The 101281-nt window shown below is 38.6% G+C and carries 95 protein-coding genes, 1 other RNA gene and 1 riboswitch; of the genes, 45 read left to right on the top strand and 51 right to left on the bottom strand.

Annotated elements, in window-relative coordinates:
• Positions 1 to 150 precede the first annotated feature (150 nt).
• The 3 genes from EDC17_RS03645 to EDC17_RS03635 all read right to left on the bottom strand — a co-directional run bounded on the left by EDC17_RS03645 (position 151) and on the right by EDC17_RS03635 (position 4456).
• Positions 151 to 2409 (bottom strand): inorganic phosphate transporter, encoded by a 2259-nt coding sequence (locus tag EDC17_RS03645; RefSeq protein WP_132776792.1) that lies wholly within the window; start codon positions 2407 to 2409, stop codon positions 151 to 153.
• A 77-nt stretch (positions 2410 to 2486) separates the two neighbouring features.
• Positions 2487 to 3236 (bottom strand): SGNH/GDSL hydrolase family protein, encoded by a 750-nt coding sequence (locus EDC17_RS03640; protein WP_132776791.1) that lies wholly within the window; start codon positions 3234 to 3236, stop codon positions 2487 to 2489.
• Between the two features lie 32 nt (positions 3237 to 3268).
• Positions 3269 to 4456, bottom strand: coding sequence for an aspartate aminotransferase family protein (locus EDC17_RS03635; RefSeq protein ID WP_207895654.1), 1188 nt, complete (start codon positions 4454 to 4456; stop codon positions 3269 to 3271).
• Between the two features lie 58 nt (positions 4457 to 4514).
• Here EDC17_RS03635 and EDC17_RS03630 point away from each other — a divergent pair, with 58 nt between their 5' ends.
• Positions 4515 to 4868, top strand: coding sequence for a hypothetical protein (locus tag EDC17_RS03630; protein ID WP_132776790.1), 354 nt, complete (start codon positions 4515 to 4517; stop codon positions 4866 to 4868).
• 7 nt (positions 4869 to 4875) lie between these two features.
• On the opposite strand, the gene EDC17_RS03625 is transcribed toward EDC17_RS03630, so the two are convergent.
• From EDC17_RS03625 to tyrS, 3 genes are all read right to left on the bottom strand, one after another.
• Positions 4876 to 5586, bottom strand: a complete 711-nt coding sequence (locus EDC17_RS03625; RefSeq protein WP_132776789.1) for an IS3 family transposase — start codon at positions 5584 to 5586, stop codon at positions 4876 to 4878.
• A 133-nt stretch (positions 5587 to 5719) separates the two neighbouring features.
• The gene (locus EDC17_RS03620) at positions 5720 to 5998 is read right to left on the bottom strand and encodes a transposase (RefSeq protein ID WP_132776788.1); all 279 of its coding nucleotides are present in this window, start codon (positions 5996 to 5998) and stop codon (positions 5720 to 5722) included.
• A gap of 93 nt (positions 5999 to 6091) precedes the next feature.
• Positions 6092 to 7375, bottom strand: a complete 1284-nt coding sequence (tyrS, locus tag EDC17_RS03615; RefSeq protein WP_132776787.1) for a tyrosine--tRNA ligase — start codon at positions 7373 to 7375, stop codon at positions 6092 to 6094.
• 148 nt (positions 7376 to 7523) lie between these two features.
• Between tyrS and EDC17_RS03610 the strand changes: the two genes are divergently transcribed.
• Entirely contained in the window at positions 7524 to 8198 is a 675-nt protein-coding gene (locus EDC17_RS03610) for a hypothetical protein (RefSeq protein ID WP_132776786.1), read from the top strand.
• Between the two features lie 27 nt (positions 8199 to 8225).
• A complete protein-coding gene (locus EDC17_RS03605; protein ID WP_132776785.1) occupies positions 8226 to 9920 on the top strand; it encodes an amino acid permease in 1695 nt (564 codons plus the stop codon).
• A gap of 72 nt (positions 9921 to 9992) precedes the next feature.
• On the opposite strand, the gene EDC17_RS03600 is transcribed toward EDC17_RS03605, so the two are convergent.
• A complete protein-coding gene (locus EDC17_RS03600; protein ID WP_132776784.1) occupies positions 9993 to 11936 on the bottom strand; it encodes a KUP/HAK/KT family potassium transporter in 1944 nt (647 codons plus the stop codon).
• 239 nt (positions 11937 to 12175) lie between these two features.
• On the opposite strand from EDC17_RS03600, the gene EDC17_RS03595 reads away from it, so the two are divergent.
• A complete protein-coding gene (locus tag EDC17_RS03595) occupies positions 12176 to 12565 on the top strand; it encodes a T9SS type A sorting domain-containing protein (protein ID WP_165894357.1) in 390 nt (129 codons plus the stop codon).
• A 159-nt stretch (positions 12566 to 12724) separates the two neighbouring features.
• Here the strand turns inward: EDC17_RS03595 and lon are convergent, their stop codons facing one another.
• The gene (gene lon, locus EDC17_RS03590) at positions 12725 to 15196 is read right to left on the bottom strand and encodes an endopeptidase La (protein WP_132776782.1); all 2472 of its coding nucleotides are present in this window, start codon (positions 15194 to 15196) and stop codon (positions 12725 to 12727) included.
• Positions 15197 to 15520: 324 nt separating this feature from the next.
• Between lon and EDC17_RS03585 the strand changes: the two genes are divergently transcribed.
• Positions 15521 to 16189, top strand: a complete 669-nt coding sequence (locus tag EDC17_RS03585) for a CDC27 family protein (RefSeq protein ID WP_132776781.1) — start codon at positions 15521 to 15523, stop codon at positions 16187 to 16189.
• A gap of 58 nt (positions 16190 to 16247) precedes the next feature.
• On the opposite strand, the gene EDC17_RS03580 is transcribed toward EDC17_RS03585, so the two are convergent.
• From EDC17_RS03580 to EDC17_RS03560, 5 genes are read right to left on the bottom strand one after another with little or no spacing between them, the layout of a single operon-like run.
• Positions 16248 to 16670 (bottom strand): DUF1801 domain-containing protein, encoded by a 423-nt coding sequence (locus EDC17_RS03580; protein ID WP_132776780.1) that lies wholly within the window; start codon positions 16668 to 16670, stop codon positions 16248 to 16250.
• Positions 16671 to 16678: 8 nt separating this feature from the next.
• Positions 16679 to 17074, bottom strand: coding sequence for a VOC family protein (locus EDC17_RS03575; RefSeq protein WP_132776779.1), 396 nt, complete (start codon positions 17072 to 17074; stop codon positions 16679 to 16681).
• Positions 17071 to 17490 carry an SRPBCC family protein gene (locus tag EDC17_RS03570; protein WP_132776778.1) on the bottom strand — a complete coding sequence of 140 codons (420 nt, stop codon included), beginning with the start codon at positions 17488 to 17490 and terminating at the stop codon, positions 17071 to 17073. The genes EDC17_RS03575 and EDC17_RS03570 overlap by 4 nt, the downstream gene beginning before the upstream one ends.
• Positions 17491 to 17499: 9 nt before the next feature.
• Positions 17500 to 18432 (bottom strand): DUF1801 domain-containing protein, encoded by a 933-nt coding sequence (locus tag EDC17_RS17000; RefSeq protein WP_132776777.1) that lies wholly within the window; start codon positions 18430 to 18432, stop codon positions 17500 to 17502.
• A gap of 4 nt (positions 18433 to 18436) precedes the next feature.
• Positions 18437 to 18889, bottom strand: a complete 453-nt coding sequence (locus tag EDC17_RS03560; RefSeq protein WP_132776776.1) for an SRPBCC domain-containing protein — start codon at positions 18887 to 18889, stop codon at positions 18437 to 18439.
• 87 nt (positions 18890 to 18976) lie between these two features.
• Here EDC17_RS03560 and EDC17_RS03555 point away from each other — a divergent pair, with 87 nt between their 5' ends.
• Positions 18977 to 19195 carry a hypothetical protein gene (locus EDC17_RS03555; RefSeq protein WP_132776775.1) on the top strand — a complete coding sequence of 73 codons (219 nt, stop codon included), beginning with the start codon at positions 18977 to 18979 and terminating at the stop codon, positions 19193 to 19195.
• A gap of 57 nt (positions 19196 to 19252) precedes the next feature.
• On the opposite strand, the gene EDC17_RS03550 is transcribed toward EDC17_RS03555, so the two are convergent.
• Complete coding sequence (locus EDC17_RS03550) at positions 19253 to 19699, bottom strand: copper resistance protein NlpE (protein WP_132776774.1); 447 nt, start codon at positions 19697 to 19699, stop codon at positions 19253 to 19255.
• A 27-nt stretch (positions 19700 to 19726) separates the two neighbouring features.
• Between EDC17_RS03550 and EDC17_RS03545 the strand changes: the two genes are divergently transcribed.
• Entirely contained in the window at positions 19727 to 20065 is a 339-nt protein-coding gene (locus EDC17_RS03545; RefSeq protein ID WP_132776773.1) for a HopJ type III effector protein, read from the top strand.
• A 16-nt stretch (positions 20066 to 20081) separates the two neighbouring features.
• Here EDC17_RS03545 and EDC17_RS03540 read toward each other — a convergent pair whose 3' ends face one another.
• The 4 genes from EDC17_RS03540 to EDC17_RS03525 are packed head-to-tail and all read right to left on the bottom strand — an operon-like array spanning position 20082 to position 22004.
• The gene (locus EDC17_RS03540) at positions 20082 to 20600 is read right to left on the bottom strand and encodes an SRPBCC family protein (protein ID WP_132776772.1); all 519 of its coding nucleotides are present in this window, start codon (positions 20598 to 20600) and stop codon (positions 20082 to 20084) included.
• Positions 20601 to 20611: 11 nt separating this feature from the next.
• Positions 20612 to 21139 carry a DUF1697 domain-containing protein gene (locus EDC17_RS03535; protein ID WP_132776771.1) on the bottom strand — a complete coding sequence of 176 codons (528 nt, stop codon included), beginning with the start codon at positions 21137 to 21139 and terminating at the stop codon, positions 20612 to 20614.
• Positions 21140 to 21174: 35 nt separating this feature from the next.
• The gene (locus EDC17_RS03530; RefSeq protein WP_132776770.1) at positions 21175 to 21615 is read right to left on the bottom strand and encodes a VOC family protein; all 441 of its coding nucleotides are present in this window, start codon (positions 21613 to 21615) and stop codon (positions 21175 to 21177) included.
• A 17-nt stretch (positions 21616 to 21632) separates the two neighbouring features.
• Complete coding sequence (locus EDC17_RS03525; RefSeq protein WP_132776769.1) at positions 21633 to 22004, bottom strand: DoxX family protein; 372 nt, start codon at positions 22002 to 22004, stop codon at positions 21633 to 21635.
• Positions 22005 to 22478: 474 nt separating this feature from the next.
• Here EDC17_RS03525 and rnpB point away from each other — a divergent pair.
• Both rnpB and EDC17_RS03515 read left to right on the top strand, forming a co-directional pair.
• Positions 22479 to 22856: RNase P RNA component class A (gene rnpB / locus EDC17_RS03520), an RNA gene on the top strand.
• 59 nt (positions 22857 to 22915) lie between these two features.
• Positions 22916 to 24277 carry a sigma-54-dependent transcriptional regulator gene (locus EDC17_RS03515; protein WP_132776768.1) on the top strand — a complete coding sequence of 454 codons (1362 nt, stop codon included), beginning with the start codon at positions 22916 to 22918 and terminating at the stop codon, positions 24275 to 24277.
• Between the two features lie 328 nt (positions 24278 to 24605).
• Here EDC17_RS03515 and EDC17_RS03510 read toward each other — a convergent pair whose 3' ends face one another.
• The 6 genes from EDC17_RS03510 to EDC17_RS03485 form a co-directional block, all read right to left on the bottom strand.
• On the bottom strand, positions 24606 to 25790 hold the full coding sequence (locus tag EDC17_RS03510) for a homoserine dehydrogenase (RefSeq protein WP_132776767.1): 1185 nt from the start codon (positions 25788 to 25790) through the stop codon (positions 24606 to 24608).
• Between the two features lie 67 nt (positions 25791 to 25857).
• Positions 25858 to 27165 (bottom strand): O-acetylhomoserine aminocarboxypropyltransferase/cysteine synthase family protein, encoded by a 1308-nt coding sequence (locus EDC17_RS03505; protein WP_132776766.1) that lies wholly within the window; start codon positions 27163 to 27165, stop codon positions 25858 to 25860.
• Positions 27166 to 27395: 230 nt separating this feature from the next.
• A riboswitch (SAM riboswitch) is annotated at positions 27396 to 27508 on the bottom strand.
• A gap of 267 nt (positions 27509 to 27775) precedes the next feature.
• Positions 27776 to 28594 (bottom strand): AMP nucleosidase, encoded by an 819-nt coding sequence (locus EDC17_RS03500; protein ID WP_132776765.1) that lies wholly within the window; start codon positions 28592 to 28594, stop codon positions 27776 to 27778.
• Between the two features lie 76 nt (positions 28595 to 28670).
• On the bottom strand, positions 28671 to 29918 hold the full coding sequence (gene clpX, locus EDC17_RS03495; protein ID WP_132776764.1) for an ATP-dependent Clp protease ATP-binding subunit ClpX: 1248 nt from the start codon (positions 29916 to 29918) through the stop codon (positions 28671 to 28673).
• Positions 29919 to 29920: 2 nt separating this feature from the next.
• A complete protein-coding gene (locus EDC17_RS03490; protein ID WP_132776763.1) occupies positions 29921 to 30619 on the bottom strand; it encodes an ATP-dependent Clp protease proteolytic subunit in 699 nt (232 codons plus the stop codon).
• A gap of 68 nt (positions 30620 to 30687) precedes the next feature.
• A complete protein-coding gene (locus EDC17_RS03485; RefSeq protein ID WP_132776762.1) occupies positions 30688 to 31149 on the bottom strand; it encodes a type I restriction enzyme HsdR N-terminal domain-containing protein in 462 nt (153 codons plus the stop codon).
• A gap of 101 nt (positions 31150 to 31250) precedes the next feature.
• On the opposite strand from EDC17_RS03485, the gene holA reads away from it, so the two are divergent.
• From holA to EDC17_RS03435, 10 genes are all read left to right on the top strand, one after another.
• Positions 31251 to 32261 (top strand): DNA polymerase III subunit delta, encoded by a 1011-nt coding sequence (gene holA / locus EDC17_RS03480; protein WP_132776761.1) that lies wholly within the window; start codon positions 31251 to 31253, stop codon positions 32259 to 32261.
• A gap of 12 nt (positions 32262 to 32273) precedes the next feature.
• On the top strand, positions 32274 to 32837 hold the full coding sequence (locus EDC17_RS03475) for a hypothetical protein (RefSeq protein ID WP_132776760.1): 564 nt from the start codon (positions 32274 to 32276) through the stop codon (positions 32835 to 32837).
• 1 nt (position 32838) lies between these two features.
• Positions 32839 to 33045, top strand: a complete 207-nt coding sequence (locus EDC17_RS03470) for a YwbE family protein (protein ID WP_132776759.1) — start codon at positions 32839 to 32841, stop codon at positions 33043 to 33045.
• A gap of 242 nt (positions 33046 to 33287) precedes the next feature.
• On the top strand, positions 33288 to 34388 hold the full coding sequence (gene carA / locus EDC17_RS03465; RefSeq protein WP_132776758.1) for a glutamine-hydrolyzing carbamoyl-phosphate synthase small subunit: 1101 nt from the start codon (positions 33288 to 33290) through the stop codon (positions 34386 to 34388).
• A gap of 449 nt (positions 34389 to 34837) precedes the next feature.
• Entirely contained in the window at positions 34838 to 35683 is an 846-nt protein-coding gene (locus EDC17_RS03460) for an RteC domain-containing protein (protein WP_132776757.1), read from the top strand.
• 249 nt (positions 35684 to 35932) lie between these two features.
• Positions 35933 to 36286 carry a helix-turn-helix domain-containing protein gene (locus tag EDC17_RS03455; protein WP_132776756.1) on the top strand — a complete coding sequence of 118 codons (354 nt, stop codon included), beginning with the start codon at positions 35933 to 35935 and terminating at the stop codon, positions 36284 to 36286.
• Between the two features lie 26 nt (positions 36287 to 36312).
• Positions 36313 to 36606 (top strand): helix-turn-helix domain-containing protein, encoded by a 294-nt coding sequence (locus tag EDC17_RS03450; protein WP_080779246.1) that lies wholly within the window; start codon positions 36313 to 36315, stop codon positions 36604 to 36606.
• Between the two features lie 98 nt (positions 36607 to 36704).
• Positions 36705 to 38180: a DUF3945 domain-containing protein gene (locus EDC17_RS03445; protein ID WP_132776755.1), complete on the top strand. Its 1476-nt coding sequence runs from the start codon at positions 36705 to 36707 to the stop codon at positions 38178 to 38180.
• 6 nt (positions 38181 to 38186) lie between these two features.
• Complete coding sequence (locus EDC17_RS03440) at positions 38187 to 40271, top strand: type IA DNA topoisomerase (protein WP_132776754.1); 2085 nt, start codon at positions 38187 to 38189, stop codon at positions 40269 to 40271.
• Positions 40271 to 41152, top strand: a complete 882-nt coding sequence (locus tag EDC17_RS03435; protein ID WP_132776753.1) for an ORF6N domain-containing protein — start codon at positions 40271 to 40273, stop codon at positions 41150 to 41152. The genes EDC17_RS03440 and EDC17_RS03435 overlap by 1 nt, the downstream gene beginning before the upstream one ends.
• A 43-nt stretch (positions 41153 to 41195) precedes the next feature.
• Here the strand turns inward: EDC17_RS03435 and EDC17_RS03430 are convergent, their stop codons facing one another.
• Together EDC17_RS03430 and EDC17_RS03425 are read right to left on the bottom strand one after the other, a co-directional pair.
• Entirely contained in the window at positions 41196 to 41954 is a 759-nt protein-coding gene (locus EDC17_RS03430) for a Swt1 family HEPN domain-containing protein (protein ID WP_132776752.1), read from the bottom strand.
• Positions 41955 to 41975: 21 nt separating this feature from the next.
• Complete coding sequence (locus tag EDC17_RS03425; protein ID WP_112376288.1) at positions 41976 to 44108, bottom strand: DUF262 domain-containing protein; 2133 nt, start codon at positions 44106 to 44108, stop codon at positions 41976 to 41978.
• A 182-nt stretch (positions 44109 to 44290) separates the two neighbouring features.
• Here EDC17_RS03425 and EDC17_RS03420 point away from each other — a divergent pair, with 182 nt between their 5' ends.
• Entirely contained in the window at positions 44291 to 44728 is a 438-nt protein-coding gene (locus tag EDC17_RS03420) for a DUF1896 domain-containing protein (protein WP_037438527.1), read from the top strand.
• Positions 44715 to 50132, top strand: a complete 5418-nt coding sequence (locus EDC17_RS03415) for an N-6 DNA methylase (protein ID WP_132776751.1) — start codon at positions 44715 to 44717, stop codon at positions 50130 to 50132. The genes EDC17_RS03420 and EDC17_RS03415 overlap by 14 nt, the downstream gene beginning before the upstream one ends.
• Before the next feature lie 9 nt (positions 50133 to 50141).
• Here the strand turns inward: EDC17_RS03415 and EDC17_RS03410 are convergent, their stop codons facing one another.
• The 11 genes from EDC17_RS03410 to EDC17_RS03365 form a co-directional block, all read right to left on the bottom strand.
• Positions 50142 to 50963 carry an RteC domain-containing protein gene (locus EDC17_RS03410; RefSeq protein WP_132776750.1) on the bottom strand — a complete coding sequence of 274 codons (822 nt, stop codon included), beginning with the start codon at positions 50961 to 50963 and terminating at the stop codon, positions 50142 to 50144.
• A gap of 62 nt (positions 50964 to 51025) precedes the next feature.
• Positions 51026 to 52762: an ATP-binding protein gene (locus EDC17_RS03405; RefSeq protein WP_132776749.1), complete on the bottom strand. Its 1737-nt coding sequence runs from the start codon at positions 52760 to 52762 to the stop codon at positions 51026 to 51028.
• Position 52763: 1 nt separating this feature from the next.
• Positions 52764 to 53885, bottom strand: a complete 1122-nt coding sequence (locus EDC17_RS03400) for a sensor protein KdpD (protein WP_123247943.1) — start codon at positions 53883 to 53885, stop codon at positions 52764 to 52766.
• A 78-nt stretch (positions 53886 to 53963) separates the two neighbouring features.
• Positions 53964 to 55031, bottom strand: coding sequence for a porin (locus EDC17_RS03395; protein WP_243646001.1), 1068 nt, complete (start codon positions 55029 to 55031; stop codon positions 53964 to 53966).
• A gap of 197 nt (positions 55032 to 55228) precedes the next feature.
• Positions 55229 to 55789, bottom strand: coding sequence for a K(+)-transporting ATPase subunit C (locus EDC17_RS03390; protein WP_129758664.1), 561 nt, complete (start codon positions 55787 to 55789; stop codon positions 55229 to 55231).
• A 22-nt stretch (positions 55790 to 55811) separates the two neighbouring features.
• A complete protein-coding gene (gene kdpB / locus EDC17_RS03385) occupies positions 55812 to 57821 on the bottom strand; it encodes a potassium-transporting ATPase subunit KdpB (RefSeq protein WP_132776747.1) in 2010 nt (669 codons plus the stop codon).
• A 20-nt stretch (positions 57822 to 57841) separates the two neighbouring features.
• A complete protein-coding gene (kdpA, locus tag EDC17_RS03380) occupies positions 57842 to 59530 on the bottom strand; it encodes a potassium-transporting ATPase subunit KdpA (RefSeq protein ID WP_132776746.1) in 1689 nt (562 codons plus the stop codon).
• Positions 59531 to 59772: 242 nt separating this feature from the next.
• Positions 59773 to 59850, bottom strand: a complete 78-nt coding sequence (kdpF, locus tag EDC17_RS17550) for a K(+)-transporting ATPase subunit F (RefSeq protein WP_081623247.1) — start codon at positions 59848 to 59850, stop codon at positions 59773 to 59775.
• A complete protein-coding gene (locus EDC17_RS03370; protein ID WP_129758660.1) occupies positions 59847 to 60230 on the bottom strand; it encodes a DUF7674 family protein in 384 nt (127 codons plus the stop codon). The genes kdpF and EDC17_RS03370 overlap by 4 nt, the downstream gene beginning before the upstream one ends.
• Positions 60231 to 60355: 125 nt before the next feature.
• Positions 60356 to 60523, bottom strand: coding sequence for a hypothetical protein (locus tag EDC17_RS16795; RefSeq protein WP_165352998.1), 168 nt, complete (start codon positions 60521 to 60523; stop codon positions 60356 to 60358).
• Between the two features lie 7 nt (positions 60524 to 60530).
• The gene (locus EDC17_RS03365) at positions 60531 to 60890 is read right to left on the bottom strand and encodes a DUF7674 family protein (protein ID WP_123247948.1); all 360 of its coding nucleotides are present in this window, start codon (positions 60888 to 60890) and stop codon (positions 60531 to 60533) included.
• Positions 60891 to 61454: 564 nt separating this feature from the next.
• On the opposite strand from EDC17_RS03365, the gene nhaA reads away from it, so the two are divergent.
• Genes nhaA through EDC17_RS03350 form a run of 3 tightly spaced genes read left to right on the top strand, consistent with a single transcriptional unit; the run spans position 61455 to position 65250 of the window.
• Positions 61455 to 62777: a Na+/H+ antiporter NhaA gene (gene nhaA / locus EDC17_RS03360; protein WP_132776745.1), complete on the top strand. Its 1323-nt coding sequence runs from the start codon at positions 61455 to 61457 to the stop codon at positions 62775 to 62777.
• Between the two features lie 26 nt (positions 62778 to 62803).
• Positions 62804 to 64543 carry a TrkH family potassium uptake protein gene (locus EDC17_RS03355; protein WP_207895652.1) on the top strand — a complete coding sequence of 580 codons (1740 nt, stop codon included), beginning with the start codon at positions 62804 to 62806 and terminating at the stop codon, positions 64541 to 64543.
• A 14-nt stretch (positions 64544 to 64557) separates the two neighbouring features.
• Positions 64558 to 65250: a potassium channel family protein gene (locus tag EDC17_RS03350; RefSeq protein ID WP_132776744.1), complete on the top strand. Its 693-nt coding sequence runs from the start codon at positions 64558 to 64560 to the stop codon at positions 65248 to 65250.
• Positions 65251 to 65254: 4 nt separating this feature from the next.
• Here EDC17_RS03350 and EDC17_RS03345 read toward each other — a convergent pair whose 3' ends face one another.
• The 5 genes from EDC17_RS03345 to EDC17_RS03325 all read right to left on the bottom strand — a co-directional run bounded on the left by EDC17_RS03345 (position 65255) and on the right by EDC17_RS03325 (position 70841).
• Positions 65255 to 66592 carry a sigma-54-dependent transcriptional regulator gene (locus EDC17_RS03345; protein ID WP_123247850.1) on the bottom strand — a complete coding sequence of 446 codons (1338 nt, stop codon included), beginning with the start codon at positions 66590 to 66592 and terminating at the stop codon, positions 65255 to 65257.
• 155 nt (positions 66593 to 66747) lie between these two features.
• Positions 66748 to 68748 (bottom strand): conjugal transfer protein MobC, encoded by a 2001-nt coding sequence (gene mobC / locus EDC17_RS03340; RefSeq protein ID WP_132776743.1) that lies wholly within the window; start codon positions 68746 to 68748, stop codon positions 66748 to 66750.
• A 100-nt stretch (positions 68749 to 68848) separates the two neighbouring features.
• Positions 68849 to 70138 carry a conjugal transfer protein MobB gene (gene mobB / locus EDC17_RS03335; RefSeq protein ID WP_132776742.1) on the bottom strand — a complete coding sequence of 430 codons (1290 nt, stop codon included), beginning with the start codon at positions 70136 to 70138 and terminating at the stop codon, positions 68849 to 68851.
• An 8-nt stretch (positions 70139 to 70146) separates the two neighbouring features.
• Positions 70147 to 70578: a conjugal transfer protein MobA gene (mobA, locus tag EDC17_RS03330; RefSeq protein ID WP_113264906.1), complete on the bottom strand. Its 432-nt coding sequence runs from the start codon at positions 70576 to 70578 to the stop codon at positions 70147 to 70149.
• A gap of 2 nt (positions 70579 to 70580) precedes the next feature.
• Positions 70581 to 70841 carry a hypothetical protein gene (locus tag EDC17_RS03325; protein ID WP_132776741.1) on the bottom strand — a complete coding sequence of 87 codons (261 nt, stop codon included), beginning with the start codon at positions 70839 to 70841 and terminating at the stop codon, positions 70581 to 70583.
• A 458-nt stretch (positions 70842 to 71299) separates the two neighbouring features.
• Here EDC17_RS03325 and EDC17_RS03320 point away from each other — a divergent pair, with 458 nt between their 5' ends.
• From EDC17_RS03320 to EDC17_RS03310, 3 genes are read left to right on the top strand one after another with little or no spacing between them, the layout of a single operon-like run.
• A complete protein-coding gene (locus EDC17_RS03320) occupies positions 71300 to 72067 on the top strand; it encodes a ParA family protein (protein WP_132776740.1) in 768 nt (255 codons plus the stop codon).
• A gap of 4 nt (positions 72068 to 72071) precedes the next feature.
• Positions 72072 to 72512, top strand: coding sequence for a DUF3408 domain-containing protein (locus tag EDC17_RS03315; protein ID WP_132776739.1), 441 nt, complete (start codon positions 72072 to 72074; stop codon positions 72510 to 72512).
• A gap of 3 nt (positions 72513 to 72515) precedes the next feature.
• Entirely contained in the window at positions 72516 to 73151 is a 636-nt protein-coding gene (locus EDC17_RS03310) for a conjugal transfer protein TraD (RefSeq protein WP_132776738.1), read from the top strand.
• Positions 73152 to 73183: 32 nt separating this feature from the next.
• Here the strand turns inward: EDC17_RS03310 and EDC17_RS03305 are convergent, their stop codons facing one another.
• The 6 genes from EDC17_RS03305 to EDC17_RS03285 all read right to left on the bottom strand — a co-directional run bounded on the left by EDC17_RS03305 (position 73184) and on the right by EDC17_RS03285 (position 82152).
• A complete protein-coding gene (locus tag EDC17_RS03305; RefSeq protein ID WP_132776737.1) occupies positions 73184 to 75115 on the bottom strand; it encodes a UvrD-helicase domain-containing protein in 1932 nt (643 codons plus the stop codon).
• Entirely contained in the window at positions 75097 to 76554 is a 1458-nt protein-coding gene (locus tag EDC17_RS03300) for an ATP-dependent nuclease (protein ID WP_394343343.1), read from the bottom strand. Before EDC17_RS03300 ends, EDC17_RS03305 begins: the two co-directional genes overlap by 19 nt.
• A 23-nt stretch (positions 76555 to 76577) precedes the next feature.
• A complete protein-coding gene (locus tag EDC17_RS16995) occupies positions 76578 to 77177 on the bottom strand; it encodes an AAA family ATPase (protein ID WP_207895650.1) in 600 nt (199 codons plus the stop codon).
• A gap of 64 nt (positions 77178 to 77241) precedes the next feature.
• The gene (locus EDC17_RS03295) at positions 77242 to 78858 is read right to left on the bottom strand and encodes an Eco57I restriction-modification methylase domain-containing protein (protein WP_132776736.1); all 1617 of its coding nucleotides are present in this window, start codon (positions 78856 to 78858) and stop codon (positions 77242 to 77244) included.
• A complete protein-coding gene (locus tag EDC17_RS03290) occupies positions 78845 to 81829 on the bottom strand; it encodes an Eco57I restriction-modification methylase domain-containing protein (protein WP_132776735.1) in 2985 nt (994 codons plus the stop codon). The genes EDC17_RS03295 and EDC17_RS03290 overlap by 14 nt, the downstream gene beginning before the upstream one ends.
• On the bottom strand, positions 81826 to 82152 hold the full coding sequence (locus EDC17_RS03285) for a helix-turn-helix domain-containing protein (protein WP_201443582.1): 327 nt from the start codon (positions 82150 to 82152) through the stop codon (positions 81826 to 81828). The genes EDC17_RS03290 and EDC17_RS03285 overlap by 4 nt, the downstream gene beginning before the upstream one ends.
• Before the next feature lie 210 nt (positions 82153 to 82362).
• Between EDC17_RS03285 and EDC17_RS03280 the strand changes: the two genes are divergently transcribed.
• The 18 genes from EDC17_RS03280 (at position 82363) to EDC17_RS03185 (ending at position 98925) form a co-directional block, all read left to right on the top strand.
• Positions 82363 to 82668, top strand: coding sequence for a DUF4134 domain-containing protein (locus EDC17_RS03280; RefSeq protein ID WP_034867769.1), 306 nt, complete (start codon positions 82363 to 82365; stop codon positions 82666 to 82668).
• Positions 82669 to 82679: 11 nt separating this feature from the next.
• A complete protein-coding gene (locus tag EDC17_RS03275; protein ID WP_078764756.1) occupies positions 82680 to 83012 on the top strand; it encodes a DUF4133 domain-containing protein in 333 nt (110 codons plus the stop codon).
• Positions 83009 to 85402, top strand: coding sequence for a TraG family conjugative transposon ATPase (locus EDC17_RS03270; protein WP_132776734.1), 2394 nt, complete (start codon positions 83009 to 83011; stop codon positions 85400 to 85402). The genes EDC17_RS03275 and EDC17_RS03270 overlap by 4 nt, the downstream gene beginning before the upstream one ends.
• Positions 85403 to 85952: 550 nt before the next feature.
• On the top strand, positions 85953 to 87767 hold the full coding sequence (locus EDC17_RS03260) for a reverse transcriptase domain-containing protein (protein ID WP_165894356.1): 1815 nt from the start codon (positions 85953 to 85955) through the stop codon (positions 87765 to 87767).
• A gap of 259 nt (positions 87768 to 88026) precedes the next feature.
• Positions 88027 to 88659: a DUF4141 domain-containing protein gene (locus EDC17_RS03250; RefSeq protein WP_132776731.1), complete on the top strand. Its 633-nt coding sequence runs from the start codon at positions 88027 to 88029 to the stop codon at positions 88657 to 88659.
• A 3-nt stretch (positions 88660 to 88662) separates the two neighbouring features.
• On the top strand, positions 88663 to 89658 hold the full coding sequence (gene traJ, locus EDC17_RS03245) for a conjugative transposon protein TraJ (protein ID WP_132776730.1): 996 nt from the start codon (positions 88663 to 88665) through the stop codon (positions 89656 to 89658).
• A 19-nt stretch (positions 89659 to 89677) separates the two neighbouring features.
• On the top strand, positions 89678 to 90301 hold the full coding sequence (gene traK / locus EDC17_RS03240) for a conjugative transposon protein TraK (RefSeq protein WP_132776729.1): 624 nt from the start codon (positions 89678 to 89680) through the stop codon (positions 90299 to 90301).
• Positions 90302 to 90313: 12 nt separating this feature from the next.
• Positions 90314 to 90742 (top strand): hypothetical protein, encoded by a 429-nt coding sequence (locus EDC17_RS03235; RefSeq protein WP_132776728.1) that lies wholly within the window; start codon positions 90314 to 90316, stop codon positions 90740 to 90742.
• A gap of 19 nt (positions 90743 to 90761) precedes the next feature.
• Positions 90762 to 91049, top strand: coding sequence for a hypothetical protein (locus tag EDC17_RS03230; RefSeq protein ID WP_034867760.1), 288 nt, complete (start codon positions 90762 to 90764; stop codon positions 91047 to 91049).
• The gene (gene traM, locus EDC17_RS03225; protein WP_132776727.1) at positions 91036 to 92385 is read left to right on the top strand and encodes a conjugative transposon protein TraM; all 1350 of its coding nucleotides are present in this window, start codon (positions 91036 to 91038) and stop codon (positions 92383 to 92385) included. The genes EDC17_RS03230 and traM overlap by 14 nt, the downstream gene beginning before the upstream one ends.
• Positions 92386 to 92409: 24 nt before the next feature.
• A complete protein-coding gene (traN, locus tag EDC17_RS03220; protein ID WP_132776726.1) occupies positions 92410 to 93309 on the top strand; it encodes a conjugative transposon protein TraN in 900 nt (299 codons plus the stop codon).
• Positions 93310 to 93329: 20 nt separating this feature from the next.
• A complete protein-coding gene (locus EDC17_RS03215) occupies positions 93330 to 93890 on the top strand; it encodes a conjugal transfer protein TraO (RefSeq protein ID WP_132776725.1) in 561 nt (186 codons plus the stop codon).
• Positions 93891 to 93902: 12 nt separating this feature from the next.
• Entirely contained in the window at positions 93903 to 94352 is a 450-nt protein-coding gene (locus tag EDC17_RS03210; RefSeq protein WP_132776724.1) for a DUF3872 domain-containing protein, read from the top strand.
• A gap of 138 nt (positions 94353 to 94490) precedes the next feature.
• The gene (locus tag EDC17_RS03205; RefSeq protein ID WP_132776723.1) at positions 94491 to 94766 is read left to right on the top strand and encodes a molybdenum ABC transporter permease; all 276 of its coding nucleotides are present in this window, start codon (positions 94491 to 94493) and stop codon (positions 94764 to 94766) included.
• Positions 94767 to 94857: 91 nt separating this feature from the next.
• Positions 94858 to 97446: an AAA family ATPase gene (locus EDC17_RS03200; RefSeq protein ID WP_132776722.1), complete on the top strand. Its 2589-nt coding sequence runs from the start codon at positions 94858 to 94860 to the stop codon at positions 97444 to 97446.
• Positions 97447 to 97615: 169 nt separating this feature from the next.
• Positions 97616 to 97927, top strand: coding sequence for a helix-turn-helix domain-containing protein (locus EDC17_RS03195; RefSeq protein WP_132776721.1), 312 nt, complete (start codon positions 97616 to 97618; stop codon positions 97925 to 97927).
• Positions 97908 to 98207 carry a helix-turn-helix domain-containing protein gene (locus tag EDC17_RS03190; RefSeq protein ID WP_132776720.1) on the top strand — a complete coding sequence of 100 codons (300 nt, stop codon included), beginning with the start codon at positions 97908 to 97910 and terminating at the stop codon, positions 98205 to 98207. The genes EDC17_RS03195 and EDC17_RS03190 overlap by 20 nt, the downstream gene beginning before the upstream one ends.
• A 268-nt stretch (positions 98208 to 98475) precedes the next feature.
• Positions 98476 to 98925 carry a response regulator gene (locus tag EDC17_RS03185; RefSeq protein ID WP_078781157.1) on the top strand — a complete coding sequence of 150 codons (450 nt, stop codon included), beginning with the start codon at positions 98476 to 98478 and terminating at the stop codon, positions 98923 to 98925.
• Here the strand turns inward: EDC17_RS03185 and EDC17_RS03180 are convergent.
• The 3 genes from EDC17_RS03180 to EDC17_RS03170 form a co-directional block, all read right to left on the bottom strand.
• Positions 98922 to 99503 carry a GNAT family N-acetyltransferase gene (locus tag EDC17_RS03180; protein WP_243645999.1) on the bottom strand — a complete coding sequence of 194 codons (582 nt, stop codon included), beginning with the start codon at positions 99501 to 99503 and terminating at the stop codon, positions 98922 to 98924. The genes EDC17_RS03185 and EDC17_RS03180 overlap by 4 nt on opposite strands.
• A gap of 265 nt (positions 99504 to 99768) precedes the next feature.
• Positions 99769 to 100575, bottom strand: coding sequence for a PRTRC system ThiF family protein (locus EDC17_RS03175; RefSeq protein ID WP_078781158.1), 807 nt, complete (start codon positions 100573 to 100575; stop codon positions 99769 to 99771).
• Entirely contained in the window at positions 100575 to 101117 is a 543-nt protein-coding gene (locus EDC17_RS03170; protein ID WP_243645993.1) for a prokaryotic E2 ligase family D protein, read from the bottom strand. Before EDC17_RS03170 ends, EDC17_RS03175 begins: the two co-directional genes overlap by 1 nt.
• Positions 101118 to 101281 lie beyond the last annotated feature (164 nt).

The raw sequence follows: 101281 nt of genomic DNA, 5'->3' as shown, positions 1-101281 counted from the left end.
AAAGTAGCCTAAATAGGCACTTTTAAATGTTTTTTTCCAAAACAAGGAAAATATATCAAATTCAGGAAATACTCAGGAAAGAAGCTGACGATTAAAAAATAAAAAGCCGTATCTAACTTTTGATGTTTTGATACGGCCCCTTTTATTATTTTATTTATTATTTGCTTGCTTGAATACCAAGAATTCTGAATGCAGACGCAATAGCTTGAATGTCGAACTTATCATCTCATTCGTTTCGAGGAGAATAGAGAAATAAAGTTTTGTGTTTTTCGGACTTGAATCCGAAGTTCTAATATCTGTAATCTGTTTGTCTAACAGGATATTAATTGTTTTCTGAATAGGATCTCTTTGTTTCATCACCTGTTCGATATTCGAGAATTCGAGACGCTTATACATCGTGTAGATTTCACTGTACCACAGGCCTAATTGGTCAGAGATTATTTGCAAATCTTTACCTCTTGATTCGCGCAAAGGCTTGTGATTATTGTCCACATGATTAAGCGCATTATTACTTATAATGTATAAGTTTTCAACTATATCTTGCAAATAGCCAAGTGCCATAATGTAATAACGGCTAGATTTTGCAGAGGTGTCATCCAGATTTCGAATGAAGTTGAATAGATTATCATTATTGGAATCAATATCCTTATTGAGCTTTTTAATCAACTTTTTATTCTTCGCGAGATTGGTCAGATCAGTTTTGATCAGGTTGTCCACTACTTCTTTGTAGAATAAGTTGGATTTGGCAATTACTTCACTGATTTGATTAGCACTTGCTTCAGTTACCTGTTGTAATGAACGGATATCGGACTTCTCGAGCTGTAATTTACGTTCTGCTTGTTCAGCCACTTTGCGACGGTGACTACGTGCATTTTGGAATAATAATAGAGCCAATACAATCAATGCCACGACAAAACTTACTATACCACCAATTTTTAAGAAATAAGCGATGATAAACGCCCCTGTGAATGCACAAGCTGCAGTAAAGAACCATCCACCAATGACATGGAATACACCAGATACACGGTATACGGCCGATTCTCTATCCCATGCTCTATCTGCAAATGCAGAACCCATCGCTACCATGAAAGTAACATAGGTAGTTGATAAAGGCAATTTCATTGAAGTACCTAATGCAATTAAGCTACTTGCCACCATCAGATTGACAGACGCACGCACCATGTCAAACATAGGCTCGTCATCAGATTTCTGCTTCGTCGACGTGCTAGCTTGTTCAAATCTTTTATCCAATTTTGTCTGTAATGTGCGAGGCATCACATAAGAAAGGATATTTCCAAGGTTCACAAAACCTCTTACAATCCATCTTGATAAGGTGTTTGGCTGGAATTTTTCGCTTGATGAATCTTGACTACTCAAGTTCATCTCTGTTTCGATTACCGTACGCGCTTTCTTAGATGTCCACAATGTGAATAGCATAATCAATCCACTCACAGTAAGAATCCACATAGGCGCCACTATATTTGATGAAGCCAATTCGGACATCATATACGTATTAGGATCACCCCCAGCTGCCTTGAAAAAACCAATAGACTGTATAGCAGCTACAGGCACGCCGATGAAATTAACCAAGTCATTACCTGCGAATGAAAGTGCCAAACCGAAGGTTCCAACCCCTACAATAACTTTAAGAATATTGACGTTCAGTCGCGTAAGAATAAAGCTAAGAATAGTAAAGAATACGAAACTTCCTGCTAGGATGAGTAATTCATGGGTAGTAATCCAAAGTTTAACGTCGCTACTAATAAACGTAACTGATTTCAGACCTTTGATCAGAATAAAGTAAGAGATTAATGCTAAAGCCAGACCTCCAAATAAAACGCCGAAAGTCTTTAATCTTTTTTCAAATTGAAAAGTGAAAATTACGCGGGAAACATATTGAACAAGCATTCCCAGGGTGAAGGATATCACCACGGACAAAAGAATACTTACGACAATTTCTGTAGCTTTATCTGTGTTGATGTATTCTGGTAATGTACTCCATTCACCAGTTGTAGTATATATTTTATATAAAGCAAGACAAACGGCTGCTCCTAATAATTCAAATACAATAGATACAGTAGTGGATGTCGGTAGACCAAAATAATTAAATACATCTAGCAAGATAATATCGGTGATCATGACCGCCAAGAATATGACCATGACATCATTAAAGCTAAACATGCTTGGTACATATATCCCGCTTCGGGCAATTTCCATCATTCCACTGGAGAATAAGGCGCCACATAATATACCCGCAGAAGCAAGTATCATGATCAGCCTGAAAGAAAGTGCTTTGGAGCCTAAGCCCGAGTTAAGAAAGTTGACAGCATCATTGCTTACGCCCACCATCAAGTCAATGATAGCTAGGACGGCGATGGTAATAATAACCAGATAAAGGTAGTGCTCCATACAAATTAAAATTTAACATGGCAAAGATATAAAGCCAATGTTAACTTAGTATTAAGGATTAATCCGGAAGAATCCTCTTACTTAAAACAACTCAAAACGGATGAAGCCATAAGGCTAATTCCAGCCAAAGAAGTATGTACTCCGTCGTAAGCCCAATAAGCGCCAGGAGCTGATTGTTCTGCTTTATCAAATATGCTTTGATATGGAATAAAGGAGGCCTTGTACTCTTTAGCGATTTCTTTACTTACACGTTGATAGTCGCCAAATTCAGGATACCAAGAGTCATCTACATGTTGCACATTCTTTACACCAAAAGGTTCGCCTATTATCAACTTTACATTCGGCAAACTTTCTAATGTTATATCTAATAATTTTTGATACTGTGATTTATAGTCCGCTGCCGAACCACTGTAATTTCCATTGCGTTTGTGCCAATAGTCATTTACACCAATAAGAATACTCAAAACAGTGGGCTTTAAATCCACACAATCGGTCTGCCATCTATCGATTAACTGAGGGACTTTGTGGCCACCAATACCGCGGTTATAGATTTGTAAATTTTTAGAAGCATGTTGATGGAGTAGCGTTCTGGCAGCGTGTGCAGCGTAGCCTTTTCCCAGGCCGTCTACATCATTCGGGTCTACTATATCCCTACTTCTTCCATGGTCTGTGATCGAATCACCTTGGAACAGAATGATATCGTTTTTTTGGAGTGCGATTTTATTTTCTTTAGCAGCTAACGATTCCGCATTGGCCAAATTAGAGCCTATAACCGTCGCACCGATAGCTGCTAAGGATTGTTTTAGAAATACTCTTCTGTCTTTCATATTTTAAGGTTTATTACCCTAAAATATCGATTTTAACAGAATTTATCAATAGCTGTGCAAATTACCTGACAGGCTTCCAAGATTTCATCATCAGAAATTGTCAACGGTGGCGCTACACGCAGTGCTGTCTCACAATGCAAATACCAGTCTATCATGACGCCGTGATCTGCACAATATTTACTGACACTGTATACTTGATGGAAATTCTCTACTTGCAAACACATCATCAAACCCAATCCGCGGATTTCTTTGATTTTCGGATGTGCTAATTCCTGACGGAAAAGTTTTGCTTTTCGCTCTACGTCTTCAATTAATTTTTCTTCCAGAATGACATCTAGCGATGCCAATGCTGCTGCACAGGAAACTGGGTGCCCGCCGAAAGTCGTAATATGCCCCAACATGGGATTGGCTTTTATCACATCCATAATATGTTTAGGAGCAACAAATGCGCCCAACGGCATGCCACCGCCTATACCTTTTGCAAGCATCAAGATATCAGGTACCACGTCAAAATGTTCGAACGCAAACAACTTACCCGTACGTCCAAAACCAGTTTGTATCTCATCAAAGATGAGTAAAGCGCCAACCGCTGTACACCGAGCGCGAAGCGCCTGCATATAGGCTGCCATCGGAACGCGAACCCCTGCTTCACCTTGAATAGCTTCGACAATAACAGCCGCAGTCTTTTCTGTGATAGTGTCTAAATCCAGTAAATTGTTGTATTCTATAAAATCAATTTCTGGCAGGAGAGGAGCGTAAGCTTCTTGGTATTGAGTGCCACCGATCAAGCTTAATGCACCTTGTGTGCTGCCATGGTAGGCATTTTTAGCAGCAATAATTTGTCTGCGACCAGTATAACGTTTCGCGATCTTCATTGAACCTTCGACAGCTTCTGCTCCCGAATTCGTTAAATAAACGGAGCCGAATGAAGAAGGTAAGTTTTCTAATAATTTTGTCGCGAATTGTACTTGTGGTGCTTGTACGAATTCGCCATATACCGTCACGTGCAAATATTTGTCAAGTTGGCCTTGAATAGCTTGGATTACTTTGGGATGGCGGTGACCAATGTTACTTACATTAAAACCAGAAACTAAGTCTAAATATTTTTGTCCTTGCGGTCCATACAAATACGAACCTTCGGCTTTTTCGATTTCTATAAGTCGGGGACTTTCCGATGTTTGAGCTGTATTTTTCAGGAAAAGCTCTCTGTTACTAATCATAACACAAAGGTACAAAGGAATATTTTATTAACTTAGGTCTATTAACTAAAAATGAATTATGAGCAAAAGTGTTGGATTTGAAGTAAGCCTGAATGGTGATAAAATAGCGAGGGCAGGAATTGATAAGCAAAATTATGTGGTAAATTGCATAATAGGTGCTGTTCACCGCAAGGATGGTTCTGAGGAACTTAATTTATATGTCGGAGGTATGGATTCTGATATTGAGAATTATGTTAGTTGGCAAGGAGGGGAGTTGGAAGTTGGCGATAAAATAGTTATTGAAGTAATTGATAGTAATTTTGATGCCCCCACTTATAAAGGAGTTACTTATTCTGAAGAGGAATTAAGAGAACGCAAGTTGATATATTTTTATGATACTCCCTGTTTGCTGGACAACTTTTTACTAAACTAAGATATAATTACGATACATTTTTAATTTCCTGATAGAACTTTTCATCTGGTGTTATTCGTCCTAATGACTTGTGCCTTCTCTCGGTGTTGTAGAAGTGCACATAATCCTTCACCTGTTTGTACAAGTCAACCCCACCATTGGGTGGATTGAGATAGATCTTCTCTCTTTTTAGCGATCCCCAGAACCTTTCAATGTAGATATTGTCCAGCGCCCTACCCTTGCCGTCCATTGATATCTTTACCTCATTTTTCTGCAAGGCTTTCACAAAAACTTCAGATGTAAACTGAGACCCCTGATCGGTATTGAATATCTCGGGCTTACCATGCCTTTGGATCGTATCTACCAGTACATCCCTGCACCATTCAGCATTCATTGTATTGGATACGTCCCAGCCCATTATCTTTCGGCTATATACATCGATGATAGCAAACATATACATGAAACCTTTAAACATGGGGATGTAAGTGATATCCGCCTGCCATACCTGAGCAGGCCTTTCGATTTTAAGGTTCCTAAGCAGGTAAGGAAATTTATAGTCTGCCTTGTTTGCTTTGCTCTGATTCTTTTTAGGATGTATGGTTTTCAGGTTCATGAGCTTATACAGCCTACGAACCCGCTTCTGCCCAACGAAATAGCCCAGATCCTGCCTCAAATAGTCCGTCATGCGCTCTACCCCGTAAAAGGGACAGTTCAGAAACTTACGGTCTATGGCATTCATAACCTGCAGAACAGAGATTCTCCCTTGGGTTTAAAATAATAACTGCTCCGGGGTAACTCAATAACTTTGCACTGCCTGTAAACGCTCATTTTCTTATAGGAAGGGCAAACAAGCCCGCGTTTCTCGTCAAGACTCATTTGCCCAATACTTTTTTTAAGAAATCAACCTGTATCTGTAGTTCCCCGATCTTGGAATAAAGCTCTTTCTCTTTGGAGTCATCTTTTATCGGGCTTTTTTCTGTCGTAAAAACCGATTCAGCATTATCCAGAAATTCCCGCTTCCAGGTGTTGATCTGGGTCGGGTGCAACTCGTATTTAACGGCTAGTTCCTGAATGGTCTGCTGTTCCTTGATAGCTTCTATGGCTACCTTCGCCTTAAAGCTGGCACTGAATTTCCTGCGTTCTTTTTTCATTTTATACTGCTAATTTAAACATTTATGCAGTTGTCCAGTATTTGGGTAGTATGATAATGATTGAGGCTTTTTTATTTTTGTATGTTCAAATAATTACTCAGCAATAATCAAGAAATAATTCTTCTTGCCTTTTTGAGTAACTAAGTATTTATCATTGATCAAATTAGAAGTATTCACTACTAATTCAATGTCAGTTAATTTCTCTTTGTTCAATGACACACCGCCACCTGTTAACATTTTCTTCGCTTCACCTTTTGAACCAAATACTTGTGCTTTCACAGCTAACAAATCCAAAATGTTAAGACCTTCTGCTAGTTCGGCTTTACTGATTGTGAATTGAGGGACACCATCAAACACTTCCAATACCGCTTCGTGATCTAAGCTCGCTAAGAATTCTAACGAACCATTGCCGAATAAGAACTCTGAAGTTTTTACAGCTGTTTCATAAGCTTCTTTCGAGTGTGTACGGATGGTGATATCTTCCGCCAAAGCACGTTGTACAATTCTTAAATGAGGCGCTGCATCATGCTCCGCAATTATCGCTTCAATTTCCTCTTTTGTACGTAACGTAAAGATATAAATCCAGTTTTTCGCATCATCATCGGTAGCGTTCAACCAGAATTGGTAATATTTGAAAGGTGAAGTTTTCTTAGGATCCAACCATACAGCACCTGATTCTGTCTTCCCAAACTTCTGTCCGTCAGATTTTTTAATCAACTGTGTAGTCAATGCATAAGCCGTACCTTGGTCTTGACGACGAATCATCTCCGAACCCGTTACGATATTACCCCATTGATCCGAACCACCCATTTGAATCTTACAATTGTGGTGTTTCCACAAATAATAGAAATCATATCCTTGAATCAATTGATATGTAAATTCAGTGAACGACAATCCGTTATCACCTTCTAAGCGTTTCTTTACCGAATCCTTCGACATCATATAGTTGACCGTGATCAACTTACCCACGTCACGAATAAAATCCAAAAAGCTGAAATCTTTGAACCAGTCGTAGTTGTTGACCATCTTAGCGTCGTTCTCGCCGTCACCAAAATTTAAAAACTTCGAAAGTTGGTTTTTTAGACATTCCAAATTGTGATTCAATGTAGATTCATCTAAAAGATTTCTTTCTGCAGACTTGAATGATGGATCACCAATCATACCCGTAGCACCTCCTACAAGGGCAACAGGTTTGTGTCCTGCATTTTGAAAATGGATTAACGTCATGATTTGAGTCAAATGCCCCACATGTAAAGAATCGCCGGTTGGGTCAAAACCGATATATCCTGAAACTTTTTCGTTATTCAGTAAATCCTCGGTACCCGGCATGATATCCTGAAGCATGCCTCTCCAACGTAATTCTTCTACAAAATTCATAATGTTTGTTTTGATTTTCAATTGTATTATAAAGCATTCAGCAAGGAATATTTTATAACGATATGATTATTATTTTTTTGTTTTAAGATTGCAAAGATAACAGATTATGCCGTATCTTACGATTAAATAATCGTATAATTGGTAGATTTTGAATTTTTTGTCACATTACTATTTCGAGCGTTATGCTGTTCATTCTGAGCAAGTGGTGGGTGGACTTTTGCCCGATCTATTGAAGAATGCGGATAAATATTATTCCTTTCAGCTGCACAAGTTTGAAGATAGTCTTCCTGTGGGTATAAAGAGCGAATCCATTACGGAGGGTTGGCGTCGTCATGTGGAAGTAGACAAGCTATTCCATAGTTCGGATTATTTCTACCACCATACCCATCAGATTCGTAAGATCGTCGAGCACAATGTTGCCGACTTGCCCGTGAGGGCTTCTTTTTTGGCTCATATTAGTTTAGAATTGCTTTTGGATCATAAGCTTATAGCGAATGACTTATTAAGTGTGCATCGTCTGTATGAGCATCTCGAACACAGCGATAGAACGCTTTTGAGCAAATATTTGCTGGCTTTGGGAATCGACAACCAAGAAAGTTTTTTCAAATTTTATGATAGATTTGTAGCATCAAAATATATCTTTGATTATGCTAAGGTGGAGAATATTCCCCATGCATTGTTCAATATTTGTAAGCGGGTTTGGGATTTTACTCCCTCACTGCGTCATTTTGAGGTACTTGCCCAGCAGTTGGACGCGTATCAAAAAGATGAACTTAAAGATTATATGGAAATATACGCTTACATCTCGCAACATTTAGATTAAGTATTTAATTAACCAAAATATTACTATATGAAGAATCAGCTTTTCAAAAAGAAAAGTGTGGACCAAATATTACTCGATTCAGAAACCAAAGGCAGCGGCTTAGCCAAAATTTTGGGCGTTCGTGACTTGGTATCTTTGGGTATCGCTGCCATCGTAGGAGCAGGTATTTTTAGTACCATCGGACTAGCAGCTTTCAATGGTGGACCGGCGGTTTCGATGCTATTTGTTTTTGTAGCTTTCGCCTGTGTATTTACTGCATTGTCTTATGCGCAATTTGCCAGCACAGTACCTGTGTCTGGTTCGGCGTACACCTATGCATATGTGGCTTTTGGTGAATTATTTGCCTGGATTATCGGTTGGGCTTTGGTGCTCGAATATGCGGTATCCAATATGGTTGTTGCCATTTCGTGGTCGCAGTATTTTGTGTCTATGTGTGAGGGCTTTGGGATTCATATCCCCAAATGGCTTACCATGGCACCAGGATATGCGATAGAGGCGCATCAGAAAATGCTCGATGTGGGTGCTGAAAATCTAACGGGTATTGATCGAATTGCCCTTCAGGCTTACGAAACAGCTCCTCGAATTGGGGATATGCCTATAATCTTTGATTTCCCGGCAGGATTGATTACCGTATTGGTAACGATGCTGGTGTATATAGGAATTAAAGAATCACAGCGTGCAAGTAATATCATGGTTATTATCAAAGTGGGGATCATTCTTGCCGTTATATTGGGTGGTGTATTCTTTGTAAAACCGGAGAATTGGACACCTTTTGCGCCGAACGGCCTTGGCGGAGTGATGAGTGGGGTAGCTGCAGTGTTTTTTGCTTTCATTGGATTTGATTCTATATCGACGACAGCCGAAGAATGTAAAAATCCGCAACGCGACTTACCCAAAGCGATGATCTATTGTTTGGTGATCTGTGCTGTATTGTATGTATTAATCACCCTGGTGCTGACAGGAATGGTTAATTACACCGAATTGAACGTAAAAGATCCATTAGCATACGTATTCCAATATGTGGGTTTTGATAATATGGCAGGAATCATTTCGGTGACATCCGTTATTGCAATCACAAGTGCATTGTTGGTTTTCCAATTAGCGCAACCGCGTATTTGGATGACGATGAGCCGTGATGGTCTATTGTGGAAGAAATTCTCTACGATTCACCCAAAATATAAAACACCTTCTTTTGCGACTATCGTAACTGGCTTTGTGGTGGCTGTTCCAGCGTTGTTTTTTAAGATGGATTTCTTTGTGGATCTGACTTCTGTAGGTACATTCTTTGCCTTCATCCTTGTATGTGCTGGAGTACTATACATGGATAAATCGGGTTTGTCGAAGAAATCGAAATTCAAAGTGCCTTACGTGAATGGGAAATATTTGGTAGGATTAGGATTTATTGCAGGTCTGGTACTGATGTATTTATATGGTCAAGACAGTTTGGCAGAATGGAAGACTTTAGGCGCCTCTGAAGTCATATTGCACAAGTCTTTGGTGCTTGTTTTCTGGATTACCTGGTTAACATTAAGTATTCTATCCTTCAAGCATGATTTCTCCCTTTTACCGGTGACTGGTATTCTGATTAATCTGTATCTGATGAGTGAGTTGGGTGCTAGCAACTGGATCATTTTTATTATCTGGCTGGCTATCGGATTACTTATATACTTTATGTATGGATATAAACACTCCAAGCTTCGCGAAAATACAGTCTCTGAATAGTTTGATACATTATAGTTTTTACCTTACTAAAAAGTAAAGCGGGTAGTACAATTTGTACTACCGCTTTACTTTTTAATGAATTCTATTCATTTGTATCTTTTCAGTATTCGGAATATTCAGAGGCACACGTTCCAAAGTCACGAAACTGCTGTCTAAGCCAAAACCTTTTTCTTCACTTAAGCTGAACCTTCGTAGTATGCGATATATTTCCATAATAATGCGATTCTGCCAATTTAATTCCGAAGTTTTGGTAAATACCTTTTCTAAAACCACAAAATTGAAGTCTCCGGCGATCTTGTGTTTCCGAAGTGTGTTGTATTGACTAATGATATCCACTTCCTTATTGGCAACCATATCTTCGACTACTTTTCGGAAGAGTAAACTAATACTTTGTTCTTCACGGAATCCTAATTTAAAATCAATGCGTATCAGCTTGCCAGGGATCAATTGTTCTACCGAATATTCTCTTCCATACGGTGTGTCGGTCACATCCACATGTACAAACCAATAAACATCTGCGCGTTTAGGTTTCTTATTAATGATGGAATAGATAATTTTGGCTTCGATTTCCTTCTTGTTGTTTGCACTGGTGAGATAGACCAATTGAGAGGCAAATGTCGGAACCGAGCTGTCCTTACTTAATTCGTCTATTACCTGGTAATATTGTTCGACATTGACAAAACGCACCAACTCATTTTTGATCTTACGTGCCCTAAACCACGCATACATGACAAGGAAAATTGTAGCCGCTAGTAATAAAGTCAACCAACCGCCATGCGTAATTTTGACACCATTGCCCACCAAGAAGGTAAGCTCTATCGTAAAGTATATAACAGCAAAAGCAATGATAAAAACCTTGTTGATACGTCTGCGCAACATAAAATAAATCATTAATATCGTTGTAGACAGGAAGGTCAGATTAATCGCGAGACCATATGCCGCTTCCATGTTGCTTGATTTTTTAAAGACATAAATAATAAGCATACATCCTACAAACAAAATCATATTAATGGATGGCACATACAATTGACCTTTCTGATTACTAGGATATCGGATAGCGACTTTGGGCCAGATATTCAGACGTACAGCTTCCGAAATTAAGGTAAAAGAGCCTGTAATCATGGCCTGGCTAGCTATGACAGCCGCAATCGTGGCAATGGCAATACCGTAGAATAAAAACCATTCCGGCATAATAGCGTAAAAAGGATTGGATTCGCCTATGGATTGTCCATGATGTGCAATAAGGTAAGCGCCTTGACCAAAGTAATTGAGTATAAGCGTTAGTTTAACGAAAATCCAACTCACCCGAATATTTGCTTTGCCACAATGTCCCATATCCGAGTATAACGCCTCCGCTCCGGTGGTACATAGAAATATAGCGCCGATAATAAATAATGCATTAGGGTAATGTATAATGGTATAGACCGCATAATACGGGTTAATGGCATTCAGCACTTCCGGAGCGTGTTCAATAGCATTGAATCCTACAATCGCAATTGTACTAAACCAAACCAACATCAAAGGACCAAACACTCTACCTACAATAGATGTCCCAAACCGCTGGATTAGAAATAAAAAGGAGATAATAGCAATAACAATAGGTACCGTAGGGATATCGGGATTAAAAATCGCCAGTCCTTCAATAGCGGAAGAAATCGTGATAGCGGGGGTAATCATTCCGTCAGCGAGTAGTGTAGAAGCACCTAAGATGGCGGGTATTATCAGCCATTTTGCTTTGCGACGTACCAAAGAATATAAAGACAGTATACCGCCTTCGCCTTTGTTGTCTGCATTCAACGTAACCAAAACGTATTTGATTGTAGTTTGAATCGTTAACGTCCAAAGGACGCAGGATACACAGCCTATTACTAAATCCTTGTCAATAATTCCGTTGTTAAATATAGCTTTGAAAACATATAAAGGAGAAGTACCTATATCCCCGAATATAATGCCTAGTGAAATCAATAAACCTGCTCCACTGAGCCGATTTATGTGTTGCGTATGGTGGGAACCCATTTATTTTACTTTGAATAATATATAAATTTGACTGCCAAATTATTCTAAATATTCGAGATAACGTAAGATTTTGTTAAAAATTGTTAATAAGGCAAAAAATATTTATATTTATATACATTGTTCGACAAATCACATTAACTTTGTGTAATCAATTAATTTGTATCAATCGTTAAACCACTACCATCTGTTAATTGTCTATATAATAAATGATGACTATACATGCTATAAAAGTTGGAATTATGCGTAATGTTAGAGTATTTACTCTAGCGCTAATTTCTTGTAGCATCACATCATCCTCCATTCTTGCTGCCAGCATGCCTTCGGCAACGCTTTCAAAAGTCGAAATGGAAAAAGAAAATATAGACAAATTAATCACCAATGTAAAATCTTCTTACAATCCTGTGGTAGGACAGATCTCGGTATCTTTCAAACTAACGAAGCAATCTGCGGTTACTATTAAATTAATGGATGCCTTAGGCAATGAAGTGTTACCTCTGTTTACTGGCAACCTTGATGAAGGCAACCAAAATCACCTTTTTGATACGAATGAAAAAGTATCTCCAGGATTCTACTTTGTACGTGTAGCATCTGGTGCTGAAACTGTCGTGAAGCGTATTTCCATCAAATAGTTTTCCCTTCTCATTTTTCTTAATTAATAAATATTCTGCTTTATTTTTAGTGCATTTCCGTAGTGTCTTTTCCTACGTCTGCAGTTATATACATCATAGTGTCAATAAAAAAAGCGCTATCCTTTTTAGGGATAACGCTTTGAGTAAGTTTGCTATGATTTATTTCGCCTCTCCTAAGAATCTTTCAATCTCCTTTGGATTTTTGACTTTATTCTTCAGTAAAGCGAGTTCTATTACTTCTGCCATATCCGCCACATAATGGAATTTCATGTCTTTGATGTAATCATCTTTAATCTCCATGATGTCCTTTTTATTGGATTTGCTAAGAATAATCTCTTTAATGTTGGCCCGCTTAGCGGCAAGGATTTTTTCCTTGATACCACCCACTGGCAATACTTTTCCGCGTAAGGTGATTTCACCCGTCATGGCAAGATTCTCTTTTACCTTGCGTTGAGTGAAAAGCGACGTCAATGCAGTCAACATCGTAATACCAGCCGAAGGACCATCTTTTGGTGTAGCTCCTGCAGGCACATGGACGTTTACATCCCAAGTGTCAAACACTTTATAATTGATGCCGAAATCTTCAGCATGAGAGCGCAGATAAGCCATCGCTAATGCTGCAGATTCTTTCATGACATCCCCTAGGTTACCTGTCAAGCTCAATTTTCCTTTACCAGGACTAAGGCTTGATTCTATGAAAAGAATATCGCCGCCTACTGATGTCCATGCAAGACCCGTCACCACACCAGCTACATCGTTGTTCTCATATATGTCTTTATCAAAGATCGGTGCACCCAATATCTCCTCTACCATATCAGCATTCACACCTGCCGTGAGCGGCTTTTCCATGACTATACTCGTCGCTACACCACGTACTATAGAGCCGATTTTTTTCTCCAAGCCACGTACTCCGGATTCACGGGTATATTCCTCAATGATTTTTTCGATCACCTTGTTTGATAAGCTTACGCTTTTGATGCTCAAACCATGCATCTCGCGTTGCTTAGGTAATAAGTGCTTTTTAGCTATTTCGATTTTTTCTTCTATGGTGTAGCCATTTACTTCAATGATTTCCATACGGTCTAATAATGCCGGTTGGATGGAGTTGAGTGAATTGGCTGTAGCTATAAACATGACTTTAGACAAGTCATATTCCATCTCCACATAATGATCATAGAAATTTGTGTTTTGTTCAGGATCCAACACTTCCAATAAAGCGGACGATGGATCTCCTTTGAAGTCCGCGCCTAATTTGTCAATCTCATCAAGCACAAAAACAGGGTTTGATGTTCCTGCTTTTTTCAGCGATTGAATGATACGACCAGGCATTGCTCCGATGTACGTTTTGCGGTGACCGCGGATTTCGGCTTCATCACGTACGCCCCCCAATGCCATACGAGTATATTTACGACCTAAAGCTTTGGCAATAGACTTACCCAAAGATGTTTTACCTACTCCCGGAGGACCTACAAGACATAGGATAGGCGCTTTCATATCATTTTTGAGTTTTAGCACAGCTAAATATTCGATGATACGTTTTTTGACTTTTTCCAGACCGTAATGGTCTTTATCCAAAATCTTTATCGCGCGGTTTATGTCAAATTTGTCTTTAGTGAATTCGCCCCATGGCAAATCCAATAAAAGCTCTAAATAATTTAACTGAACCGAATAATCTGCCGCAGCAGGATTAATGCGCGCTAACTTTTCGATTTCCTTGTCGAAGTGTGTATATACTGCTTCTGGCCATTTCTTGGCTTTGGCACGTATTTTAAGATTTTCAATCTCTAAATCAGGTGTATTCCCTCCCAATTCTTCCTGAATGGTTTTCAGTTGCTGGTTGAGGTAATAATCACGCTGTTGTTTATCCAAGTCGGTGCGTACCTTATGCTGAATTTGGTTTTTTAGCTCCAGCATCTGTACTTCGGCAGTAAGATGTTCCAACAAAAGTTTTGCTCTATTGACAAAATCTTTCATTTCCAATAGCTCTTGCTTCGCTGGAAGTTCTAAGGCTAGATTGGACGATATGAAATTCACCAAAAAAGTAGGGCTTTCGATATTTTTGATAGCTATGCCAGCTTCTGATGGAAGGTTGGGCGATAGCTGAATAATCTGAAGTGCCAGTTCTTTGATGGATGAGATCAACGCTTTGAACTCTTTAGTGCTCGTTTTAGGCTTTGCCTCCGCATAACGTTCTACACTTGCCTTAAGGTAGGGCTCAGATTGAACCATCTCTTTCAGCTTAAAGCGCTGTTTACCCTGTATGATGACCGTTGTATTTCCGTCAGGCATTTGCAATACCTTAATAATATTAGCGACAGTACCTATTTTATGAAGTTGGTCAAAACTAGGATCTTCAACAGTCATATCTTTTTGAGATACTACACCAATTGTGCGGTCTCCTTTATAGGCTTCTTTTACTAATTTGATGGATTTGTCGCGTCCTACTGTAATAGGTATTACCACACCAGGGAATAATACGGTATTACGTAACGGTAATATAGCTATAACTTCAGGTATATCCTCGTTGCTCATTTCATCTTCATCTTGCTGACTCAACAATGGAAAAAACTCCGTATCCTCACTTATAATCGGAATAGCTTGATTGAAGTCGAAAGTGTTAAATTTGCTCATATGTATTATTTCCTTCTCCGACAAGATGTCAGATTTATATTTATTTTTAAACATTTATAATGCGAGATAATATATTGCAATGGAAGTGCCAAATAAAATTTTGGTATCATTTGTGCTATATATGCAGCGTGCACTGCTATTTCGTCATACGTATGATAGGATGACAGTAGTGCTCGCCGTAGCAAGAAGATGTCGTTGTAATAATTAGTATTTTAACAATGTGGAAATGTTTATAAGTATTTGTTGATGGCTTAAACTTATTACGGCAATTTTACTCTAACGTAGTAATCAAAACATAAAATAGAAACAATTAAAATTCAAGATATGAACTTTACAAATTTAAATAGCGGATTAAAGTCGTTGAAGGTAGGTGTTTCTACCTTAGCTTTGGCTCTTTTGACATTGACTGCATCAGCACAACAAGAAGAACACAGGAACCCTAATGTGCGCATGGGCCAAAAGGCTTTGTTGGATGGTGATTTTAAATCAGCTATGACTCATTTGGAAAAAGCGTTGCCAGCTGAAGCCAATGATCCAAACGTACTTTATTTATTGGGTTATTCTCAATTCCAATCTACTCAATTCAAAAAAGCAGCAGATACATTTGGTAAAGTCGTAGCGCTTGATGCTAAGAATGCGAATGCATTGTACTACAGAGCGAAAGCAAATAATATATTGGCAGTGGATAAGGATTCTAAATTATCAGTAGCGCAAAAAGAACAATTGTTGCAATCGGTAGTGGCAGACTATTCCAAAGCAATAGCTATTAACAGCAACGATTCAAAATTGTACCAAAATAGAGCTGTAGCGTACAGAGATTTAGGTATTTTGAAAGGTACTGAAGGGGCTGCGGGATATTCTAAACAAGCAGCAACAGATGCGTACACAAAAGCAGTAGCAGATTACGAAAAAGTATTAAGTTACGATGCAAATAGAAAGGACATTCAAACGGAGCTTAAGAAAGCTAGAGTGTACAGAGATTTATTGAAATAAATCAAACAACAATAATTAAAAATGAAGGCGATTTGTAATATACATTTCGCCTTTTTTGTTAGATTCTGGTGTATTTGGCTGATATAAAATTGATTGTCGAATCCATCAGATTTTGCAATACATCCAAGTTGATATCGCTCAGTTTCTTGACATAAATACAGGATTTACCCATTTTGAATTTCCCGAGTTGTGATAGCAACGGATCCTGACTTGTGCCATCCGAATAAACATATAACGATATCGCCGCTTTACGAGGGGAGAAGCCAATAAGTGGTGCTTCCCCCTCATGTCCTGAATCATATTTATACTGATATTTACCAAAACCTATAATGCTGGGGCCAAACATTTGTGCTTTCTCCTTGCTGGCCTTTTCCATGAGTTCGATAAGTGCATAACTGTCTTCACGCTTCTGCTTATCTGCAACAGCTTCAATTACATCGCCTACACATGCTTCCGTATATTGTGTTTTGTTTACTGCCATCTTCGTCCTTATATTAAATTTCCCATTCCGAAAATCGCTCCTTGCGGATATTTTACGATGACAAAACTTAGCGTTCCGTCTTTTTTTCTATTTTCCTTGATGAGTTCGCCGCCAAGATTGAGACAATCTTGCAATGCTTTTTCTATATCATCAATATAAAAATAGGGAATCCACTGTGGCGGAATACCTTTATTGGGCCCTTTGTGATGACATATACCTCCTGCCGCCGATGCCTCGTCGATGGTCATTACATAATCCGCATATTCCTCGTCGCCGTCTTTCATAGGCAATTCCATGGCTTCCCAGCCGAATAGTTGTTTGTAAAATTCTTTTAGCTCACTAGGATTTTCGACAGTTATATCTGCCCAATAAAATTGCCCAATCTTAGGTTTTTCGTCGCTCATACTGTTTTTTCTGTATAAGATTTAAAACTATCAAGAATAGCTTGCCAGCCGCCTTTCTGCATTTCTAAGGGATTCTCATCTTCCGCTTCAAAATCAATTTCAAGAACGGTTTGATCATTCAATTCTTTAAATGATATATTAACAATTCGTCCATCGTCTATCCTGTACCCAATTTTTTGATACGGAATGACTTCGGTGTATTCTCCTTCAAAATCAAATCCAAAGCTACCATCTTTGGCTTCCATTCTATTTTTGAATCGACCGCCGACACGTAAATCATTTGAGGAAGAAGGACAATGCCAGTCAGGGCTTGGTTGATTCCATTGTGTGATAGCTTCTTCCGAATTGTATATGTCCCACACTTTCTGCAGAGGTGCATTCACTTCCGCTTCGATATGTATTACTTGTTTTTCCATATTTTTTATTTAGTGTTTATATTTATCATGAAGTCCTTTTTTGCTGAGAATCATGGGAATTATTTTTTCCATTCTTACCCGTTTAGTTTTTTCCTGTTTAGCCTCTTCGATGTAGATAATATATTCTTTTTGGCGCCCTGGAGTTAATTTTTCAAAGGCCGCATTTAATTCTTTATTGTTCTGTAGCTCGTCCTTCAATATGCCTGTGATTTGTTTAGAAGTTCCTTTCTCAGCGACAATTTCTTTACCCGATTTGATTGCTTGTATACTTTCATCTATATATTCCATTATCTTGTTGGCATCAAAATCTTCTAATCTCGTCAATCGCCATTGTCGCAATGCTTTGGTCTTTCCCTCTGTAGCAGCCACTAATACGCCATACGGATCGGTGAGGAATACGCCTTTATAAAACCAAATGGAAAAGAAATGCTTGAATCCACCCCAACTAAGGACATTTTTACCCTGATGTGTATAAATATCCATTCCCCATTTTAATTCTTTCGTGAGCGATGTATTTTCAATCAGACGTTTCATATTTTCATATAATTCCGTCCACTGCTCTCTATAACTGCCCCATCTATTATCTTTTTTATTCGCTAAGATTTCCGCATTGAAGCTGACGATATCTTGAATTAATTTTTTGTCCAAAGACTGATTGTTGGGCAATTGAATTGCTCCTTTTGAAGTTTTATATTTCAGAAGCTCCTTTTCATATTTTTCAATAGCTTCTGAGGCAGGATATATCCCCAAATGATTTTTGAATTGTGCGAAATGGATCAAGTTCCCATTATAACGGAAAGTTGGCATTTTGTACGCAATTGTTTCTTGAGTTTCTGGTGGCGCAGCTTCCCGAATAATTTGTCTTAGCTCCTGCAGTTTGGGTTGGAAAGCAGCATCTTGAAGCGCAATGTATTCGTCAATATTTTGAAAATCCTGATGCATAAAACTATTTTTTCATAAAATCAAAAGCTCCATTCCGAAGATTAATGTCATATTCCAGGGATGCTTTTAGACAGGCCAAGAAATTTGCCCAGCCTTCGGTTTGCCCAATAGCTTGCTGAATTCCATTGTCGTCCTTATTAAATATACCTTCTTTGATTTTGACCAGAGTTGTCATAGGCGAAGTTTTCTCCAAAAATATTTCGACCAACATAGCCTCCGAGCCGCCGTTCCAGTCAAAAGATATATAAGTAGGAGCGGTGACCTTTTTTACATGGATGGGAAAATAGTCATCAAATTCAGGAAATTTCCACTCAATAGTTGTGTTTTCTATCAGGTGTCCGGTACTTTTCTCTACAAAATATTTGTTGATTTTATCCGGATCCACGATGGCTTCAAAAACTTCATTTATAGGTTTTGACAGCTGAATAGATGCTTTGGCGTACAGTGCTGTGTTCATGGTGTTTATATTTAAAATATCTTTTTGAGAGAACAATTTATAATAATCCGTGTTTTATTTATAGTTAATAACTTAGTATTAGTAATTATGAAAAAGCATTTCACAAATTTATGGGAACGATCAATTTGGTTACTGATGTTCGTTTTCACTTCTGTCCAAGCATTTGCTCAGGATAAAGGTCTTGACATTGATGTTGATATAAATCGAGACGACGACAATTGGTTCGCAAAACCTTGGGTGTGGGTTGTTGGAGCCGCAGTATTTATTTTATTACTGGTTGCGATTTTGAGAGGTGGAAAGAAATAGATTTATATATTCTAACAAATTAGAAAAGGTTGCTTAATACATAAGCAACCTTTTCTGCTAAAATACTTTATGCAAACTTAATTTCTCCGCAATCTCACTCTCCATTACATTGCCCGAACTATCCGCTTGGAACAATACATTTTCACCAACTTTATACCTTGTATCAATATCAGTTCCTTTGAGATGTACCACAGACCCATTATTGTACCACATGAATTTTCCGGTATCCAATACTACAGTTTTCCTATCAATGTATTCAGCGACATAGGAGTAGGTTTCATCTTCGTATAATTTTACCGTTGTGAGTATCCCAGGACAGTCTGCACAAGGCAGCGTGTCTTGATATATGCCCGCCCAATCCAGCGCGGTTTGGGAAGTATGTTCAGTGGACATCGATAAGCTATCCTGCAGCTGTCTTTCACGATCATTACTCGTAGATGAGGACTGGCAACTGATAAGACTTGCGCATATAAAAACTGAAAATATTACACTTGAATGTTTCATTTCTATACTTTTAAAATATATTTGTCTATGATCAATAATATACTAACATTATTAGAAAATAAACAAATAGTCTTTCAAGATGTTTTGTCGTACATCGAAGAATATTACACCTATACCCCAAGCGCTTTCTCGAATGGAGATCTCCGCAATAGTGCTGAAGAAAACCAAGGAAGTGCTCGCGTATTTTATTTGGGTCATTTGCACTGCTTGAACGAAGAACAAACCCTTAGGCTCTTTGCTGAACATTGGGATAATGTATTGGACACACCCGAAGCAAGTAATCACCAGAATATCCGTCAATTCATGAAAACAGGCTGGGCCGAGATCAAATTTAACGATTGTGTGCTATGTACTAAGCAAGATTAATTCCGCCAAATTGGCTTTATTTTTCCAGATTCTGTTTTAGGTTTTCTAGCCCTTGCTGGAAGTCTTTATTCATGTCAAAGAAAAGTGTGACTACATTAAAGGGAAATGGTATTTTTCCATCGATTTCCCAAGTTACCTTACTCTGATTGGGACCAATTGAATCTACCGCTAGGAAGGATTTATTTGCTTGATCTGAATCATTGAAGTACAAGTCCATCTCGACCCTTTCACCTTCTACCACTTTTGTGATCACTTGCTTGCCATCGCCTACTTTTTTGCTCTTCCACGTGTAAGTAAAGCCAACTGTACCGTCTTCTCCACTGTATTGTTGTTGAATATCCGGATCCTGACGAGACCAATTGTCATATTCTTTTTGTTTCTTTACTTGCTTGACATAGTTGAAGACCTCTTGCTTGTTCTTATTCACGAGGATGTGGCTCCCAGCGTGGAACGTTTTGGGTAAGATAAGTGCCACCACCAGTGCTATAACAATGAGTATGCCTAGCCCAATTAGTATGGTTTTCAAAATTTTCATGATACGTATAATTATTTTATTAAGGCGAGCAGCTTGTGCATTGTATTAAGATTGCGTCCCGTTGCTATAACTTTTAATTTTTTCTCGATAAATGGGGTAGATAATTTAGAGTTGGCCATTCCTTTAGGGAGATAGAAGTAGAGCACGTCACGTTGAATCCAATATTTTTCATCACCCAAATCGAGCTCCTCGAGTTTCCGTATAAATTCCTCATCCAGTTTATGGTCCAATAGCGTAATATATACATTGTTGGATGCCAAATCGATATCAAATGGATTATTTTTAATGATGAGCGATAGTTCATTCGCGTTTAATATAAAAACTGCTATGTCCAATTCGAAATACTGTTTTATCAGCGTAGTTATCTTCGATTGTACAGCATGCTTTTCCCGATAAGAATGAAGTATAATATTCCCACTCTGTATGTAGGTCTGGACATTGTTATAATGTTTTTGAAGATGCGCTTTTAATTCTGCCATCTTGATTATGTTCTTTCCAGACACATTTACAGAACGAAGCAGCACGATATAGGTTTGCATGAAATCGAATGATATGGAATAATGGTAAAATGAAGTTACATTTTTTTGTTGCCTTCGAAATGAATCATCCAAGCAATACCAAATTGATCAATGAAGGAAGCAAAGCGCTCTGCAAAAAATGTTTCGCCTAATTCCATTTCCATATTTTGCGCATTTGTTGATAGACCCTCATACAGTTCCTGCGCTTCTTCTATACTCTCTACATCAAGCATGGTAAACATGGAATTACCAGAGGTAACTTTTTGCCCAAAGCTTTCTAAGCAATCGGATCCCATGAGATAGGTATGCGCATTGATAGCTAATCCTACATGCATGATCTTGTCCTTGTCTCCATCTGGTATTGTGGCATTGGGATCAGCCGGCATGTCGCCAAAGCGGTACATTCCCGTAAATTCTGTCTTAAAAACCTTTTTATAAAAATTGAAAGCTTCTTCGCAATTTCCATTAAAATTGAGGTAAGCGTGTACTTTTGCCATAATTTAAGTGTTTTAGTTTAATTGATTAAGGATAAGTATTTATTTCTATGCTCAAATATTCCCCACAGATTAACCACTAAAAATGCTCCTGCAAAAAGAAGACCTTCGGGCGCATAAAAAATATGTTGACACATCACACCAATCATAATAGGGAAAAGCATAATTAATCCCAAGGGGCGGGTGCGTGGTATTATACTTAAGATACCACCAATTACTTCGACAATACCCACTAATGGTAAAAGCCAAGCAATCGTGTCAAAAGCTTGATTGACTCTTGTTAATTCTTCGCTCAATTCTGGAGTGGGTAAATAATGAAATAATTTGTTCAAGCCCGAATTAATAAACATAAGTCCAAATAGGATGAAAACGATAAATTTGAAAATTTTCATACTTTATGGGATTATAGATTGGTGATCAGTTATAATTTAAGGCCTAAAGTAGAATAAATTTACAGCAAATTTCTTGACATAGGAAAAGATTTTTCCACTAATTAAGAGCCTTAATTTTAGTGAAGTAATCAAATGATAGAAAATCAAGGGAGCTAGGAAAACAATTTTAGCTTTCCACTAAGTCATAATGTAGGAAGGTTGAGGGGAGTAAATATATTATATCCCCATAGTTATGCATCTTTCCGGGGATGTACTTATTTTTTCTTTTGTTTTCTCAAAACCAAATATATTACCAGAGCAATAAATAAAATTCCGAATACGATAGATAAAAACATAACAATAATATTTAAATAGTAATCAACTAATTAATAAACAGTCAGATGACTGCAATCGTTCGGATAGCAAAGCGTAATTTTTATTTTAAAAGTCGGGTATATAGTTGTAATCGGAATAATTGCCTTACCTTTGCACTCGAAGCAAACTGGTTCTATCGCTGTCCTTCATCGGAGAGAGGAAAGTCCGGGCAACAAAGAGCGACACGCTTCCTAACGGGAAGGCTGCCTCCGGGTAGACAGAAAGTGCCACAGAAAATAAACCGCCCTATGCAAATGGGGTAAGGGTGAAAACGTGAGGTAAGAGCTCACGGCCTTGTATGGCGACATACATTGCGGTAAACCTCGTGTGTTGAAAAACCAAATAGGTTGCGAGAATTCAAGGGGCTGCTCGTCCTTTTCTCTTCGGAGAACTCGTAATGGGTAGGTTGATTGAGCCTGTGCGTGAGTGCAGGCCTAGATAAATGATAGAAATCCTTGCTAAAGGATACAGAATCCGGCTTATAAGGTTTGCTTCTTTTTGTTTTTCCACGCTTATTTTCTTATTTTGTTTGCCGATAAATATACACAACACAGACTATGACGACAGTTTTAATAATAGACGACGAACGACCGATACGAAGTTCTCTTCGCGACATTTTAGAGTATGAAGATTATAAAGTATTGGATGCGGATAATGGTGCTGATGGACTCAATATTCTGAAAAAAGAAAAGATTGATCTTGTTCTTTGTGATATCAAAATGAACAAAATGGATGGTATGGAAGTGCTTAGCAGTGCTAAGGAGTTCACGGACGTACCTTTTATAATGATCTCAGGACATGGTACTATTGAAACTGCCGTGGAGGCTGCACGTAAGGGTGCTTTTGATTTCTTAGAAAAACCTTTGGATCTAAATCGGCTGTTGATTACGGTTCGTAATGCGTTGGAGAAAGGAACCTTAGTCAAAGAGACTAAAGTGTTGAAACGCAAAGTATCAAAGACTAAAGAAATTTTAGGTGCTTCCGAGGGAATCTCCCTTATCAAAGAAAGCATAGAAAAGGTAGCGCCTACAGATGCGAGAGTATTAATCACGGGAGCTAATGGATCTGGAAAAGAATTGGTAGCACGATGGCTGCACGAGAAATCTAACCGTTCTTCGGCTCCTCTCGTTGAGGTAAACTGTGCTGCGATACCTTCAGAATTGATCGAGTCCGAATTATTCGGTCACGAAAAGGGGTCGTTTACTTCGGCTGTAAAACAGCGTATAGGGAAATTTGAACAGGCAAATGGTGGAACTCTCTTCTTGGATGAGATCGGGGACATGAGTCTGTCGGCACAAGCTAAAGTACTGCGTGCGCTACAAGAGAATAAAATCACTAGAGTAGGTGGGGAGAAGGAAATCACAGTGGATGTACGCGTCATTGCCGCGACGAATAAAGATCTACTTAAGGAAATTGATGAAGGTAATTTCAGAATGGACTTGTACCACCGTCTGAGTGTTATTTTGATCCATGTGCCTTCTTTGGCAGAGCGAAAAGAAGATATCCCGACATTAGCCACATCATTCTGTGAAGAAATTTGTGAGGAATACAACATACCCACGAAAGAGATCACACGGGATGCAATGAAAGCTTTACAGGCTTTGCCATGGACGGGTAATATCCGTGAATTAAGAAATATGGTGGAACGACTCATTATCCTTAGTGACAAAAAAATAATGGATAGTGATGTCAATATGTTTGCTAATCCATCTGTTTCGACACACAATTCCAAAGTAGCAGGTTCGTCGATGATCGACTTGGATCGAATGGATACTTACAGTGATTTCTTAAGCTTCGCCGAAGAGAAATTTTTGATTCATAAGTTGAATAAGAATAATCGCGATGTCGGAATGACCTCGAAAAAAATTGGATTATCAGAAAGTGAATTGAAAGAAAAACTTAGCAAGTTTGGACTATAAACTAAAAAGAGGTTGTGAACTTATCACAACCTCTTTTTTTATTCATTAAACTTACGCTTTTGTCTTTTGAGAAGCATAATTATAACTATAAGAAGTAATAGGGCTCCTATAATAATATAAGGTGCGGAAGAACCTTCCCTTTCAGGCTCTTGAACTTGAGCCCAGCCCCAATTAACCCATAATGATAAGACAACTATTCCTCCAAATTTTCTCATATAATTGAATATAATGGTTTTATAAAACAACGATTAATATAATCAATAGTTTTAATATTTTATAATTTGTGAGGTAAGTTAATCTTTACACTTTTGGTTAAAAATAGAACAACTTAAAATGGCAATTCAGCTAAAAAATTACCTTCTTGATTAATTATATCTCTCTTAGCTATGATTTCTTGTAAGCTAATATATCCTATTACATATTTTGCATTTTCGCTGTAGAATCGCTCCGAAATGGATTTGAACTCTACATTCTCGAGCAGGTCTTCATCTTCGTAGCGTAAATACAATTTCAGATCATAATTTGTGGCATATTTCAGTTCTTGGGATTCCAAATGCTTTTTGTATTCATAGCGATAACCATAGCGTAAGGCTGCTATATCTGAGAGCACTGCAGAACCCGTTGGGTGGCCACCAGCACCTTTACCATAGAAAAACTGTTCGTCTGCAAAGGCAGCTTTCACTAGGACGCCATTGTTTTCGTTCTCTACATTATAAAGAATGCTATCTTTCGTAATGAAGCGTGGAAGAACATACAAGACTACTTCACTATTACTTATTTCTTTGGCAAATGGGATTAGCTTAATTTTGAAATTTTTCTCTCGGGCAAATCGTATATCATGGTCATTAAGCTTGTCGATACCCAGATTCAAAATGGTGTCTGGATCCACAAACAAACCGTATGCATGTGATGCCACAATAGTCAGTTTATATTTCGGATCATACCCACCCACATCTAAGATAGGGTTGGTCTCTGCAAATCCTAGTTCTTGAGCTTTTTGAAGCGCATCTTCATAGCTTTGCCCTTCATTGAAGATTTTTGATAGAATATAATTGGAAGAACCATTGAAAATCCCGCTTATAGAATGCAATAATTCATTATCATAATATTCTTCCAGATTACGGATGATTGGAATACTGCCACATACTGCACCTTCGTACAATAACGATGTGCCATATTGCTGCTGTAATTCGGTTAGCTCTTCCAGGTGAGTGGCAATCATTTTTTTGTTTGCTGACACCACATTTTTACCCGATGAAAGTGCTTTTTTTGTAATTTCAAAAGCGGCATCTGCGTCATCAATCAGTTCGACAACGGTATTGATTTCATCATCCTCCAATATAGAGTCTGCATCCGTTGTAAACAATTCAGCAGGTAAAGAACGTTGCTTATCCGCATTTTTGATGACAAATTTCTTGATTTCTAGATTTAAATTCTTCGTTTTAATAATATCGTACAACCCTTGCCCTACAACACCAAACCCAAACATCCCAATCGTTAGTTTCTTACTCATATATTCCCTAATCCTGATTTTCCTATTATTTTTATTTTAAGATTTAAAGATTAAGTAGTGCCATGCACTACTTAATCTTTTCGAAAGCTTGATCTAAATCAGCTTTGATATCATCAATATGTTCAATACCTACTGACAGACGAAGTTGGCCTGGATAAACACCCGCTTTTGCTTGCTCTTCGGTCGATAATTGTTGATGCGTAGTCGCTGCAGGGTGAATGATTAACGATTTTGCATCGCCTACGTTGGCTAAATGGCTAATTAATTCCAAAGAATCAATGAACGCATTGGCTTTGTCTGCACCACCTTTGATCGAAAATGATAACACAGCACCATAACCATTTTTTAAATATTTCTGTGCATTTTGATGGTGAGGATGACTCTTAAGTCCTGGGTAGCTTACCTTATCGACTTGAGGATGTGCTTCCAACCATTGTGCTACTTCTAAAGTATTGTCAACATGTTTTTGAACGCGTAAGGAAAGTGTCTCTAGACCTTGGAGTAACAAGAAGGAATTGAAAGGAGATAGAGCCGGGCCAAAATCTCTTAATCCTTCAACACGTGCGCGGATTGCAAACTGAATATTACCAAAAGGACCATTTTCACCAAATACATCGGAGAATACTAATCCGTGGTAACCTTCAGATGGTTCTGAAAATTGTTTGAATTTACCATTGCCCCAGTTGTAATTACCACCATCAATAATAACACCACCTATACTGGTGCCATGACCACCAATCCATTTTGTAGCGGATTCTACGACCACGTTTGCGCCATGCTCCAATGGTTTGAACAAATATCCACCTGCACCAAATGTATTATCCACAATGAGTGGCAAATCATATTTACGGGCTACAGCAGCAATTTTTTCGAAATCAGGAATATTATAGCTTGGGTTTCCAATCGTCTCTACATAGATGGCCTTTGTTTTGTCGTCGATTAGTTTTTCGATATTAGTTGCATCAGAATCTGCTGCAAAGCGTGCTTCCAAACCTAAGCGTTTAAATCCAACTTTGAATTGATTGTATGTACCGCCATATAGATTGGCTCCTGACACAAAATTGTCACCGCTTTCTAAGATATTGTTGAGCGCGATAAATTGAGCTGCTTGCCCTGATGCTACCGCTACCGCCGCTACACCGCCTTCTAGCGCTGCAATACGTTTTTCAAAAACATCTGTCGTCGGATTCATAATCCGTGTGTATATATTGCCAAATTGTTTCAACGCAAATAGGTTGGCTCCATGCTCTGCATTCTCAAAAACGTATGAAGATGTTTGATAAATAGGCACTGCTCTTGATCCTGTAGTAGGGTCTACTTCTTGTCCTGCGTGAATTTGTAAAGTTTCGAATTTTAAATTTTTATTCTCTGCCATTTCTTTTCTTGTTTTTAGGTTACTTATTAAATATATGTATTCTACTATTGATATGCGAAAATTTGGTCGTCAGAATAGTAATACCGATGTCAATAAAGGTATCACAGACGACTAACGCATTCGAGTAGCGGAAGTGCAAAGGAGAGTAGATATCACAAATTGCTTATGCTTCTGTTGCACAAGAACTGTAGAATCGTAAGATATTGTAAGTTGAATCATAGCCTTTTATTAATTTATATGCTCTAAAACAATATGCTTTAGACAGGATTTGGCACCTTTTCAATCGATATTGAAGGTTGCCAGTGGGTCATTGAGCCAGTCTCTCGCCACTTCTTTATAAACCAAGACCTAAGTAAGAAGGTTTTGATTAGGTGTACGCTATTAAAGTACTCGACAAATATAATAGAATTTTTAGGAAATAAAAATTCTTATGGAAAATTGGGTAAAAGGAAGGAGTAGTATAAACTACTAAAGAGGCATGGAGGAGAATAACGAAGTAATCTAGTAATAGGATAAAATAGATTGCTTCGTTATGTCTGTTGGGGTTAGGGAGACGGTCATTTGTCCGTACATTAGGAGCCTCTTCATTGCGCTTAGAAGGATTAACGAGTTAGAACTTCAAATGTTTTACTGTCAAACCATTGTTAATAAGCTGTTTGAGTGCGTCAATGCCAATCGTCAAATGCGTTTCTACAAATTTAGCGGTCACGGATAAATCTGAGGCTGATGTTTTTACACCCTCTGGCACCATTGGTTGATCGGACACAAGCAACAATGCACCAGTAGGAATTTTATTGGCAAAGCCTACGCTAAATATAGTAGCGGTTTCCATATCTACTGCCATAGCACGGATGGATTTTAAATATTTTTTAAAGGATTTGTCGTGTTCCCAAACACGACGGTTGGTCGTATATACCGTACCTGTCCAATAATCGCGCTCGTGATCACGTATTGTTGTTGAAATAGCTTTCTGCAGTGCAAATGATGGTAAAGATGGTACTTCTGGTGGGAAATAATCATTGGATGTACCTTCACCACGTATGGCTGCTATAGGCAATATCAATTCACCTACTGCGATTTTTTTCTTCAAGCCCCCTGTTTTTCCTAGAAATAAAACAGCTTTAGGGTTGATGGCGGTCAATAAATCCATTACTGTGGCAGCCATAGGGCTTCCCATACCAAAATTGATGATTGTAATTCCGTTGACTGTACAGGCTTGCATAGCTTTATCCTCCCCATATATTGGCGCATCATCATGCATGGCCGAAAACATTTTAACATATTTGGAGAAGTTGGTCAATAGAATATATTCTCCAAACTCTTCTAGTGGCTTACCCGTATAGCGTGGTAACCAATTTTCCACGATTTCGTCTTTGGATTTAAGCCCTGGCGTAATCGGGCTTTCTACGCTTTTTTCATTTTTCTTCATTCACTTAAGTTTAATGTACATAATTAATAGGTTACAAAAATCCCTCACTTTTTAGAGGTGAGGGATTTGATTTTTGTTACGCTACTTTTAGTTTTTTGATGTCGGATTTTGCAAATTTATTCTTGGCATAATTCAACGTAATGCGTAAGATTTTATCCTCACTCTGTTCTTTGCTGGATGGTATCTCAAACATGGCATCCAACATAATCGCCTCGCAGATACTTCTCAGTCCGCGAGCTCCTAGTTTAAACTCCCAAGCTTTGTCAACGATGAAGTTAAAAACTTCTCTGTCAAATTGGAGTTCCACACCTTCGTACTCAAACAACTTCACATATTGTTTGATCAAAGCATTTTTAGGTTCCGTCAATATGCTTAGCAAAGTCTCTTTATCCAAAGGATTCAAATGCGTAAGTACCGGAAGACGACCGATTAATTCGGGAATCAACCCAAAGTTCTTCAAATCTTGAGGCGTGATATATTTATAAAGATTATTTAAATCAATATCTTCCTCTTCTTCCAACATTTTGAATCCTACCGTTTGTGTACGCAAGCGATTGGCAATTTTCTTTTGTATACCATCAAATGCACCACCACATATAAATAAGATGTTGCTGGTATTCACAGAAATCATTTTTTGGTCAGGATGCTTACGTCCGCCCTGAGGTGGAACATTCACATTTGTACCTTCCAAAATCTTTAACAAGGCTTGCTGCACACCTTCTCCCGAGACATCACGGGTGATGGATGGATTATCACTTTTGCGCGCTATTTTATCAATTTCGTCAATATAGATAATACCGCGTTCGGCCGCTGCTACATCATAATCTGCTGCTTGAAGCAATCGTGTCAAGATGCTTTCGACATCCTCACCTACATAACCTGCTTCGGTCAAAACCGTTGCATCTACGATAGAGAAAGGTACATTTAGGATTTTAGCAACAGTTTTTGCTAATAATGTTTTTCCTGTACCTGTCTCACCTACGATTATCAGGTTTGACTTTTCGATTTCGGTCTCATCGGCTGAAGTTTTTTGGTTCAATCGTTTGTAATGATTGTAAACAGCTACCGAAATCACCTTTTTGGCATCATCTTGCCCGATTACATATTGGTCCAAGTGTTGTTTAATCTCAATTGGACGTATTAATTTTAAAGTCGTCTGTAGGGACTTGTTTTTGCGTTGGTTAAGCTCTTCAGCAAGGATTTCTCCCGCTTGAGACACACAACGATCACAGATATGTGCTCCGTCACCAGCGATGAGCATCAACGCTTCATTTTTGCTGATGCCACAGAAAGAGCATTGAATATCTTTTTGATTTTTACTCATTTTTATTTGTTGTCTTTTCTTGGCGCTAATACCTCATCAATCATTCCAAATTCTTTGGCTTCTATCGCTCTCATCCAGTAATCACGATCCGAAGATCTTTCTACCCATTCATACGTTTGGCCTGAATGTTCAGCGATGATAGCGTATAATTCTTCTTTCAATTTCAACATTTCGCGCAAATTGATTTCCATATCTGCTGCCACACCTTGAGCACCTCCCGATGGTTGGTGTATCATCACACGTGAGTGCTTCAAAGCAGCACGTTTGCCTTTGGCTCCTGCTACCAATAATACCGCACCCATGGAGGCTGCCATACCTGTACAGATCGTAGCCACATCAGGCGTAATGTATTGCATCGTGTCGTAGATTCCTAATCCAGCATAGACGCTTCCGCCTGGTGAGTTAATATAGATTTGAATATCTCTTTTTGCGTCTGTAGATTGTAAGAATAACAACTGCGCTTGGATAATGTTTGCTACTTGGTCATTAATTCCATCGCCTAAGAAAATGATGCGGTCCATCATAAGACGTGAAAACACGTCCATCTGTGCTACATTTAATTGACGTTCTTCCACGATATATGGCGTCAAGTTGGTAGGTAATTTGGTCTCTACGCGTGAGATAAAACCATCCACATGTTGGCTTCCAATTCTGTGGTGTTTTATTGCATATTTTCTAAACTCGTTTTTATCTATATTCATATGTGTATATTTTCCAATGCTAAGTTAAGGTTTAAATATAAGTGCTTTTTTTAAAAAAAATATAAATTTTATGTCTCTATATTGTAAAGAGGTAAATCCTCTATAAACTCATAACTGTTGTTCTCAAAATTTATTTTACAAAAGTAATGCTCAATCCCATTACTGACCAACAACAATGGTATTTTGTGTTTGCCATTGTAATTACTTATTTGCTCAAATGTTTTGGCGTTAATTTTGACATCTGGCGCTTTGAATTCTGCCAAAATGACTTTTTCACCTTTATTGTTGTAGATTATTAAGTCCGAACGCTTTTGTAATTCATTCAAAATCAATCCTCCTTCAATCTTCATGAGCGATTTGGGATACTTCTTATAATGATGCAAAAAATGTACCCAATGTTGGCGAACCCATTCTTCGGGAGTCCACACGACATTCTTTTTGCGTAATTCATCAAAAATGTAAACTTTATTATTCGCGCGTGAAAGTTTTAGTGAAGTAGAAGGTAAGTTTAATGGTATGGGCCTAAACATAGGCAAATTTACAAAAATATTGACACTTATCGAAATGTCTTAGTCGGTGATTTGAGCCGAAAGAAAAATCTTTCATAATAAATAGTTATTTTCGCGAAGTCATGAAAGTACAAGATATTCTATCCAGTCTCAAACAGCGTAAATATAAACCTATATATTTATTGCATGGTGAGGAGTCGCATTATATCGATGAGATATGCGGAGTAATAGAAAATACGGTGCTCAATCATGCACAAAAAGGTTTTGATCAGACCATCTTGTATGGCAAGGATGTGGATTTCTCGACGATCATCAGTGCTGCAAAGCGCTATCCCATGATGAGTGACTATCAGGTGATCCTAGTGAAAGAAGCGCAAGGGCTTAAATGGAAAGGGGAAGAGGATGTGGAGATGCTCCGGAAGTATGTCGAAAATCCTACGCCTACGACAATTTTGGTGTTTGCATACAAATACAGCAAATTTGATAAACGCACCAAGCTCTATAAAAGTATAGAAAAGGCGGGAGTCGCATTTGAGTCTGCCAAGCTCTATGATAATAAAGTAGCTCCATGGATTGTCGAAGAATTTCAAGGTCAAGGCAGAAGGATACATCCGCAGGCAGCGGCATTAATGGCCGAATATCTCGGTACAGATCTTTCGAAGGTCGCCAATGAGGTGCAAAAGTTACTTTTGAATGTAGGAGCGGAGCGCGAAATATCGGTTCAGGATATCGAGCAGAATATCGGAATAAGTAAGGATTTCAATGTTTTCGAATTAAATAATGCACTCGGCAAACGTGATGCGCTGAAGGCTATACAGATTGTGGATTATTTCGCCGCTAATCCGAAGTCCAACCCCGTGGTATTGGTAATGGGGACATTGTATGGCTATTTTTCTAAAGTTCTGAAATACCATTATCTCCCTGACAAGTCATCAGCAGCTAAAGAATTAGGTGTTAATCCTTTCTTTGTCAAAGATTACGAACTGGCTGCCCGCAATTTTAATAAACTAAAATTATTTCAGGTTATGACCATATTAAAAGATTATGATTTGAAATTTAAAGGATTGGATGCTGGACCTAATACGTCAGATGGTGACTTGTTGCGAGAAATGATTTTTAAAATTTTAAACTAATTAATATTACATATGAAGCAGATTTTACTTGCGTTAGCTTTTGTTGGTTCTTCTTTTGTATTGAAGGCACAAAGTTCCATGTATACTATTATTCAAGGGGGAGCAAATCTAGGTTTTGCGAATGAAGGCTATAAAGGTGCTTTCAATGGCTATTCCGCGCACTTTATATTCGGTAAAAATTATAATGATCGTGCTTATTTGGGATTGGGTATAGGGAATGAGCGATTGAAAGGGAAGTATAAAACAAATGATCCACACCAAGAGAATCAAGATCAATATACTTACGATCAAAATTTGTTTCCAATTTTTGTTGACGGTCGCTTACCTTTTGGAGAGTTTAATGAGCAATCTAAAATAGGTATTTTGGCAAATGCAGGATATGCCCCAAAATTGAGTGCGCAGTACGATAAAGGATTTTTATTCAAGGCAGGTTTTTTCTATCTGCACGAGACACCTGGCAAAACAAATTGGACGGTTTCGGCTGTTTACGGTTATCAACAGTTGACGAAAAATATCTTTATGAAAGATTTTCAACATCAGCATTTTAATATTTCGGTGGGTTTAATGTTTAAATAAGATGAAAGACGGGAAAACAAGAGCAGATATTAAGCCTGGAATGCTGGTTAATATCGTGTTGAAGAAGGATCAACGTACGGGCAATTTGACCGAGGGGATAGTAAAAGATTTGTTGACATCAGCAGCATTTCATCATAGAGGAATAAAAGTGCGATTGACAGACGGACAGATTGGGCGCGTCCAAGAAATCATTGAAGATGATTTTTAAATATAATATCCGGTGAGGTCAATATTTTCACTTTTTACTTTTTAAGTTTTAAATTTATTTCTACCTTTGTCCCTCGTGAAATACGACACTTTTGACCCTGTACAACACGACTTCAACTTCAATGTTATCATTGAAATATCATATTTTTGATACGTTTAGCCCATTTGGGCTTTTTTTGTGTCTATACAAATCGAAAGTGAATACACTACATAATGAATAATTTATTTTTTTTAATATAAAAAATGACCAGCTACAGTAAATTACCCGCAATTTTAGTTTTAGAAGATGGTACTGTTTATTACGGTAAAGCAGCCGGAAAAATTGGTACAACAACTGGTGAAATTTGTTTTAACACAGGTACAACAGGATACCAAGAGATTTTTACAGACCCTTCGTATTTTGGACAGATCATGGTTACGACCAATGCGCATATTGGCAACTACGGTGTGGACGAAGATGATACAGAATCTAACAAAATTCAAATTGCAGGATTAGTTTGTAAAAACTACAACATCAACTATAGCCGTAAGATGGCTGATAGTTCTATCCAAACTTATTTTGAAGAACAAAATTTGGTAGGTATCTCGGATATTGACACACGTTCATTGGTGCGCCACATCCGTGACAAAGGTGCTATGAATGCAATTATTTCTTCAGAAAACTTGGATGTAGAATCTTTGAAAGCTGAATTAGCGAAAGTTCCTTCGATGGCTGGTTTGGAGCTATCTTCTACAGTAAGTACTACCGAGCCTTACTTCTACGGGGATGAAGATGCTGCTGTACGTATTGCTGTATTGGATTTGGGTATCAAGCGCAATATCTTAAGAAATTTTGACACGCGTCAAGTATATGCTAAAGTTTTCCCTGCAAAGACATCTTTCTCAGAAATGGAGGCTTGGGGCGCAGATGGTTATTTCATCTCCAACGGTCCTGGTGATCCATCAGCGATGGATTATGCAATCATTACGGTAAAAGAAATCTTAGCTGCAGATAAACCAATGTTTGGTATCTGTTTAGGTCACCAAATTTTGGCATTAGCAAATGGTATTCGCACTGAAAAGATGTTCAATGGTCACCGCGGTATCAATCACCCTGTGAAAAATATTATTGCAAATCGTTGTGAGATTACTTCTCAAAACCACGGTTTCGGTGTAGTGCGAGAAGATATTGAGAATTCAAAAGACATCGAAGTAACACATATCAACTTAAATGATGATTCTATCGAGGGTATTCGTGTGAAAGGTAAGAAAGCTTTCTCTGTACAATATCACCCAGAGTCATCACCAGGTCCACACGATTCTCGTTATTTGTTTGACGAATTCGTTAGCATGGTAAAAGCATAATTAAGCATTACTGTATATAAATTAAAAGGGGCCGTATCAAAACATCAAAAGTTAGATACGGCTTTTTATTTTTTAATCGTCAGCTTCTTTCCTGAGTATTTCCTGAATTTGATATAATTTCCTTTTTTTGTGGAAAAAGATTAGAATGGCTGAAATTAGCTAATAAAGAGTAGTTTACAAGAACCGAAAGTGGTATCGGTAACGATTTAGTAATGGTGCTTACTGCACTCGCTTTCATCTGATTACCTTGTAAATCATTAATGCAAATGTAATAAATATATGGGTAAAGTACACTACTGCTTTACGCTTTTTTTCGTCCAAAAAGAGAAAAAAATTCCCCCATAGGGGGCAATCTGTGATATTGGTTTCAATATTATTCCCAAATTTTGGCATATCAACAATAGATGCAACTCCGAAACAAATAGTGAGAACTTCTAAACGACTATGCTATGAAAATCGTGTTGAATAAAATATTAGCGCAAATTCATCATCAGGAAGAGAAATTTTCTTCTCAAATGATGCCAACGGCGGAAGAGGCTTATCAAATGACCTTGTTCCTAAAGGAAATGTTGTTCAATATAAAAGCCCAAGTCATACAGGATGGATTTACAAATGAGCAGCAAGAAATTGACTTTTTCAAGAACATTAAACCACAAATCTTAGGGAAGCTCATTTACTATAACAAAGTCTTCCGCATCGAAACTACCTGCCCTGTAAGCAATGGTAAAATACATCAAAGCTATTATGAGAACCAATTAAAAGCCCTCAAATTAGAATATAAAGAAAGGATTTGCAATGAGGATTTTTACAGATACTACCGTGCTGGCAGGACAGACCGTGACCATACTTATTTCAGGCTCGGACAAATCAATTACCACGATGGATTAAAGAGTGGTGTATTTGAAATTGACCTTAGTTTTTCAACCTATTATGATAACAAGATAGCCTATATTATAGCGAACGAATTACTTTATATTTATATGCTTACTAAAATCAGCCCCGAAGAAAATCCAGATTTAATTTTATTAAATGGAGAAGCAAACAAGGATATTTCGTGGACAAATTCTCAAAATGCACTTATCGAACTGATATACGCCCTGTATGCTTCAAATTCCATTGCATACGGAAAAATAGGCATCCGAAAATTAGCATTGATTTTTCAAGTGCTATTCCGAACTCCCTTAAACGATATACATCACTCTTTCCACCGAATGAAAACAAGGGCAGGCTCCCGAACGGCATTTTTAGACCAGCTCAAAATATCCCTCGAAGAATATATGGATAAAGACCTTTAACTATTTCAATACAGTGATTTCAAAGCAGTACACAATATGTACTGTTTTTTTTTGCCCATATCTGCCAATTGGCAAATGTTGGCAAATCCCTGTTACAAAATACTCAAAATGCCCCGAACCCCTTATTAAACCAGGGGTTTCCCTAAGTGTAAAAATTTTCAAAAAACCGCCAAACCAATTGGCAAGGATTGGCAGACAAACACTGCCACCTTTAACAATTTTGCATAGTGAACATTTAAAAGCTGTGCAATGAAAATTATAACTATCGAAGAAGAAGCGTGGCAACAGCTAAACAGCCGTATTAATGCCATTGCCGACTACCTAAAAAGATTGGACGAAACCAGCTATGATGACCTGTGGCTCAATAACCACGAGGTATGCCAATACCTACACATCAGCGAAAAGACCTTATGGCGTATGCGCACCAAAGGCGAGGTTGCTTATTCAAAAATCTACGGTCAGTATTTCTACACCATAGGAGCAATTAAGGATATGCTGAATGCCAATGCCATACAGAGCAGTGATGAATTTGTGCAGGAGCTTATGGCAAAAGGCAAAAGCTATATCGAAAAAGGCAGAAAACTAAAGACAGATACAAAATAGGTATGAACCCTTAAAAGTATATCCCTATGAATATTGACAGAATGGAATTTTTGGCGTGGATGGAACGCTTAATGGGTCGCTTGGATATGCTGGGCGACAATATAGATGAACTGCAAAAGAAACGCAACAGCATAGACGGCGAGGAATTGCTGGATAATCAGGATTTGCTTCAAATGCTTAAAATCAGCAACCGCTCCCTGCAACGGTATCGCTCCATTGGCAAACTACCCTATTATACGATAAGCGGAAAGCTGTATTATAAACTATCCGATGTACATCAGTTCATAAGAGAGAGCTTTAACCCACCCTCAACCAAATGAACGCCAATGAAAGACAAAGGCTGCCTTTGAGTGCCACTTCGGGCGATACAGCCAACGCTTCATTTACATTCGGCGGTAAACTTTAAATTTTTCAGATTATGAGCGAACAAACAACAAATAAGCAGGAAATGCCCGAGCAATTATCGGACATATTATTGGTGCTGGATAAAGAAAAAATGAAAATCCAAGCTGTAAAAAGCATTGATGAAAACGGGAAAATGGAAACCGTTGAACCCACGAAGAAAAACCAAAACCAGTTTATGCGTGTGGACAAAAGTGGCGATTTCTTTTCCAATTTCTTCTCCAATTTTTTCAGCCAGTTAAAGAACCCTACCAATTTTTCATTCTTCAAAGTGCCTGCACCTGTCGCAGTTGAAAAAGCACAGGAAATGCAAAAGCAGGTTGATAAGCCCACTCCCGAAGGAGAAAAAGTGATGAAAGAACACGAAGTAAAAACAGAACCGCAACAGGATAAAAAACAAGAAAATCAAAATAATATGGCAACAACACAAACAACACCGGAAGCGAGCGAATACCGCTACAAGCCGGAGCAGATTGATTGGGACACAATGAACAATCTCGGATTAAGTAAGGAATATCTTGAAAAGAGAAACCTGCTTGAACCTTTATTGAAAGGTTATAAAACTAATGAACTCTTACCGATTGGCGTTAACCTCGGTGGTACTATTCTCCGCACGGATGCCCGCCTGTCTTTACAGCAAGCCGAAGACGGAAAAGTTGTAGTAGGAATACACGGCATCAAAAAAGAACCCAACCTGCATTTTGAATTTTTCGGACACAAGTTTACGGATGAGGACAAAAAAAACCTGCTCGAAACAGGCAATATGGGGCGTGTAGTTAACCTGACCAACACCAAAACGGGCGAACTGATGCCGTCGATTATCAGTATAGACAGGCTGACAAATGATGTAATTGCGTTGCGGACGGATTTCATAAAAATTCCCGATGAAATTAAAGGCGTGAAACTGAACGATGAGCAAAAGCAAACTTTAATGGAGGGTAAACCACTAAAGTTAGAGGGTATGATTTCCACCAAAGGAACGGAGTTTTCGGCAACGGTACAGTTCAATGCAGACAAGCGTTATGTTGAGTTCCTGTTTGACCGCAATAACTCCAACAGGCAGACCCAAAGCAATGGGCAAACTCAAAACAACGGACAAAGCAATCAGCAAAGCCAGCCGCAGGAAGCTCCAAAAACATTCAGGGGCAAAGAACTGACCGATGAGCAGCATAAGGATTTCAAAGCCGGGCAAACCGTTTACATTGACGGATTGAAAGATAAGAAAGGACAACCGTATCAGGGTTATATCACTTTCAACAAAGAAACCGGAAAAACTGATTTTGCCTTTCCAAGCCAAGTTAAGGCACAGGCAAAACCTATCGAAGCCCATAAAACACAAACTGCCGTCAATTCAGAGGGCAAAACCAACGAAGCGACCAAAAACATCAAAGAGCCTTTGAAGTCGGGGCAACAAAGACCGAAAAACAAACAACAGCAGGAACAACAGGAAAAGCCGAAAGCTCCTGCAAAATCCAAAGGCGTAAAAAGGTAATCAAGTATGAAAACAATCATTGCAGAAAAACCAATCGTAGCAAGGGAAATAGCCGGACTTGTGGGAGCATCCAATAAAAAGGACGGCTACCTGACAGGTAACGGCTATTTTGTTACGTGGGCATTCGGTCATTTGATAGGATTGGGAATGCCCGAAGATTACGGGGTTTCGGGATTTGATAAAGCATCATTGCCAATGCTCCCAAACCCGTTTTTGCTGACCGTCCGGAAAGTGAAAAAAGACAAAGGTTATACAGCGGATACGGGTGCATTAAAGCAACTGAAAGTCATCGAACAGCTTTTTAACCGTAGTAACAGCATCATTGTAGCCACCGATGCGGGACGTGAGGGCGAACTCATTTTCAGGTACATTTATGAATACCTGAAATGCAACAAGCCTTTTGAACGGCTTTGGATTAGTTCGCTTACCGAAAAAGCCATTAAGCAAGGGTTTGATAACCTCAAAGATGGAAAACAGTTTGATGGATTGTACCAGGCGGCACAAGGCAGAAGCCGTGCCGATTGGCTCGTGGGCATCAATGCTACACAGGCGTTGAGCATAGCCGCAGGAAATGGCATTTATTCGCTCGGAAGAGTGCAAACGCCTACACTGGCTTTGATATGCAAACGCTATTTGGAAAACAAAAATTTCTCGGTAAAGAAATACTGGCAGATACAGTTATCGCACAACAAAGAACTGATAGATTTTAAAAGCCTTTCCAAAACCAAATGGGAAGACCAAAAACTTGCCGATGATACGCTGAAAGCCATTCAGCGAAGTAAAACGGCAACGGTTACATCGGTGGAAACCAAAAGCATTACAGAGCAACCGCCTCTATTGTTCGACCTTACTGGCTTGCAAAAAGAAGCCAACAAAAAGCTGAACCTTTCTGCGGAAGAAACGCTCAATATTGCCCAAAGCCTTTACGAAAGGAAGTTTATCACATACCCACGCACCGGAAGCAAGTACATTCCTGAAGATATGTGGGCAGAAATCCCCAACCTCGTAAGGGCTTTGCAGGACAGCGAAACCTGCAAGCAAGCCGTAGGGAAATTGAAATGGGGACGGTTCAATAAACGTATTGTAAACGATTTGCGTGTTACCGACCACCACGGATTATTGATTACTGATAAAATCCCATCAGCCCTGAACGCAAAGGAAAACTCCGTTTATGATATGATTGCCTTTCGATTGCTCGAAGCCCTTTCACAAGCCTGTATCAAAGAGATAACCGATGTAGGTTTACAAGCGTTGCATTATGATTTTACAGTAAAGGGTTGTAAGGTTATAGAAGCAGGCTGGCGTTCCATCAAAGGTAGTTTTTCAGATGATAATACCGAACCTGTACAGGATTTGCCCGAACTGAAAAAAGGCGATGAACTAAAAATAAAAGAAGCCTCCGTTTTGGAAAAGAAAACCAAACCACCAGGGCTTTATACTGAAGCAGGACTTTTGTCGGCTATGGAAACTGCCGGAAAGGAAATCGAAAATGAAGATGAACGCAAGGTTTTACAAAACATCGGTATTGGTACTCCGGCTACCAGATCCGCAATAATAGAAACCCTGTTTACCCGCAACTATATCCAACGAGAAAAAAAATCCCTAATCCCTACCGAAAAGGGATTGCAGGTGTACGAATTGGTCAAAGATCGTAAAATTGCGGATGTGGCAATGACCGCCGAATGGGAATTGGCTTTGCAAAAAATCGAAAATAACGAAGCCGATGCAGGGGCATTTCAAAAAGAAATGGAAACTTACGCCTCATCTATTACCAATGAATTGCTACAAACTTCCATTGCCCAAAACAACCTGCCTAAATTGGTTTGCCCGAAATGCAAAAGCCAACAACTCATTATCCGTGATAAAATAGTGAAGTGTCCTGATGAAGTTTGTAATTGGGTACAGTTCCGCAATGTGTGTGGCGTACAAATCGGCTTAGCCGATATTGAAAACCTTGTCAATAAAAAGAAAACTTCACTTATCAAAGGAATGAAAAGCAAAGCCGGAAAGAAATTCGATGCTTATATCGTGTTGAATGAGGATTGCAAAACCTCTTTTGAGTTTGCCAAAAATAAAAGCTACAAAAAGTAATGGAAAATAAGCCTACCATTAGCACAAAGGAAATCAGAAATCTGATTTATTCCATACGTGGAAAGCAAGTGATGCTGGATAGCGACCTCGCTTCCTTATATCAGGTGGAAACAAAGAACCTCAACAAAGCAGTAAAAAGAAATATTGAAAGGTTTCCCGTTTCTTTTTGCTTTCAACTGACCGAAGAGGAAGTTGAAAACTTGAGGTTCCAAATTGGAACCTCAAGTTTAAGCTACGGTGGAAGACGGTATTTGCCCTATGTTTTTACTGAACAAGGGGTTGCAATGGCTTCTGCCATACTCCGTTCAGATATAGCGGTTAAAGTCAGTGTTGAAATTATGGAAGCCTTTGTAGAAATGCGAAGAATGCTTATCAGCAATGCTTCTCTTTTTCATCGTTTGGATAAAATTGAACTGAAACAATTAGAAGCCGACCAAAGATTTGAAGAGATTTTTAAGGCTTTGGAAAGTGATAAACTCCACAGCGAAAAAGGTATTTTCTACAATGGGCAGGTTTTTGATGCCTATGCCTTTGTTTCCGATATTATTCGAAGTACCAAAAGCTCCATTATCCTGCTGGATAATTATGTGGATGATACCGTATTGACCTTATTGGGCAAGCGAAGCGACAATGTAACCGCAACAATTTATACCAAAAGCATCAGCAATCAGCTACGGCTGGATGTACAACGGTACAACAGCCAATATCCTCGGATTGAAGTTGAGTTATTTTCGGATGCTCACGACCGATTTATGATAATTGACGGCACGGAACTTTACCATATCGGAGCATCACTGAAAGACCTGGGCAAAAAATGGTTTGCCTTTTCGAGAATGGATATTGAGGTTGGCAGAATGCTCCAAAACTTACACAACCAATAAACAAACCCTCTGAATTATCAGAGGGTTTGTTGTCTAATCTATACTATAATTGTAATTGGGCTGTAATACTCTTATAATAAACTTTTAGTGCATCACGTTCATCATTACCAACGTAACTATTGTGAGCAACTAAACACCGTATCTTGTATAATTCATCAACCATTACATTCAACCAATGTTCATTCTGTTTAGGGAAATATTTTCCAAAAATTATCCAATTTCCAACTATTATTTTCCCTAACTCTATAAAGTCGCAATAAAACAAATCACTATTACCTCGTATGGGTAAATATTTACTCTCTTGTTCGCTTTTCTTCAATTTATCTATTGTGTCTTGTACTTTTCTGGGAATATTTACTGTTTCTGTTTTCATTATTTCTTCAATAAATATTCTTAAAGAATTTTCAATACAATATAAATACAAATAAACTTCCGACATTTCTCGCCCTTTCTGTTGTATATCTTGGGGTAAAAGGTTTAAATGACCAAAGTTTACATTTTGTTGTATTTCCTCTATACTATCCAATAAGGAATTTTCATCCGAAATTAGAGGATAGAATATCTGATTAATGTATTTTCTTCGTTCTGCATATCCACCTTTGGCTTGCATTTCTCTCCTAAATTCCTGAAGTGTAACACAGATTTTAAATTCTTTTGGTTGGTTAGTTTTGAACTTAGCAGACTTATTCAGTTCATTTTTTAAACTTTTATATTCTGCTTCATTTTCACTTGTTATAGTAACATCGGTGGATGCTCCTGTAAGTAATATTTTTAAACGTTCAATGTTTTCTGTATAATTCATTTAGATTAATATTTCTATTGGTTATTCTTCTCTACTCTGTGGCTCTTCTTCTTGGAGCATAAAATCAAGGAATAATAATTCTGCTTTGGCAGTTTCATCTTCAAACTTTAAGTCCCAACGCTGTTCCATAAATTCCAATAATTTAGTGCCTCTATCAAGGATAGTATCAGAGTTCCAAAAATCATATCCTGAAACTTCGATTTCAGAATGTGAACCATCAGAATAACCTTGTCTTATTTTTTCTTTTTTGTCATTATATTTTGCATTCTTCTTGTCATCAAAGCAATCATTTTGTAGGCTTGAATTTATACTTTGTGATAATGGCAAAAGATTTCCTAAACTTCCTTGAAAAAAAGGTATCTGTGATTTTTTGTAGCCTTTGAAACTATCTTTCCAACTTTTATGTGTGGGAGTTTGAGGATAAATATGTTCAATAGAAACTTTGTCTTTTTCACTTTTTACAAATAACTTCCAATCAATCTTTTGGCTTCCTCTTTGTCTTACTTTTTCCATTTCATATTCATATAAGAAATACCGAAGCCCATTCCAGTAATAAAACCCACCTCCGCTTTTGAATTTCTTATCAATAAATTTTTGGAAATATGTATAATCGAAATAGGTTTCTTCGGAATTTTCAGGTGTATAAAAACAGTAACTCATTCTATCATTCAATCGTTGAATAATACTGTCGATTGTCAATTCTCCGTTTCGCAACTGTCTTGCTGCACGATAAAATTCACTATTTCTATATGTCGAAAAAGCTCGACTAAGCCTGAACGTAATAAATATAAAACGTTCAATTGCTTTAAGTAATTGAACTCGCTTATCCGAATTAATATCCTTGTTTAAAAAAGCTACGGTTACAAGCGGACGGAAATAAATTATACCAATTCTATTCAATCGGTCTATCCAAAGGCTTTCTTGTGCAGTTAGGTCTGAGTTGTTTACCGGATTGTGCGTATTATACCAGTGAACGGCAGCAGATTTTAAACTGTTTACATAATCTTCAATTTCTTTTGGAGAAAGTTGGGAACGCATCACTATTATTTCTTCTTCTCCATTTGCCTCAACTTCTTCTTGGTCGGTATCTTCATCTTCTCTAACTTCTTCAAATTCCTGTATGGAACTAAGTCTTACTTCAGTTTTAGCATAAATATTTTGTGGTGTAAACTTCTGTTCTAATAAAAACCTTATGTAATCGTCGCCTTTTTCCCTTGTGTATTGAAAATACATAATCCAATGAGCAACTAAAAAATCATCATCGTTGAGTGGATTTTTTTTGTTTCTTCCAAGTTGGTAATAGACTTCTTTCCACGCATCATTGATTTTCTCACGCAAAGAAATCCGTTCATCATTTTTTAACTCTTTTTCATCATATAAAGTGGTTAAGTAAATCAGTCGATTTTTAAGAAGCTCCAAATTTGATAACTTTTTTCCACGATTATTCATCGTTTCAAATGCAACGAAAACATCAAAGTCATCACTTATTTCATAGACATTAAACATCATATTCTGTGTGACCTTTTTGAACAACGCTTCAATTTCACTCAAACCATATTTATCAAAATAATTTTGCAGATTTTCTTTGAAAAAGCGTTTGGCATTTTCAAGGTTGAGTGTATAAAAAGTTTCCTGAATTGTTCCGCTATTGGGTTCTAAAAAAATTTTATGTCGTAGAAATTTGAAACTTGGATTATCAACCTCGTATCCAAACTTGTATGTTTTGATAATGAATTGTGGGGGTTTTTCAATTACCAAATATTCTTCCTTAATTGCTTTTAGGCTGAAAGAACCAAGATAAATTTCTTCGTCCTTTTTATCCTTGTTTTCAGGAATAGCTTTGAGTTGTTCCGAAATAGCTTGTATAAAAATTACAAATGTTGTCAGGCGTTGTTGCCCATCAACAATATGAAAAGGTTTAAAACCTCTATCTTCGATTAGCCAACGTTCGTCATTCCAACTACTCCAAATGTTTTTATCTACTTTTTTTAAAGAGAGTAGTCCTGTATAATGAAACCTATCAGTTGGAAGATTAACCAAATCCTCCCAAAAATCTTTTAATTGTCGTGTCGTCCAAGCATAGCCACGCTGGTAATCAGGAATTTTAAATATTCTGTCTTTAAAAATACTTTTTAGGGGTTCTAATTCATTCATTATTTATAGTCTGTCGATTAATTGTTTGCTTTGATAGCTCAAAAATACAAATTAAATCCCCGGTTATTAATTTCCTTACGACAAATCCCGCCTCTCAAAGCCAAACCCTGCCACATTTTTAAAGGCTCTTATCTACTGCTATAATTTTGAGTTTCAAGTAAAATTCAAAACAAAATTATAGTATGAATACACAACAAAAAGACCTATCGTATTTCAGATTACGACTGCAAGAATTATTAAACACCAGCTTCCCCGAAAAAGCAAACGACCAAAAATTTATTGAGCAACGTTCCTCGTGGGCTACCAACGCTTACGAAGGTGCTTTTCAATCAGGAAATAGCATTGAAAAATGTAATGAAATAGCCAACTATATTCTGTTTGAGGGCTTGCACTTCTCCAAATTTGACACTGTGTTTCAAGTGGTATGCAATGAGTTTGATACCATAATGGCAGATGAGGAACTGCGATCGTTCGCCCTGAAAATGTTCCCGGTTTGTGAGCCTGTTTTCTCTGGCTACCAACTAACCGATGATTTCGCTTATAAGACAGAGTACGACCTGCTCTATACCGAAATAACCGGAACCATCGCAATATGGATAGCCGAAAATGGGCTTCAGTAAACGCCAACATCTCCAACAGAACATTGATGCCCTACGAATTGCTTTTAAACTGGAGAAGGAGAAACGACAAGCCACCGTAGGCGAAAGACAGTCGATGATGCAATACAGCGGATTTGGCGGTCTTAAATTCGTTCTGAACCCCATAGCGAACGAAATAGACATCAATAATTGGCGGAAAACAGAACACGACCTTTTCCCGATTACGCAGGAACTCCACAGGCTGCTCAAAGAAAATTCAGAAGACGAAAAGCAATACCGCAGGTATGTGGACAGTCTGAAAAGCTCGGTACTGACGGCTTTTTATACACCGCCACAGGTCATAGATGTGATTTCCACAACCTTGCGTGAAAGCGGTCTTAACATTGATAAATTTCTTGAACCCTCCGCAGGTATCGGCTCATTCATACAATCCTTTTCGGAAAACCAACAAAGTGTTATCGCTTATGAAAAGGATTTGCTGACAGGTAAGATTTTAAAACAGCTTTATCCCGATAGCAATATTCGTATAAGTGGTTTTGAAGAAATACCCGAAAAGGAACAAAACAGCTATGATGTAATCGCCAGTAATATACCGTTCGGCGATACTTCCGTCTTTGATTTATCCTATTCCCGAAGCAAGGACAGTGCAAAAGTGCAGGCAGCCCGAAGCATACACAATTACTTCTTTCTGAAAGGAACCGATATGCTCCGTGAGGGCGGTTTGCTGGCTTTTATCACATCACAAGGTGTTTTAAACAGCTCCAAGAATGAACCGATACGCAGGGCGTTGATGCGGAACAATAATTTGGTTTCAGTGGTTCGATTGCCCAATAACCTGTTTACGGAATATGCCGGTACGGAAGTCGGTAGCGATTTGATTATCCTGCAAAAGAATACGGCAAAACAAAACTTGACCGAAAGGGAAGATCTGTTTTGCCAAAGCCGGCAAACGGAATACAATACGCAGGGCAATACGCTCTTTCAGGACAGCACAAGGATTGTGCATACTGACCATAAGTTAGATACCGACCCTTACGGAAAACCTGCACTCATCTATACGCATAAAGACGGCGCCAGCGGAATTGCCAAAGACCTCAAACAAATGCTTTCCGAAGATTTTGGAAAACATCTGAATTTGGATTTATACAACGGCGAACGCCGCCATGAGCCATTGTTACAAATTCCTGTTACACCAAATATTATACCTCCGGTTATCGAACCTGTAAACATTCAACCCGAACCCCAACCTTTATCTGCTCCGGTAATCAATCGGGAAAGCCCGCAGGAATTAAAACAGTTGAGCATTTTCGACCTGTTTGAGAATGCGGACGAACCTGTAATGGTTGCTGCTCCGTCCAAAAGAGCGACACAAGTAAAAAGGCAAAGCACTAATAAAAAAAGGGGTGCAATAGTGCGCCAACCCGATCTGTTCAGTAGTGCGATGCAGCAACCTTATACACCTCCTGTTACTAATAGAGCTACCAATGGAAATACATCAGCCAACGGCAAAAAACAGGAAGCTATCGGCGACCTGTTTTCACAAATAAACGGGAATGGCCAAGCTGCACAACCAACCGTTCCCGACACCACTGCCGAACCTGCTCCTTATACTGGCGAACTGCAACCGTTCCACCGTAACGATTGCCTTGTGGTGGATAAGGGTTGGGTCGGTCATCTGCAAGAGGTAGATACCGCAGAGGGTAAGGCTATTTTCCACCCTTTGAAACTGCCGGCCTTACAGAAAGCAAGAGCTGAAGCATATATAGGGGTACGTGATGTGTACCAACAGCTTTATATCAAGGAAGCGGAACAACATACCGAGCACAAGGAAGAAAGGGAGAGCCTTAACCAACTTTACGATGCCTTTGTCAAAAGGTACGGAAACCTCAACGATGCCAAGAATATCGAACTCATCAAAACGGACAGTGCAGGTAAGGAAATGCCCTATTTGGAGCGTGTCGTTGGTGGTGTGGTACACAAAGCGGATATATTCAACCGCCCTGTAAGTTTTTCTACCGTAACCATAGCAACCGACAATCCCGAAGAAGCCTTATCGGCTTCGCTGAACAAATACGGAAACGTGGATTTGGATTTTATGTCCGAAATCAGCGGTATGCCTGCCGATACGCTGAAAGCAGCCTTACACGGTCGCATCTACTACAATCCACTGCAAAAAGAATATGAAATAGCCGAACGCTGGATTGCGGGCAACGTAGTGGAGAAAGCCAATGAAGTAAGAGCCTATCTGGAAAGCAAGCCCGATGATACGGAGGCCAAAGAAAGCCTTACCGTTCTGGAAGAAGCAAGACCAAGACGTATCGAATTTGAGGAACTCGATTTTAATCTCGGTGAACGCTGGATACCCGCAGGCATTTACGCCCGTTTTGCATCGCATTTATTCGATGCAGAAGTCCGTGTCCATTATTCCGATAGTGCCGATGACTTTTCCGTAACCTGCAAACAGAAGAACGTACACATTTGGGACAAATATGCGGTAAAAGCCAATAGCAGGACGTATGACGGGATTGCCCTGCTCAAACACGCCCTTGTCAATACCACGCCCGATATTTCCAGAACAGTAGAGGTAGATGGCAAAGATGTGAAGGTGCGAGATATGGAAGCCATACAAATGGCGAATACCAGGATTGACGAAATTCGAACCTCCTTTACCGATTGGCTTCATGCCCAGAATGATGAGTTTAAAACAAGGCTGACCGATCAGTACAACGATACGTTTAACTGTTTTGTACGACCGGACTATGACGGCTCGCATCAGGAATTTCCGGGATTAGACCGCAAGGGGTTGGGCATTGGCGATCTGTATTCGAGCCAAAAGGATGCCGTCTGGATGATAAAGCTGAACAACGGTGCTATCTGCGATCACGAAGTAGGTGCAGGAAAGACGCTCATCATGTGTGCCGCAGCGCAGGAAATGAAGCGTTTGGGAATGGCTCATAAACCGATGATTATCGGGCTGAAAGCCAATATTCCCGAAATAGCCGAAGCCTACCGCACCGCTTACCCCCACGCCAAAATCCTCTTTCCGGGAATTGATGATTTTACGCCCGAAAAACGCCTGCGGATTTTCGGGGATATTAAAAACAACGAGTGGGATTGTGTGATACTCACACACGACCAATTCGGGATGATACCCCAATCTCCCGAAATACAAAAGGAAATCCTGCAAACCGAACTGGACAGCGTAGAGGAAAACCTTGATGTTATGCGAAGCCAGGGCGATGAAATAACGCAATGGATGCTCAAAGGAGCGGAAAAACAAAAGGAAAACCTCGAAGTAAAGCTCAAAACCCTGCAATACGACATCGAAAACCGCAAAGATGATATTGTGGATTTTAAGATGATGGGCATTGACCATTTATTTATTGATGAAAGCCACCAGTTCAAAAACCTGATGTTCAACACAAGGCATTCTAGGGTCGCGGGATTGGGCAATCAACAGGGAAGCCAAAAGGCACTGAACTTGCTATTTGCTATCCGTACCATACAGGAGCGTACCCAAGCGGATATGGGAGCAACCTTCCTTTCCGGGACGACCATAAGTAATTCGCTAACCGAATTATACCTGCTGTTCAAATACCTGCGACCACGGGCATTGGCAAAACAGGGCATCAACTCCTTTGATGCGTGGGCGGCAATTTATGCCAAGAAAACCACCGATTACGAGTTTTCGGTGGCTAACAATATTGTGGCAAAAGAGCGTTTCCGCTACTTTATCAAAGTGCCGGAACTGGCTCAATTCTATTCCGAAATCACGGATTACCGTACGGCGGCTATGATCGGCATTGACCGCCCCGAAAAGAACGAGATATTTTGTAACATACCTCCAACTCCGGCCCAGGAAGAGTATATCCAAAAGCTGATGAAGTTTGCCGAGACAGGCAAAGGCGAATTACTCGGCAGGGCTCCGTTATCACAATCGGAGGAAAAAGCAAAAATGCTCATCGCTACGGATTACGCCCGTAAGATGTCTTTGGATATGCGGATGGTAAGCCCGCATTACCAAGACCATCCTGACAACAAGGCTACGCATTGTGCCAACAATATCGTCAAGTATTACCACCAATTCAACGCACAGAAAGGTACGCAATTCGTGTTCTCGGATTTGGGGACGTACAAGCCGAACGAATGGAATATTTATTCCGAAATAAAACGCAAGCTTACAGAAGACCACGGCATACCTGCACACGAAATCCGCTTTATACAGGAAGCGAAGAACGACAAGCAACGCAAGGCACTGATCAAGGGGATGAATGACGGTACGGTCCGTGTCCTGTTCGGCTCTACGAGTATGCTCGGCACAGGTGTAAATGCACAAAAAAGAGCTGTTGCCGTACACCATCTGGATACGCCGTGGCGGCCGTCCGACCTTGCCCAAAGGGACGGTCGGGCAATCCGGAAAGGCAATGAGATTGCTAAACATTTTAATAACAACAAAGTGGACGTCATTATCTATGCAGTAGAAAAATCGCTGGACAGTTACAAGTTCAACCTGCTGTTCAACAAGCAGCTATTCATCGACCAACTGAAATGCAACAATCTTGGCAAACGGACGATTGACGAGGGCAGTATGGACGAAAAATCGGGAATGAACTTCTCAGAGTACGTGGCTATCCTTATGGGAAATACCGACCTGTTGGACAAAGCCAAGATAGAGAAACAGATTGCCGGATTGGAAAGCGAAAGACAAGCGTTCAACCGTTCAAAGTACAATGCTAAATACAAATTGGAAGATTATATGGCGGAATTGGACAAAGTCCAATCACGTTTTGACCGTATGAGCCTTGACTGGAATAATCTGCAAGGGCGTATTCAAAAACTGTCGGACGGAACTGTTGCAAACCTTATTAAGCTGGACGGCTTACCGCCCCATGCGGATCTAAAACAAATTGGTGCGAAGCTCAATCAACTTGCGGACAAAGCCCGTACAGGTGGGGATTATGAGGAAATCGGTAGCCTTTATGGTTTTCAGCTTTTGGTGAAAACGGAAATGTCGCAAAAAGAGGGCGTGGATATAAGGGTAAACCGCTTTCTGATACAGGGCGAGGGAAATATCAAATACACGTATAACAACGGTATCATTGCCAAAGATGAGAAATTGGCATCCATGAATTTCCTCAACGCATTGGAAAAACTACCTGCTTACATTGAGCAGGAACAAAAGAAAATTGCCGAAATTCAAAAGGATCTGCCTGTTCTGCAAGAAGTTCTGAACGGTTCGTGGAGCAAGGAGAGCCGGTTGAGTGAACTAAAAACAGAGCTCGCTGCCGTTGAACGAAAGATACAGTTGTCTATCACGCCTGAACCCAAAGAGAAGGTGCCGGAACAGGCAGAAAGACAAAATGAAACTCCAAATATTTCGGAGAGTATTGTAAGGACGAAAAGTGTTCAAAGAGGCATAATATAATGTAATTGATTATATTTCGTCCTGTTCTTCCATTTTTCTAATCAATGCATCCCGTAAGCTGTCAAGAAATTTTGTCCGGTTTATTTTTCGCGATTTAAGTTCCATAAACGTATGATAAAAATCTCCCAAACTGATATTGAATGTACTTTCAAATGTTTTGGCGATGGCCACTATATCTGAATTGCCAAATGCACCCTGCGAATGCAGTGCGTAAATCAATTCGGTTAATGCTGTTTTGCTTTCTGTCCAATTCAATGAATACCTATCGTATCCATTTTTCTGATGGCCAAGATTTAACTGATCCTCAAGATAAACCTGTATCAAATCATTGGCAATAATCTTAGCTACTTTATAATCATGAGAAGTAGAAAAACTATGGTCAGCTTCAAAATAAAAAGTATCTAAGCTTAATTTAATATCATATTTACCCCGCAAAAAATATTTATGGTCAAGATAAGTGCTGTTTGTTCTATAATACTTATAAAATTCAAGGTTGTTGTCAAAGAACCTTTTAAGTTTGTTCAGTTCAATATCAATGTATTTTTTTATGTTTTTTCCACTGCCATAGGGCTTCCTGGTTTCAATTTTGTATATGGCATTGTAAAAAATTAATTTGGCTACAATATTCGGTTTCAATTTCTTAAAAAAAATTATTTCATCTTTTTCTTCATCAAACCCCTTACCCAAAACATATAGTTTTATGTCTTTAAGGTAACTTAGTATGAGATTGACAGCTGTTTCTGCTAATTGAATAGGTTCGTCAAATTCGACCTTAAGTTCTTCTAACCTATTGTCAAGTTCTCGTAGCTTATCCTTATAAAATTTATGCATTAGGAAGTATGTGTGATTTTTCAAGACGAGCTTTTGCTATTACAGCCCAGACACGTTGAAATTTATTGATTAATATTAAAGATATTGAGCGTAAAATAGAATGTGCTTCCAGCACCATATTCACTCTCTACCCAGATTCTTCCTCCCTGAGCTTCAATAAACTCTTTGCTGATGCTTAATCCTAAACCGGTACCTTCTTTTTTGGTACCAGGGATACGAAAATAGCGTTCGAAAATCTTACTCAAAAATTGAGGCTGTATACCTTGTCCTGTATCTGTTACGGAAAATCTCAACTGATTTTCTATTTTCTCAACTTTGACATCAATTGTCGCATTTTCATATGAATACCGGACGGCATTAGAGATAAGATTTGTAAGAACCCATGCCGTTTTTTCACTATCGGCAGCAACCAGTATATTATCTTCTATATTAACCTCGATTTTAATATTCTTGTGTTCAGCAGCAGACTTATTTGCATTTACAGCATACTCAATCATGGGCTTAATTTCTGAACTAATTAAGTTTACTTGAATAGCACCACTTTCAACCTGTGCGATGTTTAATAACTCTCCGGTAATTCGTAAAAGCCTGTCAGCATCGTCCTTTATACCATTAATTAATCCTTTTTGTTCCTCATTTAAGTGACCTGTCTTTTCATTCTCAAGAATTTGAATACCTAATTGCATCGACGAAATAGGTGTTTTAAATTCATGGGAAACAGTTCCCATAAAATTGGTCTTTGCCAGATCCAGCTCTTTAAATGGTGTGATATTTCTCAGAAGAATAACCTGACCGATAAATTCACTATCCGCTTCTCCGGTTGGAACGATATTGATGTCAACAACCTCTTTCTCAAAATAGCTTTCCTTTCTGTCGGCATAAATCTTTAATTGTTCGGATTTAGCATTTTCGGGCTTAAGAAGAAAAATATCCTTAATGATATTTCTAATTAAATCATTGGTAACGGCTATATCCTGTATTTGTTTGCCAAAGAACTCTTCTTTTTTTAGACCGCAAATATTCAAAGCTTCTTCATTAGCGAAAAGCACTTTTTTGTTTTCATCAATTCCAATAACGGGATCATGAAGATTATCAATCAACGTTTCAATTCGTTTTTTGCCTTTTAGGATTTTATCGAGCTTACTCTCGGAATATTCTTCCAGCTTCTCCGCCATCGTGTTGAATGATTTTGCTAAGTCACCAAACTCATTATGGCTTTCAAAATGCACCCTCTTTTTATAATTCTGCCCAGCTATTTCTTTTATACTATCGGTTAATTCCTTAATGGGATTGGCTATATTAGAAGGTAAATTGACCAATAAAATAAATGCAATCAGGAAGCATAGTGAGCCAGTAACTGAAATGATGACAATTGCTTTTTGAGCGGTATCGTCGGCAATATCACTCTTCCTGTTGATAGCTTCCATGTTTAGACGCATTAACTCCGTGATGTCTTTCCTTATAGATGATATTACGATAGAATCTTCCGGGTTTTCTTTTAAATCTTTAAAATGTTTAACGATAAGATTGGTAGCTTCGATTTCTCCAATCTCCGTTACATTCTGCTTTTGCAGATCGAGATTTTTTTGAAAAGTATTTACAGCAGATTTGTCTGAACGAACATCTTCCAAAGACAAAAGCATGTTACGGGCATACTGTAAGGTATTGTAATTGGCAACTAAGATATTATTAGTATCTTTTTTCAGTTGGTTTACATACCAGCCACTAACAATTGCCAGTGCCAGTATCAATAAAAATAGAGCACCAACTCCAACCGTTAATTTTGCTTTAATTCTCATTTTATGATAGTATTACGAGATCAATATTTTCCTGTGACAGCTTGTTCAGCAAGGCATTGAATGTATCAGTCGCTAAAATAATTTTAGCTAAGTTTAAATGTGGTTTACCGATACAGACCGTAGTTATCTTACGATCTTCACACTCTTTGATGATTGCCTTAGTGGTGTTTTTGGCCTTTACCTTAATTATTTCTGCTCCTAATTCAGTAGCTAATTTAAAATTATTAATCAAATGCCGTTGTTTATCCAGAGCAATTTTATCAGGGCTTTCTTTAGGTATTTGCACATACATCACATACCATTTACTGTTGTAATAATTAGCTAATCGTGCCGTTTTCCTAATAACGTTTTTGGCTGTTTTTTCGTTTGAACTGATGCAGGCCAGGAAACGTTCCTTTTTGATGCTTCTTGTAAGTACAACTTCGGTTTCTACTTTTCGCTGCACCTGCGAAGCTACCTCCTTTAACGCCAACTCACGAAGCTGCAAAATATGCTCACTCTTAAAAAAATTATTAAGTGCTGCTGTTATTTTAGAGCTTTCATATATTTTTCCGGCTTTTAAACGATCTATCAAATCTTCTGCTGTAAGATCAATATTGACCACCTCATCAGCCTGAGCGACTACGCTGTCGGGAATACGTTCCTGTACATCAATTCCTGTAATTTCCCGCACTTCTTCATTCAAACTTTCAATGTGTTGAATATTTACTGCACTGATTACATTAATCCCGGCATCTAAAATATCGAGTACGTCCTGCCATCGCTTTTCGTTATTGCTACCTTCAATATTGGTATGAGCCAATTCATCAACAATCACAACTTCTGGACGAAGGTTTATAATGGCTTGCAGATCCAGTTCCTCTAATTCTTTCCCCTTATAGAAAAGTTTTCTGCGTGGAATGACCGGAAGCCCATCCAACAAAGCATGGGTCTCTGGTCTTTTGTGTGTTTCGATATATCCGATTTTCACATCGATACCGTTTCGCAATAGCGTATGTGCTTCCTGTAACATTCGATAGGTTTTACCCACACCGGCACTCATCCCGATATAGAGCTTGAATTTTCCTCTTCGGGATTTCTGAATGAGGTCTAAAAAATGTTCTGCACTTTTTCTTTCGTCCATACAATCTGTTTGCTTATATAAATTTACAAATTCCCCTTAGACAAATTGTCCAGGGGAATCATTAGTAAATGGAACTATTTAGAAACGTATCGCCAGCGATGTAACCGCCATAACGTTGTCTTTTTTCATATTATCATCTCTGTTTAAGAAAATGGCATCTTTACTATTTAAGCTTTTAACTTCTGTTCTCCATACCAAATTAGGCAGAATTTGATAATCAACGTTTATTGAAGCCCCAAATGTTTGAAATCCGTTTTCCGTTCCCGAATTGATGATAACGCCATTCTTATCCTGGTAATATTCTCCTCTTGCAGCGATATTTACTTTTTCAGTCGGGCTGTATTTTGCAATCAGTACAGGCGTATACCATGTATCGTAGTCATCACTTGCTTTTTCTTTTTGTTGTGCTCCGATATCAAAGCCAGCGATCAATGCAAATTGATTGCTGATTTGAAACTGCCCATACAGATTGTGGAAGTAACGCATCTTACGCTCTTCATCAGGGAAGTCGTTGCCTATGAAAGAACTACTGTTTAAAGTCATTTTATCTGAAGGACGGTAAGTTAATTGATGACCAAAAGCTGGTGTGCTATTGCCTTCAACCCGTTGTATTCTTTGCCAACTGTTCATCACTAAAAAAGCCATATTCCATTTACCATTATCGGTAGCATACGACAACTTAGCCCCGGTTTCAAAATAGGGCGAATTATCTGCCATCATACTTCTGGTCAGTGTAAAGCAGTCTGCCCCGATGGCACTTTCAAAACCAATGTGAGATGGTAATATACCTGCATCTAACCATAAATTTTTCGTTTTAGATAGTTTCACACCTACATTTGCTTCATAAATGTTTTTCAGCACGCCTTCTTCAGTTGCATAATTAGCATTCATATAAGAGCCTACTCCAAGAGCCAGGTTCGCTCTCATATTTTCTGTTTCATAAGCCGCTTTTATAAATCCCAAATTTAGACTCACTTCATTGCTACGGTTGTGGCTGTACACAAATCCCGGTCTGGTATTGGATTTCGGGTTATTAAAATCCTGCTGATAATATACTTCTGCATATCCACTGATGGTTAATGGTTTTTTTTCAGTTTCCTGAGCACATACACTTCCTGTTGCTCCCAGCAGAATAGCTGAGAACATAATTATTTTTTTCATCTTATTAATTTGATTTTTAAACGTGATGAAGCTATCAGATTTATCCTCCCTGTGTGGTTGAATAAATCATGATGGTTTCATTTTTGAATTATTAAAATTTTACTGTTTATTGAATACTCCTACAAGGCATTTTCAATGGCTACACATACATTTGAAAACCCGTAAGTTTTTTTAGGAATTACTTATTTAAGTTGATCCAGAGCGATATTTAATTTAAGTACATTGATTTTTTCGGGACCAAACATACCCCACAAAGGTTTTTCGGTTTGTTCATCAATTAATTGATTCAATTTAACCTCATCAATACCCCTTATTTTAGCGATTCGTGCTACCTGTACCTTTGCGGCCTGAACGGAAAAATTCGGATCCAGTCCACTTCCGCTGGCTGTAACCAAATCAACAGGTATTTCAGATTTATCAACTCCGGGATTGTGCACTAAAAAAGTATCAATTCGTGCCTGAACTTCTGCCAAGTATTCCTCATTAGAAGGACCTTTGTTACTACCTCCTGAACCAGCAGCATTGTAATCTACGGCCGATGGTCTTGGCCAGAAATAGTTGTCTTCTGTAAAAGACTGACCAATATTGACATAATGTTTCTTTCCGTTGTGCTCTATAATTTCTCCTTTTCCAGCATTAGGAGCAAACTGTGCGATACCCCAGACTGCAAGTGGGTAAATGACCGTAAAAAACAGGATCATAACAGCAGTCAATTTTATTGCGGGCAAAATATGTTTTTTCATTTTATCTAAATTTTATAAAGGATTAAAAGAAAATTGATATAAGCATATCAATCAGCTTGATTCCTACAAAAGGTATCAGTACACCGCCTAAACCATAAATAAACAGGTTTCTTCGAAGTAATGCACTTGCTCCAATAGGTTTGTAAGCTACACCTTTCAATGCTAATGGTATCAACATTGGAATGATGATTGCGTTGAAAATTACAGCTGATAGTATTGCACTTTCCGGACTGTGTAAATTCATAATATTCAGTCCTTGCAATGCAGGAATCGCTGTGATAAACAGTGCAGGGATGATAGCGAAATACTTGGCCACATCATTTGCAATACTGAAAGTGGTCAATGTACCACGGGTCATCAGTAATTGTTTTCCGATTTCTACTACTTCAATCAGTTTAGTCGGGTCATTATCCAGATCGACCATGTTTCCCGCTTCTTTTGCAGCCTGTGTACCAGAGTTCATTGCTACACCTACATCAGCCTGTGCTAAGGCTGGTGCATCATTTGTTCCATCACCCATCATAGCGACCAAGCGACCTTCTGACTGTTCTTTTTTAATGTAGTTCATCTTGTCTTCGGGTTTAGCCTCCGCGATGAAATCGTCTACACCTGCTTTTTCAGCTATAAATTTAGCAGTCAAAGGATTGTCACCCGTTACCATGACGGTTTTGATACCCATTTTACGCAGACGTTCGAAACGTTCCTGAATACCCGGTTTGATGATGTCCTGTAGCTCAATTACTCCCAATGCAATTTCGTTTTCTGATACGACCAACGGCGTACCTCCATTAGAGGATATGGCTTTCACTCTTTCTTCAATCTCTTTTGGGAAATTATTACCTGCTTTTGTAACCAGATTTTTTATTGCATCGGTTGCACCTTTTCGAATACGTGTATTTTCATAATCAATTCCTGAACTTCTTGTTTCAGCTGTAAACTTGATGAATTGAGGATTTCTAACTTCATAACTTAACGGATTGATTCCTGCTAATTCAATGATAGATTTTCCTTCGGGAGTTTCATCAGCCATGGAACTTAGTACAGCTGCTTTTATAAGTTTTTTCTCGTCAATGCCATTAGCAGGGTGAAAATGGGTGGCTTTACGGTTACCAATAGTAATCGTACCGGTTTTATCCAACAGCAACACATCGATATCACCTGCGGTTTCTACTGCTTTCCCACTTTTTGTAATCACATTGGCTCTCAATGCTCTGTCCATCCCTGCAATACCGATTGCAGACAACAATCCACCAATGGTAGTCGGAATAAGACATACAAATAAAGAGATAAAAGAAGCAATGGTAATCCCAACATTTGCATAATCGGCAAATGGTTTGAGTGTGACACAGACAATGATAAACACAAGTGTAAATCCTGCCAACAAAATCGTTAAAGCGATTTCATTAGGTGTTTTTTGTCGGGCAGCACCTTCTACCAAGGCAATCATTTTATCTAGAAAACTTTCGCCCGGTTGCGTTGTTACCTGCACCACGATTTTATCGGACAAAACTTTGGTACCACCGGTAACAGAACTTTTGTCACCACCTGCTTCACGAATCACAGGAGCAGATTCTCCGGTAATTGCACTTTCATCGATGGTCGCTAAGCCTTCAATAATTTCCCCATCAGAAGGAATGACGTCGCCAGCTTCACAGATGAAAACATCACCTTTTTGTAATTGAGCAGAGGAGATCATTTTCCCATTTTTTAATCTTGCAGGAGTTTCCTCTCTTGTCTTACGCAAACTATCTGCTTGTGCTTTACCTCTTGCTTCAGCAATTGCCTCTGCAAAATTCGCAAATAACAGGGTAAGCAAAAGGATGATAAAGACGGTAAAATTATAGCCAAAACTTCCCTGTTCCTGAGCTCCTGCCAACGTCCATAAACTCACGACCAGCATAACCAAAGTACCGATCCAAACGGTAAACATAACCGGATTACGGAACATGGTTTTCGGATTGAGTTTCACAAAAGATTGTTTCAGTGCTTCCTGAACCATATCTTTTTGAAACAATGATGTATTATTGTTCATTTCTAAATTCTTTAATCAGTTTAATAAAGTGAAAAGTACTCTGCAATAGGTCCTAAAGCCAATACCGGGAAGAATGCCAAAGCAGCTACGATGGCGATTACAGCGAATACCATCAGTCCGAAAGTTGCCGTATCGGTTTTTAGGGTTCCGTCTCCCTCTGGTACATATTTCTTTTGGGCTAACAAGCCTGCAATTGCTACAGGACCTATGATCGGTAGGAATCGTGAAAGGATAAGCACAAATCCGGTGCTGATATTCCACCAAGGTGTATTATCGCCCAATCCTTCAAATCCACTACCGTTGTTGGCAGATGATGAGGTGTATTCGTAAAGCATTTCACTCAATCCGTGAAATGCAGGGTTATTTAGAGAGTCCATAGTATATTGTGGTGATGCAGCGGCTAATGCTGTTCCTACTAATATTAGGAAAGGATGAAGCAAGGCAATAATCATCGCTATTTTCATTTCTCTTGCCTCCACTTTTTTACCTAAGAATTCAGGTGTTCTTCCTACCATCAATCCACTGATAAATACAGCAAGAATGATGAAAATAAAGAAGTTAAGTATTCCTACACCGACTCCTCCATAAAACGCATTGATCATCATTGCCAATAGCTCATTCATGCCTGACAATGCCATTGAGCTATCGTGCATAGAGTTTACTGATCCAGTAGAGATTACAGTGGTGACAATGCTCCAAAAGCCAGATGCAGGTGCTCCTAATCGAATTTCCTTTCCTTCCATTGCTCCAAGAGAATTATCAATTCCCATAGCTGCAATAGCAGGATTTCCGTTCATTTCCATGTTGATATTTGGAATGGTCAGCATTAAAAAACCTACTGTCATTACACCGAATATCATCCACGATAATTTTCTTCTTCTGATAAAATAGCCAAAGGCAAAGATCATCGCTAATGGTACGATCAGCTGAGCCACCATTTCGACCATATTGGATAGGTAGGATGGATTTTCAAACGGATGGGCAGAATTCACTCCAAAGAATCCACCTCCGTTGGTTCCTACGTGTTTAATAGGCACAAATGCCGCTGCGGGTCCTCTTGATACTTCCACAGAATCACCTTGTAAAGTGGTAATAGCGTCTTTACCTTCAAAAGTCATCGGGGTACCTTCAAATGCAAGAATGATGGCAATTACAAATGATACAGGTAATAAAATACGTGTACAAGATTTTACAAAGGTGTTGTAAAAATTACCCAAGGTTTCAGATGATTTGTCTCTGAATGCTCTAAATAACACTACAGCAGCAGCCATACCAGTTCCCGCACTTACAAACTGTAAGAACATTAACCAGTATTGTCCAAGATAACTTAATCCTGATTCCCCGGAATAGTGTTGCAGATTACAGTTTACCACAAATGATATCACGGTATTAAATGCCAGGTCTGCTGACATACTCGGATTTTTATCGGGGTTTAACGGAAGGTTATCCTGATTCATCAAAACAACCATTCCCAACAGGAACCAGACCATATTAATGGTAATCAATGCGACCATTTGTTGTTTCCAGTTCATTTCTGTTTGCGGATTGATACCGCTTATTTTGTAAAAGATTCGCTCTATCGGATTAAAAATCGGATCGAGCAGCGTTTTTTCACCGCCATAGACTTTTGCAATGTATTTACCGTAGGGTATTGCAAGCAATATCGACAGGGTAAACATTACGATTATTCCTAAAATTTCTGTATTCATTTTTATTAATTAAATATGGTTTTAAACATCCATCCGAACAGCCTGACCAATGCTAATACAATCAGGAATATCAAAGCAATTCGGGCTACATCTTTCATTTCAGTAAGTATCTTTTTCATAGCAATATTTGAATTTTTAGAAAAGCCAGATAAATGATCGAAATGAAGAACAGTATCCAGAATATGATGGATACCCATTCCTTGATTTTTCCTTTTGTATCTTTCTTCATCTGCTGAAGCGTTTTAAAATTTTTCTGGTTTGAGCAATACGTAGCATATATAGACAAATACACCTATGGCTACTATGAATAATGCTGTCATAGACTTGTTTTTTGTGTTAAATAATTTGTGTTCTGAAGCTGATAAACATGCTTCAGGTTATTGGGAATGAGCTGGTACATATAAATCCATTGTTCTGTAGTGCAACGTCTTTTCATTCCTTCAAAAGAGCGCACAAACAAATTTTCAATGATGTATTGTACATACTCATTTCCTCTTTTATGAAGCCAACCGATGAACTTAATCTTTACCCCAATTTTCTCTATCTGTCCTTTGGAAAGCAAGAGATTGATGTGGTTGACGATTGCCTGAAATATTCCTGCAAAATTTTTTCGCATGGATAGTTCATTGATTTCTTCTTTAATTTCACCGTAGTGATGTGCCAGATAAGTACTGGCTGTGTTTTCATTTATTTCGTTCATTGATTTAAAAACTTCTTTTTATTTACTGGAGAACATCGCATAGAAAATACAGAAGACAATAAAAGCTAAAAGTACTTTTGCCAATATATCCGTAACTATTTCCCTATTTGATTTTCGTTCTTTTTTCATCTGCTTATTAATTGAAAGAATAAAAAGAAAAATACAAAGCCGATCAAAAGACCTGCGAATCCGCCAAGCTTTACGCATACGGCAAACAGGACAAACAATAAAATTGCTAATACTGCTTTTTTTATTTTAGCCGACCAATGTGTTTTTTCTTTTAAAACTTTCATTACTTAATTAGTTTTCTAAAATGGTTTTGATATACCCTTTCCGTAATTCGATCGGAAATAAATCCATATGTTTTTTTAGGCTTCCTGGGCTTTCTTCAAAAGATAGCGCTGTCAGAAACTCATTTTCAATGGCATTCCGCGTGTATTGATTTCCTCCTTGATACAAAAGATTTATAACTTTGGCTATCTCTTGAACACGCTCTAATTCATCTTCTAATCCAGAACCTATTTTTTGTGAACAAACTTCTGCCAGTTTATGCAGTAGCAGATAGTCTGCAATAGAATCGTCCAAAGTATCCAAATCAGGAATGAGTCTTGCGGCTTCAGGAGCCCATTGTTGTATCGTATTTATGATTTTTGTTTTCATTTTATTTTAGATTTTCTCAAAGAAGTCAATTGACTTAATGAACAGACCGAAGCAGGCTAAACCTGCGAGTACTAAAACTATTGTTATCATTTTTATTTATTTTTAAGTGGTACTAATGTGCTTCATAATTGCTCCAAAAATCATAACCACAATAAATGCGAAAAGCAATAAGTGGTATGATTTTAGCCATTTTGGAAACGAAGGCGGTTCTTTCTGCTGTTTCCATTTGACATTTCTTTTCCTCATTTTTAATTTCTTTTGTATACCCTGTGCCAAAATTTATTCCAGTGAAAACCCACTTGAGTTAAGATACTGTAAATGAGGTTATTATTTGATTTCTTTTAATTCTTTCTCACGAAAAACCTTCTCATAATGATAGGGTCATTCTCATAATGATACTACCGTGTCAATTTATGATAAAAGGTATCCAGTCTAGGCTGAGCGATATTGCCTTGATTAGTAAGGAGAATCGTTTTGAATTTTATATTTTTGTACTTTACATAATCGAAAAATGACTGGTTTCTAAGTCATTTTCAGCATAAAATAGAGGGGTAATCATAAAAGATGAATAAAGTAAAAAGAACGCCTATTGAAAAAATTGTATCGCCTATACAGAGCTTTATTAAGAATGAAAAAGCAGGTGGAATCGTATTAGGTATTAGTGTAGTCATTGCTTTGATATTAGCAAACTCACCTTTAGCAGAAGAATATCACCATATTCTCGAACACAGGTTTGGTTTTCAGTTAGACGGAAATACTTATTTTGAGTATAACCTGCATCACTGGATCAATGATGGTCTGATGGCTATATTTTTCTTTGTGGTCGGCTTGGAACTAAAAAGAGAGATTGTTGGGGGCGAGTTATCGAATCCACGTAAAGCATTGTTGCCTATTGCTGCTGCATTTGGTGGAATGGCAGTACCTGCTGCAATATATCTGTTTTTAAACCCAAGCGGAGAAGTGCACAGTGGCTGGGGAATCCCTATGGCGACCGATATTGCTTTTGCTTTGGGGGTACTTTACTTATTAGGCAGCAGAATTCCACTGACCCTAAAAGTTTTTTTGACCGCTTTGGCTATCGTTGATGATTTGGGAGCCGTGCTGGTCATTGCTTTTTTCTATACTTCAGATATCTCTATGTTCCATCTCGTTATTGGGGCGTTAGTACTGTTGACAATGTACATCGGTAATAAAATGGGAGTGAGGAGTATTTTGTTCTACGCTATTTTAGGTATTGGTGGTGTTTGGACTACATTTTTGTTATCTGGTGTACATGCCACGATTGCAGCGGTTTTGGCGGCATTTACTATTCCGGCGGATGTAAAAATCAATGAAAAAATATTCAGTAATAATATTCAACGTTTGTTGGATAAGTTTAAAGGAATAGATCCTGACAATAGCAAGCCTACGTTGACAAATGAACAGTTGCATGTTCTCGAAGAAATCCAAAACAGTACGGTAGCGGCGACTCCGCCACTTCAAAGATTGGAACATGCCATGCACCCGATGGTTACATTTATTATTATTCCGGTATTTGCACTGGCAAATGCAGGTGTTTCATTGGCTATAGATATGGAGCATTTGTTTAGTACCAATGTGGCTTTGGGAGTTGCTTTAGGTTTGTTGGTAGGGAAAGTGGTTGGCGTGGTCGGTTTTACATGGCTGTTGGTGAAATTGAAAGTAGCTCCTTTCCCCGAAGGAATGAATCTAAGAAATTTGTTTGGTTTAGGTTTGCTTGCTTCTATTGGATTTACCATGTCATTATTTGTGACTTCATTAGCTTTTTCGCATGAAGAATATATGACACAGGCCAAAATAGGAATTTTTGCAGCATCTATTATCGGAGGTGTGTTGGGGTATTATGTTTTGAGCAAGCAAAGCAAATAATAACTTATAGTCTGGACAGAACATAAATGAAAGAGTTTTTATATGCCAAATGGATTCAACAACTCATTGTTGTATTGCACCTGGTAGCACTTACAGCACTTATAGCTGATTACGGTTTTGTACTCAATCCAGCCTTACAATTAGGCATCATCTCATTATATCTGTTTGTATTGATCATTGGTATTTTTTATACCGTCCTGAAATACTACTATCATCGTAAAGAGTTCATATTAAGTGTTTTTATTTTTGACGGGCTGAGTGTTTTGTTTGTGCTTTATTGTTTGTACAAACAATTATCAAATGAGGGAATATCAGAGATAACTCACTGGATAAGATGGGCTGTTATATTAAAACTGATTCGAGAATTTACCCGCCCACGGTTAAGCTATAAGCGTTCTTTACTGAATCCTGCTCAGTTATTTATCATCAGCTTTATGGGATTAATCGTCATAGGTGCTTTATTATTAATGCTTCCTAAAGCAACTTATGGAGGGATAAATTTTGTAGATGCCTTATTCACTTCTACCAGTGCGGTGTGTGTAACAGGGCTAATCGTGGTGGATACGAGCAGTTTTTTCACTCCACTTGGTCAAACATTAATCATGCTATTGATACAAGCAGGTGGTTTGGGTATTCTAACCTTTGCGAGCTACTTTAGTTATTTCTTTAAAGGTGGATCAACCTACGAAAACCAGTTGGCATTAAGTGATATGACTAATTCTGAGAAGATTGGCGAGGTTTTTACAACTGTAAAAAGGATTTTGACCATTACTTTTTTGATAGAATTTATTGGAGCAGTACTCATTTTCTTCAATTTAGATAAAGCCCTAATTCCATCCTTTTCGGAAAGAATATATTTTTCCGTTTTTCATTCTATTTCCGCTTTCTGCAATGCAGGATTTTCAACCTTGCCCAATGGAATGATGGAAACAAGTTATGTCTATAATTATCCTCTACAGTTTATTATTGTTGTGATATTTGTATTCGGTGGATTAGGGTTTCCAATCGTGATAAATTCCGTAAGATATATAAAACATCTGATAGCAAGATATATTCTTTGGTTTGTAGAAAAGAAGAACAACTACCGTCCATGGATTTTGACCTTGAGCAATAAAATAAATTTACTAACCACGGGCATCCTGATTGTTTTAGGAACCGTTATTATCTACATCAAGGAATATTATAATGTTTTGGGTAATCATGCAGGGGTTGGAAAAATTATCACTGCACTGTTCGCAGCAACGACCCCTAGAACGGCAGGTTTTAATTCCATAGACTTTAGCCAAATGCATTTTTCTTCTATCATTATCATCATTTTCTTAATGTGGGTCGGTGCATCTCCTGCCTCAACCGGTGGAGGTATTAAAACAAGTACATTTGCAATTGCCACATTAAATTATTTGAGTCTTGCAAAAGGTAAACGTAAAATCGAAATTTTCCGACGAGAAGTGGCAGACATTTCCGTAAGAAGGGCTTTTGCTGTGATGAGTCTATCATTATTGGTGATTGGTTCTAGCGTTTTTCTGATCTCTCATTACGACAATCATATTCCGCTATTAGATATTGCATTTGAAAGCTTTTCCGCTTACAGCACTGTTGGGCTTAGTTTGGGGATAACAGGAGACTTGAGTAACGAGAGCAAAATGGTGCTTTTGGCTACGATGTTAATAGGCAGAGTAAGTATGCTAACCATTCTTATTGCCTTTTTTAAGAAGGTTAAGCAAGCGAATTATCATTATCCATCGGATGAAATATTAATCAACTAAAAAGAAGATTTAGAATGAAATTTATAATTATAGGCTTGGGAAACTTTGGAGGTTCATTGGCCGAGAAGCTAACCCAACAAGGAAACGAAGTAATCGGAGTGGATTCACGAGATGAAAAGGTAGTTGCACTAAAGGATAAGTTATCTCATACTATCTGTATGAACGCAACCGATCAGTCAGCTATAACACACCTTCCATTGAAGAATACCGATGTCGTGATGGTTTGTATCGGGGAAGACGAAGGTGCTAACATCATGGTAACGGCACACTTTAAAAATTTAGGGGTCAAAAGATTAATCAGTCGTTCCATAAATCCATTGCACGAGAATGTGTTGCAGGCACTCGGGGTGAATGAAATTGTACGTCCTGAAGAAGAAACTGCTGAGCGTTGGGCTAAAAAGCTATGTTTGAAAGGTGTGGTAGATTCTTTTGAGCTAAACAAGAATTTCAGCATCGTAGAGATTGTGGTACCTGAAAAATATGTTGGCAAAACGATTGAGGAAGTCAAATTCAGAGAATATCACAATGTCTTGATTCTTACCATTATTCGAGATACGCAAGAAAAGAGTTTTTTAGGCAAAAGCAAAATAGTGCCCAATGTACAGGGAATTCCCGAACCCACTACGATGCTTCAGCGGGATGATATCATCGTGATTTATGGAGCCAACGAAGATTTACAGAAATTCGCTAAGGGGAAATTAGAATAAGACTTCACTTGATTTTGTATTGTTCCATTTTTCTATATAATGTTGCCACTCCAATTTCTAACAATCGGGCTGTTTCTGCTTTATTGCCGTCTGTATGATTGAGTATTTTTTGAATGTGTAACTTTTCGGCACTGGCCATAGAAAACGCAGATAGTTGCTGTGTATTGGATTTGGCATATTGCAGGTCGACAGGCAAAGTATCCCGATCTAATATGTCAGAATCTACCAGAATTACACTTCTTTCGATCACGTTTTTCAACTCTCTGATATTTCCCTTCCAAGGATTATTTTCCAACGCTGTAATATAATCTTCCGATAAGGTTAAAGGTTTTCTATTGGATTTGAGAGCAAAAAGATCTGCATAATATTGTGCCAACAATTTGATGTCTTTTATACGTTCTCTCAAAGATGGGAGCTGAATGCAAAATACAGAAAGTCTGTAAAACAAATCACTCCTGAAATGACCTAACTCAATCTCATTTTCCAGATTTCGGTTGGTAGCGGCTATGATACGGACATTAACTTTGATGGGTTTTGCATCACCAACACGTAAAAACTCACCTGTTTCCAATACACGTAAAATTTTGGCTTGCAAGTCCATTGCCATTTCTCCAATCTCATCCAAAAATATAGTCCCGTTGTGTGCTTCCTCAAAAAGCCCTTTTTGGTCTTTGGTAGCTCCGGTAAATGAACCCGCTTTATGACCAAATAATTCGTTTTCTAAGAGCTCTTTGCTAAAAGCGGAACAGTTTATCGCAACAAAATTTTGGGTGGCTCTTGAACTACCTTGATGAATGGCCTGTGCAAAAACCTCCTTACCCGTACCTGTTTCTCCGGTTAACAATACTGTTGTATCTTTTGGAGCAACCTTCTTTGCTAATTCAATTGCTTTTAAAATTGGCTTTGATGTACCGATAATTTTATCAAATGAATATTTTTCACCCAACTGCTTTTCTAATTGTTGGACTCTTTTATTTAATGCTACCTTTTCACTGGCTTTATATAGAAGCGGGATGATTTTATTGTTGTCATCTCCTTTTGTGATATAGTCGAAGGCACCGTTTTTAATCGCCCTTACACCATCAGGAATATTGCCAAACGCCGTCAACAGAATAACTTCTACTGCAGGATATTTTTCTTTGATAACTTTAGCAGTATCTACACCACTACCATCAGGGAGCTTAACGTCGCATATCACTACGTCTATTTCCTCCACCTCTAATCGTTGCAATCCCGATTTTATGTTAGACGCCTGAAAAACTTCAAAACCTTCAAAACTAATAATCTTTGAAAGGAGGTTTCTCAACTTCTCTTCGTCATCTATTATCAATACTTTCTCCACTTCTTAGCCAATTAGAACAACAAATTTACTAAATATTATGTCTGTTCTAATGATTCTACCACTAAATGAATAAAAATAATCTTTCCCAGCTTGGCTGATATCGGACAATAAACTCATTCAACTGTAAGACCGTCTTTCAGGTGGGTATTGGAAAACTACCCCCGCTGTAACAAATGTTGTAAATCTGGGTCACTGTTTATACGTGTCAGTTCATTTTCAATTATCAGTTCAATATCTTTTTTTATCTGCCTGTAATTCGCTTCAATTTCCTGTTTCATATTATCTGTTCCACTCTCGTCAACAAAGGATAAGATTTGCGGTATCTTCTGATAGACTTTAGTTTCGGCAGCAACCTTTTCATTATCCACCACAATTTCGGCGTGAAATATTTTTTGCTCGATACGTTCATCAAAATTATCAGAAACAGAACCCACGAACATACCCTGTGTCAAAGTTGAAATTTTCGAGGCAGGTATCAAGCTATCCAACTGGGTAGATATGGAAGTTGATTTATCATTTCGATTGATGGTCATACTTTGGCGTTTCTGCAATACTTTTCCGAAGCGTTCCGAAAGGCTTTTTGCCGTTTCGCCGACCACCTGGCCACTAAAAATGTTACCTACTGTATTTTGAATAACCTTACTCTCTTTGTCACCGTAATCCCTTGTTAATTGCGAAAAATCCTGAAAGCCCAAACAAACTGCCACCTTATTACTTCTTGCTGTTGCGATAAGGTTATCCAGTCCTCTAAAATAAATCGTGGGCAGCTCATCAATGATAACGGAACTCTTTAATTGCCCTTTTTTGTTGATGAGTTTGACAATCCTTGAATTGTACAATCCTAATGCTGCGGAGTAAATATTTTGGCGGTCCGGATTATTGCCGACACATAAAATTTTCGGCTCTTTTGGATTATTGATGTCTAACGAAAAATCATCTCCCGTCATAACCCAATACAATTGCGGGCTAATCATTCTTGACAAAGGAATTTTAGCCGATGCTATCTGCCCCTGTAATTGGTCTTGCGCTCCGCCTTGCCACGCATCCATAAAAGGCGACAAATAATTTTCTAAATCGGGATATGAGGTTAAAATGGTAAATACGTCCGAATACTTTTTGTTCAGCAATTCAATGGCGTGTGGAAACGTACAATATTTACCGTCTTCATAAATTTTCAGATACCAGATAATAGCTGCCAATAGAATAATTGGACTTTCCACGAAAAAATCCCCCTGCTTCTGTATCCACGACCTATTAAGATTTAACATTATGGTATATGCCGCTTCGTATGCGTCAGAAATGTCCGTCATAAAGTCGGGATTAAGAGGATTGCAACGGTGGCTCTTACGTGGGTCATCGAAATTTATCACGTAGAATTTGGGTTGAACTTTGTACTTATCCCGATGCTTCAATAAATGATTGTAGGCAATGGTAGAAAGGTCGTCAAACTTGAAATCGTATATGTACATGGAGAAGCCTTTCTCAATTTGTTGCTTGATGTAATTGTTTACGATGGCGTATGATTTTCCAGATCCAGGAGTGCCCAACACAATCGTTGCCCGAAAGGGGTTGACGATGTTAATCCAGCCGTCATTCCATCTGTTTTTGTAATAAAACTTGGTGGACAGGTTAACGGAATACTCGTTCTCCATCAATTTTGTTTCTTGCTGAAAACTTTCGTTCTCGTTGTTAAAAACATCTTCCATCAGATTAGTACGGAGCAAACGGCTCATCCATACGCCTGCCATCAGTAAAGGAATGTAACCTAAAGAGATAGACAGGATATACAGGAATGTGCCTATTGGAGGAGGTAGTTTTAGCAATGGCGTATTCAGAAAGAACAGTACAAAACCAACTCCCAATGCTACATAAATTTTAGACCAGGTTATCTTTTCATTCTTTACGCCCTTTGTACCCAAACAGCTTAACGCCAACAACACCAAAGCGAAGATTTTAGTATATATGGTGTGCGAAAACAAACCCGCGGTCCGGTTGAAATTGGTCAGTATTTTGTTGATGACTTCTAATGTCCAGCCACGTTCCATAAAGAAACCGTAGCAGAACCAATAAAGGTGCATCAGTACCAAAAGGATACTTACTGCCCGCATAAAAGCCATTATTTTGGCCAAGCCTCTTAAATCGTCTTCTCCCTGCATTATTTTAATTTTAATGTTCGGGCGTGAATTTAAAGGCTCTAAAGAGTGGCTATAAAAATGTGGCACTCAAAGGCGGTGCGTGGCGGTGTTTGGCTGATTTCTATTTCTGACCTCTTTGGCGGTTTCTTTTCTTCTTCATCTTATTGGCAAAATCCTGTTCCTCATAATCTTCGTTCTGGGCTTCGGGTAATAAACCGCCTAATGCTTCAATCAAACCGTCTTCGTGTTTTTCATTAGTATTCAGGAAGTCGAACAAATGATGAGGTTCTTCCGCAGGAAGATCTGCATCATTTGGTCTTGATATTTTCGATTGTAGTTCAACTGGCTCTTTAATCTCGGGTTTGATATTATTGTTCCAATAATCATTAAAGGTATTGGCAGAAAGTTCCTTGCCTAAACGTGAACCGTTCCAAACCGTTTTAGAATTGTGGTCTATAAAAGTTATTCCGTAAATACGTCCTGTGTCATTTCTACGCACCACTACATTAATGCCTTGCTCGCCTAACTGCTTTTTAAAACCCTGCTCATCATTTGTTGATTGCAGGGCAATGGTAACGGCAGCTTTAATGGTTGGCTTTGTCGGGTGGTCTTTTAAAGCCTCTTTGCTTTTTGCAAAATGCAATTCCAAAGTCGGTAGCCCTGCGTTTTTTCCGAAAAGCGAAGCCTTGAATGGATGTCCGGCTCTTTCTCCTTTTTCATTTAACGGAATATATAATAAACCCTGCCGTAGCTGCCCCTGCAATTTGCCCTCCACTTTTTCGGTAGTAACATTGAACAGGGAAAGCAAAGCGTTGTATTCTCCCAAAGTTTGGTATTGATAATAATTCGGCAGGTGGCGAACAACCGAAGCGATTTGGCTTTTTACATCTCCAGCTTTGTAATCCACCGGACGGAAAATCTTATCGTTCTGCTTGTGTTCCTTATCCGTTGCGGGTATCAAACCGTATTTCCTTTCGAGTTCACGGCAAACATTCATAGACCGCATTTTCTCGAATTTGTCCGAAATCTTTTTGCCCTCTTCGTCCACGCAAACTGAAACGATATGGATATGACTGCGGTCAATATCGGTATGTTTGAATACCACAAAAGGTTGTTCGCCGTAACCCATTTCCCTCATATACTGCTCTGCCATTTCCCTGTATCTGTCATCGCTTACCTTATCATTCGGGTCGGGATTGAGCGAAATATGCAAAGTATGTTTCTCGGTATTGCGGTTGGCTATCAGGTAAGGAGCAAAAGATTGTGCTAATTGCGCCACGGAATAATGACCGCTTGCGGTTTCTATCATCTTATTCGCAAACAAAATCTGTCCGTTTTCATTCTCTATTTTAAGCTGATTGTACGCTAATGCCCCGTATAAATTTGCGCTTCTTCCAATTTTTGCTATCATTTCTACCGCTATTTTTTCAGGTGTTTGGCTTCAAATTCCTCGCTTATTTGGATGATTTTCTGACACAGCATCGCCATTTCAGCCGTCTGTTTTTCCAGTTTATACAGAAATGCCGCCGCCTTTTTCTCTGAAAAATTCTTGTACAATAGCTTCACAACCTGATTATAGTTTATACCGATGGAACGGAACTGGCTGTGAAACGAGGTCAGCCGCATATAAAAATCAACCGTTCCTTTGTCAATCTGAATGGTCTTTATGGTCTTGTCAAAGATGCAAGACGTTATAAAATGCGCTTTTACCTGCATACCTGATTTATCAAAAAGGGCAAGAAAGCGGGCGTGTTCCTGCTCGTTAAAGGAAATGGTGTACCGAATGGTCGCCGGGTCTTCTTTGGGGCGGCGTCCGGTCTTTTTCAATTGCTTTTTGTTGTTATCGTTCATCACTAATCCATTTTAAAATCCATACAAAACCCTGACTTCGGAAGGTGTTTTCTGCCCCCTGCAAAGGGCAAGTTGTTTTGAGCATCGGAAATCATTCCGAGATGCTCAAAACACAACTTGCCGTGTTCTGTTGAACACAAAAATCCGTCCGCCAAAAAAGGCGGAACCGGATTAAATGTAACAGGGAAAAACGGCTCGATGCCGTTCCCGTTACCCTCCGATTTGTCAAAAGAATTTTGCATAAATCCGTTAATAAAAATCATTGTACAAAGTAAAGCCCTGTTTACGAAAGCATTGTATTGTATATCAGTGCCAAACACTGCCTTTGAACGCCAAACACTGCCACGATAATGAAAGCACTTATATATCTACATTTCTTTGTGCCTACAAACAGATAGATATAAGGGCATAGATAGGTATGCAGGTAACAACATAAGTACGCAATCAGCTATGTAAAAAAGTACCTATTGAGATATGCGATGATGCAATTGGGTACGCACATATTCAGGCACATAAATAAACAGGTCTGTTGGTACAAACATACCTGCCTGCATACAGCTATAAGCGTGTATTCAGTTACATAGCTTGGTGCATCATTACCTGTCTAACTACATAAGTATGCACACAGCGACAAGCCTATATACAGTGGTACACAGGTAGGTAATTGCGGATATACGGACATAGGTAAATGGATATATAAATAATTAAAAACAGCAGCATTATGAATGCAAAACACAAAACAGTATTTATCGCCTTTTCATCTCAAAAAGGCGGTGTAGGCAAAAGCACCTTTACAACGCTTGTTGCAAGTACGATGCACTATCGGTTGGGCTACAACGTAGCCGTATTTGATGCGGATTTTCCACAGCACAGCTTGATGAAAATGAAGACAAGGGATTTGGCAATGGTAATGGAAAACGAGGCTTTGAAAAAGCTGGCGTACAAACAATTTACCACCATCAACAAAAAAGCCTATCCCATTATGCAGTACAAAGCGGATAGCGTATTGGAAGCGGCTCACGAATTTGTAAACACTTCTTCCGTTCCGGTTGATGTGGTATTTTTTGACCTGCCCGGAACTGTGAATACGTCCGGCATTCTGAAAGCATTGGCAGGAATGCACCACATTTTTACGCCCATCACGGCAGACCGTGTGGTAATGGAAAGTACGCTCATCTTCACACAGCTTTTGCAGGACGTGATTATGAAAAAAGGGGAAACGTCCATAGAAACCATTAACCTGTTTTGGAACCAAGTGGATGGCAGGGAAAGCACACCCCTATATGGCGTGTATAACCAGCTTATTGCGCAATTAGGATTAAGCCTGATGCAAAGCCAAATTAAGAACAGCACCCGTTTCCGCAAAGAAAGCGAAACAGACAGCAAAACCGTTTTCCGTTCTACCGTAATGCCTCCCGATGAACGTTTGATGAAAGCCAGTCAGTTAGACTTGTTCATAGACGAATTTTTAAAAATCATTCAATTATAGCCCTATGGAGAAAGATAATAAAAAGAAAGCCAGGCCTGATATTAACGAGGAACTGATGATGAACCTGATGGTAGATGGCGTAAAAAAAGAGGGCTTGCAGCTTCCACCTGAACCGCCTGCTGAAGAACCCGAAAAGGAGGAGATTAAGCCTAAAGAACTGGCACAAGAAAAACCTGCGGTTAAAGAAAAGAGCAGAACCAAAAGGACAAACGAAGCTGACTACGAAAGTATCTTTTTCAAAAAACCTGATACCAATGCCCGTGACGGGAAAACGGTTTATATCCGACCGGATTTTCACGAAAAGATGTCACGAATTGTACAGGTTATAGGTGAAGACAAGATAACCATATACGGCTATTTGGACAATTTGCTGGATTACCATTTTCAGGAATTTGGCGAGCAGATTACCAAGAGTTTCAATGATAAGTACAAACCCATTTTATAAGCTATGGAAACAGTAATTGTGATATGCTTGCTCATAGTCATTGCCCTGCTGGTGCAGGACAAGATTGTCATTAAGAAAAGGCCGGAGCATAAGCCAATGCAGGAAAAGGTTAATCCGAACCTGCCCGATATTATGGGTCAGCCCAAGCCTGTAAGAAGCCTTTTCCTGCCAAACGCTGCCAATGAAAGCCAAATTGAGGAACAAGAGATAAACCCTGATAATTTAGACATTGAATACGACGAAAATGAAAACGTAGGTATTCAAATTCCGCAGGAAGAGCTGGACAAAGTTTTCAGTAATATGCCTGATTTGGAGGAAGAGGAAGAAGAGTGGAACAGGTACGGAATATCCAGTGGCGATGACAGTCTTGCCCAAGGGGTTACCTATGACGAACTAAGCTCCGTAGGGGCATTGCTCCAAAAAGAAGAATTGGAACCAGCCCAAAAGGAAACAGCGATAGCTATAGTTCAAAAAATACAGGGAACCGAATTATTCAGCCTATTGGAAAATTCTATGGAAGATGCTTCCCGAAGAATAGCCGAGCTTTTGGATAGTACCCTTTCATCTGAAACGGAAGACAGTTCTTCCACTTTGCGGAAAAATGATTTGAGTGATTTTGACATTGGGGAGTTTATATGAGCAAACTCCCTATTGTTTTTTTAAGAATAAGGTTAACTAATATCAATGACATTGTCCTCTCCAAACCATACTTTGGCTTTCGCTATTACGTCTGCATCAGGATTGTGAAAAAAAACTGCTAAGTTCTCTTTTGCCCTTGTACAACAAACGTAAAATATTTTTTGAGTTCTATCCAATACACTTGCAGAACCTGTACCTAAGAATAGATTTCCAAAGTTATAATTGTTCCAACCACCATTATCAAGTATAACCAAAACATTATCAAATTCTGTTCCTTTGGTTTTGTGCTGTGTTGAAAATGGTGTTTGTCCTTCAAGGTATTCATATAGTTTTTGAAATTCACTAAACTTAACATCCTTCACTCGATTATACAAATACTCTTTGTTCTCTTTAAAGGCAATTAGCTTATCATCAATCAAACAAATTCTCTTTTCGTTAGCATCATTAATGACTTGTTCAATTGTATTATCTCCAACATTCACAAGGCTTTCAATATTTTCTTTTAAGGCTTTTTTGCTTGCGATACTTGTTATTTTAAAATGATAATCTGTGGCTCTTAAAAACTCATTGTACTTTTTATTTTGATACAGAGAAATATTATTCTGAATTTTAAATAAGTGTTTTACAAGATTATCTCTTTTTGAACCTTTCTTGTTTTCATCATCTTTGTCTTGCTTTTTATCATCAAGTAATTGGTCTTTGTCAACATACATTTTGGAAAATTCAGAGTATTTTAATGATTTCGCATAATTATACAATTCAGCATTACCATCAATAAAAACCTGCATTGTATTTGTAGGACGAACTGCGTTTAACTCTCTACCACCTTTTCCTTGCTGTAATGCTTCAATTACTTCTCCAAATGTATTTTCTGAAAAGTCAGCAGCAACATTGTTATCTTTAATATACTTCTTAATTCTATCTCTAAAACTTAATATGTGGTCTTTATCATAAATATCCATCAAATTTCTAAAACCCGCTTTACCTGCTATTAAATTATGAGTAAGATTAAGTTCTTTAGTTTCCTTTGAATTATTAAAATCCCAAGCATAATTAGCTTCTAAAAATGCCTCAACCTTATTGATGTATCCATCAGTGGAATGTAGAAACAAAACAGTTCCTTGCTTTATTACACCACCAACCATATTAGGGGCTTTCGGGTCGGCAGATGGCTCTTGAATTATGCCATCAGTACGAAGTTTGTTCGCCAAGTCAATTACAAGTTGCGGATTTCTTCTATTTTGTTTCTTTGGAATTTCGTTTACTTTTTCTGCATCATCTCCTTTATAATCGTCTAAGTTGCCAATGCCATCTTCATAAATTGATTGCATAGCATCTCCAAAAAAGCCTATGATATTCGTTCTTTTACTTTTCTTAAAATGTGTAAGAAATGTTTCTACAACAGCTTTACTTGTATCCTGGTATTCATCAATGAATATGAATTTATATTTATCTTTTACGATGCTGCTAAGCTTGGGATATTTTTCAAAAAGATAGTTGGCTACTATGAGTAATTCATCGTGAGATATAATTCCTTCACGTATTCTAACAAACTCTTTGTACTGTACACCATCAGGTAAAACAGCATAATAATTTTCCGGTACAGGATTGACTTCTTCAATGGAAATTCTGGTTACCTCCTCATTGTTTGCTAAGGCAATAAGTGCTTCTTTAAGCTCTTTTTGAAAATGTTTAATACTATCCCATAAGAAATCGTGTATCGTAGATACATTAAGATTTTTATGGTTTACCCTTTCTTCAATTTCTTTTACTGCTGCATTAGTATAAGTCATACAAGCAACCTTAGCCGTTGGATTTTCAGCTATTGCCTGCCTAATTACGTTTACCAAGGAGTAAGTCTTTCCACTGCCTGCACCCCCGCTTAATAAAAAGTTTCTGCCATTATCAATAGATTGAAAAATTTCCCGTACTTCTGGTTCTAAATTTAATCTTCCTTCAACCATAACAAACCATTTTTAATGTAAGCCGGAATATTCCAATTACTAAACTTTTCATTACTGTGGTATAAGATATCCAAGGCAAAATGAGTTTTCTTCTTAACACAATTCGCTGCTAAAACGTAAGGACTTTTCGCATCATCATCAAAATCAGCAGCATTTTTTATCCCTTGGAAAGTATCTCTATTTTCTTTTACGAATGCTCTATTTAGGTGTATAAAGGCATCTTCAAAACTTCTTGCGTGATAGGTGCTTTCTTCCTGTTGGTAACATATACAAACTGTGGAACTCCCGACAATAATTGTTCTATTAGCAAGAGGTAAGGATTTTAAATCGTCCCAAGTTACAGCATTCAAGAAATGATTAATTGCTGAGTTACTTGTTTTAGTGCCTTCATTTACAGGACACGCTCCCCATTCGTCTTGCCCTTTTGCATTTTGACCTGTTACCTTTATAGCATCTATATCTGTTAATATCACTGATTTAATACCCAAGAAGTCAATAAATTTCTCAAAGATTTGAGAATATGCCCCAACTTCGATAATTGATATATTTTGTGATAGAAGCGGTAAGAAGGTATCTTCATTTCCTTCAGCTTCTAAACGTGAAGCCTCTTCCAAATCAACTTTTCGCATAAAAGTTGGTATCAAAATTCTTTCTGTATCTCCTTCAATAAGAACTGCTTTATCAGCAAAAAAGATTTCAGCTCTACTAATCGTTAGATATTGTTTTAAGAATTGATACTGTTTTGGGTCAGCATCATATTGAGTTCTTAAATCTTTCAGATTTTTCGCAGTTACGTTATTCTTTGCTATTGCTTTCAAATATTTAATATCATCGAAATCGCTATCTGCGACAATGTGTGATGAATGCGTTGTGATTATGTACTGTAATGGTCTGTTTATACCATCATCTCTTTTGATGCCTTCTCCAAGCAGTTTCTTTATATTTTTTATAAAGACATATTGCATTTGGGGATGGGTATGAGCTTCCGGTTCTTCTATAATAAGCAAATTAATATCTGCGGGCTTTTTATCTTTATCTTTTTTGAAATCCTGTACCAAAATTTCAATTTCAAAAATCATACTTATTAGGTTCATATAACCCAAACCGTTATAATGCTCTGGTAACTTGTGGTCATCGTGAGTGTACACCACTGTAGTATTCCCTTCAAGCAATTCTCGGTGTTGCAGTGTTGAAATAATTGCTATATCAGTGTCATTCAGCTTAACGCCACCAAAATCCTGTACTTTTTTTATTACATCTTTAAATAAGTCTTTATAGATGTCGCTTAATGTACTGTCGGTTTCTGAAAGCTGGTCTTTAAAATCTTCTGTAGCTTGGGTCTTATCGCTACTATCTTCTTTCTTTTTATAAAGGCTTGAAGTTTGTTTTGAGAGCGTATTTTCCTTTTCCTTATTTGTCACATCCCTTCTTGCACTTATGTACTTGAAGCTGATGATATCTTTTAAATTAATATTTTCACTAATAAGGTCAATAGGTTTAGTTCGGTAATGTCGCTTGTAGCTGTATCATATTCGAAAGAGAATTTATGAATTTTAAAATAAGCTTCTAAGTTTTGCTTTAAAAAATCTTTTAGTTCCCTTGGCTTGTATTCTTTCTTCTTAACATTTTTGGCATTTTCACTGGCTGCGAAGACTGCATAGTCAGCTTTAATTTTTAAAAAATCATCATAGATTACAGTGTACTCAAAACCTAAAACAATATTATTATTATCAGGGTCTAAATCCATTAATACTCTGCTAACATTAGATAAGTCATCTGTATCGTTATATTCAATATAAATTTTCAGTTTAATGCCTTTGGGTAGGAATTCGTCGGGAACATCAGCCGACTTAATTAAATCTTCAAATTCGTTTTTAAAATCAATATTAAAGTCATCATAAGAAAATTTGCTTTTCTCATTTATAAATTTATCAAGAACTGACAGAATAGAAGTCTTTCCTGTATTGTTTTTCCCGATAACAAGAGAAAGTTCATTTTCAAGATCCATTGAGAAAGTCTTCAGTAATCGAAAATTTTCAACTTCTATTTTTTTTATCTTCATAATAGTGGTTATAGTATTTGATTAGTTTATATTCTCATCTCCTTACTCTGATGCTTGCCCTTTATTATATTTTTTTTCCTCTATTTAACCTACGTTTAGACAATTTTTTCCAAATACTATGAGCCAAATCAATTTCCTTTTGCGTCAAGCCGTAATGCTGTTTTAAGATTACTTCATTAGTTATTTTTAATACCTCTTCAATGTCTGTTTTGTCTCGGATTAATTCATCAATTCTTGACAACATTTCTGCATTGTCTTTATGATATGGAAGTAATATTTTCTCTGCTTCATTGGGCATTAATTCTAATACGCCTCCTCCGTGGCTTCGTCCTGAAACTTCTGTAAATGCTAATGAAAGCGAATTGTAATAACTTGCAGTCAATGCCTTAATATCGGTGTCAGGCTTTACAAAAACACGATGCATAGTATCAGTTGTGTAGGCTTCTGCTTCATTTATGATTAACCTTGGATAAAGGTTGTTTCGCCTGATAAACAAAGCATCGGAAATTTTTAAGGACGGCACTACAAACCAATTATTTCTAATCCCTGTTTTATAACCTTTATGGATATTCAAACTTTCTCCGTGAGCAATATATTTCACTGCTCCGTTGTTTTGGTCAAGGTTTTGCCTGTCAGGAAACGCTAACAAATGTGCTTTGGCTTTGGAAAATTTATTCTTTTCCCAATCTTCTTTTGTGAAAATAACACTATTTACTTGCACACTTCTCCCCACCATCGGTTTGGCATAGTCGTAAAGATTATATTCTTCAACGGTAGTAAGCGGAACTGTAAAATAATTGTTTGCTCCTGTAGTAATACCGACTTCAACGTTTGCGTACTTTCCAAGTGTTGCAATGTTTCTTTTCTTCGCAATGGTTTCTAAAAAGTCAATTTCTTCCTGTTCTAAAAAATAGAAAGTCCATTTGTTGGATTTGAAATCAATTTTCTTTTGAGGACTTTTTAATCTTGCTGTGTCAAGCGTTTTTAATTCGTTTGCATCTTTTAATTCGATGTGTTCAATGTTGTGTTCCTGTGTTCCGTTCTTTTCGCAAAGCAATAAAACAACTTCTTGCTGAATATCAGGGAAAACTAATTTTTCAAAAGAAATGATATTGATTTTGTTGTAGAAATGAGCAAGGAATTTTCGCAATTGCAAAGCAAAGGAAACCTGTAAGATTTCTGCTGGTAAAACAAAGCCGATTTTTCCACCTTTGTCTTTCAACAAAAGGGATGAACCAACCACGAATGAAACCCAAGCGTTGGTCAATTTGGAATATTTTAATTCTGCTCTAACAAAAATATTTTCTGCTTCTGCTTGCTGATTTCTGTCGAAAAACTGAAAGCGGATATAAGGTGGATTACCCACCACTAAATCAAAACGCTTTTCTGTGTTATTGCAGTAGGTATGAAAATCATCATTGATTACCTGCTTGTTTTTAAGTTCAATTTTATCGGCTTTTTTTGCTTCTACTTCGTCAAACTCAATGGCTGTAATGGAATTGTATTTTGATTTTAAATTCTTTAATTGTTCCAAGAATACACCATCGCCACAACTCGGTTCAAGTATGTCAAAATTGTTACTACCATTAGTACCCCAACGCAAAATAAACTCCGCAATGGGTTCAGGTGTATAAAATCCACCCCTTAATTTTTCGGCTGTTGCGTTCTCAATTAGTTTCATACAAATCTTTGATTAAAGGGATTAATAAATCGTCATCGCCTAAATCATATAATTTGGCTAACAGCTTTTCTAAATTTGCTTTTTCTCTTGTAAATTGTCCCTGTAGTGGTGTCAAAGTCCTTTTGTTTCCTACATTCACGTCTATTTGGTCTTGTATGCGGATAATTTCTTTTTGTGTTTCAACAATTTTGTCGTGAAGTGCTTTTTCTGTCGCATTCGCAAAGTCAATGGTGCGAATAGGCAAATTGTTGAGGACTTTAGTGCCTCTTGCAAAATAACTTCCTCTAAATACTTCGCCTGTTAAGATTACAAACCACTCAACATATTTTGAGTTTAGTATTGCCTGAATGTAATATGTGGAATAATCGAAATTATCAGGCATTGTAATTGCACAGTAGCCTGCTGTTCCGCCCGATGTAAAAAGCGTTCCGTAATTATCTATTGCATATTTGTCGCCACTCGACAATACACCAAGTATTATCTTTTCTTTTTTATCCGAAATGCTTAGTCCTTGTTGTCTTCCGAAACGGTGCCATTCGTTTGCTGTTGCAGGTTCTGGTTTAATATCTCTTTTCGGATTGTTCAGATTTGCTTTATGTTTCTGTAAATAGCCAAAAGCAAGCGGGTATTTCATTTGAATTTCTGTTAGTGGAATTATATCAATACCTTTTTTCGTGTTTTGGTAAGGATAAACAACTCTCGCATTTGGCTTGAAAGTTCTGTAGGTATATAGGTTGTCTTCTCCTGATGATGTTTGAAAATAAGGTTTGGTAATCGCCTTTTCAATTTTGTAATCAACTCCCTTTTTGGAAAAATAATAATGCTTCGCATCTTCTTTCGTTGGAATGAAGATGTAAATGTCATTAGCACTTGTTTGGATACCATTAAAAATATTTTCGCTACCAACTAAAGCAATCAGTTTGGAACTTTGGGCAATGATGTTGTTGTAAGCATTGGTTAATTCGGGTGGAACTAAAACCCAGACTTCATTGTCTAATTCTTCAGTTTTCTTAGAAGCATATTTTACAGCTTCTGGTTCACGAACTTTCCAGCTTTTCAGGCTTTTTACTTCTGCATATTGAAAAGTTTTTTGCGATGTTTTGTTTAAAATCAGCAAACAAGTATAAGTTGTTTTGTCTGCAAAAACCTGATTAGCACCAAACGAAACGATTGAATGCAAATAACCTTTTGTTGAAAGCTCTTCTCTCAATTTTTTACCTGCACCAACTTTAGTAAACTTACTTGGAACAATATAACCTAAAACACCATCATTATTTAACAAGTTTATACCTTGTTCAAGGAACAAAAAGTATTTGTCAAACTGCTTGTAAGCAGACGTATAATTTGCTTTGTAAAGCGGTAATTCAAGCGGTGTAATATTTTTCATATCCTCCGACTTCATATAAGGCGGATTACCAATAATTACATCAAAACGAAGTTTTGAAAAATCAAACGGATTGATGATTGTTTGGTTTTTCTTTTCAACTTGTGTTGGATTTAATAAACTATTTCCGAAGAAAATATTAATTGATAAATCAGGTAAAACTGGTTTGCTTGTGTTGGTCGATGATGTATTTTCATCTTCCAATAATTTGAGTAATAAGCCAAATTTTGCAGCTTCTACTGCATTGTAATCCTTATCAACTCCGTAAACACAATTCAATAATAGTTCTCTCTTTATTTTGAAAGGAAGTTTGTAAGTGTTGATATTGGTTTGAATAAGTTTTGTTTTGTCTGCTTTTAAATAGTAGTCAATTAAAATATCATTCAACAACTGAAAAAGTTCCAATAAGAATGCACCTGAACCGCAAGCGATGTCTGCAAATTTCAGTTTCAGAATTTCTTTGTCGGTCTTGTCCTTACATTTTGGTAAAACCGTATTCCGCAAAATATCATTGATGATAAATGTTGGCGTAGTTACAATATCTCTATCCACATTTTCAGGCTTCTTTACCAATTCAACTATTCCGTTTTGTACAGTCAGTTTTTCAGATAAGAAAATCTCATAAATGCTACCTAAGATATCGGATGAAAATACACTAAATGAGTAAGGGCTTTCTGGATAATACAATTGCTTAATAATTGTCCAAAATGCAGAGCTAATATTTTCTACAATTTTATCTTTAAGTAACTGGTCAAATAATCCTGAATTATAGCGTTTGTCAGCTTGTTCAAATTTTTTGATTAATGCTTTAAAATCACTTGTGTTGGCAAAGGCTAAAAGCGTTTGATAATCTTCTAAATTTCTGTCTTCACAAACACGCAAGAACAAAATCCTATTCAAATAGCTTTGAACAATATCGTTTAATTCCTGCTCTTTTATTTTAGGGTCGTGTTTATATATCTCACTTCCTAATAACTTTCTCCATTCGTTAAATTGTTGTAGAAAAAGTGTATCAATTGAATATTGATTTAGTTTGTTTTCAATAGTTTGCCATTCGGTATCGAACGCACCTGAATACACTGCGTCCTTACCCAATAGCTTTTTGATTTCTTCAAACTTACTTTCATATTCGGTATAATGATATTTTTTGATTAATGCCTTATTGTAATTGTCGGTTTCATCGACTTTTACCGAAGTGTCGTAAATGATTAAGTATTCAAAGTTTGAAAGAACGGAAATTTTCAATTTGGCTGTAAAGCCGTACCGCCTTACTTGTTTAGCTGTGTCGTTATTTGCTTCAATTGCTACGCAAGGTTTTTTTGCTTCCAAAAAGAATTTTCTTTCAGAAAACAAGCGGAAAGTATAATCTGGTTTTTTTGAATGCTCGGAAGCATTTGCTTTTAATGCTTCTTCTAAAATTACTTCTCTTTCGTTGGTTGATTTTCCTGCATTATTTTTAATATCCCAGCCCAACAACTCGAAAAATGGGTCTAAGAAATCACTACGAAGCAGTGTTTCGTTATACTTGTTTGTTAAGTAATATTTTCTGTCAGCAGAATATTTTTCTATGAGTTGCTTTATTGTCATTTCTTCTTATTCTGTTTTATATATTTTGCTCTTTCCTCTGCCACTTTCAGTGCTTTCATACCCAAATCTTCATCTTGAATTTCATATAGAATTTTGTCGCTTAGGAATGAAACCATAAGTTCATCTGAGTTACAGTGATATATATCTGCAAGTTTCAGTATTATCTCCTTTGTTATTTTCCGTTCCCCTCGTTCCATTTTACTTAAAATAGCAACATCAATATCCAGTAAGGCTGCAACTTTCCGCAGAGGTAGTTCCCTTTCCTCTCGGATGTGTCTTAATTTTTCTCCTATTGTTTCTGTTGACATAACTTCCGTTGACATATTGTGTCAAATTTATGCAAATATTTCATAGCAATCCAAATTGTGGAAAAACTTTATTACGAAGTAATTCGAATTAAACCAATAAAGCCACTCACCGCCAAACACTTCCTCTGACTGCCACTTTGTTATAACGCCTTCATTTCTGAAACACCTTTGTCCCGAAAGACCGCAAGGTGCGGGATAACAGTAACAAATTAATGTGTTTCAATTATGAAAAAACAGAGAAAAAAAGTTTTGCTGGCAGCCGTGGCTATGCTGTCAGGAATTGGTGCGTTCGCACAGGGAAACGGTTCGGCAGGTATCAACGAGGCAACCCAAATGGTGACGTCTTATTTCGACCCCGCAACCCAATTAATCTACGCCATCGGTGCGGTGGTCGGGCTAATCGGAGGTGTTAAGGTGTACAACAAATTCAGTTCGGGCGACCCCGATACATCGAAAACTGCGGCGAGCTGGTTCGGTGCGTGTATCTTCTTAATCGTGGCTGCTACTATCCTGCGTTCATTCTTCCTTTAATCCTTTGCTTTATGAACAATTACAACATAAACAAAGGCATCGGAAGAACGGTGGAATTTAAAGGTTTGAAAGCGCAATACCTTTTCATCTTCGCTGGCGGACTACTCGGTACACTCATCTTCGTGATGATACTGTATATGGCAGGCGTAAACTCTTACATCTGCCTGTTTCTCGGAGCAGGCGGTGCTTCGCTGATTGTGTGGCAAACCTTTTCGCTGAACAGGAAGTACGGCGAACACGGATTAATGAAGATAGCGGCTAGTAAAAGGCATCCCCGCCATATCATTTGTCGCAAGCCAGTACACCGCTATTTAAAATTCACTCCTAAATCGAATGCCCTATGAGAAACGTTGCAAAAACGACAACGCTGGAAAACAAATTTCCGTTGTTGGCAGTAGAAAACAACTGCATCCTTTCCAAAGATGCAGACATTACCGCCTGTTTTGAAGTGCGTTTGCCGGAACTGTTTACCGTAGCTTCTGCGGAATATGAAGCCATTCACTCCGCTTGGCATAAGGCTATTAAGACCTTGCCGGATTTTACGGTCATTCACAAACAGGATTGGTATATCAAAGAAAGCTATGCGCCCGATTTGGCAGAAGACAACCAAAGTTTTTTGGCAAAATCCTACCAACGCCATTTTAATGAGCGACCGTTCCTAAACCATTACTGCTACCTCTTTTTAACCAAGACAACCAAAGAGCGTATGCGTATGCAAAGTAATTTTTCATCGCTTTGCAAAGGTTCGCTGATACCAAAGGAAATAAGGAACAAGGAAACGATACACCGCTTTATGGAAGCGGTGGCACAGTTTGAGCGTATCGTAAACGATAGCGGTTTTATAACCCTGCAACGCCTTACCGAAGATGATATTATCGGAACGGACGAAAAGCAGGGATTACTGGAACAATACCTTACGCTATCGAGGGATGCTGGAACACCTATGCAGGACATCGCACTCGGAACAGAAGAAGTCCGTATCGGGAACAAAAGGTTAAGCCTGCACACGCTTTCGGACACGGACGACCTACCCGGAACGGTATCGGCAGATACCCGTTTTGAAAAGCTATCTACCGACCGTAGCGACTGCCGTCTGTCATTCGCTGCACCTGTGGGCTTGCTGTTAAGCTGTAACCATATCTACAATCAATATCTGTTTTTGGATAACAGCGAAGACAACCTGCAAAAGTTTGAGAAATCCGCAAGGAATATGCACTCACTGGCTCGTTACAGCCGTGCCAACCAAATCAACAAAGAGTGGATAGAAAAGTATCTGAACGAAGCACATTCGTTCGGTCTTTCTTCTGTAAGGGCACACTTCAACATTATGGCGTGGTCGGAAGACCCTGCGGAACTCAAACAGCTAAAGAACGATTGCGGTAGTGCGTTGGCACTAATGGAGTGTAAGCCTCGCCACAACACTACGGACGTGGCTACTCTGTATTGGGCAGGAATGCCGGGCAATGCAGGCGATTTTCCGAGTGAGGAAAGTTTTTATACGTTCATTGAGCCTGCGTTGTGTTTCTTCACAGAAGAAACCAACTACCACAATTCGCCCTCTCCGTTTGGTATCAAAATGGCTGACCGCCTGACCGGAAAACCTATCCATTTGGATATATCGGATTTACCGATGAAGCGTGGGGTTATCACGAACCGGAACAAGTTTATACTTGGTCCATCGGGTTCGGGTAAATCGTTCTTTACAAACCATATGGTAAGACAGTATTACGAACAGGGTGCTCACGTCCTGCTCGTAGATACGGGTAATTCCTATCAGGGTTTATGCGAACTCATTAAAGGGAAAACCAAAGGCGAGGACGGTGTTTACTTCACTTATACCGAAGATAACCCGATTGCTTTTAATCCTTTCTATACCGATGATGGCGTGTTCGATATTGAAAAGCGTGAAAGTATCAAGACTTTGATACTTACGCTTTGGAAACGGGACGATGAACCGCCAACCCGTTCAGAAGAAGTTGCCCTTTCCAATGCTGTAAGCGGTTATATCGAACGCATCAAACAGGAAGATGTTTACTCATCTTTCAACGGTTTCTATGAGTATGTAAAAGGCGACTACCGTAAGGTATTGGAGGAAAAGCAGGTAAGGGAAAAGGACTTTGACATTGCCAATTTTCTCAACGTACTCGAACCTTACTACAAAGGTGGCGAGTATGATTATTTGCTGAACTCCGATAAGCAGTTAGACCTGCTTTCCAAACGCTTTATCGTGTTTGAAATTGATGCGATTAAAGACCACAAAATCCTCTTTCCCATAGTTACCATCATCATTATGGAGGTCTTTATCAACAAGATGCGTAGGCTGAAAGGCATCCGCAAGCTCATCCTGATTGAAGAAGCGTGGAAAGCGATTGCTAAAGAAGGAATGGCAGAATACATCAAGTATTTGTTTAAGACCGTCCGCAAATTCTTCGGAGAAGCAATTGTCGTAACACAAGAGGTCGATGATATTATCCAGTCGCCCATTGTGAAAGAAAGTATCATCAACAATTCCGACTGTAAAATCCTCTTAGACCAACGCAAGTATATGAACAAATTCGATGATATACAGGCGATGCTCGGACTGACGGATAAAGAGAAAGGACAAGTGCTTTCTATCAATATGAACAACGATGCAAGCCGACTTTACAAAGAGGTTTGGATTGGCTTAGGTGGTACGCAATCGGCAGTCTATGCCACCGAAGTTAGTTTGGAGGAATACCTCGTGCGCCCATAAGGGCATATAGTGAATGTGGTTTGGCAACCACTGGGCAAGTGTTTATAACGCCCATCAACAGCCGACTTATCCGAACGGGAAACCCGACGGGGAGTGTAGCATGTCGGAAAAGCCATAAGTCAACTAATTGTCGTGTTGCGACTGAATGGCGAGTTGAAAAGTTAGATATAAGGATGAAGTCTTGATTGATTGAACGACAGTCCGAACGGTCAGTTCTTAGGCAGTGACGGAAGACAGTTACCAACGTCACTTTGTGGTAATATCCTAATGACAGGTAGTAGTGATAGCATAAACAGACCACAACGTAACTGCAATAAGCAGAAAAGGGCGAACATCGCATCCGACAATCTAACGTGCCAATAGTTGCTATATGTCTAAATGGGGATTGCCTAAGTCGGAATGCCACAGGCGTGGCTATGGAAAAAGCTCCTGAATATCCGATACGGCAACGGAGTCTCCGTAGTAGTCCGAGCAGGGGAAAGCCCTGTACATGGCGAAGGGAGACAGTCAATTTAGTTTAATACGATTAACGGAAAATGTGAGAGACATTATGAGAAATCCAGAAAGAGTATTGAACAGTCTAATAAGGCACAGCAGAAACACGGACTATAAGTTCGAAAGGCTGTACAAGGTTCTGTTCAATGAAGAGATGTACTTTATCGCCTATCAGAAAATCTACAGTAAAGTAGGCAATATGACAGCAGGAGTTGATGGAAAGACCATCGACGGAATGAGTATATGCCGCATTGAAAGGCTGATTGCATCGTTGCGAAACGAGACCTATCAGCCAAACCCATCCAAGAGGACATACATTCCGAAAAAGAACGGGAAGAAACGTCCGCTTGGTATACCATCTTTTGATGACAAATTAGTGCAGGAGGTTATCAGAATGATATTGGAAGCAATTTATGAGGGTAGCTTTGAGCATACTTCACATGGGTTCCGACCCAATAGAAGCTGTCACACAGCCCTATTAAGCGTCCAACAGTCATTCACTGCTGTACGGTGGTTCATCGAGGGCGATATAAAAAGCTTCTTCGACAATATCAATCACGAAATATTGATTGGTATTCTAAAGGAGCGTATCGCTGACGACAGGCTCATTCGGTTGATACGAAAGTTCCTCAATGCAGGGTATATTGAAGATTGGGTGTACCACAAAACATACAGTGGCACACCGCAAGGTGGGATTGTAAGCCCCATCCTTGCCAACATTTACCTTGATAAACTCGATAAATATGTCAAGGATTATATCAAGGACTTCGATAAGGGTAAAAGAACTACGGCAACACGCCAGTACAGGGTACACGAACAGAGACGATACCGCTTGGCCAAGAAACTCAAATGTGAGACAGACGAAACTGTCAGAGAGCAGATGATTAAGTACATCAAAGAGTTGAGACAGGAAAGAAACAAATATCCAGCTTATGACAAGATGGATGGCAGTTTCAGAAAGTTAAAATACGTTAGATATGCGGACGATTTTCTTATCGGGGTCATAGGTAGCAAAGAAGACTGCAAAAAGATAAAGGAAGACATCAAGGTTTACCTTGATGAAAAGCTGAAACTTGAACTGTCTGATGAAAAAACCTTGGTGACTAATGCTAAGAAACCAGCTAAATTCTTAGGCTTTGATGTCTCCGTGCGAAACTCCGATGAATCCAAGAGAGATAAGCACGGTAGAACCGTAAGATGTTTCGGAGATAAGATTGTACTCCGTGTCACAGCAGACGTGATGAAGAAAAAGCTACTGAGCTATAATGCCATGAAATTGGTAAATGAAAAAGGCACAGAAGTTTGGAAACCACGCTCACGCTATTTCATGAAAGACTTGGATGACTTAGAAATCATCAGTCAGTACAACGCTGAAATACGGGGCTTTTACAATTATTACTCAATTGCCAACAACAGCTCGTTTGTCCAGTCATTTTCTTACATCTTGGAGTACAGTATGTACAAAACGTATGCACTGAAATACCAAACTTCAATCAGTCAGGAAAAGACTAAAAGATGTATCAACGGAGTGTTTTCCATTCCCTACAAAAACAGGAAAGGAGATATAATGTACAGACGCTTTTACAAAGAGGGTTTCAAACGCCAAAAAGCTGCCCGTGGTGCTTACGTGGATAGTTTACCTGTCACAGTTACCATTACAGGAGGAAGAAACAGCCTTATAACAAGGTTGCAAAACCAGAAATGCGAATTATGCGGTGCCAACGAGAAATTGGAAATGCACCATATACGCAAATTGAAAGACCTGAAAGGTAAGCAAGACTGGGAAAAACGAATGAGTGCAAGGAGAAGAAAAACCTTGGCAGTATGCTCAAAATGCCACGATAAGATACACGCAGGCAAGTTAGACTGAATAAATTGATGGAGAGCCGTATACCTGGAGACAGGTACGTACGGTTCGGGGGAGAGTTCTTGGAAACCTACCATAGTCAATATGGCAAGGCGCCGGGTCCTTATCCTACGCTTACACGACCGAAGAAACCGAAAAAATGGAAGTGATGCAGCTTGCTGCTGAACTGGACGGCAATGTAGAACTCGCCATTAAGCATATCGCAATGCAAAGGCGGGACAAAGTAAATCAATAGTCATTAACATTTTAAAATTCAGAAACAATGAAAAAAGTATTGTATCTGGTGTGTACGGCACTAATGCTCGCCGTAGCACCGTCAGCGAAAGCCCAATTTGTAGTAACTGACCCTGCAAATCTGGCTTCAGGGATTATCAACAGTGCGAACGAAATCATACAGACTTCTTCCACCGTGAGTAATGTGGTTAAGAACTTCAACGAAGTGAAGAAAGTGTACGACCAGGGTAAGGAATATTACGACAAGCTGAAAGCCATCAACAACCTTGTGAAAGATGCCCGAAAAGTGCAACAAACCGTGCTGTTAGTAGGCGACGTGTCCGAAATATACGTGCAGAATTTTGGCAAGATGATGAACGACCCAAATTTCACACCACAGGAATTGGTTGCTATCGGCAATGGTTACTCGGCATTGCTCAACGAAAGCACCGAACTGCTCAAAGAGCTGAAACAGATTGTAACCTCTTCAAGCCTTTCGCTAAACGACAAAGAGCGTATGGACATCATCGACCGTGTGTACAAAGAGGTAAAACATTACCACAGCCTTGTGCGATACTACACCAATAAGAACATTTCTGTAAGCTACCTGAGAGCGAAAAAGAAAAACGATGCCCAAAGAGTGCTTGAACTCTATGGAACTGCTAACCAAAAATACTGGTAAACTATGGAATGGGATAATCTTCACGAACTCCTGCGTTCGCTTTATGACGATATGATGCCGCTTGCAGGCGATATGGCGGCAGTAGCTAAGGGTTTGGCGGGATTGGGAGCGTTGTTCTATGTGGCATTAAAGGTTTGGCAGGCTTTAAGCCGTGCTGAACCTATTGATGTGTTTCCGTTGTTGCGTCCGTTCGCTTTGGGGCTTTGTATAATGTTCTTCCCAACCATCGTGTTGGGAACCATCAATGCGGTACTAAGTCCGGTGGTTACAGGAACCCACCAAATACTCGAAGACCAGGTGCTTGACCTGAACAAGCTGCAACAGCAGAAAGACCAATTGGAATATGAAGCAATGGTACGAAATCCCGAAACCGCCTATATGGTATCAGACGATGAGTTTGATAAAAAACTGGACGAATTAGGCTGGTCGCCATCGGACGTTGGTACAATGGCGGGAATGTATATGGACAGGCAAGCCTACAAAATAGAGAAAGCCATCAAGGATTGGTTTCGCAATTTACTGGAAATACTCTTTCAGGCGGCGGCTTTGGTTATTGACACTATACGGACGTTTTTCCTGATAGTCCTTTCCATACTCGGACCAATAGCTTTTGCTATTTCCGTGTGGGACGGATTTCAGTCCACGCTCACCCAGTGGATCACGAGGTATGTCAGCGTATATCTCTGGCTTCCTGTTTCCGATTTGTTCAGCTCGATGCTGGCAAGAATACAATCCCTCATACTGGAAAGAGATATAGCAATGCTTGCCGACCCGACCTATATACCTGATACGAGCAATACGGTGTACATCATATTTATGATTATCGGCATCATCGGATACTTCACAATACCGACAGTGACAGGTTGGGTAATCCAAGCCGGAGGCGCAGGAAACTTTACCCGCAACGTAAACCAAGCTGCAATGAAAACAGGAAATATCGCTGGAGCAGGTGCAGGTTCAACAGTTGGAAACATCGGCGGTAAACTGATGAATAAATAAACAATTAATCATTCTAAAAATGGAATTTAAAACGCTAAGAAATATCGAAAACAGCTTTAGGCAAATAAGATTATATGCCATTGTGTTTGCGGTTCTCTGCATTGGCGTGGTAGGATATGCCGTATGGCAGTCCTACCGCTTTGCAGAAGAACAACGCCAAAAAATCTATGTATTGGATAACGGCAAATCTTTGATGCTCGCCTTATCGCAAGATGCAAGTATCAACCGACCTGTGGAAGCAAGGGAACACGTCAGACGTTTTCACGAGCTTTTCTTTACGCTTGCTCCCGATAAAAATGCTATCGAAAGCAATATGAGCAGAGCGTTCAACCTTGCCGACAAAAGTGCTTTCGACTATTACAAGGACTTGTCGGAAAAGGGTTATTACAGTCGTATCATATCAGGAAACGTACAGCAACGCATTGAAGTCGATAGTGTCGTCTGCAATTTCGATACCTATCCGTATGCAGTACGCACCTACTCCAAACAATTCATCATCCGTTCGAGCAATGTAACCAGGCGTAACCTGATTACTTCCTGCTATCTCGTGAACTCTGTTCGTTCCGACAACAATCCGCAGGGCTTCAACATTGAAAAGTTTGCAGTGGTTGAAAACAGGGACATAGAAGTTATCGAACGCTAAAAAAACAATCTTATGGAAGCATTATCAGATTTAAACACGTTCGCAAAAATCCTTACCGACAAAGGATATAACGGCTATTTCCATACGCAAGGTGCGTATGCCGGAAAGTTGAAAGACAGCATCAGCGATTACCTCGAAAGCTGCCAAAAAGGTGCAGATACTTTGCCTAAACAAGATTTGTTGCTGACAGGCTACCTGCAATGGTCGGGTGATGACAAACCACGTGTACAATGCAGTATGTGGGTAAAATACCTGAACGGCAAATTTTCTCTCAACAGAATAGAGGTTGCAAGAAAAGACCAATTTGGGCAATTGCTCAAAAAGTCGGAATTGGCAAACCTGTCTGTAATATCCGCACCCAAAGCGGTGGAAGCGGTGGCATTGGTCAAAGATGCACCGAAACAAAAGGCGGTTAAAAGCCCTAAGCGTTTCAAGCTATAACATCAGAAATAGTAAGGCTATGAAAAAATTTAGAGCAAATATGGATAGGTATTTTGATAAGCTCGACGAACGTTGGCAGGCATTGCCAGTGCGCAAACAGCACCAATATACCTTGTACTTTTTTGTGGGTTATCTCTTGCTGACCGCAGGGGTTATCGGCAAAGTAATGTACGATACGGGTAAGCCCAATGATGCCATCAACATCAGGCATATCGAGAACCCTATTCTTAAAAAGAATGAAAGTCCTGCAAGATTGCAGGACACAGTATCAACAATTTTAAAAAATAGGATTTATGAAAGAAAATGAGAACAAAAAATCAGTTGTTCGGGTAACGGAGGGGAACCCGACAGCAACCGCTGATGTGCTTCAAAACGGTACACAGAATAATAAGGAAAAGCTCAAAAAGCCCTTAATCTTTGGTTTAATGGCGATTGTCTTCGTGGGTTGTATGTACCTCATATTTAAACCGTCCGAAGATAAAAAGGCAACCGAAAATGTGGGGCTAAACGATGCCGTGCCACAGGCTACCGGAGCGGGAATGCCTGCCGACAAAGGCAAAGCGTATGAGCAGGAAATGCTCGAACGCAAAGAGCAGGAAAAACGCAATGCGCTTGCAACGCTTTCCGACTACTGGAATACGGAAGATAAGGAAGAACCGACCGATGAGCAGTTTCCTGAAGATGAGGAAAGTAACGACTTTGGTGGGGGTGGCAGAAATTCTGGAAGAAACGGCAATCCTGGGCTGAACAGCTACCGAAATATGCAAAGCACATTGGGTTCATTCTATCAGGATAATAATTCGGAAACAATGGAACTCCGCAGGCAACTGGACGAAATGAAAGAAAAGCTGGCTGAAAAAGATGTGCCACCTGTTGCCACCGTAGATGACCAACTTAAACTAATGGAGAAATCCTACGAAATGGCGGCAAAGTATCTTCCACAGAATGCTAATACCGGAACTGCCGTCCCTGCAAATGGTGCTGCTCCGGGTACAGTTGGTGCAGCGGGTACTAACCAAAAGGAGCATTTTGTATCGTTTACGCCTGCAAGAAAGAACACCGTGTCAGCCCTGTATCGGGAGCCTACGGACAGTGCTTTTTTAGCCGATTGGAGCGAAACAAAGAACCGTGGTTTTTATACCGCCGGTTCTGTGGAGCAGGTGGTACAACCTAAAAACAGTATAAAAGCCTGCGTACACGATGCTCAAACTGTTATTGGCGAAACGGGTGTGCGTTTACGATTATTAGAACCTGCGCAAACGCCACAACGTACCATTCCAAAAGGAACGATTGTAACGGCAAATGCCAAATTTCAGAATGGCAGGCTACAATTAAAGATTACCTCGATAGAACTGGAGGGCAATATCATCCCGGTAGATATTACCATTTACGATTTAGACGGACAGCAAGGCTTGTACGTTCCGTATTCTCCCGAAATGAATGCTCTTACCGAAATGGCAGGCAATATGAGCCAGACAGGTGGAACGAGCGTAATGCTCACACAGAATGCCGGACAACAGGTTGCCGCAGATTTAAGCAAAGGAGTGGTACAGGGAATTTCGGGCTATTTCGCAAAAAAGGTAAGAACCCCAAAGGTTACGCTAAAAGCAGGACATCAGGTCTTCCTTGTATCTAAAAAATAATGTTGAACTCAAATTTTTAAACAAATGAAAAATCATTTTAAAACCTTTTGGGCAATCGCCCTGATACTCGGCTTTGCCGTACAATCTTATGCACAGGACAGTGCAAATGCAAAAACTCCGCTTGCGTTGGGCAAGATAGAACCGTATAAAATGGAAGTTACCTATGATAAGACTTCACACCTGATTTTTCCAACCGCTATCCGTTACGTGGATTTGGGAAGCGAATACTTGATTGCAGGGAAAGCGGAAGATGCGGAAAACGTGTTGCGTGTAAAAGCAACGGTAAGGGATTTTGAACCTGAAACCAATTTTTCAGTCATTACGAATGACGGGCGTTTTTACAGTTTCAATGTGTATTACAGTTCCTATCCCCAAGCATTGAGCTATGACCTGCTCACAATGCAAAAGGCAGTGGACAAAGGCAACGGTAACGATGTGCTTTTTGAGGAATTGGGCAACAATTCGCCATCGCTGGCAGGCTTGCTGTTGGAAACCATTTACAAAAAAGACAAGCGTATTGTAAAGCATATCGGGGCTAAGAGTTTTGGCATTCAGTTTATTCTCAAAGGCATTTACATCCACAACGGGAAATACTATTTCCATACGGAATTAAGAAACCGTACCAATGTGCCGTTTCAGATTGATTTTATGAATTTCAAAGTAGTGGATAAAAAGGTAGCTAAACGTACAGTTGTACAGGAACGCCCGATGATACCATTACGCACTTACAAGCCATTGGACGAGATTGGCGGAAAACTAACCGAACAAAACGTGTTCCTGTTAGACCAATTTACCATTGCCGATGACAAGGTACTGTTGATTGAGATTTTCGAGAAAAATGGTGGCAGACATCAAACCCTGCAAATCGAAAATTCAGACTTAATCAAGGCTCGTTTGATTGACGATATGCACCTGAAATTTTAATAACCCTTTAAAGTAATTATATGAAAAAGTATATCTACACCGTGATGCTCATCTTGATGGCCATCACGGTTACACAGGCACAAAGAATGCTTCCAAAACAGAAAGGATTGGAAATAAGTGCAGGTGTATTATCCGATGACAAGATTGGCGATGATTATTACATCAGTGCCGCAATGACCGTAAACGGCAAAAATGGCAACTACCAGCTTTGGGCGTTGGAATACACACATCAGTACCACGATTATAAAGCCCTGCGCATACCGCAGGAAACTTATACTGCCGAGGGCGGTTACAGCTTCTTCCTACTGGGTGATGCCCGTAAAAACATTACACTGAACTTCGGAATAACAGGTGTAGTCGGTTACGAAACCATCAACCGGGGCGAAACGATGTTGTATGACGGAGCAAAGATTTTGAGCGAGGATAATTTTATCTACGGAGCTGGTGGACGGCTCACTTTTGAAACGTACCTGTCCGACCGTTTTGTATTGGTTCTGCAAGGGCGTACAAAGGTCTTATGGGGTACGGATCTGGAACAGTTCCGACCGTCAGCGGGTGTGGGATTAAGGTTTAACTTTTAAAACGTAAAAACGATGATAGCAATATTCAATAAATTCAGAATAGGATTACTGCCTATATATGTAATGCTGGCAATCCTCACAGCTTCGGTTTCTTTGGTATCTTGTAGCAAAGACGACGAACTCGAAATACAGAACGATTTTCCCTTTGAGGTAAACGTGATGCCAGTTCCCAAAGATGTTGCCAACGGGCAGACAGTAGAAATACGCCTTACTATACAGCGTACAGGCAATTACAGCAATACGCAGTATTTTCTCCGCTACTTTCAGTTTGACGGTCAAGGAACATTAAGGTATTACGATGAACCGCCGTATTTGCCAAACGATTTGTACCCGTTACCGACTGAGCAGTTTCGATTGTACTATACGTCAACGTCTGCCGTATCACAATCCTTTGAGGTTTGGATTTCGGACAGCTTCGGGAATGAAAAGCAGATAACTTTTCAATTTAACAGCAGTGATTAAAAGCAGTATTTCATTTCATAAAAACGGCTTATCTGATTGGTAAGCCGTTTTCTATTTACAGCGCATTGGCTTATGTGCATTTTACTGGCTCATCAATATTTCTTAAATTTATACTTGTGAAATTAAAAATGTGAGGATATGGTTGCATCATTGGTTATAGGGATAATATTTTTGGTTGCAGGCTTGGGACTTCGTTACTGGATTAACCGAAGAAAGTTTTACAGGCGCAGCCCTATGGGAGCAGAGGGTTTTTCATCTTATGAAAGTTCGGTTTTCATTAAATTGATTGAAAAGGTTGGCAAATGGGTAGCCTATGCACTGATTATATTCGGGCTATTGTCGTTATGGGTTTATTCCCGTGAGAAAAAAGAAATTAAAACAGAGCAGCCAATCCCGACAATAAATCATAACTAAACTTATCATTTAACTATTTTTGTAGGATAATAAATGTGTTAGCTGTAAATGTAGAGTACAACCTTACAACCTAAACTAAATACTATAAACAATGTCTATATATCAGGATATTTTAAATTGGTCGCAAGGCAGACCAGCGTTTGTTCAAGATGCTTTACGAAGACTTGTCGCATCAACAACACTTACACAAAACGACATTGACGAACTTGTTCAATTGGTAAAAAAAGAATGTGGTGACAATACAATTACTATAAACCCTATTCCGCTTAATAGCACACACATTCCAACAACAATTGCGATAAGTGGCAATTATCCCAAATTAATCAGCTTAAACAATCCTATTAATATTTGTGCCTTACACAATCAAGGAGGGTTACAATTTTCCAATACAGGTTTGACAATAGTTTATGGTGGAAATGGTTCGGGAAAATCAAGCTACTCACGTATTTTGAGAAAACTTTGCTGGAGCAGAAATCCAAGTGTTACACTAAAAAAGAATGTTTTTAATCCATCTTCTAATCAACAACAAGTTGATTTTATTGTAGAAGACAATGGTTCAAATATTAACTTTTCTTGGACAGAAAATAGTCCGAGCAATCCTATCCTTAATTCATTTTTTGTTTTTGATAACGACTGCGGAGATATTTACATCAACAATGAAAATCCCACCGAATATAAACCTGTAGGAATTGATGTTTTAGAAAAATTAGTTTCGACCTTTGGAAGTATTTCGCAAGCCTTTAGTTCGTCTGTTGCTTCTTACAACACACAAAAACCAGGGTTGCCACAAAATTTACTTCAAACCTCCACAGCACAATGGTATGGAACAATAGAAAATCTACAACGAACAAACGTTGATTCATACATCCAATTTAGCCAAGCAAACATCAATAGAAAGCAAGAACTTACAACCTTAACCACAGCACAAAATCCTCAACAAAACATTACAAACTTAACCAATCAGCGAACACGGATTAACGGCTACATACAACAATTTTTACAAATTGAAACATTATTTAACGAACAAAACTTAAACGAACTAATAGCAAATAGAAATACTTTTGAAAGCGTTAATCAAGCGTATCAAATTGCGACAACTCAACTACAAAACGTAAACACGTTAGAAGGATTTGGCACAAATCCTTGGCGAACTTTGTGGGAAGCTGCAAGAAATTATGCACATAGTTCAAATCTTTCAGACGGTCAAAATTTCCCATCCTTAACTTCATTAGAAAAATGTGTGTTGTGCCAACAAGAACTTGACGAAACTGCACAACAAAGATTGACAACTTTCAATCAATTTGTATTAAATGACGTTTCTACACAGCTAAATTTAATTAACTCAACAGTTCAGGGAAAGCTAAACTTATACAATTCATTGGTCATTCCACCAATTGAAAACCTTGCAGAGTTAGAGCAGTTGATACCAAATTTTCGAGATAGCTATAACCAGTTTGCTAATTCAGTTGCTACATTCAGAAATTCAATCATTACTTTTTTGCAAAATGGTGGCGAACTAAACATAAGTTTACAAACTCTGACACCAAGCATAACAAGCATAATTCCAAGAATTGATACCGAGATTGCACAGAACAATCAGCTTCTACAAAATAGAAACACCTTAGTTTCTGAACTTAATGAACTATCAGTAAAAGAATTTTTGTTTAACAACAAAACGGCTATTCTTCAATACTTTGACGAATATAAATACAGGTCTTGGATAAACACTTGTCAATCCCAACTCGCCACCAATGGTATTTCACGCAAAATTGGCGAACTAATGGAAAACCAAGCCGTAAGTTTGCAGCACCAAGAATTTGTTTCCCATCTCAATTTCTTCAATCGTGATTTAGCAAGTAAAGTTTTGATTTCAAGAACGAGAACAAGTCAAGGAAATACATATCAAAGATGTGGCTTAAACGGAATTAATGATTCAATCAACTCAATTTTAAGTGAGGGCGAACAAAAAATTATTGCCTTATCAAACTTTTTAGCTGAATGTACGATTGACAATCGTCTAAATACGATAATATTTGATGACCCTGTTACGTCTTTGGATATGGATAATAGGGATAAAATTTCGGATAAAATTGTTCAACTATCACAAAACCGACAAATAGTTGTCTTTACTCACGACCTGTCATTTTTACGTTTGCTTATAGATACACATAAAGCAATAACATCAACGGACTGCACAGTAATAGGAATTGACAAATACAATGGAATAAGTGGTATCGTTACAGACGAGATTCCATATTTAGCTAAAAATGTGCAAGAAAGAGTCGATTCTATCAGAAGAATACTAACAGAACACGATGCTCTTATATTAACTGATGCACACGGACGAGAAACTAAACTTGATTCTGCAAGAAAAAGATTTAGAATGTTGTTAGAACGTTCTGTTGAAGAAGTTTTATCAAATAAAACTTACGAACGATTTTCTAAAAACATTCATCTAAAAAAAGGTAATTTATCAAGTTATATTGTTACAGAGCAAACAGATGTTGATTTTCTTCTAAACCTATTCGGAAAGTATTCCGTAACAGAACACGATGGAGGGACTTCAACAATTCCATTGTTACCAAATAAACCAGAAATTGACCAAGACATTACAGACTATTCTAATTGGAAAAACGGCTTTAAAATTAAACTAAGGACATTCCAGTCAACATACAATTAATATTTCAAAATAGCAGTAAAAAATCGGATAGCTCAAAAGGCTATCCGATATTTGTTTACGGAGGTAGTAAACTGCCAAACACTTCCTTTTAGTGCCAATGGATACAACATTGTGCAGTCGCTTAGAAAGCCTTTATAAATTCGACTTCCACAGAAAAATTGAGAGAAAAATGGAAGTTATCGCAATACCAAAATCCGCACTGGATGGAATGAAGAATAAGCTAAGGGAACTTTTGGAAATGACCGAAAATGCCACACGGAAATATACCCCGATTTTCAAAGAGGAGAAGTGGCTCGATAACCAAGAAGTCTGTTTGATGATGAAAATTACCAAACGGACGTTGCAGACTTACAAGGATAAAGGGTTATTGCCATATTCCAAACTGAACCGCAAGAATTATTACAAACTATCGGACGTACAGGCTTTGCTCGAAGCCGGACAGCCGTACAATACTCTTGAAAATGGATTTATTCACGTATGATAATGACGAAATCATTGCCCATCAGGAAATGATAACGCAGCTAAGAACCCGTATCGAAAGTATATTGAAAAACTACCGTCCTGTAATGAACGGAGAAATATACCTGTCGGGCGAAGATTTGTGCAAACTGTTACACATCAGCAAACGGACTTTACAGCAATACCGTGATGATAATATCCTACCATATATACAGATTGGAGGTAAGATTATCTATAAGGAAACGGATATTTTGACAATACTGGAGCAGAATTATATATCCAATAACAAACATTGTCTGTAATAAATTTTGTGTGAGTATGGTTCTATCGAAATGGGTTTAGTATATTTGCTATGTAAAATATAGAAAATACTTAAAGTGTTTTTGCTTTAGGTCTTGGTACTAAAAACTGGTAATTTTTGTAACCCCGAGGCAATAAGTAAGAACGCTCACGTTATGGCGTGGGCGCTCGCTTATTCGGGGTTAGGCGTACCAGTGCCGTAGTATCGATGAGTGTAGTTGCCTGCGTCTTTTTTTTGTGCAGGGCTTCACTAATATTAAAACTGGTATTATGAACACTGTAAAATCTCTTCAAGAAATCAACATTGCATTTATCAACGATAAAAGCCCGATAATTGACTTAATTAGCAATGACCTCCTTAATTTTGGAATTGATATATTATTTCGTTCGGAAAACACTAAAGACGGACTATCTCAATTATCTGCATTAAAAGAACTTCCCAAAGTTTGTATTATTGACCTTGATTTTTACGACAAGAATGTGCTGGCACAGCTTCAAGAATTGAGAACAAAATATCCAACCATAAAACTGATTGCTTTCAGCGATAAGGACAGTGAAAAAGCCATAAAATCTCTTTTAGAGATTGGTTTTGCAGGTTATCTACTCATTGGTAGCGATGCGGACGATTTAAAAAAAGCCATTGAAACTGTTATCAATGGCGGAAGATATTTTAGTATGGGAGTAGCTGATATTGCACAAGAATATTTTGACAGTAATTAAGCTAATTTCAGCTTCATCATTATATCTGTCTGCTCGTCATCGCCCAATTTAAAAATGTGTTTATCAAATTCAACGAAGCCGTTTTTCTTATAAAAACTGATTGCTCTTGGGTTTTCTTCCCAAACACCTAACCAAACGTAGTTGGCATTTTTCTTTTTAGCAATTTCAATTGCTTTTTCGTAAAGAATTTGCCCGACTTTTTTGCCGTGAAATTCTTTTAAAACATAAATACGTTCAATTTCAAGTGCTGTGTCGTCTTGTAATTCTGTTTGTGATTGTCCGAAGTTGAGTTTCAAATAACCGATTGCCGTATTGTCAAGTGTCGCAAAATAAAATTCAGCATTTTTGTCGCTTAATTCAATCGTTAATTTTTCTATGGAAAATCCCTCATTTAAATAATTGGTCATATTTTCTTCGGTGTTTCCTGCCGAAAAAGTTTCATAGAAAGTCTGTCTGCCTATTTGTTGCAGTTGCTCAATATCATTTAATGTTATTCCTTTTATTTGTATTGTTTCCATTTGCTTGACCTTATCAATTAGCCACAAAATTACTGAATATAACTTTTCTTTGACAAGCATTAGGACAAAATCCAATGGAAATAAAGCGACGTTCTTTTGCTTCTTTTCTTTGGTCGCTGTGTGAAAAGAAAAGAAGTCAATTTTGCCAAAACCAATCATTGGGATAATGAATATCCCACGAATAATGTCGCAACCTGTTTGGTAAAATGTAAAGAAAGGGAATTGTTTAGCGGTGCATTTTGACAAAGTGGTTGCACCTTTTAAATGCAAAAAGACTGTCCCGACCATCGGGAGGATCTGTCTTTTTGCCGCCCGACTTTTCGGGTCAGGCAACTTTTATCGGGTGGGTGCGGAAATCTTTCAGATTGTGAAAAAATCCTTTGTATTCGGTCATTCCCCTGCGGAACAAGTTCCACAACAAAGAACAACCCATTTGTGTCAATGATGAATTGATAAACAAGTCCTGGTGTTCCAACGCTTCGGCAAGTGAGCAACTTGGCGTGTTATCCTCTTGTTCGGATTGCTTCAGCAATTCGCCAAATTCATCGGTAACAAAGGGCAGGCTTGCCACCGTTTGGTATTTCTCTGAATTGGGTTGCTTTATCTCTCCGATAGTAGATAGTAGCACTTGTCCTGTATCTTGGCTGTTGCCAAAATCCAACCAATATTTTGGTTCATCTTGGTAGTGTCTGCGGTAGCTTATTTCTTTAAGAATTTCAGCAACACCAAATCTTGCCTGTACATTATCCACACAAGTAATAGTAATGATTGCCCTTGCTTTTTCGGGTATTCTGCCAAACTTGTCCTTTTCAAATTTTACTGTTTTGGCTTTCCAATCTGTACCTGCCCAACGGTTACAACGATTGATTAAAGCAACGGATTTGTATAATCCTGTTTCACTTTCTGCAAAACGCTGTCTGCCCAAATTGGCACTCGTGATAACATCATCATCCCAAAGGCGGACTTGCAACCCTGCGTGTCCTAATGCTATCAAACTTTCGTTTATTTCCATTAAGGCGGTCAATACTTTTGAGCCTGTACCACCTGCTCCGATAAGGTTTACCGAAATCGGGTTTGTCGGATTGAGCAGATAGTTATCTGTAAAATGGATTGCTGTTTTTGTAGTATTCATCACAATAGATTTTTAAGGGTTTTGTTGTTCTTCTTTAATACTTCTTTCGGAAAGGGTTTATCTGTATTGATAAGGTCTTTCCAAAGGGTTACAATATTTTTCTTCGTCAAATTTTCGCATAATGAATGGCTGAAATAGGAATTGAAAAAATAATGTTCCCACGCCTGTATAAATTCCTCAACCGAAACCGAATTTTTGATGTCGATACTAACAGTACCCATACATACATTGCCTTTTTCGTAGATATTGAAAAAAGGGGCATAATGCAAAGGCGTTTTCTCGGTAGGTCTTCGGTTGGTGGCAAGGGCAAAAACTGCAAGGCTGTTTTTGTTTGCTATCCAAAGCATTGGCGGTACTTGTGCCTTTCCGTTGGGTATGCCCAAACTACCCACAAAATACAACTGCCTTTGCTGTGCTTTGGTGTACCATATTACCGCACCTTTTTCGCTCGGATTGATATGCAGAATGTTGGTCGGCAAAATTCCCTTTGGTTTTAAAAATGCTCTGCTTCTTTCTTCATCGGTCTGTAAAGCCTTTGCCAATATTTCGGCTTCACTTACGGTTAATGGATGGGCATTTACTGGAGTTCCGTTGCTGTCCTTTAGATTTGCTTTTATATAAACAGATAACGATTTTGTCTTGGCAACTAACTATCGGCAGTGGCTCATTATGTTGCTGTCAAGGTTTCTATACCTAGTTTTGGATC

The organism is Sphingobacterium alimentarium (assembly GCF_004342685.1).
In the GTDB taxonomy this organism is placed as follows: Bacteria; Bacteroidota; Bacteroidia; order Sphingobacteriales; family Sphingobacteriaceae; genus Sphingobacterium; species Sphingobacterium alimentarium.
Note: the sequence above shows the minus strand (reverse complement) of the source record. Positions and strands in the feature narration are given on the sequence as shown.

Excerpts from the sequence above, each read along its gene's own strand:
- EDC17_RS03410 (WP_132776750.1), bottom strand. The coding sequence starts at position 50,963 with ATGCATAAATTTTATAAGGATAAGCTACGAGAACTTGACAATAGGTTA.
- EDC17_RS03455 (WP_132776756.1), top strand. The coding sequence starts at position 35,933 with ATGAAAATTATAACTATCGAAGAAGAAGCGTGGCAACAGCTAAACAGC.
- EDC17_RS03420 (WP_037438527.1), top strand. The coding sequence starts at position 44,291 with ATGAATACACAACAAAAAGACCTATCGTATTTCAGATTACGACTGCAA.
- EDC17_RS03415 (WP_132776751.1), top strand. The coding sequence starts at position 44,715 with ATGGGCTTCAGTAAACGCCAACATCTCCAACAGAACATTGATGCCCTA.
- EDC17_RS03405 (WP_132776749.1), bottom strand. The coding sequence starts at position 52,762 with ATGAGAATTAAAGCAAAATTAACGGTTGGAGTTGGTGCTCTATTTTTA.
- EDC17_RS03490 (WP_132776763.1), bottom strand. The coding sequence starts at position 30,619 with ATGAATATAGATAAAAACGAGTTTAGAAAATATGCAATAAAACACCAC.
- mobA (WP_113264906.1), bottom strand. The coding sequence starts at position 70,578 with ATGAACGATAACAACAAAAAGCAATTGAAAAAGACCGGACGCCGCCCC.
- EDC17_RS03580 (WP_132776780.1), bottom strand. The coding sequence starts at position 16,670 with ATGGCAGTAAACAAAACACAATATACGGAAGCATGTGTAGGCGATGTA.
- EDC17_RS03625 (WP_132776789.1), bottom strand. The coding sequence starts at position 5,586 with ATGAATGCCATAGACCGTAAGTTTCTGAACTGTCCCTTTTACGGGGTA.
- EDC17_RS03475 (WP_132776760.1), top strand. The coding sequence starts at position 32,274 with ATGAAGCAGATTTTACTTGCGTTAGCTTTTGTTGGTTCTTCTTTTGTA.
- EDC17_RS03570 (WP_132776778.1), bottom strand. The coding sequence starts at position 17,490 with ATGGAAAAACAAGTAATACATATCGAAGCGGAAGTGAATGCACCTCTG.
- EDC17_RS03500 (WP_132776765.1), bottom strand. The coding sequence starts at position 28,594 with ATGAAGAAAAATGAAAAAAGCGTAGAAAGCCCGATTACGCCAGGGCTT.
- EDC17_RS03555 (WP_132776775.1), top strand. The coding sequence starts at position 18,977 with ATGAAAAAGCATTTCACAAATTTATGGGAACGATCAATTTGGTTACTG.
- traK (WP_132776729.1), top strand. The coding sequence starts at position 89,678 with ATGGAATTTAAAACGCTAAGAAATATCGAAAACAGCTTTAGGCAAATA.
- traJ (WP_132776730.1), top strand. The coding sequence starts at position 88,663 with ATGGAATGGGATAATCTTCACGAACTCCTGCGTTCGCTTTATGACGAT.
- EDC17_RS03445 (WP_132776755.1), top strand. The coding sequence starts at position 36,705 with ATGAGCGAACAAACAACAAATAAGCAGGAAATGCCCGAGCAATTATCG.
- EDC17_RS03260 (WP_165894356.1), top strand. The coding sequence starts at position 85,953 with ATGAGAAATCCAGAAAGAGTATTGAACAGTCTAATAAGGCACAGCAGA.
- EDC17_RS03350 (WP_132776744.1), top strand. The coding sequence starts at position 64,558 with ATGAAATTTATAATTATAGGCTTGGGAAACTTTGGAGGTTCATTGGCC.
- EDC17_RS16795 (WP_165352998.1), bottom strand. The coding sequence starts at position 60,523 with ATGAAAGTTTTAAAAGAAAAAACACATTGGTCGGCTAAAATAAAAAAA.
- EDC17_RS03185 (WP_078781157.1), top strand. The coding sequence starts at position 98,476 with ATGAACACTGTAAAATCTCTTCAAGAAATCAACATTGCATTTATCAAC.
- EDC17_RS03275 (WP_078764756.1), top strand. The coding sequence starts at position 82,680 with ATGAACAATTACAACATAAACAAAGGCATCGGAAGAACGGTGGAATTT.
- EDC17_RS03290 (WP_132776735.1), bottom strand. The coding sequence starts at position 81,829 with ATGACAATAAAGCAACTCATAGAAAAATATTCTGCTGACAGAAAATAT.
- EDC17_RS03285 (WP_201443582.1), bottom strand. The coding sequence starts at position 82,152 with ATGTCAACGGAAGTTATGTCAACAGAAACAATAGGAGAAAAATTAAGA.
- EDC17_RS03605 (WP_132776785.1), top strand. The coding sequence starts at position 8,226 with ATGAAGAATCAGCTTTTCAAAAAGAAAAGTGTGGACCAAATATTACTC.
- EDC17_RS03550 (WP_132776774.1), bottom strand. The coding sequence starts at position 19,699 with ATGAAACATTCAAGTGTAATATTTTCAGTTTTTATATGCGCAAGTCTT.
- EDC17_RS03440 (WP_132776754.1), top strand. The coding sequence starts at position 38,187 with ATGAAAACAATCATTGCAGAAAAACCAATCGTAGCAAGGGAAATAGCC.
- kdpB (WP_132776747.1), bottom strand. The coding sequence starts at position 57,821 with ATGAACAATAATACATCATTGTTTCAAAAAGATATGGTTCAGGAAGCA.
- EDC17_RS03270 (WP_132776734.1), top strand. The coding sequence starts at position 83,009 with ATGAGAAACGTTGCAAAAACGACAACGCTGGAAAACAAATTTCCGTTG.
- EDC17_RS03505 (WP_132776766.1), bottom strand. The coding sequence starts at position 27,165 with ATGGCAGAGAATAAAAATTTAAAATTCGAAACTTTACAAATTCACGCA.
- EDC17_RS03310 (WP_132776738.1), top strand. The coding sequence starts at position 72,516 with ATGGAAACAGTAATTGTGATATGCTTGCTCATAGTCATTGCCCTGCTG.
- mobB (WP_132776742.1), bottom strand. The coding sequence starts at position 70,138 with ATGATAGCAAAAATTGGAAGAAGCGCAAATTTATACGGGGCATTAGCG.
- EDC17_RS03175 (WP_078781158.1), bottom strand. The coding sequence starts at position 100,575 with ATGAATACTACAAAAACAGCAATCCATTTTACAGATAACTATCTGCTC.
- EDC17_RS03215 (WP_132776725.1), top strand. The coding sequence starts at position 93,330 with ATGAAAAAGTATATCTACACCGTGATGCTCATCTTGATGGCCATCACG.
- EDC17_RS03400 (WP_123247943.1), bottom strand. The coding sequence starts at position 53,885 with ATGGACGAAAGAAAAAGTGCAGAACATTTTTTAGACCTCATTCAGAAA.
- EDC17_RS03600 (WP_132776784.1), bottom strand. The coding sequence starts at position 11,936 with ATGGGTTCCCACCATACGCAACACATAAATCGGCTCAGTGGAGCAGGT.
- EDC17_RS03180 (WP_243645999.1), bottom strand. The coding sequence starts at position 99,503 with ATGCTTGTCAAAGAAAAGTTATATTCAGTAATTTTGTGGCTAATTGAT.
- EDC17_RS03435 (WP_132776753.1), top strand. The coding sequence starts at position 40,271 with ATGGAAAATAAGCCTACCATTAGCACAAAGGAAATCAGAAATCTGATT.
- EDC17_RS03640 (WP_132776791.1), bottom strand. The coding sequence starts at position 3,236 with ATGAAAGACAGAAGAGTATTTCTAAAACAATCCTTAGCAGCTATCGGT.
- EDC17_RS03645 (WP_132776792.1), bottom strand. The coding sequence starts at position 2,409 with ATGGAGCACTACCTTTATCTGGTTATTATTACCATCGCCGTCCTAGCT.
- EDC17_RS03515 (WP_132776768.1), top strand. The coding sequence starts at position 22,916 with ATGACGACAGTTTTAATAATAGACGACGAACGACCGATACGAAGTTCT.
- EDC17_RS03560 (WP_132776776.1), bottom strand. The coding sequence starts at position 18,889 with ATGAACACAGCACTGTACGCCAAAGCATCTATTCAGCTGTCAAAACCT.
- EDC17_RS03325 (WP_132776741.1), bottom strand. The coding sequence starts at position 70,841 with ATGATTTTTATTAACGGATTTATGCAAAATTCTTTTGACAAATCGGAG.
- tyrS (WP_132776787.1), bottom strand. The coding sequence starts at position 7,375 with ATGAATTTTGTAGAAGAATTACGTTGGAGAGGCATGCTTCAGGATATC.
- EDC17_RS03460 (WP_132776757.1), top strand. The coding sequence starts at position 34,838 with ATGAAAATCGTGTTGAATAAAATATTAGCGCAAATTCATCATCAGGAA.
- clpX (WP_132776764.1), bottom strand. The coding sequence starts at position 29,918 with ATGAGTAAAAATCAAAAAGATATTCAATGCTCTTTCTGTGGCATCAGC.
- EDC17_RS03250 (WP_132776731.1), top strand. The coding sequence starts at position 88,027 with ATGAAAAAAGTATTGTATCTGGTGTGTACGGCACTAATGCTCGCCGTA.
- EDC17_RS03305 (WP_132776737.1), bottom strand. The coding sequence starts at position 75,115 with ATGGTTGAAGGAAGATTAAATTTAGAACCAGAAGTACGGGAAATTTTT.
- EDC17_RS03525 (WP_132776769.1), bottom strand. The coding sequence starts at position 22,004 with ATGAAAATTTTCAAATTTATCGTTTTCATCCTATTTGGACTTATGTTT.
- EDC17_RS03315 (WP_132776739.1), top strand. The coding sequence starts at position 72,072 with ATGGAGAAAGATAATAAAAAGAAAGCCAGGCCTGATATTAACGAGGAA.
- EDC17_RS03630 (WP_132776790.1), top strand. The coding sequence starts at position 4,515 with ATGAGCAAAAGTGTTGGATTTGAAGTAAGCCTGAATGGTGATAAAATA.
- EDC17_RS03635 (WP_207895654.1), bottom strand. The coding sequence starts at position 4,456 with ATGATTAGTAACAGAGAGCTTTTCCTGAAAAATACAGCTCAAACATCG.
- holA (WP_132776761.1), top strand. The coding sequence starts at position 31,251 with ATGAAAGTACAAGATATTCTATCCAGTCTCAAACAGCGTAAATATAAA.
- EDC17_RS03210 (WP_132776724.1), top strand. The coding sequence starts at position 93,903 with ATGATAGCAATATTCAATAAATTCAGAATAGGATTACTGCCTATATAT.
- EDC17_RS03195 (WP_132776721.1), top strand. The coding sequence starts at position 97,616 with ATGGAAGTTATCGCAATACCAAAATCCGCACTGGATGGAATGAAGAAT.
- EDC17_RS03540 (WP_132776772.1), bottom strand. The coding sequence starts at position 20,600 with ATGAAAATTTTGAAAACCATACTAATTGGGCTAGGCATACTCATTGTT.
- kdpA (WP_132776746.1), bottom strand. The coding sequence starts at position 59,530 with ATGAATACAGAAATTTTAGGAATAATCGTAATGTTTACCCTGTCGATA.
- EDC17_RS03620 (WP_132776788.1), bottom strand. The coding sequence starts at position 5,998 with ATGAAAAAAGAACGCAGGAAATTCAGTGCCAGCTTTAAGGCGAAGGTA.
- EDC17_RS03205 (WP_132776723.1), top strand. The coding sequence starts at position 94,491 with ATGGTTGCATCATTGGTTATAGGGATAATATTTTTGGTTGCAGGCTTG.
- lon (WP_132776782.1), bottom strand. The coding sequence starts at position 15,196 with ATGAGCAAATTTAACACTTTCGACTTCAATCAAGCTATTCCGATTATA.
- EDC17_RS03320 (WP_132776740.1), top strand. The coding sequence starts at position 71,300 with ATGAATGCAAAACACAAAACAGTATTTATCGCCTTTTCATCTCAAAAA.
- EDC17_RS03280 (WP_034867769.1), top strand. The coding sequence starts at position 82,363 with ATGAAAAAACAGAGAAAAAAAGTTTTGCTGGCAGCCGTGGCTATGCTG.
- EDC17_RS03595 (WP_165894357.1), top strand. The coding sequence starts at position 12,176 with ATGCGTAATGTTAGAGTATTTACTCTAGCGCTAATTTCTTGTAGCATC.
- EDC17_RS16995 (WP_207895650.1), bottom strand. The coding sequence starts at position 77,177 with ATGAAGATAAAAAAAATAGAAGTTGAAAATTTTCGATTACTGAAGACT.
- EDC17_RS03295 (WP_132776736.1), bottom strand. The coding sequence starts at position 78,858 with ATGAAACTAATTGAGAACGCAACAGCCGAAAAATTAAGGGGTGGATTT.
- traM (WP_132776727.1), top strand. The coding sequence starts at position 91,036 with ATGAAAGAAAATGAGAACAAAAAATCAGTTGTTCGGGTAACGGAGGGG.
- EDC17_RS03575 (WP_132776779.1), bottom strand. The coding sequence starts at position 17,074 with ATGAGCGACGAAAAACCTAAGATTGGGCAATTTTATTGGGCAGATATA.
- EDC17_RS03355 (WP_207895652.1), top strand. The coding sequence starts at position 62,804 with ATGAAAGAGTTTTTATATGCCAAATGGATTCAACAACTCATTGTTGTA.
- nhaA (WP_132776745.1), top strand. The coding sequence starts at position 61,455 with ATGAATAAAGTAAAAAGAACGCCTATTGAAAAAATTGTATCGCCTATA.
- EDC17_RS03585 (WP_132776781.1), top strand. The coding sequence starts at position 15,521 with ATGAACTTTACAAATTTAAATAGCGGATTAAAGTCGTTGAAGGTAGGT.
- EDC17_RS03470 (WP_132776759.1), top strand. The coding sequence starts at position 32,839 with ATGAAAGACGGGAAAACAAGAGCAGATATTAAGCCTGGAATGCTGGTT.
- mobC (WP_132776743.1), bottom strand. The coding sequence starts at position 68,748 with ATGCAGGGAGAAGACGATTTAAGAGGCTTGGCCAAAATAATGGCTTTT.
- EDC17_RS03530 (WP_132776770.1), bottom strand. The coding sequence starts at position 21,615 with ATGGCAAAAGTACACGCTTACCTCAATTTTAATGGAAATTGCGAAGAA.
- EDC17_RS03235 (WP_132776728.1), top strand. The coding sequence starts at position 90,314 with ATGGAAGCATTATCAGATTTAAACACGTTCGCAAAAATCCTTACCGAC.
- EDC17_RS03510 (WP_132776767.1), bottom strand. The coding sequence starts at position 25,790 with ATGAGTAAGAAACTAACGATTGGGATGTTTGGGTTTGGTGTTGTAGGG.
- kdpF (WP_081623247.1), bottom strand. The coding sequence starts at position 59,850 with ATGACAGCATTATTCATAGTAGCCATAGGTGTATTTGTCTATATATGC.
- carA (WP_132776758.1), top strand. The coding sequence starts at position 33,288 with ATGACCAGCTACAGTAAATTACCCGCAATTTTAGTTTTAGAAGATGGT.
- EDC17_RS03485 (WP_132776762.1), bottom strand. The coding sequence starts at position 31,149 with ATGTTTAGGCCCATACCATTAAACTTACCTTCTACTTCACTAAAACTT.
- EDC17_RS03425 (WP_112376288.1), bottom strand. The coding sequence starts at position 44,108 with ATGAATGAATTAGAACCCCTAAAAAGTATTTTTAAAGACAGAATATTT.
- EDC17_RS03390 (WP_129758664.1), bottom strand. The coding sequence starts at position 55,789 with ATGAAAAAACATATTTTGCCCGCAATAAAATTGACTGCTGTTATGATC.
- EDC17_RS17000 (WP_132776777.1), bottom strand. The coding sequence starts at position 18,432 with ATGCATCAGGATTTTCAAAATATTGACGAATACATTGCGCTTCAAGAT.
- traN (WP_132776726.1), top strand. The coding sequence starts at position 92,410 with ATGAAAAATCATTTTAAAACCTTTTGGGCAATCGCCCTGATACTCGGC.
- EDC17_RS03365 (WP_123247948.1), bottom strand. The coding sequence starts at position 60,890 with ATGAAAACAAAAATCATAAATACGATACAACAATGGGCTCCTGAAGCC.
- EDC17_RS03535 (WP_132776771.1), bottom strand. The coding sequence starts at position 21,139 with ATGCAAACCTATATCGTGCTGCTTCGTTCTGTAAATGTGTCTGGAAAG.
- EDC17_RS03395 (WP_243646001.1), bottom strand. The coding sequence starts at position 55,031 with ATGTTCTCAGCTATTCTGCTGGGAGCAACAGGAAGTGTATGTGCTCAG.
- EDC17_RS03370 (WP_129758660.1), bottom strand. The coding sequence starts at position 60,230 with ATGAACGAAATAAATGAAAACACAGCCAGTACTTATCTGGCACATCAC.
- EDC17_RS03545 (WP_132776773.1), top strand. The coding sequence starts at position 19,727 with ATGATCAATAATATACTAACATTATTAGAAAATAAACAAATAGTCTTT.
- EDC17_RS03190 (WP_132776720.1), top strand. The coding sequence starts at position 97,908 with ATGGATTTATTCACGTATGATAATGACGAAATCATTGCCCATCAGGAA.
- EDC17_RS03450 (WP_080779246.1), top strand. The coding sequence starts at position 36,313 with ATGAATATTGACAGAATGGAATTTTTGGCGTGGATGGAACGCTTAATG.
- EDC17_RS03230 (WP_034867760.1), top strand. The coding sequence starts at position 90,762 with ATGAAAAAATTTAGAGCAAATATGGATAGGTATTTTGATAAGCTCGAC.
- EDC17_RS03430 (WP_132776752.1), bottom strand. The coding sequence starts at position 41,954 with ATGAATTATACAGAAAACATTGAACGTTTAAAAATATTACTTACAGGA.
- EDC17_RS03200 (WP_132776722.1), top strand. The coding sequence starts at position 94,858 with ATGTCTATATATCAGGATATTTTAAATTGGTCGCAAGGCAGACCAGCG.